General features: G+C 64.2%; 79 protein-coding genes, 11 tRNA genes and 2 pseudogenes. 17 read left to right on the top strand and 75 right to left on the bottom strand.

Annotation, left to right across the window (positions count from 1 at the left end):
* Window positions 1–187 precede the first annotated feature (187 nt).
* Complete coding sequence (locus N7422_RS21920; RefSeq protein WP_279808499.1) at window positions 188–2,224, bottom strand: NADPH-dependent 2,4-dienoyl-CoA reductase; 2,037 nt, start codon at window positions 2,222–2,224, stop codon at window positions 188–190.
* A 276-nt stretch (window positions 2,225–2,500) separates the two neighbouring features.
* The gene (locus N7422_RS21925) at window positions 2,501–2,923 is read right to left on the bottom strand and encodes a hypothetical protein (protein ID WP_279808500.1); all 423 of its coding nucleotides are present in this window, start codon (window positions 2,921–2,923) and stop codon (window positions 2,501–2,503) included.
* Window positions 2,924–3,007: 84 nt separating this feature from the next.
* Here N7422_RS21925 and N7422_RS21930 point away from each other — a divergent pair, with 84 nt between their 5' ends.
* Complete coding sequence (locus N7422_RS21930) at window positions 3,008–3,415, top strand: MerR family transcriptional regulator (protein WP_279808501.1); 408 nt, start codon at window positions 3,008–3,010, stop codon at window positions 3,413–3,415.
* Between the two features lie 134 nt (window positions 3,416–3,549).
* The gene (locus N7422_RS21935) at window positions 3,550–4,119 is read left to right on the top strand and encodes a TetR/AcrR family transcriptional regulator (RefSeq protein ID WP_279808502.1); all 570 of its coding nucleotides are present in this window, start codon (window positions 3,550–3,552) and stop codon (window positions 4,117–4,119) included.
* Here the strand turns inward: N7422_RS21935 and N7422_RS21940 are convergent, their stop codons facing one another.
* The 7 genes and pseudogenes from N7422_RS21940 to N7422_RS21970 all read right to left on the bottom strand — a co-directional run.
* Complete coding sequence (locus N7422_RS21940; protein ID WP_279808503.1) at window positions 4,120–5,334, bottom strand: hypothetical protein; 1,215 nt, start codon at window positions 5,332–5,334, stop codon at window positions 4,120–4,122.
* Window positions 5,331–8,480, bottom strand: a complete 3,150-nt coding sequence (locus N7422_RS21945; protein WP_279808504.1) for an outer membrane lipoprotein-sorting protein — start codon at window positions 8,478–8,480, stop codon at window positions 5,331–5,333. Before N7422_RS21945 ends, N7422_RS21940 begins: the two co-directional genes overlap by 4 nt.
* Window positions 8,473–8,934 carry an SRPBCC family protein gene (locus tag N7422_RS21950; RefSeq protein WP_279808505.1) on the bottom strand — a complete coding sequence of 154 codons (462 nt, stop codon included), beginning with the start codon at window positions 8,932–8,934 and terminating at the stop codon, window positions 8,473–8,475. Before N7422_RS21950 ends, N7422_RS21945 begins: the two co-directional genes overlap by 8 nt.
* Entirely contained in the window at window positions 8,931–12,923 is a 3,993-nt protein-coding gene (locus N7422_RS21955) for an amino acid adenylation domain-containing protein (protein WP_279808506.1), read from the bottom strand. The genes N7422_RS21950 and N7422_RS21955 overlap by 4 nt, the downstream gene beginning before the upstream one ends.
* Window positions 12,920–13,192, bottom strand: coding sequence for an acyl carrier protein (locus tag N7422_RS21960; RefSeq protein ID WP_279808507.1), 273 nt, complete (start codon window positions 13,190–13,192; stop codon window positions 12,920–12,922). Before N7422_RS21960 ends, N7422_RS21955 begins: the two co-directional genes overlap by 4 nt.
* On the bottom strand, window positions 13,173–14,975 hold the full coding sequence (locus N7422_RS21965) for an acyl-CoA dehydrogenase family protein (RefSeq protein ID WP_279808508.1): 1,803 nt from the start codon (window positions 14,973–14,975) through the stop codon (window positions 13,173–13,175). The genes N7422_RS21960 and N7422_RS21965 overlap by 20 nt, the downstream gene beginning before the upstream one ends.
* Window positions 14,972–16,624: pseudogene (locus N7422_RS21970) on the bottom strand (fatty acyl-AMP ligase); the annotation flags it as partial. The gene N7422_RS21965 and the pseudogene N7422_RS21970, both read right to left, overlap by 4 nt.
* Before the next feature lie 426 nt (window positions 16,625–17,050).
* Here N7422_RS21970 and N7422_RS21975 point away from each other — a divergent pair.
* Window positions 17,051–18,169, top strand: coding sequence for a nitrilase-related carbon-nitrogen hydrolase (locus N7422_RS21975; RefSeq protein ID WP_279808510.1), 1,119 nt, complete (start codon window positions 17,051–17,053; stop codon window positions 18,167–18,169).
* A 5-nt stretch (window positions 18,170–18,174) separates the two neighbouring features.
* A complete protein-coding gene (locus N7422_RS21980; RefSeq protein ID WP_279808511.1) occupies window positions 18,175–19,215 on the top strand; it encodes an AraC family transcriptional regulator in 1,041 nt (346 codons plus the stop codon).
* Between the two features lie 203 nt (window positions 19,216–19,418).
* Here N7422_RS21980 and N7422_RS21985 read toward each other — a convergent pair whose 3' ends face one another.
* The 20 genes from N7422_RS21985 to leuC form a co-directional block, all read right to left on the bottom strand.
* Window positions 19,419–20,261 (bottom strand): DUF2242 domain-containing protein, encoded by an 843-nt coding sequence (locus N7422_RS21985; RefSeq protein WP_279808512.1) that lies wholly within the window; start codon window positions 20,259–20,261, stop codon window positions 19,419–19,421.
* A 194-nt stretch (window positions 20,262–20,455) separates the two neighbouring features.
* A tRNA-Asp gene (locus N7422_RS21990) sits at window positions 20,456–20,532 on the bottom strand.
* Between the two features lie 140 nt (window positions 20,533–20,672).
* Window positions 20,673–20,749 (bottom strand) — tRNA-Asp (locus N7422_RS21995).
* A gap of 83 nt (window positions 20,750–20,832) precedes the next feature.
* A tRNA-Asp gene (locus N7422_RS22000) sits at window positions 20,833–20,909 on the bottom strand.
* Between the two features lie 80 nt (window positions 20,910–20,989).
* Window positions 20,990–21,065: transfer RNA gene (locus N7422_RS22005), tRNA-Val, on the bottom strand.
* Window positions 21,066–21,299: 234 nt separating this feature from the next.
* Window positions 21,300–22,073: an SDR family oxidoreductase gene (locus tag N7422_RS22010; RefSeq protein ID WP_279808513.1), complete on the bottom strand. Its 774-nt coding sequence runs from the start codon at window positions 22,071–22,073 to the stop codon at window positions 21,300–21,302.
* The gene (locus tag N7422_RS22015) at window positions 22,070–23,281 is read right to left on the bottom strand and encodes an O-succinylhomoserine sulfhydrylase (protein WP_279808514.1); all 1,212 of its coding nucleotides are present in this window, start codon (window positions 23,279–23,281) and stop codon (window positions 22,070–22,072) included. The genes N7422_RS22010 and N7422_RS22015 overlap by 4 nt, the downstream gene beginning before the upstream one ends.
* Window positions 23,282–23,296: 15 nt before the next feature.
* Window positions 23,297–24,802, bottom strand: coding sequence for an amidophosphoribosyltransferase (gene purF, locus N7422_RS22020; RefSeq protein WP_279808515.1), 1,506 nt, complete (start codon window positions 24,800–24,802; stop codon window positions 23,297–23,299).
* A gap of 42 nt (window positions 24,803–24,844) precedes the next feature.
* Window positions 24,845–25,399, bottom strand: coding sequence for a CvpA family protein (locus N7422_RS22025; RefSeq protein ID WP_279808516.1), 555 nt, complete (start codon window positions 25,397–25,399; stop codon window positions 24,845–24,847).
* A gap of 189 nt (window positions 25,400–25,588) precedes the next feature.
* On the bottom strand, window positions 25,589–26,257 hold the full coding sequence (locus tag N7422_RS22030) for an SPOR domain-containing protein (protein ID WP_279808517.1): 669 nt from the start codon (window positions 26,255–26,257) through the stop codon (window positions 25,589–25,591).
* Complete coding sequence (folC, locus tag N7422_RS22035; protein ID WP_279808518.1) at window positions 26,241–27,548, bottom strand: bifunctional tetrahydrofolate synthase/dihydrofolate synthase; 1,308 nt, start codon at window positions 27,546–27,548, stop codon at window positions 26,241–26,243. Before folC ends, N7422_RS22030 begins: the two co-directional genes overlap by 17 nt.
* Window positions 27,548–28,441, bottom strand: coding sequence for an acetyl-CoA carboxylase, carboxyltransferase subunit beta (gene accD, locus N7422_RS22040; RefSeq protein ID WP_279808519.1), 894 nt, complete (start codon window positions 28,439–28,441; stop codon window positions 27,548–27,550). Before accD ends, folC begins: the two co-directional genes overlap by 1 nt.
* Before the next feature lie 219 nt (window positions 28,442–28,660).
* A complete protein-coding gene (locus tag N7422_RS22045) occupies window positions 28,661–29,281 on the bottom strand; it encodes a phosphoribosylanthranilate isomerase (RefSeq protein ID WP_279808520.1) in 621 nt (206 codons plus the stop codon).
* Between the two features lie 59 nt (window positions 29,282–29,340).
* Entirely contained in the window at window positions 29,341–30,195 is an 855-nt protein-coding gene (gene truA / locus N7422_RS22050; RefSeq protein ID WP_279808521.1) for a tRNA pseudouridine(38-40) synthase TruA, read from the bottom strand.
* A 135-nt stretch (window positions 30,196–30,330) separates the two neighbouring features.
* The gene (locus N7422_RS22055; RefSeq protein ID WP_279808522.1) at window positions 30,331–32,943 is read right to left on the bottom strand and encodes a FimV/HubP family polar landmark protein; all 2,613 of its coding nucleotides are present in this window, start codon (window positions 32,941–32,943) and stop codon (window positions 30,331–30,333) included.
* A gap of 71 nt (window positions 32,944–33,014) precedes the next feature.
* A complete protein-coding gene (locus N7422_RS22060) occupies window positions 33,015–34,019 on the bottom strand; it encodes an aspartate-semialdehyde dehydrogenase (RefSeq protein WP_279808523.1) in 1,005 nt (334 codons plus the stop codon).
* A gap of 1,025 nt (window positions 34,020–35,044) precedes the next feature.
* Window positions 35,045–36,157 (bottom strand): aspartate-semialdehyde dehydrogenase, encoded by a 1,113-nt coding sequence (gene asd / locus N7422_RS22065; RefSeq protein WP_279808524.1) that lies wholly within the window; start codon window positions 36,155–36,157, stop codon window positions 35,045–35,047.
* 63 nt (window positions 36,158–36,220) lie between these two features.
* On the bottom strand, window positions 36,221–37,303 hold the full coding sequence (gene leuB, locus N7422_RS22070; RefSeq protein WP_279808525.1) for a 3-isopropylmalate dehydrogenase: 1,083 nt from the start codon (window positions 37,301–37,303) through the stop codon (window positions 36,221–36,223).
* A gap of 110 nt (window positions 37,304–37,413) precedes the next feature.
* The gene (leuD, locus tag N7422_RS22075) at window positions 37,414–38,058 is read right to left on the bottom strand and encodes a 3-isopropylmalate dehydratase small subunit (RefSeq protein WP_279808526.1); all 645 of its coding nucleotides are present in this window, start codon (window positions 38,056–38,058) and stop codon (window positions 37,414–37,416) included.
* Window positions 38,055–39,488, bottom strand: coding sequence for a 3-isopropylmalate dehydratase large subunit (leuC, locus tag N7422_RS22080; RefSeq protein WP_279808527.1), 1,434 nt, complete (start codon window positions 39,486–39,488; stop codon window positions 38,055–38,057). The genes leuD and leuC overlap by 4 nt, the downstream gene beginning before the upstream one ends.
* Window positions 39,489–39,619: 131 nt before the next feature.
* Here leuC and N7422_RS22085 point away from each other — a divergent pair, with 131 nt between their 5' ends.
* Window positions 39,620–40,498 (top strand): LysR family transcriptional regulator, encoded by an 879-nt coding sequence (locus tag N7422_RS22085; RefSeq protein ID WP_279808528.1) that lies wholly within the window; start codon window positions 39,620–39,622, stop codon window positions 40,496–40,498.
* A gap of 62 nt (window positions 40,499–40,560) precedes the next feature.
* On the top strand, window positions 40,561–43,857 hold the full coding sequence (locus tag N7422_RS22090; RefSeq protein ID WP_279808529.1) for a PAS domain S-box protein: 3,297 nt from the start codon (window positions 40,561–40,563) through the stop codon (window positions 43,855–43,857).
* A gap of 102 nt (window positions 43,858–43,959) precedes the next feature.
* On the opposite strand, the gene N7422_RS22095 is transcribed toward N7422_RS22090, so the two are convergent.
* The 12 genes from N7422_RS22095 to gltX all read right to left on the bottom strand — a co-directional run bounded on the left by N7422_RS22095 (window position 43,960) and on the right by gltX (window position 50,242).
* The gene (locus tag N7422_RS22095; protein WP_279808530.1) at window positions 43,960–44,403 is read right to left on the bottom strand and encodes an Hsp20 family protein; all 444 of its coding nucleotides are present in this window, start codon (window positions 44,401–44,403) and stop codon (window positions 43,960–43,962) included.
* A 209-nt stretch (window positions 44,404–44,612) separates the two neighbouring features.
* Window positions 44,613–45,584, bottom strand: a complete 972-nt coding sequence (locus tag N7422_RS22100) for a tRNA-dihydrouridine synthase (protein WP_279808531.1) — start codon at window positions 45,582–45,584, stop codon at window positions 44,613–44,615.
* A gap of 52 nt (window positions 45,585–45,636) precedes the next feature.
* On the bottom strand, window positions 45,637–46,071 hold the full coding sequence (locus N7422_RS22105; RefSeq protein WP_166884286.1) for a thioesterase family protein: 435 nt from the start codon (window positions 46,069–46,071) through the stop codon (window positions 45,637–45,639).
* Window positions 46,072–46,115: 44 nt separating this feature from the next.
* Window positions 46,116–46,949, bottom strand: coding sequence for an alpha/beta fold hydrolase (locus N7422_RS22110; protein WP_279808532.1), 834 nt, complete (start codon window positions 46,947–46,949; stop codon window positions 46,116–46,118).
* 25 nt (window positions 46,950–46,974) lie between these two features.
* Window positions 46,975–47,514 (bottom strand): TetR/AcrR family transcriptional regulator, encoded by a 540-nt coding sequence (locus tag N7422_RS22115; RefSeq protein ID WP_279808533.1) that lies wholly within the window; start codon window positions 47,512–47,514, stop codon window positions 46,975–46,977.
* A 170-nt stretch (window positions 47,515–47,684) separates the two neighbouring features.
* Window positions 47,685–47,760, bottom strand: a tRNA-Glu gene (locus N7422_RS22120).
* A gap of 42 nt (window positions 47,761–47,802) precedes the next feature.
* A tRNA-Ala gene (locus N7422_RS22125) sits at window positions 47,803–47,878 on the bottom strand.
* Between the two features lie 67 nt (window positions 47,879–47,945).
* A tRNA-Glu gene (locus N7422_RS22130) sits at window positions 47,946–48,021 on the bottom strand.
* Window positions 48,022–48,063: 42 nt separating this feature from the next.
* Window positions 48,064–48,139, bottom strand: a tRNA-Ala gene (locus tag N7422_RS22135).
* A 52-nt stretch (window positions 48,140–48,191) separates the two neighbouring features.
* Window positions 48,192–48,267 (bottom strand) — tRNA-Glu (locus N7422_RS22140).
* A 72-nt stretch (window positions 48,268–48,339) separates the two neighbouring features.
* A tRNA-Ala gene (locus N7422_RS22145) sits at window positions 48,340–48,415 on the bottom strand.
* 345 nt (window positions 48,416–48,760) lie between these two features.
* Window positions 48,761–50,242 (bottom strand): glutamate--tRNA ligase, encoded by a 1,482-nt coding sequence (gltX, locus tag N7422_RS22150; RefSeq protein WP_279808534.1) that lies wholly within the window; start codon window positions 50,240–50,242, stop codon window positions 48,761–48,763.
* Window positions 50,243–50,386: 144 nt separating this feature from the next.
* On the opposite strand from gltX, the gene N7422_RS22155 reads away from it, so the two are divergent.
* Both N7422_RS22155 and N7422_RS22160 read left to right on the top strand, forming a co-directional pair.
* Complete coding sequence (locus N7422_RS22155; protein ID WP_279808535.1) at window positions 50,387–51,442, top strand: HlyD family secretion protein; 1,056 nt, start codon at window positions 50,387–50,389, stop codon at window positions 51,440–51,442.
* Between the two features lie 49 nt (window positions 51,443–51,491).
* Complete coding sequence (locus N7422_RS22160; protein WP_279808577.1) at window positions 51,492–52,982, top strand: MDR family MFS transporter; 1,491 nt, start codon at window positions 51,492–51,494, stop codon at window positions 52,980–52,982.
* A 276-nt stretch (window positions 52,983–53,258) separates the two neighbouring features.
* Here the strand turns inward: N7422_RS22160 and uvrB are convergent, their stop codons facing one another.
* Complete coding sequence (gene uvrB, locus N7422_RS22165; protein ID WP_279808536.1) at window positions 53,259–55,274, bottom strand: excinuclease ABC subunit UvrB; 2,016 nt, start codon at window positions 55,272–55,274, stop codon at window positions 53,259–53,261.
* A gap of 289 nt (window positions 55,275–55,563) precedes the next feature.
* Here uvrB and N7422_RS22170 point away from each other — a divergent pair, with 289 nt between their 5' ends.
* Together N7422_RS22170 and N7422_RS22175 are read left to right on the top strand one after the other, a co-directional pair.
* A complete protein-coding gene (locus N7422_RS22170) occupies window positions 55,564–56,760 on the top strand; it encodes an aspartate/tyrosine/aromatic aminotransferase (protein WP_279808537.1) in 1,197 nt (398 codons plus the stop codon).
* Window positions 56,761–56,822: 62 nt separating this feature from the next.
* Window positions 56,823–56,898, top strand: a tRNA-Asn gene (locus N7422_RS22175).
* Between the two features lie 54 nt (window positions 56,899–56,952).
* On the opposite strand, the gene N7422_RS22180 is transcribed toward N7422_RS22175, so the two are convergent.
* The 5 genes from N7422_RS22180 to N7422_RS22200 form a co-directional block, all read right to left on the bottom strand.
* Window positions 56,953–57,369, bottom strand: a complete 417-nt coding sequence (locus N7422_RS22180; protein WP_279808538.1) for a cupin domain-containing protein — start codon at window positions 57,367–57,369, stop codon at window positions 56,953–56,955.
* Between the two features lie 174 nt (window positions 57,370–57,543).
* Window positions 57,544–58,104 (bottom strand): DUF1285 domain-containing protein, encoded by a 561-nt coding sequence (locus N7422_RS22185; RefSeq protein WP_279808539.1) that lies wholly within the window; start codon window positions 58,102–58,104, stop codon window positions 57,544–57,546.
* Between the two features lie 11 nt (window positions 58,105–58,115).
* Window positions 58,116–58,721 carry a DUF4823 domain-containing protein gene (locus N7422_RS22190; RefSeq protein ID WP_279808540.1) on the bottom strand — a complete coding sequence of 202 codons (606 nt, stop codon included), beginning with the start codon at window positions 58,719–58,721 and terminating at the stop codon, window positions 58,116–58,118.
* Between the two features lie 66 nt (window positions 58,722–58,787).
* Window positions 58,788–59,756, bottom strand: coding sequence for a radical SAM protein (locus tag N7422_RS22195; RefSeq protein WP_279808541.1), 969 nt, complete (start codon window positions 59,754–59,756; stop codon window positions 58,788–58,790).
* Window positions 59,757–59,873: 117 nt separating this feature from the next.
* A complete protein-coding gene (locus tag N7422_RS22200; protein WP_279808542.1) occupies window positions 59,874–60,509 on the bottom strand; it encodes a TetR/AcrR family transcriptional regulator in 636 nt (211 codons plus the stop codon).
* A gap of 73 nt (window positions 60,510–60,582) precedes the next feature.
* On the opposite strand from N7422_RS22200, the gene N7422_RS22205 reads away from it, so the two are divergent.
* Both N7422_RS22205 and N7422_RS22210 read left to right on the top strand, forming a co-directional pair.
* Entirely contained in the window at window positions 60,583–61,716 is a 1,134-nt protein-coding gene (locus N7422_RS22205; RefSeq protein ID WP_279808543.1) for an aminotransferase class V-fold PLP-dependent enzyme, read from the top strand.
* Between the two features lie 306 nt (window positions 61,717–62,022).
* Window positions 62,023–63,297 carry a hypothetical protein gene (locus N7422_RS22210; protein ID WP_279808544.1) on the top strand — a complete coding sequence of 425 codons (1,275 nt, stop codon included), beginning with the start codon at window positions 62,023–62,025 and terminating at the stop codon, window positions 63,295–63,297.
* Here N7422_RS22210 and N7422_RS22215 read toward each other — a convergent pair.
* The 12 genes from N7422_RS22215 to N7422_RS22270 form a co-directional block, all read right to left on the bottom strand.
* Window positions 63,287–64,075: a TatD family hydrolase gene (locus tag N7422_RS22215; RefSeq protein ID WP_279808545.1), complete on the bottom strand. Its 789-nt coding sequence runs from the start codon at window positions 64,073–64,075 to the stop codon at window positions 63,287–63,289. The genes N7422_RS22210 and N7422_RS22215 overlap by 11 nt on opposite strands.
* Window positions 64,076–64,108: 33 nt before the next feature.
* Window positions 64,109–65,095, bottom strand: coding sequence for a DNA polymerase III subunit delta' (locus N7422_RS22220; RefSeq protein WP_279808546.1), 987 nt, complete (start codon window positions 65,093–65,095; stop codon window positions 64,109–64,111).
* On the bottom strand, window positions 65,088–65,720 hold the full coding sequence (gene tmk / locus N7422_RS22225) for a dTMP kinase (RefSeq protein ID WP_279808547.1): 633 nt from the start codon (window positions 65,718–65,720) through the stop codon (window positions 65,088–65,090). Before tmk ends, N7422_RS22220 begins: the two co-directional genes overlap by 8 nt.
* Entirely contained in the window at window positions 65,717–66,895 is a 1,179-nt protein-coding gene (gene mltG / locus N7422_RS22230; protein ID WP_279808548.1) for an endolytic transglycosylase MltG, read from the bottom strand. The genes tmk and mltG overlap by 4 nt, the downstream gene beginning before the upstream one ends.
* A 3-nt stretch (window positions 66,896–66,898) precedes the next feature.
* The gene (pabC, locus tag N7422_RS22235; RefSeq protein ID WP_279808549.1) at window positions 66,899–67,714 is read right to left on the bottom strand and encodes an aminodeoxychorismate lyase; all 816 of its coding nucleotides are present in this window, start codon (window positions 67,712–67,714) and stop codon (window positions 66,899–66,901) included.
* The gene (gene fabF / locus N7422_RS22240; RefSeq protein WP_279808550.1) at window positions 67,714–68,958 is read right to left on the bottom strand and encodes a beta-ketoacyl-ACP synthase II; all 1,245 of its coding nucleotides are present in this window, start codon (window positions 68,956–68,958) and stop codon (window positions 67,714–67,716) included. The genes pabC and fabF overlap by 1 nt, the downstream gene beginning before the upstream one ends.
* A 162-nt stretch (window positions 68,959–69,120) precedes the next feature.
* Window positions 69,121–69,357 carry an acyl carrier protein gene (gene acpP, locus N7422_RS22245; RefSeq protein WP_279808551.1) on the bottom strand — a complete coding sequence of 79 codons (237 nt, stop codon included), beginning with the start codon at window positions 69,355–69,357 and terminating at the stop codon, window positions 69,121–69,123.
* A 204-nt stretch (window positions 69,358–69,561) separates the two neighbouring features.
* Window positions 69,562–70,302 (bottom strand): 3-oxoacyl-ACP reductase FabG, encoded by a 741-nt coding sequence (gene fabG / locus N7422_RS22250; protein ID WP_279808553.1) that lies wholly within the window; start codon window positions 70,300–70,302, stop codon window positions 69,562–69,564.
* A gap of 16 nt (window positions 70,303–70,318) precedes the next feature.
* Window positions 70,319–71,257, bottom strand: coding sequence for an ACP S-malonyltransferase (fabD, locus tag N7422_RS22255; protein WP_279808554.1), 939 nt, complete (start codon window positions 71,255–71,257; stop codon window positions 70,319–70,321).
* A gap of 187 nt (window positions 71,258–71,444) precedes the next feature.
* A complete protein-coding gene (gene plsX / locus N7422_RS22260) occupies window positions 71,445–72,455 on the bottom strand; it encodes a phosphate acyltransferase PlsX (protein WP_279808555.1) in 1,011 nt (336 codons plus the stop codon).
* A 3-nt stretch (window positions 72,456–72,458) separates the two neighbouring features.
* Window positions 72,459–72,641, bottom strand: coding sequence for a 50S ribosomal protein L32 (gene rpmF / locus N7422_RS22265; protein ID WP_008096416.1), 183 nt, complete (start codon window positions 72,639–72,641; stop codon window positions 72,459–72,461).
* Between the two features lie 13 nt (window positions 72,642–72,654).
* The gene (locus tag N7422_RS22270) at window positions 72,655–73,182 is read right to left on the bottom strand and encodes a YceD family protein (protein WP_279808556.1); all 528 of its coding nucleotides are present in this window, start codon (window positions 73,180–73,182) and stop codon (window positions 72,655–72,657) included.
* Between the two features lie 96 nt (window positions 73,183–73,278).
* Here N7422_RS22270 and N7422_RS22275 point away from each other — a divergent pair, with 96 nt between their 5' ends.
* Complete coding sequence (locus N7422_RS22275; RefSeq protein WP_279808557.1) at window positions 73,279–73,857, top strand: Maf family protein; 579 nt, start codon at window positions 73,279–73,281, stop codon at window positions 73,855–73,857.
* Window positions 73,858–74,057: 200 nt separating this feature from the next.
* Here N7422_RS22275 and N7422_RS22280 read toward each other — a convergent pair whose 3' ends face one another.
* From N7422_RS22280 to rluC, 3 genes are read right to left on the bottom strand one after another with little or no spacing between them, the layout of a single operon-like run.
* Entirely contained in the window at window positions 74,058–75,044 is a 987-nt protein-coding gene (locus N7422_RS22280) for a S49 family peptidase (protein WP_279808558.1), read from the bottom strand.
* Between the two features lie 2 nt (window positions 75,045–75,046).
* The gene (locus N7422_RS22285) at window positions 75,047–75,727 is read right to left on the bottom strand and encodes an HAD family hydrolase (RefSeq protein WP_279808560.1); all 681 of its coding nucleotides are present in this window, start codon (window positions 75,725–75,727) and stop codon (window positions 75,047–75,049) included.
* Between the two features lie 3 nt (window positions 75,728–75,730).
* Window positions 75,731–76,684: a 23S rRNA pseudouridine(955/2504/2580) synthase RluC gene (rluC, locus tag N7422_RS22290; RefSeq protein ID WP_279808561.1), complete on the bottom strand. Its 954-nt coding sequence runs from the start codon at window positions 76,682–76,684 to the stop codon at window positions 75,731–75,733.
* Between the two features lie 795 nt (window positions 76,685–77,479).
* On the opposite strand from rluC, the gene rne reads away from it, so the two are divergent.
* Window positions 77,480–80,689 carry a ribonuclease E gene (gene rne, locus N7422_RS22295; protein WP_279808563.1) on the top strand — a complete coding sequence of 1,070 codons (3,210 nt, stop codon included), beginning with the start codon at window positions 77,480–77,482 and terminating at the stop codon, window positions 80,687–80,689.
* 149 nt (window positions 80,690–80,838) lie between these two features.
* Here the strand turns inward: rne and murB are convergent, their stop codons facing one another.
* The 8 genes from murB to N7422_RS22335 all read right to left on the bottom strand — a co-directional run bounded on the left by murB (window position 80,839) and on the right by N7422_RS22335 (window position 87,796).
* Window positions 80,839–81,858: a UDP-N-acetylmuramate dehydrogenase gene (murB, locus tag N7422_RS22300; RefSeq protein WP_279808564.1), complete on the bottom strand. Its 1,020-nt coding sequence runs from the start codon at window positions 81,856–81,858 to the stop codon at window positions 80,839–80,841.
* The gene (locus N7422_RS22305; RefSeq protein WP_279808565.1) at window positions 81,855–82,319 is read right to left on the bottom strand and encodes a low molecular weight phosphotyrosine protein phosphatase; all 465 of its coding nucleotides are present in this window, start codon (window positions 82,317–82,319) and stop codon (window positions 81,855–81,857) included. The genes murB and N7422_RS22305 overlap by 4 nt, the downstream gene beginning before the upstream one ends.
* A complete protein-coding gene (kdsB, locus tag N7422_RS22310) occupies window positions 82,319–83,083 on the bottom strand; it encodes a 3-deoxy-manno-octulosonate cytidylyltransferase (protein WP_279808566.1) in 765 nt (254 codons plus the stop codon). The genes N7422_RS22305 and kdsB overlap by 1 nt, the downstream gene beginning before the upstream one ends.
* Window positions 83,080–83,265 carry a Trm112 family protein gene (locus tag N7422_RS22315; RefSeq protein ID WP_011532874.1) on the bottom strand — a complete coding sequence of 62 codons (186 nt, stop codon included), beginning with the start codon at window positions 83,263–83,265 and terminating at the stop codon, window positions 83,080–83,082. The genes kdsB and N7422_RS22315 overlap by 4 nt, the downstream gene beginning before the upstream one ends.
* A 33-nt stretch (window positions 83,266–83,298) precedes the next feature.
* The gene (gene lpxK / locus N7422_RS22320) at window positions 83,299–84,309 is read right to left on the bottom strand and encodes a tetraacyldisaccharide 4'-kinase (protein WP_279808567.1); all 1,011 of its coding nucleotides are present in this window, start codon (window positions 84,307–84,309) and stop codon (window positions 83,299–83,301) included.
* Window positions 84,309–84,743, bottom strand: coding sequence for a biopolymer transporter ExbD (locus N7422_RS22325; protein WP_279808568.1), 435 nt, complete (start codon window positions 84,741–84,743; stop codon window positions 84,309–84,311). The genes lpxK and N7422_RS22325 overlap by 1 nt, the downstream gene beginning before the upstream one ends.
* Window positions 84,740–85,375: a MotA/TolQ/ExbB proton channel family protein gene (locus tag N7422_RS22330; protein ID WP_028690976.1), complete on the bottom strand. Its 636-nt coding sequence runs from the start codon at window positions 85,373–85,375 to the stop codon at window positions 84,740–84,742. The genes N7422_RS22325 and N7422_RS22330 overlap by 4 nt, the downstream gene beginning before the upstream one ends.
* Before the next feature lie 207 nt (window positions 85,376–85,582).
* On the bottom strand, window positions 85,583–87,796 hold the full coding sequence (locus N7422_RS22335; protein ID WP_279808569.1) for a DNA internalization-related competence protein ComEC/Rec2: 2,214 nt from the start codon (window positions 87,794–87,796) through the stop codon (window positions 85,583–85,585).
* Between the two features lie 144 nt (window positions 87,797–87,940).
* Between N7422_RS22335 and N7422_RS22340 the strand changes: the two genes are divergently transcribed.
* A complete protein-coding gene (locus N7422_RS22340) occupies window positions 87,941–88,582 on the top strand; it encodes a DUF2062 domain-containing protein (RefSeq protein ID WP_279808570.1) in 642 nt (213 codons plus the stop codon).
* Here N7422_RS22340 and N7422_RS22345 read toward each other — a convergent pair.
* The 3 genes from N7422_RS22345 to N7422_RS22355 form a co-directional block, all read right to left on the bottom strand.
* Window positions 88,466–89,245, bottom strand: a complete 780-nt coding sequence (locus tag N7422_RS22345) for an ABC transporter permease (RefSeq protein WP_279808571.1) — start codon at window positions 89,243–89,245, stop codon at window positions 88,466–88,468. The genes N7422_RS22340 and N7422_RS22345 overlap by 117 nt on opposite strands.
* Window positions 89,242–90,174 (bottom strand): ABC transporter ATP-binding protein, encoded by a 933-nt coding sequence (locus tag N7422_RS22350; RefSeq protein ID WP_279808572.1) that lies wholly within the window; start codon window positions 90,172–90,174, stop codon window positions 89,242–89,244. Before N7422_RS22350 ends, N7422_RS22345 begins: the two co-directional genes overlap by 4 nt.
* A 133-nt stretch (window positions 90,175–90,307) precedes the next feature.
* Window positions 90,308–90,931, bottom strand: a complete 624-nt coding sequence (locus tag N7422_RS22355) for a glutathione S-transferase (RefSeq protein ID WP_279808573.1) — start codon at window positions 90,929–90,931, stop codon at window positions 90,308–90,310.
* A 317-nt stretch (window positions 90,932–91,248) separates the two neighbouring features.
* Here N7422_RS22355 and N7422_RS22360 point away from each other — a divergent pair, with 317 nt between their 5' ends.
* On the top strand, window positions 91,249–93,696 hold the full coding sequence (locus tag N7422_RS22360; RefSeq protein WP_279808574.1) for an acyl-CoA dehydrogenase: 2,448 nt from the start codon (window positions 91,249–91,251) through the stop codon (window positions 93,694–93,696).
* A 180-nt stretch (window positions 93,697–93,876) separates the two neighbouring features.
* On the top strand, window positions 93,877–94,287 hold the full coding sequence (locus N7422_RS22365) for a PA2817 family protein (RefSeq protein WP_279808575.1): 411 nt from the start codon (window positions 93,877–93,879) through the stop codon (window positions 94,285–94,287).
* A 54-nt stretch (window positions 94,288–94,341) separates the two neighbouring features.
* Here N7422_RS22365 and N7422_RS22370 read toward each other — a convergent pair whose 3' ends face one another.
* A complete protein-coding gene (locus N7422_RS22370) occupies window positions 94,342–94,842 on the bottom strand; it encodes a hypothetical protein (RefSeq protein ID WP_279808576.1) in 501 nt (166 codons plus the stop codon).
* A pseudogene (locus N7422_RS22375) lies at window positions 94,839–96,775 on the bottom strand (sugar-binding protein); the annotation flags it as partial. The gene N7422_RS22370 and the pseudogene N7422_RS22375, both read right to left, overlap by 4 nt.

Genomic DNA, 96,775 nt, shown 5'->3' on the forward strand with positions numbered 1-96,775 from the left:
CTGCCTGAACTATCGCGCGCTTAAAAGCAAGATCAAGATCAAGATCAAGATCAAGATCAAGATCAAGATCAACAGATTTGAAGTAGTTACCGGGCTATTCGAAATTTATCTTCAGTTACTGAAAATCGCTGGCAAACCAGCTCCCACAGGAAAAGCGTGGAAGTTGGCTTGCCAACCACTCCGACAATCACAGTTCCGCCGCCAACCTCGACCCCTGGTTGATCGCCCGCTTGGCATCCAGTTCGGCCGCCACGTCGGCACCACCGATCAGGTGCACCGACTGCCCCGCCGCCGCCAGTCCATCATGCAACTCACGCAGCGGCTCCTGGCCGGCGCACACGACAATGTTGTCCACCGCCAGCAGCTGTGGCTCACCCTCGCCGATGCGCACATGCAGCCCGGCATCGTCCACGCTCAGGTACTCGACGCTGTTGAGCATCTGCACGTGCTTGTTCTTGAGCCCGGTACGGTGGATCCAGCCGGTGGTCTTGCCCAGGCCATCACCGACCTTAGTCTTCTTGCGCTGCAACAGGTACACCTGGCGCGCCGGGGCATGCGGCTCGGCCTTGACGCCGGCCACGCCGCCTCGGGCCTCCAGCTGCGTGTCGATACCCCACTCCTTCCAGAACGCCTCGCGGTCCTGGCTGGTGGTCACCCCCTTGTGCACCAGGTACTCGGACACATCAAAACCGATGCCGCCCGCACCTATCACCGCCACGCGTTCGCCCACCGGCTTGCGTTCGAGCAACACGTCCAGGTAGCTCAGCACCTTGGCATTGTCGATGCCGGGAATGGCCGGTGTGCGCGGGGCGATGCCGGTGGCCAGGATAATTTCGTCGAACTCGCCGGCTATCAACGCCGCGACATCGACGCGGGTGTTCAGGCGCAGCTCGACCCCGGTGCTGCGCACCTTGTTGCGGAAGTAGCGCAGGGTCTCGTGAAACTCCTCCTTGCCCGGCACGCGCTTGGCCACGTTGAACTGCCCGCCGATCTCGCTGGCGGCGTCGAACAGCGTCACCTCGTGCCCGCGCTCGGCGGCCACGGTGGCGGCCGCCAGGCCAGCGGGGCCGGCGCCAACCACGGCGATGCGCTTCACCGCGCGCACCGGCAGGTAGTTGAGCTCGGTCTCATGGCAGGCCCGTGGATTGACCAGGCAGCTGGTCAGCTTGCCGCCGAAGGTGTGGTCCAGGCAGGCCTGGTTGCAGCCGATGCAAGTGTTGATCTCGTCGCCGCGGCCTTCAGCGGCCTTGTTGACGAAATCCGGGTCGGCCAGGAATGGCCGGGCCATGGAAACCATGTCGGCATCGCCCTCGGCCAGCACCGCCTCGGCCACTTCCGGGGTGTTGATGCGGTTGGTGGTGATCAGCGGGATCTGCACCGCACCGCGCAGCTTGGCGGTGACCTTGCTGAACGCCGCGCGCGGTACTTTGGTGGCGATGGTCGGGATACGCGCCTCGTGCCAGCCGATGCCGGTGTTGATCAGCGTGGCGCCGGCCTGCTCGATGGCCTTCGCCAGCAGCTCGATCTCGTCCCAGGTGCTGCCGCCCTCGACCAGGTCGAGCATCGACAGACGGAAGATGATGATGAAGTTCGGGCCCACCGCCTCGCGCACCCGGCGCACGATCTCCACGGCCAGGCGCATGCGGTTCTCGTAGCTGCCGCCCCAGCGGTCGGTGCGGTGGTTGGTGTGGGCGGCGAGGAACTGGTTGATGAAGTAGCCTTCCGATCCCATGATCTCGACGCCGTCGTACTCGGCGCGCTGGGCCAGGCTGGCGCAGGTGACGAAATCGCGGATCTGCTTCTCGATGCCTTCCTCGTCCAGCTCCCTGGGCTTGAACGGGTTGATCGGCGCCTGGATGGCGCTGGGCGCCACCTGCTTCGGGCTGTAGGCATAGCGCCCGGCGTGGAGGATCTGCAGGCAGATCTTGCCGCCGGCGGCATGCACGGCCTCGGTGACGATCCGGTGCTTGTCGGCCTCTTCCTCGGAGCTGAGCTTGGCAGCGCCGGAATACACGCCACCCTCGTCGTTAGGCGCGATGCCACCGGTGACCATCAGCCCGACGCCACCCCGGGCGCGTTCGGCGAAATACGCGGCCATGCGCTCGAAGCCACCCGGGCGCTCCTCCAGGCCGGTGTGCATCGAGCCCATCAGGGTGCGGTTGCGCAAGGTGGTGAAGCCAAGATCGAGAGGGGCCAGCAGGTGCGGGTAACGGTCGATAGCCATGGATGAGCTCCACAGGTGGCGTGATCACGGAATGCGGGCGCCTCTACCGCTGCGGCGGGGCCCGTCGTTTGTCTGAGGCCGACATTAAACAGGCGTTTGAACACGCTCAATGATCGAAACTGACAACTTATTGATCCTGCTGCACAGCAGAGCTACGTCCGCTTGAGCCCGCTTTACCCACGAAGGGGCGCAAAGCAGCCCCCACAAACGCCACCGCGGTTTGTACGCAATGTCACGGCATGAATGATCCGCGCCGCGGCGGGCATGTAGCCCGCATCAAGCCCAGCGAGGCACCCCTGCACGCTGTGACCTGACCGGCGCCAGTTGCACGATCGCCCACAGTATCTCGAGCACCAAGATCCCCCAGAGCAAGGCGGACGCCCCATGAGCCAAGGCGTACAACTGCCAGGAGGCGAACAAGATCCGGCCGGCCGCGTCGTAACGGCCAAATTGTTGCTGCGGATTGCGAATCCTCAGCCAGGACCAGACACATACAATGGACCCCATCAGGTTGGCCATCATCACATGCATAGGATCAAACAACGGTACCTGGCCGCTCAAGCCAAGCATGTCGTGCAGCGAACTTAGCCAGTGATGCAGCAGGGCGAAACTCCAGGGCGTCACAAAACCCACAGTGATGAGCAAATCGTATAGACCACTGGCGCGTACCACCTTGCGATATTGAGCGGTGCTCCACATAACCCGTACTCCTTCGGATCAACGAAGGCATCAGGCTAAAGCCTGGGGTAAGCTCCAAGGTCAAGCCCGAATAAGGAAATTCTCATGCGCATAGGTGAACTTGCCCAGGTCTGCGGCGTCAGCCGCGATACGCTGCGGTTCTATGAGGAACGCGGCCTCATTCAGGCCCGCCGCCTGGCCAACGGCTACCGCGATTATCCGGACGAAATCGCGCAGCTGGTGCATTTCATTCGCAATGCCCAGCGCCTGGGCTTCAGCCTCAATGAAATCGGCAACAACGTCGAGCACCTGTGGCATTCGGTAAACCCCGACCAGGCTGTGGAAGCGCTGTTACGCGACAAGGTGGCGCTGGTCGAACAGCGCCTCGACGAGTTGCAGCAACTGCGTACCGCCCTCCTGCATCGCCTCACCCTGGCCTGCCCGCTACGCGACGAACTCGACCTGCCGGGGCCACGTTCTACGCTGGCCTTGACCGGCCCGGCGGGAAGCTGATGCCCCCTGGGCGCACCAGATGATCCAGAACGAAGGTCCAAAGTGACTTACCATTGGAGCCTTCTCATGCGCCTGTCCTTCCGTGCCGAGCATGAGCCCGATGCCGCATTTTCGTTTTACAGGAGAGAACCCTCATGTCCAAAGCTCGAGAGGCATTGGTCACCACCGCGCTGGAGCTGTTTCTGCATGAAGGCTTGCAGTCGGTAGGTATTGACCGGGTCATCAAAGAGTCCAACGTGAGCAAGATGACGCTGTACAAGTACTTTCCTTCCAAGGAAATATTGATCGCTCAGGTGCTGGAGCATTACCACCACGCCATCATCGGCGAAATCCAGTCATGCCTGGTCAATGTCCCACCACAGCTGCCGCAACAGATGGCGGCGTTGCTGGTGTGGTATCGCGGCAAATTCATCGACAGCAACGTGCGTGGCTGCTTGTTTGGCATCGCCGCGACGGTCTATGCCAGCTGCGACCATCCGATTCATCAGATCTGCCTCAAACACAAGCAGACGCTGGCCGACCTGTTCTGCGCGCTGCTGTTCAGCGCAGGCTACGGCGAGCGCAGCGCGACCCTGGCCCTGCAGTGCCTGACGCTGCTTGAAGGCACCCGCAACCTCACCACCATCGGCGTCAAGGGCGACCCTCTGGCGAGCGCCATGCAGGTGGTGCTCATGCTGCTGCAACCACAACCACAGCAGGGATGATCAGAACCCGTACTCCGCCTGGACGTATAGCGTTTGGTTGTCGCGCAACTGGCCGAAAAAAGTATCTTCCCGTCCGTAATAACCATCGACGCCGCCCAGAAGGCGTACATGGTCCGACAGCATGTAAGAAGCTTTCAGGCGTGCAATACCACTGTCGTTCTGCACGTTGGCGACTCCGCTGGCTTCAATCGACAGGTTGTCATTCAGCCAGCGCTTGGCCACGCGCCAGGTGAACCCGTACTGATCGCTGGCCGTCTGGCCACTCGTCGTCATCTGCCGCAGCGCCACCTCCCGGGCGAACCAGTCCAACCGCTGCGGCCGGCTGAAGTCATAGACGTGCGTGTAAGTGGCCTGCAAACCCAGGGTCGCATTGTTGCGAAACGTCCACTCACCGCCCATCACCATGAACAACTGCGGTTTCTTGTGCAGGTAATCCTCCTGGCCGTTGCTGTCCGGCCTGGAATAGGCTGCCTCCGCTCGCCAGACCATGGCGCCCTGGGTCATGCTGAAGTCCATGCCCAGGATGCGACTGCGCTGGGCTTGCACCTGCACCGTGGCGCCCTGGCTGGTCAACAGGCCAGGCGTCAGTACGGGTAATGGATCGACACCATCCAGGTAGGACAGTGAGCCGTCCATGTTCGGTGCCGACCACTCCCACTTGGTCGCCCACTGCGAGCGGCCGGACTGGCGGTTGTCATAGTCGACATTCGCCAGAGGTACCAGTGGGATGGTATGGCTGGGCGCCTCGGGGTACCACATCAGCGCGACACTGCCATCGCCGACGTAGCGGGTCAGATTGAGCATGTCGGCACCGTAGCGCTGATCGCCATCCTCCGGCGTCAAAAGGGTGAAGTCCCGAGGCGCCAGGTTGTCGGTGGGATTGACTCCATCGGCGCGCCCCCACACCACGATCTGCCGCCCGATACGCAAGTCGTAATCGCCGAACTCGTGATGCCAGTAACCTTCGCGCACACGACCGTGACGCTGCCCGCCGATACTGCGCTGCTGTGCCCAACCGTCAAATACCAGCTCGCCCTGATCACTGGAACTGAGACGCTCGCGTACCCAGAGCGAAGCCACCTTGACATCCGTCTCGTCGGTCAACGCCCGATCACCACTCCACAAGCCTGTGCGCAAAGAGACGGAACTGTCCAGTTGCAAGGTCGCCTGGGCCGTGCCGGACAAGGCCAGCAACATCAGACCCAGTCGCCTCATCTCCCCAACCCCTGGGGCTTGAAATAGCGCTCATCCACGCCTTGTTCAGCCTGGAAAGCATCGAAGGCGATCTCTGTCCGATGCCCCGTCTGCAGGTTGTATGCGACAGAGCGCATGGCCTGCCACTTGCCATGTCGCCCCACCGCTTCGATCCGTGACGATTCGATGCGCTTGAGCAACTGGCCGGATTGATCGCTGAACTCCGTGCGCACGGCCATGAAATTGTCAGCACGCACCCAGTTGAGCATCTTCGAGTACCCTGAATCAGTGGCTTCCTTGTCATCGGATGGCACGGACTCGACCTTGAATACCGAAGCCCCGTCGTCCAGCGTCTCCCGAGCCAACAGCCGATGTCGCCAGTTGGCCGGATTGTGGCCGACGATATCGCCGTAACTGAAATCAGTACCGACGAAACTGTCGCGCTTGTTCGACGCCGACAGCCGTCGGACCTTGCCCAGGGCCGGCAGATAGATCCACATGTCGTCGTCGGTGGCACTCTGCTCCACCAGCAAGGTCGCGGTTCCCTTGATGTCTTGCGGTGCAACGAATTTCACATAGCGCATGTTGTCCTGGGCAGGGCCAGGCTGCAGCTTGGTCACTCCGATCGTCTTGCGCTCGCGGCGCTCCCCGTTGGCGTTGATCAGGGTAAAGGTTGCACTACTGCTGGAATCGAGCACTTTGCCGGCCTGATAACTGCGCTGCATGATCTGCTCGGCACTCGGCGCCTCTTCTGCCGAAGCCGGGTTGCCATACGCCGCCAGTCCCGCCGTGACCACGACGGCCAAGCCTAGGTTGAGTTGCGAGGCCAAGTTGCCGTGGCCCCTGCCAAAGATGAAGGCTGGGCGGAACAGCATTGCCAACGCCGGCACCAGCGTCAGCGAGGCCGTTACACTCACCAGCATGGCAATGACAATGAACATCGATAGCCAGAGGTGGACGTTGTAGCCGAAGGACAGTGCCAGAACGCCGTAGCCGCCGGCCACTGCGGTGGCCACGAACAGCGACGCCTTGCCAGCGGTGGCCAGGGTCTCGCGCACCGCTTGCGGTGGGTTCTGGCTCAGCCGGTATTGCTCGCGCAGGCGGTAGAGCATGTAGATCGCATAATCGGCACCAATGCCTACCGCCATGGCAGAGATCAACGAGTTGGGGATATTCAGAGGGATGCCGAACAGGCCCATCACGCCAAACACAGCGATGACCGACAAGGCCAGTGGCGTCAGCACTATGAAGCCGGCAAAGACAGAGCGGAATACCAGTGCCGAGATGACGAAGATCGCCAGAGCAATCTGCACGATGTTGCGTAGCTTGCCGTTGACCAGGGTCTCAGTGAGCGCCACGGTCTGTGCCACATCACCACCAAAGGACACTGTTACCGTCGCCGGGAAGGTTCGCACGGCTTCGGCCTTGAGCTTGCCCAGCAACGCCTTGACCTGGGCATTGTTACCGGTCTTCAGCAGCAAGGTGATCTTGGCACGCTGATAGTTGTAGTCGACATAGGAATCGAAGTCGCCCGGTTCGCCCGACATCGAGTACAGCAACAGGTACTGGGAAATCAGGTTGCGCTCGACAGGAAGGCGATCGAAGGCCGGGTCATCGGCATTCATCGCTGCATTCATACGGGAGATGAAGTCGACGATGGACAAGGTCTTGCCGACTTCAGGCTGGGCTTGGGCATAACGCTGGAGACTGGCGATCGCCGCCAGTACATCGGGCTGCTTGATGGCGTCCGCCTCGCTGCCTTCGACCATGACGTACAAACTATTGGTACCGCCCAGTGCATCATTGAGGAAGGCATCGTCCTTTTGCAGGGCCAGGCTCGAATCGAAGAAATTCTTGCTCGAGTTGTCGATCACCACGTCCTGCATGGCCAAGGTCAGGCCAAGGGCCGCAAGCAGGTAGGCAGCGAGCATCGCTGTCCGTTTGGACGGTTGGATCACCCAGGAGGCTGCCGCAGCCGGGATACGGTCCCAGATGCGTACACGCTGCTCCTTGTCCAGTACTTTGTCGCCCGGCGGCTTGAGCAGCGAGCGGATGGCCGGAATGAAGGTCATTTCCAGCAGCATGGCACTGAGAATTCCGATGCCGGTGAAGATGCCGAAGGCACGGATCGTGGCGATGTCGAACACCAGCAGCGAGAAGAAGCCAATCGCGGCGATGCTGCCGGCCATCAGCATCACTGGGCCGACACCGGCCATCGAACTGATGACCGCTTGCTGGTTGGCTTCCTCGGGCGACATGTCGCCCGTGGCCCGCAGCCGCGCATAGTCCTCGTAGTAGCGCTTGAGCAACTGCACCGCATGCCCAGCGGCCACAGCCAGGATCAGGATCGGCGTCGGCGAGTTGAAGATGTCCATCGGCTGTCCGAGCACGCCCATGAAGCCGGTTCCCCACATGACCGCCATCAGCGCGGTGACCAGCGGCAGGATCAGTCCTTGACGGGTACGGAACGCCTCGAAGTGCAGCAAGCCGATGACGATGATCGCGATCGGGAACAGGATGTTGATGCGATTGGCATATTCCTCGGTCTTTTCCAGGTAGGGTGGGTTGCCGCCATAGCGGATGGTCAGAGCGTCGGAAGCATAGGCGTCGGCAATCTTGCGGATCGGCTCGACCATCGCGGTAAAGCCGTCGGAGCGCTCCTTGAGCTCAACCAGGATGGCTGCGGTGCGCCCATCGGCCGAGACCACGGTCTGTTGATACACCGGGTTGCTGGCCAGAGCCTCACGCAGTTGCGCCAATTCGGCGGAGCTATTGGTCGAACCTAGCAGAGCGCGGGCCTCAAAGCCTTCTTCAGTCCCCTTGATACCCTTGGCTTGTCGGCTCGCCAGGCTGAGCAATGTGGTGCGCACCACGCCAGGCTGGGCGTCGAGCTGGCGGGTGATGCCACGCACGGCATCGAGCACCGCCGGCTGGTAGAGGTCGCCCTGCTTGGGCGTGATGCCGATGATCATCAGGTACTTGGAGCCGAAAACCTCCTCGACATGGTTGGTGGCCTTGATCAGCGGATGGCCCTGAGGGGCCAGGGTCGCGGGATCGATGACGATCTTCAGGCCAGCGCCGAAGACGCCAAGTACCGCAGTGACCAACAAAGTAAGAGCGATCACCCAGCGACGATAGCGGATGATGAACGCGGCATAATTAGTCATGTGCCCATTCCTTGGCAGGCGATTGGATGGCGGCCAGTTGGCCGACGCGAACGAAGTCCTTCTCGATCTGGGAGATCAGTACCTTGCGCAGCAGGGAGACCGGCAGGATGCCGAAGAACCGTCCGGGCTCGACATCGAACTGCCAGTCTAGGCGCGTACCCTCCCCCTGCGCAGTGAAGCTGTAGCGCCCCTCATACAGGAAGGAGCCGTCGAGCACCTTGAAGCCGAAGTTGTACGGCGGTTCAAAGGTGGTGATACGGCAGCGAAAGTTCATCCGACGCCCCAGGAAACTGAACACGATGGTGTATTCGGTCCCCAGCGTGGCTGGACTGCTCGCCAGCTGGGCCTCGACGCAGGACCCTTGCCAGTGCACGTCGTTGGAAGGATCACTGATGTAGGCGAACAGCTGATGCTGGTCCACAGGAAGCAGGCAGGAATATTCGGCACGGATCATGCGAGGTGCTCCACGCGCAGGGAAAGGTTGAAGTACTGGCTAACATGCTCCGCCACGGCCTGGACCTGGGGGGCATACATGATGCTGTTGTGATCGCCCGGCAACGCCACAGCGTGCAGGTCATCGCCCAACAACGGCTCCCATCCCAGGTACCGACCGAAATCCTCGGTCTCGTCCTGGGCCAGCAGCAGCAGGAAGCGCCCCTGACTTGCAGCGGGCAGGTACAACTGCAAGGCAATGCCGTTGGCCAGGTAGGTTTCGAACAGACGCGCCAGTTGCTCCGCATCGGCCTCAGGGCTCAGTGCCCCGGCACGCCGAGCACGCTCCAGCAGATACGCGAAGGCTGTTTCGGTCGGGTGCGCCCGCAGCTCGGCAGGATCGATATACAGACGTACGCCGTGCGGCGCGGCCAGGTCCCGAGCAAACCAGCTCATGAGCGTGGCATCGTCGGCATCGGCGGGCATGTTGGCGACGACCGGCGCGCGCGTGTCGACAAGGAACACGCCTTCCACCGTCTCGCCGGCCGCCGTCAACTGACGGGAAACCTCATAGGCGATAGCTCCGCCGAAGCACCAACCGCCGAGCAGATACGGCCCCGTCGGCTGAACCCCGCGTAGCTGGGCAATGTAGCGGGTGGCCATGGCTTCGATGGTGACTTCGGCCTCGCCATCGGCCCCCAGCCCAGGGGACTGCACGGCAATGACCGGCCTGGGTGTCTGCAGATGGCGGCTCAACTCCCGATAACTGACCACGTTGCCGCCAATCGGGTGGAACAACCAAATCGGCCGGCCCGCGCCTCTGCGCAGCGTGACCAGGTTGCTTTCCAGCAGCGGCCGGTCTTCACGCAGGCGCGCGGCCATCTCGGCCACCGTCGGATAGCTCAGCAGATCGCCGACGGTCAGCTCAGTCTGTTGACTGCGGTTGATCAGGTTGATCAGTTCCACCGCCAGCAAGGAATGCCCACCCAGCGCGAAGAAGTCGTCATCGATGCTGATCGCGTGGTGACGCAACGTCTGGCAGAACAATGCCGCCAGTTGCCGCTCCAGCTCATCGCGTGGCGCCATCAACGGCGCAAGCGGCTGATCGAGGACCGGCGCAGGCATACGCTGGCGATCGACCTTGCCGTTGGCAGTCATCGGCAAGCGTTCTAGATAGACATAGTGACCGGGCACCATGTAGGCGGCGAGCATCCGCTTGAGTGATTGCTTGAGGTCCTCCACCCGTGGCTCGTGACCGGGCTGTGCGACCAGATACGCGACGAGTGCCGGTCCCTGTGGAGTGTCTTTCAGGCACACCGCCGCCTGTGCGATCCCCGCGCAAGCACACAAAGCGGCCTCGACCTCGCCAAGCTCGATACGATAACCACGCAGCTTGACCTGAAAATCCAGGCGACCGAGGTGCTCCAACTCATCATGCGGGCTCCAGCGGACCCGGTCACCGGTCCGGTACCAACGCTGGCCGAAGGGGCCCTGCTCGATGAAACGCTCAGCCGTGAGGTCCGGGCGCCCCCAATAGCCTTCCGCCAATCCGGCGCCACTGATCCACAGCTCACCGGCCATTCCCGGTGGGACCGGAACGCCGTGTTCGTCCACCACCAACAGTTCGGTGTTGCGGATCGCCCTGCCGATGGTCGGCGGATGGCCTGCGCGCAGCCGCGCAGCAGACGACCAGACCGTGGTCTCGGTCGGCCCATACAGGTTCCAACACGCGGCGCAACTTGCCAGCAGGCGATCGGCCAACGCTTCGGGCAGCACATCGCCGCCGCACAGTGCGGTGACCCCCTGCAGCCTGGACTTTTCAGCCTGGCCCAGCAGCATCTGCCAGGTCGCGGGCGTGGCTTGCAGATGGGTGATCGCATGCGCCTCGATAGCGCTGGCCAACAAGGCGCCGTCACGCACCTGTTGCTGACTGGCAACGTGCACCGAGGCGCCCGCAAGCAACGGCAAGAACAGTTCGAGCAAGGAGATATCGAATGACGGCGTGGTCACCGCGAGCAGGCAGTTGCCAGCTTCCAGGACAAACAGGTCATGCATGCCGAGAAGGAAATTGAGCAACGCTGCATGGCTTACCTGCACGCCTTTTGGCTTGCCGGTCGAGCCCGACGTATAGAGGATGTAGGCGCCGCCCGAAGCGGCCTTGGCAGCGGGCAGGTCGCCCGCCACTGGAGCCACCTCGAAGCGATCGAGGCTGATCCACGGCGGGCAGGCGCCAGGGGCTTCGACGCCAGGATCGCAGATGATCAGTCGTACACCCGCATCCTTGGCCATATAGGCCAGGCGGTCTTCGGGGAACTGTGGATCAAGCGGCACATAGGCTGCGCCCAGGCGCCAGATCGCTAAGATCACCGGCACCAGTTGAGCCCCGCGGCTCAAGCGAAAACCGACCCGATCTCCAGCGCCCACGCCATGCGCCAGCAGGTGCCTGGCCAGATGCTCGCTGCGCTGCCACAGCTCGGCATAGCCAAGACGGGTGTGCGCGTCGCTGACCGCCAAGCGCCCAGGTTGTTGTTCGGCCCATCGGCACAGGCGCTCGAGCAGGCCAGGTTGCAGCGACGCATCGGTCACGCCCATGCCCAGAGCCCGACAGTCATCGAGCTGGTCGGTGCGCGGCTGCAGCAGCTGGGCAATGCTCAGCCCCGGCTCTTGCACCAGCCTTGCCACGAAGACCTGCAGCCCATCGCGCAAGCGTCTGATACTCCGCGCCTCGAACAACTGGCTGTCGTACTTGAAGACAGCCTCGAAACATTCATCGACCAGCGCCCCCATTTCCAACTGCAGGTCAAGCTGCCCCTCCTGCTGGGGAACTGGGAAGGCGCTCAGTTGCCACTGCGCCAATGGAGAGTCCGTCGTCTGCACGCCTTCCTTGGTAGCCGCAGAGGACGCGTAGAAATGCTCGAAGTCAGCCAGGACTGGCAATCGCTCCCAGGAAAAACCCAGCTGGGCCAGGGCGGCGTAACTACCGTCACGGGCCGGCGCCAGCGTCTCCACCAGCTTGTGCAGCGGCATGTCCTGGTGACGCAGCGCACCCACCACGTGTTCTCGCACCTGAGCCAGCAGCGCGAGGAAACTGCAACGAGGGTCGACCGTCACGGGTAGACACAAGGTATTGACGAATTGACCGAGGGTGTCTCGCCAGCGCCGTGCCATGCGGTTGGCCACGGGTGTGCTGATAACCACCTGTTCCTGACCTGACCAATGCCCCAGGAAGGCACTGTAGGCCGCCAGCATCACCATGAAGGGTGTGGCGTGGTGTTCGCGGGCGAGCCTGGTGATACCTGCGCTACTGGCTCGATCGAACATGAACGTTTCACTGGCCCCCGCGAACAGGCGCTGCGACGGACGCGCTCGATCCAGCGGAATCTCGTGCAGGGCCGGCGCAGTGGCGAAACGCTGTGCCCAATAGGCCTCCAGCACGCTCAGGCGCGATGGTTCGAGCACTTGTCCGGCATACTCGGCAAAGTCGATACCAGCCTGCACGTCCAAGGTACGCGCCTGCCTTCCCAGGCGCGCAAAGACGTCCTTGAGCAGCAGCCCCAACGACCAGAAGTCGAGCAGGATGTGGTGGACAACGAACATCACCAGCCAACTGTCACCATCGCAACGGTAGACATGCAGGCGCCACAACGGCGGCTCGCGCAGATCGAAGGGCAAGCGAGCATCCTGGCGCGCGCGCTCCCGCAGTGCCGCATCATCCAAACCGAATGCATCGCCGTGGCGAATGTCGAAACGCATCGGCTCCCGGACCACCTGGGTGATACCAGCCTGCCCCTGTTCGAAGCACGAACGCAGCACCGGGTAGTCACTCACCAGCTCTGTCAGCAAGGCCTGGAAGTCTGGCCAGGACGCCTGTTGGTTGCGCACCTTCAGGCTGAACAACAGGTTGAAAGCTCCCAGTCTTGGCTGGCTCTGCTGCATGAACCACAGCCCAGCCTGTTCGTTGGCCAATGGCCAGGACAGCTGCCCACCTGCGCTATCGGTACGCTTGGTCATGCCGGCGCCCCGACCTGATCGACGGTGCGGCACAGATATCCGGCCAGGTCATCGACCGTCGGATAATCCCAGAGCAGTGTCGGCGGCAACTGGATACGCAACTGATCCTCGAGGTCGCCGGCAATCGTCAGGGCAACGATCGAATCCAGACCGTATTCCGACAGATTGCGATCGCAGTCCAGCGAGCCGGCAGGCAAGCGCAGTTCGGGCTCGATCATCGACTTGAGCTTGTCACGGTAGAAAGCAAGATCACGCAGCGCTGTTGGCATTGTCCATTTCCTCTTGGTCCATTGTTTCGTCCACGCTTTCGGCCAGGCCCTGTGCCGCCAGCGGCCAGGCCAGCAGAGAGAACATCTGGCTGCCGCAACGTTGTGCGGTCATCGCTTCGTAAAGCTGCTCGACCCGCTCGGCGCATAGGCCTCCGGCATGAAAGTGCGACTGCAAGCCTCGCTCGAGTACCGCCAACAGCCAGTGGCCGCCACGATGTTCCGCAGTCAGCACGTCGCGGCTGTACAGCCAGACACCCAAACAGGCAGCGACGGAGTAGACCGCGCAATAGCGCTCGGCCAAAGCAAAGCGATGGGCGCTGTTGCGTGCTCCGCGTGGTCCGCTCTTGCTGGATATCTGCTCCTTGAGTTGCATGGCCTGGGCGAGAAACGTCCGGCCAGCCTCCTGCAATCGCTGCAACAGCGGTGGAGGTGTGTGCTGGTCAGCCGGCAGTCCCTCAAGGCGCTGCAGCAGGTGCGGCAATTGACCGATCAGTGGGTCGCCTTCACGGGAGAACAATGTCACCCGCCCATGGTCGAGCGCCGGCAGCGGCGTGCGCAGGTCGAAGAGCAGCTCCATGCAGCGGCTGGCCTCGGCTTGCTCGCCCGGACGTACCAGGCTTTCCAGCAGGCTCGCCAAACTGTCGAGGCAGACATGGCTGCTGCCATCGAAGATCGACACGACCGCCCCATCGCGGAAGAATTTCTGAAACACGCCAACGCCCTGCTGGTCGCGCATGTAGAAGCGCGCGCCAAGGACACTCGCCAGCTGCGCATTGGCGTAATCGATCAGGTGACAGACTTGCACCTTGGCGATTGACGACCATGACGAGTAAACCTGCGGGCAGATGTGCAGGCCTCGTGCAGAAACAATGGACACGCATTCCGCCATCAGCAGTGACAAGTAACTGTTGGCCAGCACATCGCGGGTGTGCGGCAGGTTGCTGATAGCCGTGCCGTACAACGTGCGTCGGCTGGCATAGTCAGCGACCAGCCTGAGGGCGGTGTCACCAACACCCAGGCTCAGCGACGTGCAGAAGGTACGCGTGATCTGGAAGCCCTTGAGTGCCAGCTCTAGTCCGTGACCGACCTCGCCGACCAGGCAGCCAGCGGGCACCACGCAGTCGCGAAAACCGATGCCGCTGATGTCACACCCCTTCAGGCCGTGGGTCTTGACGCGCGGCAGGTAGTAGTAGCGGCGACTGTCGAGTTGATCCTTCTTGATGATGAACAACGAATGGTTTCGCAGGTTGTTGCGCTCGTCCGTACGCGCCAGCAATACCAGGAAGTCAGAACGGATCGCCCGATTGATCGGCCATTTTTCACCACGCAAGGTATAGCTACCGTCGCTGTTCCGGGTCGCGGTCAGGCGATTGGAGACCAGATCGGCGCCATGTTCGGACTCCGAGTACGCCAGACAAGGAAAGCTGGCGTTGTGCATGATCCAGTCGGCAACCTCGCGCTTCTGTCGATCGTTGCCACCCAACCAGCTCAGCGTGCTCCAGAGCATGGTGCTGTAGGCGACAGCCACCGACATGTTGCGCCGCGCCAGTACGCGGCCGAGCGCGACGAAGCCTTCACAATCAGTGAACTCGCCACCCAACGCTCGCGGCACGTAGCAATTCGGCATGCCCATGGCGTTCAAGGCACTGACCTGTGCTTCGGGGAAGGCATCCTCCTCGTCCAGCTGCAGGGCCTGGGCAAAGGACAGCAGATTGTCCGCACGCTCCGGATCGCCCAGGCGTTGCTCCATTTCCAATGCCTTGAGGTACTGGGGCAGCATCATTGACTGCCCCCCTGCTCCAGGGCGGCAATTGCCCCGGCAAGTACCCTGTCACGCGTCTCGCCACGCTGGATCTTGCCGCTGGAGGTCCGAGCGATCCTGTTTGGGGCAGTCAGCAGCAGTGCTGAAACCTTGAGCTGATGCACCTGGGAAACGCCGTGCACAATGTCCTCGCGCAGACGCGCCAGATCCAGGCCCCTGGCGCCCCGCTCGACTTCCACCACCAAGCCCAGCGCTTCTTCGCCGCCTTCCTCATAGGCATAGGCCGCCACGCCGTGAGCCTTGATGGCCGGGTGCACCAGCATGACGGTCGACTCGATATCGGTAGGGTAGTGGTTATGCCCACGGATGATGATCAGGTCCTTGATCCGACCGGTCACATACAACTCTGCGTCATGCATCACCCCCAGGTCACCGGTTCGCAGCCACATTTCCTGACTGTCAGGGAGCCCGGCGAGGAAGGTCTCGCGCGTCGCTTCGGCGTTGTTCCAGTAACCATCGGCGACCATCGGGCCAGCAACCCAGATTTCACCGACATGCCCATCGGCCAGAGGGACATGGCGCTGGGGATCGACAATCCTCACCTGCGCGTCACGATCAGGACGACCACTGCTCACCAGACGCACGCCGTCGTTCTCAGTGCCTTGCAGCAGGCCCCGCTTGAGGGCCTGTGGATCGGCCAGAAACTCCCGGCGCGCGCCATGGGGATCACTGGCGGATACCAGCAGCGTGGTTTCAGCCATGCCATAGCATGGCTGGAAAGCCGACGGAGAAAAGCCGGCCGGTGCAAAGGCTTCAGCGAAGGCGTCAAGGGTTTCGGCACGAATTGGCTCGGCCCCATTGGCGGCCAGCCGCCAGCTGGACAGGTCGAGCGCGGCCAATTGCTCTGGCCGCAGACGCCGTGCACACAGATCGTAGGCGAAGTTGGGAGCCGCGCTGACGGTGGCCTCGAGCCGGGAGATCATCTCCAGCCAGCGATGCGGGCGCTGGAGAAATGTCGCGGGCGCGATCAGGTGGACGGGAAACCCGCAATACAGGGGCTGCAACAAGCTGCCAATCAACCCCATGTCATGATACGGCGGCAGCCAGGCCACTCCGACATCATGCTCGCTGCTAGCCATGGCACGCTGGATCATCTCAGAGTTTTTCAGCAGATGCCGGTGTTGCAAGCGCACACCTTTGGGCTTGCCGGTGGAGCCCGAGGTGTACTGCAGCACGGCCAATGTCTGCGGCTCGATGTTCGGCATAACCCACGGCCCAGGGGACTGGAGGTCAATGCCATCGACCGCCAGCACCTGCACCGAGCCATTGTGTAGCGCCGGCCACTCCCCTTGCTGCAATCCATCGATGACCGACTGCGTCGACAGGATCACCTCGGCGCCCGCATCCTCTAGAACCAGCCGGACACGCTCGTAGGACGCATTGACCTTTGGCGAATAAACCGGCACCGCAGTCAGCCGTGCGTACCAGCAACCAAGGATCGCCATCGCATACTGCGCGCTGGGCTGCATCAGGATCACGGCACGCTTGCCTACTACCGACATGCCCTGAAGCCGACTGGCAAGGGCGCGGGCTGCGCGATCGAGGTCTTGGTAGGTGAGGCTGGCCGAGAGTGTCTGGCCATCGCCAAAGGTCATGGCAAGGCGGTCAGGGGTCTGTTCGGCACGCTAGCGCAACAGGCTGACGAAAGATTGATGCGCGCAGGGCGCGACAACCTGCCGCTCGGGCAGGTCGAGTGCGAAGTCCATTTCCATTGTTCTCATTCTTGTGAATGCCGAGGGCCACGGAGTATACAGACTTGTCTGTATACTGCTAGCCCCTTGCCATTACTTTCTTATTAGGTCTAACGCCAGGCATGCCGGAGGCGCCTCGGCCGCATCCATGGCGCAGATCCGGAACCGATCGACGGGCGCGGGACAAGCGGTGAAATCCGATCCATCGCCAGCAGTCAGCTTTGGTATGATCGAAAACGCCGAAAATGAAGCCGTGCACCAGAAGTCCCGAAGCCAATGACGAAGACCGCAATATGCCCTTGACGCCCTTCATGACCTCCTCACCTTTGCGCGGCAACTGAAGCCATGCGCAAACTGCTTGCCAGTGCCCTGGCACTGGTCGTCATCGCCGCCCTCTGCGGCTACGGCTTCTGGACCTTGCAGCGTCCAGAGGGGCACTACCTGTCCGACCTGCGCATCGAGCTGGCGCTCAACCAGGGGGTGCCAGGCGAACACGGCAATCTGCTGGGGGTCGAACCGCTGCTGTATCCCAGCGACTACCAGAACCTCACGCGCCTGCATCGCAAGCTGTCGGCCTACCTGGAGCAGGCCCGCGCGCAAGGACTGGTCAATCCGCGTACCGTGGTGGTGTTGCCGGAGCATATCGGCACGTGGCTCTGGGCCCGCGGCGAAAAGCGCGAGCTGTACCAGGTCACTCAGCGACGCGAAGCCGAGCAGTGGCTGGAGCTGAGCAATCCGCTGCGCTACGGCTTGGCGATGCTGGCCGCCACGGGTGACGATCGCCGCACCGACGCCCACCTGCGCATGAAGGCGGCACAGATGGCCGCCGACTACCAGCAGGTGTTCGGCAGCCTGGCCCGGGAATTCGGCGTCACCCTGGTGGCGGGCTCGATCGTCCTGCCGGCTCCCTACGTCGAGAACGGTGTGCTGCGCGCCGGCCGCGGCCCGCTGTTCAACAGCAGCCTGGTGTTCGCCGGCGATGGCTCGGTGCTGGGCCAGCCACAGCACCAGCAGTATCCCGACAGCGAAACCCGCCGTTACATCCACGATGGCCAGCGTCACCCTCTGCAGGTGCTGCAGACCCCAGCGGGACGCCTGGGCGTGCTGGTCGGCAGCGACAGCTGGTATCCGGACAATTACCGGCAGCTCACCCAGCAGTCGGCACAGTTGATCGCCAACCCGGTCTTCCTCAGTGGCAAGCAGAGTTGGGAGGCACCGTGGCGCGGCAACCGTCATCAGGCCGCAGCCAGCAACCTGCCACTGCAACGCGGCCAGGTCAGTGAACAGGACGCCTGGCAGCAATTGACCCGGACCGCCAACGGCAGCCTCCCCAGCATCAGCGTGTTCATGCGCGGCCAGTTCTGGGAACAGGCCGGAGATGGCCAAGGCTTCGCCAACCAGGCGGGTCACCTGTGGGTTGGCAACAGCAGCCACGGTGCCCGTCTGCTCAACCTGTGGCTGTGACGTCCATGCCTCGCCCGCGCGTGCGCTTGGGAGACCTGTCGGTAGGTTTCGTCCAGCCGCTGGCCGAGGCGCTCATCGCGCTGGGCCACGATCCACAGCCTTTGCTGTCGCGTTACGGCCTGGACGCGCAGCGCCTGGCGGAGCCGGGCGCGCGGCTGTCGATCCCACGCTACATGCACCTGGGCCATGCCGCCATCGCCCTGTCCGGCGAACCGGCGCTGGGCTTGCGCATGGGGCCCTTCAGCCGCCTGGCCCAGGCCGGGCTGGCCGGAGTCACCGCCGCCCAGGCCCCGACGCTCGGCGACGCCGCCCGCACCCTGCTGCGCTTCGAGCCACTGTACGCCGCCAACTACCGCGGCCAGTCGAGCTTTCACGAGGACAGCCAGGGCGCCTGGCTGCGCTTCTACTCCATCAGCCCGTACAACAGCTACAACCGCTTCGTGGTCGACTCGCTGCTCAGCGGCTGGCTGGCGCAGCTAGGCGCCCTGGCGGCAAGGCCGATACAGGCCGAACGCCTGGAAATCGAGTTCGACGCGCCGGCGTATGCCGGGCAGTACCAGGGGCTGTGCGCAGGTCCGATCCAGTTCGGCGCGCCAGCCAACCAACTGCGCCTGAGCCAGGCCACGCTCGCCCTGCCCAACCGGCAGCATTGTCCGAGCACCTGGCAACACCTGCTGCAGCTATGCGAGGCGGAACTGGCCCAGCGCACACGCATCCGCAGCCTGGGCGAGCGCATCACGCACCTGCTCGGGCCGCTGCTCAATGGCGGGCGTGAACCGGATCTTGAAGAAGTGGCGCGGCACCTGCAGCTGCCAACCTGGACCTTGCGCCGCAAGCTGGCCGAGGAAGGCACGCGCTTTCGCAACCTGCTCAACGACACGCGACGCGACCTCGCCGAGACCTATATCCGCGACACGGAACTGGCCTTCGGTGAGATCGCCTATCTGCTGGGGTTCGCGTCGGCCGAGGCCTTCCAGCGCGCCTTCAAGCGCTGGACGGGCCTGACGCCGGGGGAGTTTCGCCGCCATCAGAGGCAAGTGGGCTAGAGCTCGGTGGCGTCGTCCGCCGGTTCCGGCAGGTCCAGTTCACAAGCGTGGAATTCGAGCAGTTCTTCCTGGTAATCGTCCATTGTGTACACCTTCGTTCATCGTTCTTCGGTCTTTGCGCCAACCTAAGCCAGCGCAATGAAGGAATGATTACACCCCCATGAACGATAAACGTAGCCAGCGTCCGGGAAGTTATCGACGCGTCAGAGTGGCGCAGGCGCCTGCTCCGGCGCTGGCGCCTCCGGCTGCATCTGGATCGGCGCAGGCTCGACGGGCGGCGCGATGGGCTGTGAACCCTTGCTGTCATCCACTACCGGGGCCGCAGGGGCTTCATGGGAGGGCACTGGGGCCTCTGGCGCGACAACAGGGGCAGGTACCGGGGCAGGCGCCTCCGGCACGCTGCTGGCGACCGGCGGGGCTGGCGCCAGGGCTGCGGGCGCAGGTTCCGGCAGCCCGAGGTCGGCGGCAGGTTTCTCCACCTTCGGCTCGGCAGCCGGCTCGGTTTTCTCCGGTTTCTTCGGCTTCGGCAGGTAGCTTTCCACCAGGGCGAAGTAGCGATCGTAGAACTGTGCGGCAGTCACCGTCTCGCTGGCGACCTTGACCATGGAGTCGTCGGTGGAACCGATCGGCATCGACACCGACCCCAGCACACCGACGCCAAGGCTGGCGGACGTATTGGATTTCTTCAGGGTGTAGCGATCCTGCAGGGCATTGGCGAACATGGTCGAACGCTGCCGGTCGCTCATGTCCGGCACGCAGGTGATGTTGAAGCTGATCTGCAGGTGGTTCTCGGCGTTCTGCTGGAAGCTCTTGTTGCCGACGACCTGGTTGGCACCGCTGCTGGTGATGATGTACCCCTGGCTGAGCAGCGCACGTCGCGCGGCTTCGCAGGAGCCCGCCTCACTGGTGTCGAAACTGCGCGAAAAGGTGCCCGAGTCGTCGAAGTTCTCGTGCTCGTAGACTGCGGTTTTTTTCGAGGAGCAGCCGGACACGCCCGCCAGCACCAGGGCCAGCCCGAGCGCAGCAAAGACGGTTGATCTAGACATTGCCAATTCCGGGAAGAAACGAAGGGGCGTATTGTGCATCACATCGATCGGTCGCTGAAACCATTGATCGGTGAAGAGTCTGTCAGCTTGGGTAAATCCTGGCGCAGGATCGAACGCGTCGCTGAAACGAAAAAAGCGACCCTGAGGTCGCTTTTCCGTTGCTCCAAGGCGTTCAAGGGGCCTCGGGGCGAAGATGGCGCAGCGGACGGGACTCGAACCCGCGACCCCCGGCGTGACAGGCCGGTATTCTAACCGACTGAACTACCGCTGCGTATCGTTCAGGCTTGCACCCGATTGAAACTGGGATCTGAGCTTTCCAGCGCAGGAGCGCGAAAGCCAGGCACAAAAAAGGCGATTGCTCATCGCCTTTTCTGGTTTGCTTCGAGCGTTCAAGGGGCTCGTAGCGGAAGATGGCGCAGCGGACGGGACTCGAACCCGCGACCCCCGGCGTGACAGGCCGGTATTCTAACCGACTGAACTACCGCTGCGTATCGTTCAGGCTTGCGCCTGATTGAAACTGGGATCTGGCCTTGCGGCCTCAGACCGGTGCAAGCACCCATCTGGAGAAAAATGGCGCGGCGGACGGGACTCGAACCCGCGACCCCCGGCGTGACAGGCCGGTATTCTAACCGACTGAACTACCGCCGCGCATAGCTGGACTTGCGTCCTGTTCCTCTCTGCCAGATCGCTTCTTTCGAGGCGCCTGAACCAGGAACGATCTCAGGAAGTGGTGGGTGATGACGGGATCGAACCGCCGACCCTCTGCTTGTAAGGCAGATGCTCTCCCGGCTGAGCTAATCACCCCCGCGATGTTGCTTGTTGCGTTTGCTTCGCTGAGGCCGCGAAATTTACGCAGGTACCGATGCTAAGTCAATACCCCCATTGAAGTTTTTTTTCAAAAAGGGGAAAAACAGCTGCGAGCTTAAAGCGGTAAGCGACAAGAAAAAGCCCCATCGCCTGCACCACCTCTTCGATTCTGGAAAAGAACAAGGGGACCTCTCGGTCCCCTCTTGCAGCTTGCGGCTAATAGCTTGCAGCTCAGGTGTAGATCATCTTGCGGGTCATCCCGCCATCGACCACGAACTCCTGACCAGTGACGAACCCCGCCTGGCGCGACAACAACCATGCCACCATCGCGGCCACATCCTCCACCGTCCCTACCCTGCCCGCCGGATGCTGGGCATGATCGGCTTCGCTCAGGGGCTCGGCGCGGCGCTGCGACGGATCACGCGCATCGATCCAGCCCGGGCTCACCGCGTTGACGCGAATCTCCGGCCCCAGGCTCATGGCCAGGGCATGGGTCAGCGCAAGCAGGCCACCCTTGCTCGCGGCATAGGCCTCGGTGTCCGGCTCAGACTGCCGGGCGCGCGTGGAGGTCAGGTTGACGATGGCGCCACCATGAGCGCGCAGATAAGGCGCACAGTGCTTGGCCAGCAGCATCGGACCGTTGAGATTGACCGCCAGCACCCGATTCCACTGCGCCAGGGAAAGGCTCTCCAGGGTCTGGTTGTGCGGATTGGCGATCGCCGCGTTGCACACCAGCGCGTCCAGGCGGCCGAACTGCCCCAGCACCTCGGAAACTCCCGCGCTGACCTGCGCTTCGTCGGCCACATCCATGGTGATGAAACAGGCGTTGTCGCCCAGCACCTTCGCAACCTGGGTGCCACGAGGGCGATCCAGGTCGCTGAGCACCACCTGCCAGCCTTCGCAGATCAACCAGGCGGCGATACCCAGGCCGATGCCGCGCGCGGCACCGGTGACCAGGGCCACCCGGCCGTTATGGCCGGGTTCGCCGCCCTTCCAGTCGATCACAGCGCCGCCAGGCCGCGGGCAAGATCGGCTTGCAGGTCGGCCACGTCTTCCAGGCCCACCGCCACGCGGACCAGGCTGTCGCGGATGCCGGCCGCTTCACGCTCCTGCGGCGTCAGACGGCCGTGGGAGGTGGTCGCCGGGTGGGCGATGGTGGTCTTGCTGTCACCGAGGTTGGTGGTGATCGAGATCACCCGGGTGGCGTCGATGAAGCGCCATGCGCCTTCCTTGCCACCCTTGACCTCGAAGCTGACCACCGCGCCGAAGCCACTCATCTGGCGCTTGGCCAGTTCGTGCTGCGGGTGGCTTGGCAGGCCTGCGTAGTGGACCTTCTCGATACCGTCCTGCTGCTCCAGCCACTCGGCCAGCGCCTGGGCGCTCTCGCAATGGGCGCGCATGCGCAGCTTGAGGGTTTCCAGGCCCTTGGTGAACACCCAGGCGTTGAACGGGCTGAGGGTCGGGCCGGCGGTGCGCAGGAAGCCCACGACTTCCTTCATCTGCTCGCTGCGCCCGGCCACCACGCCGCCCATGCAGCGACCCTGGCCGTCAATGAACTTGGTCGCCGAGTGGAACACGATGTCGGCGCCGAGTTTGAGCGGTTGCTGCAAGGCCGGGGTGCTGAAGCAGTTGTCCACCACCAGCATCGCGCCGCGAGCGTGGGCGATTTCGGCCAACGCGCCGATGTCCACCAGCTCGGCCAGCGGGTTGGACGGCGATTCGACGACCAACAGTTTGGTATTGGCCTTGATGGCCTTTTCCCAACCGTTCAGATCGACCAGCGGCACATAGTCCACCTGCACGCCGAAACGCTTGAAATACTTCTCGAACAGGCTGATGGTCGAACCGAACACGCTCTGCGACACCAGCACATGATCGCCAGCGCTGCACAGCGACATCACCACGGCGAGGATCGCCGCCATGCCGGTGGAGGTCGCCACGGCCTGCTCGGCGCCCTCCATGGCCGCCAGGCGCTCCTCGAAGGCACGCACGGTCGGGTTGGTGTAGCGCGAATAGACATTGCCCGGTGTTTCGCCAGCAAAGCGCGCGGCGGCGTCGGCGGCCGTGCGGAAGACATAGCTGGAGGTCAGGAACAGCGCTTCGCTGTGCTCGGCCTCCGGTGTACGGTTCTGACCGGCGCGCACCGCCAGGGTGTCGAAACCGACACCCTCGAGGTCACTGTCCAGTCGACCGGCATCCCATTGTTCGGTCATGCCGTCGCTCCCAAATCAGTTGTTGTACAGGTCGATGATCGCGCTGACCGCCTGGTTCTTCACCTTGGCCAGGTCATTACGGGCCTGCTCGATACGATCGAGATAGGCTTCGTCGATATCGCCGGTGACGTACTCACCGTTGAACACCGCGCAATCGAAATGCTCGATCTTGATCTTGCCGCCACCGACCGATTCGATCAGGTCCGGCAGGTCCTGGTAGATCAGCCAGTCGGCGCCGATCAACTCGGCCACCTGGTCGGTGGTACGGTTGTGGGCGATCAGTTCGTGAGCGCTCGGCATGTCGATGCCGTAGACGTTGGGGTAGCGCACCGCAGGGGCCGCGGAACAGAAGTAGACGTTCTTGGCGCCGGCTTCGCGGGCCATCTGGATGATCTGCTTGCAGGTGGTGCCGCGCACGATCGAGTCGTCCACCAGCATCACGTTCTTGCCGCGGAACTCCAGCTCGATGGCGTTGAGTTTCTGGCGCACCGATTTCTTGCGCGCGGCTTGGCCGGGCATGATGAAGGTACGGCCGATGTAGCGGTTCTTGACGAAGCCTTCACGGAACTTGACGCCCAGGTGGTTGGCCAGCTCGAGGGCGGCGGTACGGCTGGTGTCCGGGATCGGGATGACCACGTCGATGTCATGGTCCGGGCGCTCGCGCTGGATTTTTTCGGCCAGTTTCTCGCCCATGCGCAGGCGCGCCTTGTACACCGAGACACCGTCCATGATCGAATCAGGACGAGCCAGGTAGACGTGTTCGAAGATGCATGGCTGCAGCTTCGGATTCTCGGCGCACTGCTTGGTGAACAGCTGGCCTCCCTCGGTGATGTACACCGCCTCGCCCGGGGCCAGATCGCGGATCAGGGTGAAGCCGAGCACGTCCAGGGCCACGCTTTCCGAAGCGATCATGTACTCGACGCCCTCGTCGGTGTGACGCTGGCCGAACACCACCGGGCGGATGCCGTTGGGGTCGCGGAAGCCGACGATACCGTAGCCGGTGATCATCGCCACCACGGCGTAACCGCCGACGCAACGGCTGTGCACGTGGGAAACGGCGGCGAACACGTCTTCTTCGGTCGGCTGCAGCTTGCCGCGCACGGCCAGTTCGTGGGCGAACACGTTCAGCAGCACTTCGGAGTCGGAGTTGGTGTTGACGTGGCGCAGGTCGGACTCGTAGATCTCCTTGGCCAGCTGCTCGACGTTGGTCAGGTTGCCGTTGTGCGCCAGGGTGATGCCGTACGGCGAGTTGACGTAGAACGGCTGAGCCTCGGCCGAGGTGGAGCTGCCGGCGGTCGGATAGCGGACGTGGCCGATGCCGATGCTGCCGACCAGGCGCTGCATGTGGCGCTGCTGGAAGACGTCGCGCACCAGGCCGTTATCCTTGCGCAGGAACAACCGGCCGTCGTGGCTGGTCACGATACCGGCAGCGTCCTGGCCGCGGTGCTGGAGCACGGTTAGCGCGTCATACAGCGCCTGATTGACGTTCGACTTACCGACGATACCGACGATGCCACACATGCGACGCAACCCCTACTTTGATGAAACTTGAGTGAAGAGCGCTCAGGGCCTGGCCGGCCCGAGCAGCTGCTCCTTGAACGGAAGGTCAACGGGTGCGCTGACCCCACTGGACATCCACTGGCCGGTGAACCCGAGTATGAGGTTCTTCGACCAGTCGGCTACCAATAGAAATTGTGGTATCAGGCGCGATTCCTGCCACCACGGATCCTGTTGCACCGGCCCCAGGCTCAGCAGCCCGACGGCCACCACCACCAGCAGTCCGCCTCGCGCGGCGCCGAAGGCCATGCCGAGGAAGCGATCGGTGCCGGACAGCCCGGTCACGCGGATCAGCTCGCCGATGAGGAAATTGAGCATCGCCCCGACCAGCAGCGTGGCGACGAAAAGAATGGCACAGCCGGCGATGACCCGCGCGGACGGTGTCTGGATATAGCTTTCAAGATACTGCGCGAGCGACCCGCCGAACATCCATGCCACCGCGCCGGCGACAATCCAGATGAGCAGGGACAAGGCTTCCTTGACGAAGCCGCGCTTGAGACTGATCAGTGAGGAAACAGCGACGATCGCGATGATCGCCCAATCAACCCAGGTAAATGCCACGGAGTAGCCTGCCGACGTTTGAGGCGGCGCATTTTACCAGAGCACGGGGCTTGGGGTAAGCGGAATGTCAGGTGTTTGCAGGGCTGCAGGCTGACTCCCGAGACAGCTTTGTGCCTTGAAAATTGGCCGTTCAGCCCGTTCGGGCGTCATCGCCGGCGATAGGCCGCAAAGCGGCCCCACCGCCTGGACTTAACCGCGCTCCGGCTGGAAGCGCACGACGAACCCTTTCAGGCTGTGCTGGCGATTGATCACATCGCGCAGGCGCTCCGCCTCGGCCCGCTCGATCAACGGTCCGACGAACACCCGGTTCATGCCATCGGCCGAACGGATGTAGGCGTTGTAGCCCTGGCTGCGCAGGGTCTTCTGCAGGTTGTCGGCACCGGCCCGGTTGGACAGGCTGGCCAGCTGGATCGACCAGCTCACCGGCAGGCCATTGGCATCGATCTTGGACGGCGCGGCCTGCTTGGCCGTTGCGGCCGTCGCCGCGGGGGCGGTAGCCGGCGCAGGCGCCGGACGGGCCTCGGCCTTGGGCGTAGGCACTGGCGTCTGCGGCTTGGGCTGAGCTTGCGGCGCCGGAGCGATCGGCTGACTGGGCGTGGTGACCGGCGCGGTGGACTCGTTGACCACCACCGGCGGCTGATCTCCCTGCTCCGGCAACGGTTGCGGCTCCGGCACCTGGACTGGCTCCACCTGCACCTGGGGCAGGCTTGGCATGGCGGGCGCTTGCGGCGCCTCGACGCGCACCTGGCGCATCTCGTCCTCGCGGGTAAACAGCATCGGCAGGAAGATCACCGCCAGCGCCACCAGCACCAACGCACCGACCATGCGCTGCTTCATCCCTTTATCCAGCACTGCCATCTACTCCATCCTCGGGGACCTGCCGCTCGAGCCAGGCCAGAGCCTCGCCGACGCAGAAAAACGAACCGAACAGCAGGATCTGATCATCCGCCGTTGCCTGGACGCACTGCCCCTCGAGGGCAGCGTCGACACTGGCGTAAGACTTCACCGGCACGCCGAGGTTCGTCAAGGCCTGGGCCAGCTCCGTCACCGAGCGGCTGCGTGGCGTATCCAGCGGCGCCACCGCCCAGTCGTCGACCAGGCTGCGTAACGGCGCGAGCACCCCCTGCAGATCCTTGTCGGCCAGCAAGCCAAACACCGCCAAGCGCCGGCCCTTGACGGGACGTGCGGCCAAACGGCGCGCCAGGTATTCAGCGGCGTGCGGGTTGTGGCCGACATCCAGCAGCAACTCCACACGCTTACCACGGAACGACAGCGCTCGCCGGTCGAGACGGCCGGTGATACGTGTATCCAGCAGGGCCTGGCGGACCTTGCAGGCATCCCACGGCAAATCCATCAGCAGGAACGCCTGCAGTGCCAGGGCGGCATTTTCCATGGGCAGGTCGAGCAGCGGCAGATCGTGCAGCTCCACGGGCGTCCCGTCAAGCTGGCAGCCCCGCCATTGCCAGTGCGTAGCGCTGCTCGCCAGGTCGAAATCACGGCCGCGCAGGAAGAATGGGCAATCCAGCTCACGCACCTTGTCCAGCAAGGGCCCGGGCGGATCCAGGTCACCGCACAACGCCGGCTTGCCCTGACGGAAGATCCCGGCCTTTTCGAAGGCCACCGACTCACGGGTATCGCCCAGGTAATCAGCGTGGTCGACACCGATGCTGGTGACCAGCGAAACGTCGGCATCCACCAGGTTGACTGCGTCGAGCCGGCCACCCAGGCCCACTTCGAGCACCACGGCATCCAGCGCCGACTGCCTGAACAGCCAGAACGCCGCCAGGGTACCCATTTCGAAATAGGTCAGCGAGATCTCGCCACGTGCGGCCTCCACGGCAGCGAACGCTTCACACAGGCGCTCATCAGTGGCCTCGCGGTCGTCGATCAGCACCCGTTCGTTGTAACGCAGCAGGTGTGGCGAGCTGTACACCCCGACCTTGAGCCCCTGGGCCCGCAGCAACGACGCCACGAAGGCGCACGTCGAGCCCTTGCCGTTGGTGCCGGTCACCGTCACCACCCGCGGTGCCAACCGACCCAGGCCAAGGCGCGCCAGCACTTGCTGCGAGCGCTCCAGCCCCATGTCGATGGCCGAAGGGTGCAACTGTTCGAGGTAGGCGAGCCAGTCGCCCAGGCTGCGCTGGTTCATCACGCGACCGCGGCGACCTCTTTGGCCTCTTCCGGGGTAGCCTGGCCGGTCATCTGCGCCAACAGGCGAGCCAGGCGCGGACGCAGCTCGTCACGGGAGATGATCAGGTCGATGGCACCGTGCTCCAGCAGGAACTCGCTGCGCTGGAAGCCTTCCGGCAGTTTCTCGCGCACGGTCTGCTCGATCACGCGCGGACCGGCGAAGCCGATCAGTGCCTTCGGCTCGCCGACGATCACGTCGCCCAGCATGGCCAGGCTGGCGGAAACACCGCCGTAGACCGGATCGGTCAGGACGGAAATGAACGGAATGCCTTCTTCGCGCAGACGCGCCAGCACGGCGGAGGTCTTGGCCATCTGCATCAGCGAGATCAACGCTTCCTGCATACGCGCGCCACCGGAGGCGGAGAAGCAGACCATCGGGCAACGGTGCTCCAGGGCGTAGTTCGCGGCGCGCACGAAACGCTCGCCGACGACGGCACCCATGGAACCGCCCATGAAGGAGAACTCGAAGGCGCTGGCCACGATCGGCATGCCCATCAGGGTACCGCTCATGGAGATCAGCGCGTCCTTCTCGCCGGTCTGCTTCTGCGCGGCGGTCAGGCGGTCCTTGTACTTCTTGCCATCACGGAACTTGAGGCGGTCGACCGGCTCCAGCTCGGCACCCAGTTCGGCGCGGCCATCCTGATCGAGGAAGATGTCGATGCGCGCACGTGCGCCGATGCGCATGTGGTGGTTGCACTTGGGGCAGACGTCGAGGGTCTTTTCCAGCTCCGGACGGTACAGCACGGCCTCGCAGGACGGGCACTTGTGCCACAGCCCTTCCGGCACCGAGCTCTTCTTCACCTCGGAACGCATGATCGAAGGGATCAGTTTGTCTACCAACCAGTTGCTCATGCTTTTCTTCTCCAGTATTGGCCGGGGAAGCCTTTTCGGCCCCACCCCGCCCTTGAGCTCAAATTCTTCTGCAAAGCGACGACGGGCCGGCCATGGCATCACCACGCACCGCCCCATCTCCAATATTTTCCCGGAATGCCATCCGCGCTGGCGCGGCCTGGCAGCACCGGGCTGCGAAAGCTATGGACGATGGCGCGCGGCCAGCCGTCACATCGACGTTCAAGCCTGCCTGACCGCACGCATGAAGGCGTCGATCTTATCGGCGTCCTTGATGCCCTTGGCCTGCTCGACACCGCCACTGACATCCACCGCGTAGGGCCGCACCTGGCGGATGGCCTCGGCGACATTGTCGGCCGACAGACCGCCCGCGAGGATGATCGGCTTGCTCAGGCGCGACGGTATCAATGACCAGTCGAAGGATTCGCCGGTTCCCCCCGGCACGCCCGGCACATAGGCATCCAGCAGAATGCCGCGGGCGCCCGAGTAATGCTGGCAGGCCGCCTCCAGGTCATCACCGGGACGTACGCGCAAGGCCTTGATCCAGGGACGGTGGTAACCCTCGCAATCGGCCGGGGTTTCATCGCCGTGGAACTGTAGCAGGTCCAGCTGAACGACTTCGAGGATCTCGTTGAGCTCACAACGCGGGGCATTGACGAACAGACCCACGGTGGTGACGAACGGTGGCAGCGCGTTGATGATCGCCCGCGCCTGGCGCACGTCCACCGCCCGCGGGCTTTTCGCATAGAAGACGAAGCCGAGGGCGTCGGCACCCGCCTCGACGGCGGCCAGGGCATCCTCGATGCGAGTAATCCCGCAGATCTTGCTGCGAACGTAGCTCATGGACGGCGAACCTTGAGTGATCGGGAAAGCGCCGATGGTAGCAAATGACTTTTGCCCCGTCAGTGCGCCAGCGCCTCGTAACCGGTAAGAAAGTGTGGGCCGATGTAACGCTGCGGCAACGCGTATTCTTCCGGGTACTCCACCTGCACCAGGTACAGCCCGTAGGGATGCGCGGTGACGCCGCCCTCGCGGCGGTTGCGCCCCTCCAGCACTTCGCGGGCCCACTCCACCGGGCGCTCGCCGGCACCGATGGTCATCAGCACCCCGGCGATGTTGCGCACCATGTGATGGAGAAACGCCGTGGCGCGCACGTCCAGCACGATCATCTGGCCGTGGCGGGTGACGCGCAGATGGTGGATATGCTTGATCGGCGACTTGGCCTGGCACTGGCTGGCGCGAAAGGCGCTGAAGTCGTGGGTGCCCAGCAGGTATTGCGCCGCCAGGGCCATGCGCTCGACATCCAGCGGCCGATGGTTCCAGGTCACTTCTTCGGCCAGGTGCGCCGGGCGGATCGGGTCGTTGTAGATGACGTAGCGGTAGCGCCGGGCGGTGGCCTTGAAGCGGGCATGAAAATGCGCCGGCATGGGCGCCGCCCAGACCACGCTGATATCGTGGGGCAGGTTGAAGTTGCTGCCCAGGGTCCAGGCGCGCTCATCGCGCACGGCGCGAGTATCGAAGTGCACGATCTGCCCGCAACCGTGGACGCCGGCATCGGTACGCCCGGCGCAGATCACCGAAATCGGCTCGTCGGCCACTTTCGACAGCGCCTGCTCCAGGGCCTGCTGGACACTGGGCACGCCACTGGCTTGGCGCTGCCAGCCGCGATAGCGCGAACCCTTGTATTCCACGCCCAGGGCGATGCGCGTGTAGCCTTCGGCTGCCGACTCGGCGGCGGCGGTGTCGATGATGTCCAAGAGCGGGAAACCTGATGATGAAACGAAAGGCGCGAGTATACCGGCAAACCGCGCAGAGGCCGAAATGATCGCGGGGCAAGCCCACTCCCACGGCAGGCGTGAGAGCCGACTTGCCCCGCGCTGGGTACCGCCGCCTCAGACCAGCCGCGACAACATATCGTTGGCTTCCTGGCGCTGGTTGTCGTCGCCGTCCTTGACCACTTCATCGAGAATGTCGCGGGCGCCCTGATGGTCGCCCATGTCGATGTAGGCACGGGCCAGGTCGAGCTTGGTGGCCACCTCGTCGGCGCCGGAGAAGAAGTCGAAGTCCAGGTCGTCCAGCGGCTCCGGTTCCAGCGCGGCGTCCTCGGCGGTGAAGTGCGGCTCGAGCGACGGGGTCTCGAGGTTCTGCGACAGCTTGTCGAGTTCGGCGTTGACGTCGTCCAGCTCGGAGGCGAAGTGCTTCGCCGCTGGCGATTCGTCGTCCAGTGACAACGACAGGTCGAAGTCCTCGGGCAGCTCCAGCTCGGAGATCGGGTCGAATTCCGGGATGGCCTCGAACGCCGCGAGCTCGGCCGCCACGTCCACCGCGCCGCCTTCGACCGGGGCTGCCGGCTCCGTGACGTCCAGGTCGAAATCAGCCAGGTCGTCGACATTCTGCGGGGTGGCCTGGGCCTGGGCGAGCAGCGCCTCGAAATCATCATCGGCATCGGGCTCAGCCGGCGTGGCCTCGACCTGGGATGGCGTTTCGGCCTGGACAACGTCGTCCAGCGTCGACGGTTCGAGATGATCGTCCGCAGGCAGGTCGTCGCCCAGGCTGAGATCGAAGGCGCTGTCCAGATCGCCTGCTTCGATGGCCGGGGCCACCACCGGTGCAGGCTCCTGCTCCACCTGCGGCTCAGGCGTCACCTCGGCAACTGGCGGCTCGTCTTCCTGCAGGAGCTCCTGGACGTACTGCTCATCCATCTCCGCGGCCAGCGCCGCAGCCCCCGCCGCGACGGCGGCGACCCCCAGCATTGCCGGGAAACGCTCCTTCAGCGCGCTGACTTCGGCCTGGTTTTCTTCGCTGGCCGCCAGCTTGCGCTCCTGACCGGCGAAGGCATCCTGATCGCCCTGGCGGGCGTAGACCTCCATCAGCTTCAGGCGCAGGTCGCTACGCTGGGGCTCGGAGGCCACAGCCGCCTCCAGCAGGTCGGCGGCATGATTGAGGCGGCCACGGGCCAGACTTTCGTCAACCTCGGCCAGCAGTGCGGCGCGCGGATCCGCCTCGCTCACAACGTCTTCGACGGGTGCCGGTGGCACAGGTTTCTCGGCGGCAACAGCGGCGGCGGCCGAAGCGGCCACCACGGCAGGCGCCAGAGTCACGCTGGGCGCCGAGACGTCGAGGCCCTCGAAGCTGCTCGGCGGCAGGTCAAGGTCGGGGCTGCGCTCGCCCTCCTCGACCAGGGCGCGGGCCATGCGCAGGTGTTTCTCGGCTTCCTGCTGGGCCTTGCGCTTGCGCGCCAGGAGCAGGAGCAGCAACAACAGGACAAGGAATGCCGATCCGGCGATCAGCCCCAGCAGCAACGGGTTGCCCATGAGCTGGTCGACCATGCCGGGCTCTTCGCCGGCAGGCGCTTCGGCCGCCGGCTCCTGCGGTGCGGTGTCGGCAGCCGCCGGCGCCGGGCTGACCACCGGTTCGGCGGGTGTCAGCTGGGCATTGACGGCTGGTTGTGCCGGCGCCGGCTCCCCCGAGAGTGCGGTGGCCGGTGACTGTGGCGCCACCGCGCCTTGTGCCTCCAGGCGCGCCAGCTGGTCGTTCTTGAGCTCGATCAGACGCTGCAGCTTGTCCAGCTGGCTCTGCAGGTCAGTCATGCGGCTCTTGAGCTCATCGTTGTCGCGGCGGCTGGTATCGAGGCTTTCCTGGGCCACCGCCAGCTTGTCGTTGAGCGCCTTGGCGTCACCGGCCGCGCCCTTGGCGTCTGGCGAGACCAGGCGCAGGTTGTCGCCCTGAGCGATACGGGCCGGCGCCGCGCCCGCTTCACCGCGACGGGTGGCATCCAGCTGCCGGGCACGCGGCCCGAGGCGTCGGCCCTCACGCCAGGCGGCGTACTGTTCGGCGACCTCGCGATTGGCGTCGGCCGGGGGAAGGCTCTGCACCTGTTGCTGGTCGGGCAGACGCAGCACCTGCCCGGTCTTGAGCTGGTTGATGTTGTTGCCGATGAACGCGTCCGGGTTCAGCGCCTGGATCGCCAGCATGGTCTGCTGGATCGACCCGCCGTGGGTGTTGCGCGCGGCAATTTGCCAGAGCGTGTCGCGGCGCCTGGTGGTGTAGCTGCCGGCGCTCACCGCCGGGTTGATGTTGGCCTGGGAAGGTTGGCCGCCCTGGGCCTGCGCCTGGTCGAGCAACACGCTGTAGTCGCGCAACAGACGGCCCTGCGGCCACATCACCTGAACCAGGAACTTGACCATCGGCTCCGGAAGCGCCTTGCTGGAGGTGACCCGCAGCACGCTCTTGCCGTTGGGGTTGATCACGGGCGTGAACGTCAGGTCTTCGAGGTAAGGCGGGAAGGCCACCCCGGCCTTGGCGAACTCTTCCGGCGACGCCAGGCTTGGCGCCATCTCCGCCGCGGTGAGGTCGCGCACGTCGAGCAGTTCGATCTCGGCATCCAGCGGCTGGTTCTGCGCCGACTTGAGGGTCAGCTCCCCCAACCCCAGAGCGTTCGCCACGCCGGACGACAGCGCCGAGGCTGCCGCGATGGCCAGAACCAGTTTGCGAATTCGAAGCATGAACTCTTCCCTTGTATGAACCGTCCCGAAAACCCTGTTGCGGCGTAGGACAAAATTGCTCGCAGTATCTTTTACGCCATGTGTTTTATCAACAATTGCGCCGTCTGCACGGCGTTCAGCGCCGCGCCTTTGCGCACGTTGTCGGTGGTCAGCCAGAGGTTGAGTTGTTCCGGCTCGTCGACACCGCCACGTACACGACCAACATAGACCACGTCCTGGCCCACTGCGTCACCGACCGGCGTCGGATAATCGCCCGGCTCGACCAGTTCGATGCCGTCGGCGGCTTCCAGCGCGGCATTGACGGCTGCCAGATCGACCGGACGACGGCTCTGCACCGCCACACTGAAGCTATCGCCGAAGAATACCGGGACTTGAATGCAGGTCACGGAAATCTTCAATTGCGCCAGCTCGAGCACCTGGCGCAGCTCGTGGACCAGGCGACGCTCCACGGGCGTATGGCCCTGCTCGTCGGGCGTACCGACCTGGGGCAACAGGTTGAACGCCACCTGGCGATCGAAGAACCGCGGTTCCAGCGGCCGCGCGTTGAGCAGTTCGGCGGTCTGCCGGGCGAGTTCGCTGACCGCCTCCCTGCCCTGCTCCGAAACGGCCAGGCAGGCATTGACCTGGATCCGCTCGATATCGAGCAGGCCCTTGAGCGGCGCCAGCGCCACGGCCAGGGCTACCGCGCCGGCGCTCGGACTGGTGACCAGCGCTGGCTGCGGCAGTTCGGCGATGCGCTCGCCGTTGGCTTCCGGGACCAGTGCCGTGGCACCGTCCAGGGCGCCGGACAGGTCGATCACCGCGCAACCGGCAGCAATGGCCTTGGGCGCGAAACTGCGGCTGACGGCAGGGCTGGCGGCGAAGAACACCAGCTTGACCTGCGCGAAGTCGAAACTGTCCACTTCGCGGACTTTCAGCTTCTTGCCCGCGAACATGACGCTGCTGCCGGCGGATTCCATGCTGGCCAGCAAGTGCAGGGTGGAGACCGGGAAGGCGGCTTCCTCGAGGATCTGGACGAGAGACTCACCGACGGTGCCGGTGGCGCCTACTACGGCGATGTCTAGGGCGGTGGGCATGGGATCGGTTTCCTTCTGCGGGTACGGCGGGGAGCGGCACTTTACTTGGATTGTAGGGTGGGTGATAGCTTCGGCTTCGGCTTCGAGAGCGTTGGTTTTGATACTTGTATGCGCATTCGTTGGCGATGGCGACGCATAGTCACCTTTTCGCCTTTACGGCGACCTTCTTTTGCACGCGGGCAAAAGAAGGCAAAAACCGCTGACTCCATTCATCCGGCCCCTACGCTTCGCTCCGGGGTTCCCTCGCTCCGTTCTTGCTCCCGTGGGTACCGCGCTGAACGCCCCATCCTGGGGCGCAGCGCTCGACGGCCATCCGTGGCCGTCGCCCCACTACGCAAGAACTCCGCTCGGCCTCCTGAAGTCGCAATTTGTGTTGCCTGAACTATTGCGCGCTTAGAAGCAACAGCAACAGCAACAGCAACAGCAACAGCAACAGCAACAGCAACAGCAACAGCAACAGCAAGAACGAAACGAAATGAAATGAAATGAAATGAAATGAAACGAAATGAAATGAAACGGAAAACTTAAACTATTTTTAACAGTTATTTATATCGTGGTTGCTCTTGCCCTTTCGCGGGCAAGCCCGCGAATTTGGTCTTGAGATCGCACAGTTACAACTAGCGACAGCTGCGTCAACCTAGGCGCCGCCCGTAACTTGCGCGATTTCAGGAGGCCGAGCGCAGGCCTTGCGGAGGGAGGCGACGGCCATGGATGGCCGTCGAGCACTGCGGGCCATGGATGGCCCGTCAGTGCGGTCCTCCCGGGAGCAAGGCCGGAGCGAGGGTACCCCGGAGCGAAGCGTAGGGGCCGGATGAATGAGCGCGCGGTTTTGCTTACTTTTGCCAAGACAAAAGTAAGTCGCCGCAAGGCGAAACAGCGATATCAGCGTCGCCGCTGAAAATTAGTCCAAACAATGCCCTCAAAACAACAACCAACAACCAACAACCAACAAACCTGCCCCAATAAAAAACCCGCGCCACTCTCGCGACACGGGTTCTTCGACAGCCCAGTTCAAACCAGACCGATCACCGCTCCAGCAGAATCCGCAGCATGCGACGCAGCGGCTCGGCCGCGCCCCACAGCAGCTGGTCGCCCACAGTGAAGGCCCCCAGGTACTGCGACCCCATGTTCAGCTTGCGCAAACGCCCGACCGGCACGTTCAAGGTCCCGGTCACCTTGGTCGGCGTCAGCTCCTGCATGCTGATCTCACGCTGGTTCGGCACCAGCTTCACCCAAGGGTTGTGCTGGCTGATCATGCCTTCGATATCGGCCAGCGGCACGTCCTTGTTCAGCTTGATGGTCAGCGCCTGGCTGTGGCAGCGCATGGCGCCGATACGCACGCAGATGCCGTCCACCGGAATCGGGTTCTTGAAGCGCCCGAGGATCTTGTTGGTTTCGGCCTGGGCCTTCCATTCCTCGCGGCTCTGCCCGTTCGGCAGCTCCTTGTCGATCCACGGAATCAGGCTGCCGGCCAGCGGCACGCCGAAGTTCTCGGTCGGGAAGCCTTCACCACGCATGGCTTCGGCCACCTTGCGATCGATGTCGAGGATCGCACTGGCCGGATTGGCCAGGTCGTCGGCGACCGCGGCGTTGATGCCACCCATCTGCTTGATCAGCTCGCGCATGTTCTGCGCGCCGGCCCCGGAGGCCGCCTGGTAGGTCATGGCGCTCATCCACTCGACCAGACCGGCTTCGAACAGGCCGCCCAGACCCATCAGCATCAGGCTGACGGTGCAGTTGCCGCCGATGTAGTTCTTGGTCCCCGCGTCCAGCTGCTGGTCGATGACCTTGCGGTTGACCGGGTCGAGGACGATCACCGCGTCGTCCTGCATGCGCAGGGAAGACGCCGCGTCGATCCAGTAGCCCTGCCAGCCTGCTTCACGCAGCTTGGGGAAGACTTCGTTGGTGTAGTCGCCGCCCTGGCAGGTCAGGATGACGTCGAGGGTCTTGAGCTCTTCGATGTTGTAGGCGTCCTTGAGCGGGGCAGTATCCTTGCCTACGCTCGGACCCTGGCCACCTACGTTGGAGGTGGTGAAGAACACCGGCTCGATCAGGTCGAAGTCCTGCTCTTCGAGCATCCGCTGCATGAGCACGGAACCGACCATTCCACGCCAACCGATCAGACCTACACGTTTCATCGCAACTACACCTTTGCTAAAAGTGGGCCGCCACCGGGAGTTTTTGGTGGCGGGCCAGAGAGATTACAGATTCCGCAGCGCTGCGACTACTGCGTCGCCCATTTCCTGCGTGCCGACCTTGCGGCAGCCTTCCGAGTAGATGTCTCCGGTGCGCAGCCCCTGGTCCAGCACCCGACTCACGGCCTGCTCGATCGCCTCGGCGGCGGCCTGCTGGTTGAAGCTGTAGCGCAACATCATCGACACCGAGAGGATGGTCGCCAGCGGGTTGGCGATGCCCTGCCCGGCGATGTCCGGCGCCGAACCGTGGCACGGCTCGTACATGCCCTTGTTGTCGGCATCCAGCGACGCAGAGGGCAGCATGCCGATGGAACCGGTGAGCATGGAAGCCTCATCCGACAGGATGTCGCCGAACATGTTGTCGGTGACCACCACGTCGAACTGCTTCGGGGCGCGGACCAGCTGCATGGCCGCGTTGTCGACGTACATGTGGCTCAGTTCGACGTCCGGGTAGTCCTTGGCCACGTCCTCGACCACTTCACGCCACAGCTGGCTGGAGGCCAGGACGTTGGCCTTGTCCACCGAGCACAGCTTCTTGCCGCGCACACGGGCCATGTCGAAGCCGACACGGGCGATTCGGCGCACTTCGCTCTCGCTGTAAGGCAGGGTGTCATAGGCCTGGCGCTCGCCGCCTGGCAGTTCGCGCTGGCCGCGAGGCGCACCGAAGTAGATGCCGCCGGTCAACTCGCGGACGATGAGGATGTCCAGGCCGGACACGATCTCAGGCTTGAGCGACGAGGCATCGGCCAGTTGCGGATAGAGGATGGCCGGGCGCAGGTTGGCGAACAGGCCCAGTTGCGAACGGATCTTCAGCAGGCCGCGCTCCGGACGGATGTCGCGCTCGATCTTGTCCCATTTCGGCCCGCCCACCGCGCCCAGCAGCACGGCGTCGGCGTGGCGCGCACGCTCCAGGGTCTCGTCGGCCAGTGGCACGCCGTGCTTGTCGATGGCGGCGCCACCGATCACGTCATGGGTGAGGCTGAAGCCGAGCTGGAACTTGTCGTTGGCCAGTTCCAGCACCTTGACCGCCTCGGCCATGATTTCCGGACCGATGCCATCACCTGGGAGAATCAGAATCTGCTTGCTCATGCTTTCCTCGTATCCAATCAAGCGGCGCGCCCTGTCGGCGCGCCGATAAACTCAGTGTCCAACGGGCCTCGTCGCGGGGCAAGCCCGCTCCTGCGACCAGGCCAGGTCAATCAAGCGTCGCGGAACAACCAGGGCTGACTGGCGCGATGCCTGCCCTCGAACGCCTTGATCGCGTCGCTGTCCTGCAAGGTCAGGCCGATATCGTCCAGGCCATTGAGCAGGCAATGCTTGCGGAAGGCGTCGACCTCGAACGTCAGCACCTTGCCGTCCGGGCGGGTCACCGCCTGGGCCTCGAGATCGATGGTCAGCTGGTAGCCGGGATTGGCCTCGACCTGCCGGAACAGCTCGTCGACTTCGGCGGCGTCGAGAATGATCGGCAACAGGCCGTTCTTGAAGCTGTTGTTGAAGAAGATGTCGGCGAAGCTCGGCGCGATGATGCAGCGCAAGCCATATTCATCGAGCGCCCAGGGCGCGTGCTCGCGGCTCGAGCCGCAGCCGAAGTTCTCGCGGGCCAGCAGCACGCTGGCACCCTGGTAGCGCGCATGGTTGAGGACGAAGTCCTGGTTCAACGGACGCTTGCTGTTGTCCTGGTAAGGCTGGCCGACATCCAGGTAGCGCCACTCGTCGAACAGGTTCGGGCCGAAGCCGGTGCGCTTGATCGACTTGAGGAACTGCTTGGGGATGATCTGGTCGGTGTCGACGTTGGCACGGTCCAACGGCGCGACGAGGCCGGTGTGCTGGGTAAAGGCTTTCATGCTGCGCTCCCTTGGATCAACTCGCGGACATCGATGAAGTGGCCGGTCACCGCGGCGGCGGCGGCCATGGCCGGGCTGACCAGGTGGGTGCGGCCACCAGCGCCCTGACGGCCTTCGAAGTTGCGGTTGGAGGTGGACGCACAGTGCTCGCCGCTTTCCAGGCGGTCCGGGTTCATCGCCAGGCACATCGAGCAGCCCGGCTCACGCCACTCGAAGCCAGCCTCGAGGAAGATCTTGTCCAGCCCTTCGCGCTCGGCCTGGGCCTTGACCAGACCCGAACCCGGCACCACCAACGCCTGCTTGACGTTGGCCGCGACCTTGCGGCCCTTGGCGATCTCGGCGGCGGCGCGCAAGTCTTCGATGCGCGAGTTGGTGCACGAGCCGATGAACACGCGGTCGAGCTTGATGTCGGTGATCGCCTGGTTGGCGGCCAGCCCCATGTACTTGAGGGCGCGCTCGATCGAGCCGCGCTTGATCAGGTCGGGCTCTGCGGCCGGATCCGGCACGCGCTGGTCGACGGCCAGGACCATCTCCGGCGAGGTGCCCCAGCTGACCTGCGGCTTGATCTGCGCGGCATCGAGCTCGACCACGGTGTCGAATACCGCGTCGGCATCCGAAACCAGGCCCTTCCAAGCGTCGATGGCCTGGGTCCACTGCTCGCCTTTGGGCGCGTACGGGCGGCCCTCGACGTAGGCGACGGTGGTCTCGTCGACAGCGACGAGACCTACGCGGGCGCCGGCTTCGATGGACATGTTGCAGATGGTCATGCGGCCTTCCATCGACAGCTCGCGGATGGCGCTGCCGGCGAACTCCATGGCATGACCGTTGCCACCGGCGGTGCCGATCTTGCCGATCACGGCGAGGACGATGTCCTTGGCGGTGACGCCGGCAGGCAGCTGGCCTTCGACACGCACCAGCATGTTCTTCATCTTCTTGGCGACCAGGCACTGGGTGGCGAGCACGTGCTCGACCTCAGAGGTGCCGATGCCATGGGCCAGGGCACCGAACGCGCCATGGGTGGAGGTGTGCGAGTCGCCGCAGACCACGGTCATGCCCGGCAAGGTCGCGCCCTGCTCCGGGCTGATGACGTGGACGATGCCTTGACGCTCGTCATTCATCTTGAATTCGACGATGCCATATTCGTCACAGTTCTCATCGAGGGTCTGCACCTGAAGGCGCGACACCTGGTCGACGATGGCCTCGAGACCGCCCTTGCGCTCCGGCGTGGTCGGTACGTTGTGGTCCGGGGTGGCGATGTTGGCATCGATGCGCCAGGGTCGGCGGCTGGCCAGGCGCAGGCCTTCGAAAGCCTGGGGCGAAGTCACTTCGTGGATGATGTGGCGGTCGATGTAGATCAAGGACGAGCCGTCATCGCGGCGCTTGACCTCATGAGCTTCCCAGAGTTTGTCGTAGAGCGTTTTGCCAGCCATCAGACTGTTCCTCATCAGCGTCTTTCTATGCCAAAGACCCCTTGGCTTGTACGGACGATGCTATGGCGATAGATTGAATAACTCAAATTCATAATTTTCATGCTTTGCATAACCATCAGGAATTCGAAAGGATGGACCTGGCCAACCTCAACGCCTTCATCGCCATTGCCGAGACCGGCAGCTTCTCAGGCGCCGGCGAACGCCTGCACCTGACCCAGCCGGCCATCAGCAAACGCATCGCCGGCCTGGAGCAACAGCTGGACGTGCGCCTGTTCGACCGCCTGGGCCGTGAGGTCACCCTCACCGAGGCCGGACGCGCCCTGCTGCCGCGCGCCTACCAGATCCTCAACGTACTGGATGATACCCGCCGCGCCCTGACCAACCTCACCGGACAGGTGAGCGGTCGCCTGACGCTGGCCACCAGCCACCATATCGGCCTGCACCGCCTGCCGCCGCTGCTGCGCGCCTTCACCCGCCAGTACCCGGACGTGGCGCTGGACATCGAGTTCCTCGACTCCGAGGCGGCCTACGACGAAGTGCTGCATGGTCGCGCGGAAATCGCCGTGATCACGCTCGCTCCGGAACCCCACCATCTGGTCCGCGCGGTACCGGTCTGGGACGACGCCCTGGACTTCGTCGCCGCGCCCGAGCACCCGCTGGCCAGCAACCATGCGGTCAGCCTGGCCGACGTGGCGCGCCACCCGGCGGTGTTCCCCGGCGGTAACACCTTCACCCATCACATCGTCCAGCGCCTGTTCGAAAGCCAGGGCCTGGTCCCCAACATCGCCATGAGCACCAACTACCTGGAGACCATCAAGATGATGGTCTCCATCGGCCTGGCGTGGAGTGTGCTGCCACGTACTATGCTCGATGGGCAGGTTGCGCCCATCGCCCTGCCGGGCATACAGCTGTCGCGCCAGCTAGGCTACATATTGCACACGGAGCGCACGTTATCGAATGCGGCCAGGGCCTTCATGGCACTGCTCGACAGCCACGCCGGTTCCAGCTGACCGGTCGTCGGCACGGCACTACCCTCCACAAGGACGCGTCATCTGCCAAAGGTCTGGTACCGATGCCCAAATCAGCGAACCGCTTTCCGCGCCTGCCACGCATTCCTGCGGCCGACCCCCGGGAATCTGAACAGGCCTGGCAGAATGCTCCCCAGTTGCTGGCCGCGCTCAACGGCGCGCGCCTGGGCGCCTGGCTGTGGGACATCGAAAGCGGTCGAGTCAGTTGGTCGCGGGGCACCCAGGCGCTGTTCGGGTTCGATCCGCAGCGGCCACTGCCCAACGACATCGACTACCTCGACCTGCTGCCCGAGGAAGACCGCGCCCGTACCCGGCAGACCTTCCAGGCGGTGGTCAATGGCGAACCGATAGAGCAGGCCATGCGCCACCGCATCCGCTGGCCGGACGGCAGCGTGCACTGGCTGGAAATCAACGGCAGCCTGACCCACGACCCGCATGGCCGGCCACAGATGATCGGGGTCATCCGCGAGATCACCCGCCAGCGCGAACGGGAAACCGCGCTGATCAATTCGGAAAAGCGCTTCGCCACCCTCTTCCACCTCAGCCCCAACGCGATCCTCCTGACCCGTCGCCACGACGGCCTGATCATCGAGGTCAACCAGCACTTCGAGCACATGTTCGGCTGGCCGGGGGCGCAGGTGGTCGGCAAAACCAGCCTGGAACTGGGCTTGTGGGTCAACCCCGAGCAGCGCCATCAGGTCATGGACGCCACCCGTGCCGGCAGCGGCCCGCTGATCATGGAGGTGCAGTTCCGCGCCACCAGTGGCAAGGTTCACGACGGCATCCTCTGCACCCAGGGCATCGAGCTGGAAGGCGTCACCTACCTGATCAGCACCTTCGTCGACACCACCGAGCGCAAGCGCGCCGAACAGGCGCTCAAGGACAGCCAGGAACGCCTCGACCTAGCCCTTGACTCGGCGCAGCTGGGCACCTGGGACTGGCACATCCCCAGCGGCATGCTCTACGGCTCGGCCCGCGCCGCGCAGCTGCACGGCCTGGAGCCGGTGCCGTTCCACGAGTCGTTCGAGGCTTTCTTCGAAGGCGTGCCCGAGCACGAGCGCAGCGTCATGCGCCAGGCCTACCGCAGCCTGCGCGAAGGGCCCGCGGGCAACTACCAGATCACCTACCGCGTGCAACTGGACAACGGCACCTCGCGCTACATCGAAAGCCGCGCCCGCCTGTACCGCGACGATCAGGGCAACCCGCTGCGCATGGCCGGCACCCTGCTCGACATCACCGACCAGGTCGAACGCGAACAGCGCCTGACGGCCTCGGAAGAAAAATTCGCCAGCCTGTTCCAGGTCAGCCCCGACCCGATCTGCGTGACACGCCAGGACAGCGGCCAGTTCATCGAGATCAACCCCGCCTTCAGCCAGACCTTTGGCTGGAACACCGAGCAGGTACTCGGCCATACCGCGGAGGAACTCGGTCTGTGGGCTGAGTCGGCCGAACGCGCCCAACGCATCGAGCGGGTCATCCGCGACCAGGCTCTGAGCAACGTGGCGGTTGGCGTCAACCACCGCAATGGCACGCCATTGACCTGCGTGATCTCCAGCCGCCTGATCACGGTCGACGGTCAACCCTGCAGCGTCACCACCTTGCGCGACATCACCCAGCAGCAACGCGCCGAGGCGGCGCTCAAGGCCAGCGAGGAGAAGTTCGCCAAAGCGTTCCACTCGAGCCCCGATGCCATCACCATCACCGAGCGCCATAGCGGTCGCTACCTGGAAGTCAACGATGGTTTCAGCCGGCTGACCGGCTACAGCCCCGAGGAGGTGGTGGGTCACACGGTTTACGAGATCGGCATCTGGGCCGACGAAAAACAGCGCGGCGCGCTGCTCAACGAACTGCGCGAGCGCGGCCGGGTGCATCACCGGGAAATGCTCGGGCGCAACAAGCGCGGCGACATCCTCACCGTGGAAGTCTCGGTGGAACCGATCAGCCTCAACGAAACCGACTGCCTGCTGCTGACCGCCCGTGATGTCAGCCAGCTGAAGAACGCCCAGGCACAGATTCGCCACCTGGCCTATCACGACCCGCTGACCAACCTGCCCAACCGCGCCCTGCTGATGGACCGCCTGAGCCAGCAGATCGCCCTGCTCAAGCGCCACAACCTGCGCGGCGCCCTGCTGTTCCTCGACCTCGACCACTTCAAGCACATCAACGACTCGCTCGGCCATCCGGTGGGCGACACGGTGTTGAAGATCATCACCGCGCGCCTGGAGGCCAGCGTGCGCCTGGAAGACACCGTGGCGCGCCTGGGCGGTGACGAATTCGTGGTACTGCTCAGCGGCCTGGAAGGCAGCCGTGAACAGGTGGAGAGCAAGGTCCGCGAGCTGGCCGACACCCTGCGCGAGCTGCTGGCCGAACCGATGTCGCTGGATGGTCAGCGCCTGCAGGTGACCCCGAGCATCGGCGTGGCGCTGATCCCCGACCACGGCGCCACGCCCGCCGACCTGCTCAAGCGCGCCGACATCGCCCTGTACCGGGCCAAGGATTCCGGGCGCAACACGACCCAGCTGTTCCACACCACCATGCAGAAGGCCGCCAGCGAGCGCCTGCGCATGGAGAACGACCTGCGCCTGGCCCTGGCCCGCGGCGAACTGGCCCTGCACTTCCAGCCCCAGGTGGATGCCCGTGACAACCGTATCGTCGGCGCCGAGGTGCTGCTGCGCTGGCACCATCCGCAACTGGGCCAGCAGCCGCCGGCGCAGTTCATCCAGGTACTGGAGGAAAGCGGCCTGATCCTCGAGGTCGGCAGCTGGATCCTCGACGAAGCCTGCGATGCCTGCGCGCGCATGCTCGAGGACGGCCTGATCGATGCCGATGACTTCAGCCTGTGCGTCAACATCAGCCCCCGGCAATTCCGCCAGAACGACTTCGTCGAACGGGTACTGCGCAGCCTCGACGACTACCGCCTGCCACGGCGCATGCTCAAGCTGGAGATCACCGAGGGCATCGTCATCCAGAACCTGGAGGACACCATCAGCAAGATGCGCGAGCTCAAGCGCCATGGCGTCAGTTTCGCCATGGACGACTTCGGTACCGGCTACTCGTCGCTGACCTACCTCAAACGCCTGCCGGTGGACGCGCTGAAGATCGACCAGACCTTCGTGCGCGATGCCCCGGTCGACCCCAATGACGCCGAGATCGTCCGCGCCATCGTCGCCATGGCCCGCAGCCTCGACCTCGCGGTGATTGCCGAGGGCGTCGAACTGACCGAGCAGCTGGAGTTCCTCGAGCGACTGGGCTGCCACCTCTACCAGGGCTACCTGCACAGCCGGCCGCTGCCCTTGCCGGAGTTCCGCCAGATGCTGATGGAGGCGCCAGCGGATTATTGATATCCCTGTAGGAGCGGCGAACCGCCACTCCCGCCGCAGGTCATTTCTACAATGCAAATGAAAAGGGCACCCGAAGGTGCCCTTTCTTTCATCCCGCCAAACTCAGTTCAGCGCAGGCTTGTCGCCATTGATCGGAATGCGCTTGGCCTTGGCCTCTTCCGGCACGATGCGCAGCAGTTCGATGCTGAGCAGGCCGTTGGCCAGGCCCGCGCCCTTGACCTCGATATGGTCGGCCAGGCGGAACGAGAGCTTGAAGGCGCGTTGGGCGATGCCCTGATGCAGGAAGGTGACGCCTTCGCTGCCATTGTCGCGCTTGCCGCCGGTCACGGTCAGAACGCCTTTTTCGACCTGCAGGTCGAGGTCCTGCTCCTGGAAGCCGGCAGCGGCAACCACGATGCGGTAGTGGTCATCGCCATGTTTTTCCACGTTGTAGGGCGGGTAGCTGCTACCGGCCTCGTTACGTGCGGCGGCTTCGAACAGATCGTTGAAACGGTCGAAACCAACGGAATTGCGAAAAAGCGGGGCGAGAGAGAATGCGGTGGTCATGGTCATGAACTCCTGAGATTCAGCAAGTTAAGTCACTACGCGACCCGACTTCGGCATCGCGTACTCAAGAGATATGTCCGTGGGCAACGCTTTCAAGGGCTGGCGTGAAAAAAGTAGGCGACGAGGTGAATCTTATCGCGGGGCAAGCCCCTCCCACGAAGCCCGGCAACGCCGCTGTGGGAGCGGGCTTGCCCCGCGACAGAGCCGTTTCAGGCAACACAAGCCTCGACTGCCTGCAACTCCATCCCCAGCAAGCCACTGATCCGCTGGCAATCATCCTCCCGGCGCAACTCGGCGAACAACACCACCGCCTCGGGATAGCTGCGGGTCAGCATGGCCAGCCATTGCTTCATCCGCCCCGGCGCATAGCGTGGCGACAGCTTGGCCTGGGCCTGGCGCCAGAACTCGCGCAGCAGCGGCAGCAGCTGGTCCCAGCTCATCGGCTGGTACTCGACGCCATCGCGAGCCGCGGCGATCTGCAGGGCCAGGTCCGGGCGCGACACCAGCCCGCGCCCCAGCATGATGTCCTCGGCACCGCTGACCTCGCGGCAGCGCCGCCAGTCGTCGACCGTCCAGATTTCACCATTGGCGAACACCGGCACCGCGACCACATCCTGCACCCGTGCCACCCACTCCCAATGGGCCGGCGGCTTGTAACCCTCGACCTTGGTCCGCGCATGCACCACCAGATGCGCCGAGCCGCCTTCGGCCAGCGCCCTGGCGCAGTCCAGCGCGCCGTCGGGGCTGTCATAGCCCAGGCGCATCTTCGAGGTCACCGGAATATGCGCCGGCACCGCGCGACGCACCTCGCGGACGATGGCGTGGAGCAACTCAGGCTCCTTGAGCAGCACCGCCCCGCCGCGCGACTTGTTGACGGTCTTGGCCGGGCAACCGAAGTTCAAGTCGATCACCGGCGCCCCCAGCTCACAGGCCAGCGCCGCGTTCTCGGCCAGGCACACCGGATCGGAGCCAAGCAGTTGCACGCGCATCGGCACACCGGCGGCGGTACGCGCGCCCTGGCGCAGCTCCGGCGCCAGTTTGTCGAACGAGGACGCCGGCAGCAGGCGGTCGCAGACGCGAATGAACTCGGTGACGCACCAATCGATGCCACCCACCCGGGTCAGGACGTCGCGCAGGATGTTGTCGACCAGCCCCTCCATGGGGGCCAGGGCAATTTGCATTTCAGGGTCTCGCCAGGAAAAAGGCGGCAGTCTAGCAAAAAACCGCCACCGCTCAGCTGCCGATCAGCGCCGGGCCATAGCCGTCGAGGAATTCCGCCGGCATGCGCCGCGGCTTGCCGCTGGACAGTTCGATGCAGGCGAAGGTGGTCTGCGCACGCAACAGGGTGACGCCGTCACTCGGGCGCTTGAGCTGGAAACGACGGGTCATGCGCAGGCGCTGGTCCCAGTCGATGATCCAGGTGGCCAGTTGCAGTTCGTCATCCTCGTAGGCCGCGGCCAGGTAGTCGATCTCGTGACGGACCACGGCCATGGCCCGGTCCAGACGGCGGTACTCGGCCAGGTCCAGTCCCAGGCGCTGGGAATGACGCCAGGCACAGCGCTCCAGCCAGGTGACGTAGACGGCGTTGTTGGCGTGGCCAAGGCCGTCGATGTCTTCGCTGCCGACGCGAAGGTCGATGATGAATGGTGCTGCCAGATCCCAGCTCATGCCCGCTCCTGGTTTTCAGTGAACGGGCAGAGTGTAACGGATGCTCAGGCGCTTTGCCGCGCAGGCTGGGCGGTACGCGCCAGCAGCTCGAGCACCGCTTCGCCCAGGCGGGGGTCGGCCAGCACGCGCAGGTGACCCCCCTCCTCCAGCAACAGCAGGCGGCTGTCGAACCAGGCCTGGTGAATGAGCGGCGCCTCGCTGGCCGACACCAGGGCATCATCGCTGGCATGCACCACCAGCCCCGGGATATCCAGCTGATAGCCGCTGACGTCGAGGCGCGCCACCTGGACGCCGAGGTCGCGCTCGACCTGGCGAATGAAGGCCGCCCTGGCACGCGCCGGCATGCCGAGGTGCCGGGCGAAGCCGCGTAACACGCCGAGCAGACGGGCTGGCGCGGCGATGCTGACCGCCGTATCAGTCCGCAGCCCCCACTGCAAGGCCAGCAACAGGCTGGCACCGCCCATGGAATGGCCGATCACCGCGCGCAAGGGTGGCAATTCGGCGGCGGCCTCGAGCAGGGCGCGGGCGAACAACACCACATTCGCCTGGTCGCCGGGCGAATGACCATGGGCCGGGCCATCCAGTGCCACCACGGTATGCCCCTTGTCGACCAGGGTCTCGATCAGGGCGGCGAACTGGGTCGGTCGCCCCTCCCAACCATGCATCAGCAGCACGGTCGGCCCTTGCCCCCAGCGCAGTGCCGACAACCCGAAACGCAGGGTGATGCGCTCGGCCCTCTCGAGCAATGGCAGCTCCCACTGCCTGGGCGGCAGGGTGCGCGGCGCCATGAAAGCCCGGCGCATCCTGCCGGCAATGTGTTCAGGGGCCAGGTGGCCCAGGGTGCCATTGACGCCGCGAATCCAACTCAGGGTAGTCATCGCCTTGCTCCAGGGGTCAGGTTGCTCAGATCACCGCCGACTTGGCGGCACGCAGGATTCGGTCGGACAGCTCGCTGTTGCCCAGAGCGCGGGCCACGGCCAGCCCCCCCACCATCAGGGCGAAGTCGGCGAGCGCCTTGTCGATGTCTTCGGGTCGGTCGACCATTTGCGCGATCATCAGCTCGATGTGATCGCTGAGCGCATTGCGGAACGCGACCGGCAGACGCTGCATTTCGCTGAGCGCATTTGGAATCGGGCAGGCTTGCACCCCGGCGTCGCGGTGCTTGCGCGACAGGTAGAAGGCCGCCATCAGGGCACGACGCTCGCCGCCATCGAGCCCAGGATCGAGCTGGGCCAAAAGCGCCCGGCGTTCAGCGAGCAACTGGTTGAACGCCTCGAGCATGAGGTCATCCTTGCTCTCGAAGTGGGCATAGAAGCCACCCACCGTCAGCCCGGCAGCGCCCATGACCTGGCTGACGCTCGGCTCGGCAGGGCCATGCTGGATCAACGCGCAGCGGGCGGCGTCGAGGATACGCTCGCGGGTCTTGCTCTTCTTGTCGCTCATGGCTCACCTCGCAATATTATGAGTAACATATTATTCTCATAATATTTTCTGGCAAGCAGAATCTGCAGCCATTGCCCGGCGCAGTGATTTTTCAGGAGGCAGAAAAAACAAAAGGCCCATTCAATAATCGAATGGACCTTATAAATCCCGCAAAACGCGGGTAAAAAAATTGGCGTCCCCTAGGGGACTCGAACCCCTGTTACCGCCGTGAAAGGGCGGTGTCCTAGGCCACTAGACGAAGGGGACTTGACCTTCGTGCCGACTCGCTTTCGCGAACCGCGGCAAAATTGGTGGAGCTAAGCGGGATCGAACCGCTGACCTCCTGCATGCCATGCAGGCGCTCTCCCAGCTGAGCTATAGCCCCGAGTAAAACAAAAGGCTCATCCATCTGGTTGATGAGCCTTTCAGCACCCGCAATCTGCGAGTAAAAGTGGCGTCCCCTAGGGGACTCGAACCCCTGTTACCGCCGTGAAAGGGCGGTGTCCTAGGCCACTAGACGAAGGGGACGTAACCTTCGTGCCAGCCCGCTTTCGCGAACCGCGGCAAAATTGGTGGAGCTAAGCGGGATCGAACCGCTGACCTCCTGCATGCCATGCAGGCGCTCTCCCAGCTGAGCTATAGCCCCGGATTTATAGCCTCTCGGCCCAGCGACGGATACTGCATCGCTTGTGCAAAACTGGCGTCCCCTAGGGGACTCGAACCCCTGTTACCGCCGTGAAAGGGCGGTGTCCTAGGCCACTAGACGAAGGGGACGAACCTTCTTACCTTCAAGACCCGTTTGCTGGAACCGGCCTTGCCTGACAGCCTTGGCTATCAGTCGGAATTTGGTGGAGCTAAGCGGGATCGAACCGCTGACCTCCTGCATGCCATGCAGGCGCTCTCCCAGCTGAGCTATAGCCCCACAATGTCGCTCTGAACCGAAGCGCTGGCTGGGTGCCTGACGTTTCGTTTTCGTTCATCGCTGTGGACGGGGCGCATATTAAGAGCGGATTGCAGGGCTGTCAAACGAATTTTTGAAAATATTCAAAATTTTTTTCACAGATAACAAACACTTACCGCCCTGCTCCGCTACAACCGATTACTTGGCCATGGGGGAAATGCCTGTGGGAGCGGCCTTGCGTCGCGAAAGGGCCGCAAAGCGGCCCCAGCAATTATTGCGTGGCGGCTAAATTGCAGGACCGCGTTGCGCTCATTTCGCGACGCAAGGCCGCTCCCACAAGGTTCAGCGGCCGCCTTCAGAACGCCATCAGGCGATGTTCGCCAGCAGCTTTTCCCACTCCTTGTTTTCCTTCTTCGACACACCACCGAGCAGGTCGATGGCCTGGCGCAAACGGTAGCGAGTCAAGTCCGGGCCAAGGATTTCCATCGCGTCGAGCACCGACACCGAACTGGCCTGGCCAGTGATGGCGGCGAACATCAGCGGCATGGCATCGCGCAGCTTGAGCTCCAGCGACTCGACCACGGCCTGGATGCAGCCGGTGATGCGCTCCTTTTCCCACTGGCGCAGGCTTTCCAGCTTCCACAGGATCAGCTGCATCACCTGGCGCACCTGGTCAGCCGACAGTTTCTTGCTCTCGAACAGCTTGGCGTCGAGCTTGAGCGCGCCCTCGAAGAAGAAGCCACCCAGCGGGGCGACCTGGCTGAAGGTCTCGACCCGGCCCTGCACGTGCGGGGCGATCTTCATCATGTAGTCGCTGTTGAACGCCCACTTCTGCACGCGCGCGGCGAACTCTTCCACCGGCAGCTCGCGCAGCCACTGGCCGTTGAGCCAGGACAGCTTCTCGATGTCGAAGATCGGGCCGCCCAGGGAAACGCGCGACAAGTCGAAGTGCTCGACCATCTCGGCCAGCGAGAACTTCTCGCGCTCGTCCGGCATCGACCAGCCCATGCGCCCCAGGTAGTTGAGCATCGCCTCGGGCATGAAGCCCATGCGCTCGTAGAAGGTCACCGAGGTCGGGTTCTTGCGCTTGGACAGCTTGCTCTTGTCGGGGTTGCGCAGCAGCGGCATGTAGCAGAGCTTGGGCTGTTCCCAGCCGAAGTACTCGTACAGCTTGATCAGCTTGGGCGCCGACGGCAGCCACTCTTCGCCGCGCAGCACATGGGTGATGCCCATCAGGTGGTCGTCGACCACGTTGGCCAGGAAGTACGTCGGCAGGCCGTCGTTCTTCATCAGCACCTGCATGTCCATGCGGTCCCATGGGATCTCGACATCGCCACGCAGCATGTCCGGCACCACGCAGACGCCTTCGCTCGGCACCTTCATGCGGATGACATGCGCTTCGCCAGCGGCCAGGCGGCGCTGCACTTCCTCGTCGCTCAGCAGCAGGGCACGGCCGTCGTAACGCGGGGTTTCACCCCGGGCCATCTGCTCGGCGCGCATCTGCTCCAGCTCCTCGGCGGTGCAGAAGCAGTAGAAGGCGTGGCCGGCGTCGACCAGTTGCTTGGCGTATCGGGCATAGATCTCGCCACGCTCGCTCTGCCGGTACGGGCCGTGCGGGCCGCCAACGTCCGGGCCTTCGTTCCATTCGATGCCAAGCCAGCGCAGGGCGTCGAAGATCTGCTGCTCCGACTCACGGGTGGAACGCAACTGGTCGGTGTCTTCGATACGCAGGATGAACTCACCGCCGTGCTGCTTGGCGAAGCAGTAGTTGAACAGGGCGATGTAGGCGGTGCCGACATGGGGGTCGCCAGTGGGCGATGGCGCAATACGCGTGCGAACGGTGGTCATGGTGAGTCTCGAACGAAGAATGAAACAAAGGCGGGATGTTAGCAGGGAGCGGGCATCGGGCTCCAGCAATGGCGCGATCGTCACTTGTGACGCTACCACCGACCGCTGTTAAATTTGCTTACACTTTCACAACGACACCCCCTCATGCCCACCCCACTCAAGCGCCGCCTGCTGATCTTCATCACCCTGGTCGCCCTGATCGGCCTCGCCTTTCTCGCCCACTGGTACTTCAAGGGGCGCTTCTACGAAAGCACCGACAACGCCTATGTACAGGGCGAAATCACCCGGATCTCCAGTCAGCTCGGAGCGCGTATCGATGAAGTGCGAGTGGAAGACAACCAGCACGTGAACAAGGGCGACCTGCTGGTACGCCTGGAAGCCGCCGACTTCGACCTGGCCGTCGAGCGCGCCCGCGCCGCCCTGGCCACCCGCGAGGCCGAGCGCATGCAGGCACAGAGCCGCCTGACCCAGCAAGGCAGCCTGATCGCCGCTGGCCAGGCCCAAGTCGCTGCCAGCCAGGCCACGCTCGACCGCTCGCAGCTCGACCTCAACCGTGCCCAGGCCCTGCGCAAACCCGGTTTCGTCTCCGAGGAACGGGTCACTACCCTGTCGGCGGAAAGCCATGTCGCCCGCTCCCAGGTCGACAAGGCCCAAGCCGACCTCAAGGGCCAGCGCCAACAGGTCGATGCCCTGACCGCCGAGCTCAAGCGCCTCGACGCGCAGATCGCCAATGCCCGCGCCGACCTGGCCCAGGCCGAGCTGAACCTGACGCGCTGCGAGATCCACGCACCGATCAGCGGCACCATCGGCCAACGCAGCGCGCGCAACGGCCAGGTAGTGCAAGCCGGCGCCTACCTGCTATCGATCGTCCCCGACGAGGACATCTGGGTGCAGGCCAACTTCAAGGAAACCCAGATCGGCAGGATGCACCCCGGTCAACCCGCCGAACTGCTGTTCGACAGCTACCCCGACACTCCGATCGCGGGCCGCGTCGACAGCCTGTTCGCCGCCTCGGGCGCACAGTTCAGCCTGCTGCCGCCGGACAACGCCACCGGCAACTTCACCAAGGTGGTGCAGCGCATTCCGGTCAAGCTGACCTTCGCCGCCGACAACCCGCTGCGCGGTCGCATTCGCCCGGGCATGTCGGTCACCGCCACGGTCGACCTGCACGCCGAGGACAAAGGCCAAGATGGCCGGTGATCAACTGCTGCGCCCCACCGCGGAGCCGACCCGGCGTGACTGGATCGCGGTGATGAGCGTGATGCTCGGCGCCTTCATGGCGGTGCTGGACATCCAGATCACCAACTCGTCGCTCAAGGACATTCAGGGCGCGCTGTCGGCGACCCTGGAGGAAGGTTCGTGGATCTCCACCTCCTATCTGGTGGCCGAGATCATCATGATCCCGCTGACCGCCTGGCTGGTGCAGCTGCTCTCGGCGCGGCGCCTGGCGGTATGGGTATCGCTGGGCTTTCTGGTGTCTTCACTGCTGTGCTCCATGGCCTGGAATCTCGAGAGCATGATCGTGTTCCGTGCCCTGCAGGGCTTCACGGGAGGGGCGCTGATCCCACTGGCTTTCACCCTGACCCTGGTCAAGCTGCCGGAGCATCATCGCGCCAAGGGTATGGCCATGTTCGCCATGACGGCCACCTTCGCCCCCTCCATCGGTCCGACCTTGGGCGGCTGGCTGACCGAGAACTGGGGCTGGGAATACATCTTCTACATCAACATCCCACCTGGTCTGGTGATGATCGCCGGCCTACTGTACGGGCTGGAAAAGAAAGAGGCGCATTGGGAACTGCTGAAAAGCACCGACTACGCGGGCATCGTCACCCTCGGTCTAGGCCTGGGCTGCCTGCAGGTGTTTCTCGAGGAGGGGCATCGCAAGGACTGGCTGGAGTCGGGCCTGATCGTCAGCCTGGGCACGGTCGCCCTGCTCAGCCTGATCCTGTTCGTGATCCTGCAGTTTTCCCGCGCGCATCCACTGATCAACCTGCGCATTCTCGGCAACCGCAACTTCGGCCTGTCGAGCATCGCCAGCCTGGGCATGGGCGTCGGGCTATATGGTTCGATCTACCTGTTGCCGCTGTACCTGGCGCAGATCCAGGGCTACAACGCCTTGCAGATCGGCGAGGTGATCATGTGGATGGGCGTGCCGCAGCTGTTCCTGATTCCGCTGGTGCCGCAGTTGATGAAGGTGATCCCGCCCAAGGTGCTGTGTGCCCTGGGCTTCTGCCTGTTCGGTGCCGCCAGCTTCGGTTCGGGGGTGCTCAATCCCGATTTCGCCGGCCCGCAGTTCAACCAGATCCAGGTGATCCGTGCCCTCGGCCAACCGATGATCATGGTCACCATCTCACTGATCGCCACTGCCTACATCCAGCCGCAGGATGCAGGGTCGGCCTCGAGCCTGTTCAACATTCTGCGCAACCTGGGCGGCGCCATCGGCATCGCCTTGCTGGCGACGCTGCTGGATGCGCGGACCAAGGTGTACTTCGACTACCTGCGGGAGTCGGTGGTGCCAGGTAACCCACAGGTGGCCGAGCGGCTGGCGCAGTTGGCCGAGCGGCTGGGCAGCGATAACGCAGCGCTGGGCAAGCTGTCCGAGATTACCCACCAGCAGGCCTTGATCATGGCCTACAACGATGCCTTCCATTTTGTCGGGATCGGGCTGGCGGTGAGCATGTTGGCGGTGTTGCTGACGCGCACGTTGCCGCAGGGGTTGAAGGCGGGTGAGGCGCACTGAGCGAGTTACGCCTTGACCTGTAGAAGCGGCCTTTCGCGGCACAAGGCCGCTCTCATGGAACAAACCGTAACTCATAGATTTAGCTAGTCACTGTGGGAGCGGCCTTGCGTCGCGAAAGGGCTGCGCAGCAGCCCCGGCAATTTCGAGGGTGGCTCAGAACCTGGGGCCGCTGCGCGCCCCTTTTGCGACGCAAGGCCGCTCCCACAGGGGACAGTTCCCCGCGCGACAGCGTAGCCCGAAGGGCTGGGCAATCTCCTACAGGGGTTGTGTAGAGCTTTAGCTGGCCAACAGCCGCTCGCGCAGCTTGCCGATCTCGTCGCGCAACTGCGCGGCGGCCTCGAACTCCAGGTCGCGGGCGAGCTGGAACATCTTCTCTTCCAGCTGCTTGATGCGCTTGGTGATCTGCGCCGGGGTCTGCAGCTCGGCTTCGTAGCGCTCGGCCTCCTCCGCCGCCTTGGCCATGCCCTTGCGCTTCTTGCTCCGCGCTCCCGGTACCGTGGCGCCTTCCATGATGTCGGTGATGTCCTTGACCACACCCTTGGGCACGATGCCATTGGCTTCGTTGAACGCCACCTGCTTGGCCCGCCGCCGTTCGGTTTCGTCGATGGCGCGCTGCATGGAGCCGGTGATGTTGTCGGCGTAGAGAATCGCCTTGCCGTTCAGGTTGCGTGCCGCGCGGCCGATGGTCTGGATCAGTGAGCGCTCGGAACGCAGGAACCCCTCCTTGTCGGCATCGAGAATCGCCACCAGCGACACCTCGGGCATGTCCAGGCCCTCGCGCAGCAGGTTGATTCCCACCAGCACGTCGAAGGTGCCCAGGCGCAGGTCGCGGATGATCTCTACCCGCTCGACGGTGTCGATGTCCGAGTGCAGGTAGCGCACCCGCACGTCGTGGTCGGCCAGATAGTCGGTGAGGTCCTCGGCCATGCGCTTGGTCAGCGTGGTGGCCAGCACCCGATCGCCCTGCGCCACGCGCTTGCCGATTTCCGAGAGCAGATCATCCACCTGGGTGAGCGCCGGGCGCACCTCGACCTGCGGATCGACCAGGCCGGTTGGCCGCACCACCTGCTCCACCACACGCCCGGCGTGCTCGGCCTCGTAGGAACCGGGTGTTGCGGAGACGAAGATGGTCTGCGGGCTGACCGCCTCCCACTCGTCGAAACGCATGGGCCGGTTGTCCAGCGCCGACGGCAGGCGGAAGCCATACTCCACCAGGGTCTCCTTGCGCGAACGGTCGCCCTTGTACATGGCACCGACCTGCGGAACGCTGACGTGGGATTCGTCGATCACCAGCAAGGCATCCGGCGGCAGGTAATCGTAGAGCGTGGGCGGCGGCGCGCCGGCCGGCCGGCCGGAGAGATAGCGCGAGTAGTTCTCGATACCGTTGCAGTAACCCAGCTCGAGGATCATCTCCAGGTCGAAGCGGGTGCGCTGCTCCAGACGCTGTGCCTCGACCAGCTTGTTGTGCTTGTGCAGGTACTCGAGACGCTCCTTGAGCTCTTCCTTGATTCCGTCCACGGCCTCTATCAAGGTTTCCCGAGGGGTCACGTAGTGGCTCTTGGGGTAGAAGGTGAAGCGCGGCAACTTGCGGATCACCTCGCCGGTCAGCGGATCGAAGGCGGCGATGTTCTCCACCTCGTCGTCGAACAGCTCGATGCGGATAGCCTCCAGGTCCGATTCGGCCGGGAAGATGTCGATCACATCGCCACGCACGCGGAAGGTGGCGCGGGCGAAGTCCATCTCGTTGCGGGTGTACTGCAGGTCAGCGAGACGGCGCAGCAAGGCGCGCTGGTCGAGCTTGTCGCCACGGTCGACGTGCAGGACCATCTTCAGGTACGTCTCGGGGCTGCCCAGACCATAGATGCACGACACGGTGGTGACGATGATCGCGTCGCGCCGCTCCAGCAGCGCCTTGGTCGCTGACAGGCGCATCTGCTCGATGTGGTCGTTGATCGAGGCGTCCTTCTCGATGAAGGTGTCCGACGACGGCACGTAGGCTTCGGGCTGGTAGTAGTCGTAGTAGGAAACGAAATACTCGACGGCGTTGTTCGGGAAGAACGCCTTGAACTCGCCGTACAACTGGGCTGCCAGGGTCTTGTTCGGCGCCAGCACCATGGTCGGGCGCTGCACCTGCTGGATGACATTGGCGATGCTGAAGGTCTTGCCCGAGCCGGTCACCCCGAGCAGGGTCTGGTGCGAAAGGCCGGCATCGATACCCTCGACCATCTGGCGGATGGCCTCGGGCTGGTCACCGGCCGGCTGGAATCGGGTGACGAGCTGGAACTCGGACATGTCGGACCTCGTGGATGTCACGGCAACTGTAAATTTAGCCAGTAGTCTATACCCAAATACGCCCGTCGGGCGCCGGATTCAAGTGCGGCCCTCGAACCTTCATGGCAATGGACCTGGCAATTCGACCAATGGTCGAAAAATATTTGCGCAAACAGCCGCAAAAGCTGCGCCAGACTGTCGCAGTGACCGGTGGGTATCACTATACTGACTCCCCGTTTGCGCACCGCTTCAGTGCCTTCGGCTGGAGCGTGGCGACCCCTATCACTCTCCTATCAGAGCCAAGGTAACAATGAGCCTGTTTTCCGCTGTCGAGCTGGCACCCCGCGACCCTATCCTGGGCCTCAACGAAGCATTCAACGCCGACCCACGCACCGACAAGGTGAACCTGGGCGTGGGCGTCTACTGCAATGAGGAAGGCCGCATCCCGCTGCTGCGCGCGGTGATCGAGGCCGAGACCGCCCGTGCCGCCCAGCACGCCTCCCGCGGTTACCTGCCGATCGACGGCATCGCCCAGTACGACCAGGCCGTGCAAAAACTGATCTTCGGTGCCGAGTCGCCACTGCTGGCCGCAGGCCGTGTGGTCACCGTGCAGGCCGTTGGCGGTACCGGCGCCCTGAAGATCGGTGCCGACTTCCTCAAGCGCCTGCAACCAGGCGCCGTGGTCGCCATCAGTGACCCGAGCTGGGAAAACCACCGCGCGCTGTTCGAGAGCGCCGGGTTCCCGGTACAGACCTACCGCTACTACGACGCCGCCACCCACGACGTCAACCGTGCCGGCATGCTCGAAGACCTGAACAACCTGCCATCGGGCTCGATCATCGTCCTGCACGCCTGCTGCCACAATCCGACCGGTGTCGACCTGTCGCTGGATGACTGGAAGAACGTGCTGGAAGTGGTCAAGGCCAAGGGCCATGTGCCATTCCTCGACATGGCCTACCAGGGCTTCGGTGCCGGCATCGCCGAAGATGCCTTCGCCGTACGCCTGTTCGCCGAGTCGGGCCTCGAGTTCTTCGTTTCCAGCTCGTTCTCCAAGTCATTCTCGCTCTACGGCGAACGCGTCGGCGCGCTGTCGATCGTCACCGGCTCCAAGGACGAGAGCACCCGCGTGCTGTCGCAGGTCAAGCGGGTGATCCGCACCACCTACTCCAACCCGCCGACCCACGGCGCCAGCATCGTTGCCGCAGTGCTCAACAGCCCCGAGCTGTGCCAGATGTGGGAAACCGAGCTGGCCGAGATGCGCGAGCGCATCCATGGCATGCGCAAGCAGATGGTCGAACTGCTGGCCGAGTATGGCGCCAAGCGCGACTTCAGCTTCGTCGGCCGTCAGGCCGGCATGTTCTCCTACTCCGGCCTGACCGTTGAGCAGGTGGCGCGACTGAAGAACGACTTTGGCATCTACGCGCTCGACACTGGCCGCATCGCGGTTGCCGCGCTGAACCAGCGCAACCTCCACGTGGTCACCAAGGCCATCGTCGAAGTGCTGTAACTGCTTGATTGTCTTGGGGGAAGCTTGACTTCCCCCAAGCAAGCGGTAAGATACGGGCAGATTCCGCGATAGCTCAGTCGGTAGAGCAAATGACTGTTAATCATTGGGTCCCTGGTTCGAGTCCAGGTCGCGGAGCCAGACACTGAAAACCTCCAGATGCGCAAGCACTGGAGGTTTTTTATTGCCTGCGAGTCAGGGCCGGGACAGCGGCTCGGTCACCGGCTTGCCTTCGTCCACCAGGCTCCAGACCAGCAGCTTGGCTGGCGCGCTCTTGCTGGCATTGCGCGACACGCTGTGCACGGTGCCCGGGGCCTCGTACCAGAACTCGCCTGCCTTGTAGGTCTTCTCCGGCTCGTCGTTGAGCTTGGAGGTCACCGCCCCTTCCAGTACATAGGCCATGACCGCACCCGGATGCTGGTGGGCGGGCGACGCCTGGCCGGGGCCGTAGCTGACCGTGAGCATCACGGCTTTCTTGCCGGGGGCGTTGGTGGGGAGCTGTTCCTGGAGGATCTTGACCTGGTCGGGTGTATCGCCATGGGCCCAGACGGGCGACAGCGGGGCGAGCAGGCCCAGGGTCAACAAGGCAATGGGCAGGCGGGTGGGTCGCATGGGGTTTCTCCTGAGTGGCATCTGCTCGCAGGTTAAGCCCGGGGTTGCCTGGGGCAAATGGCCAATTCGGGGAAAAAGCGGGAGGCCGATTGCGCCGCTGCGCAATCAGGCGTTTTCCAGCGACTTCGACTTCCAAATAGATTGCCTTGATACTTGCGTAAAAACTCACTTATCTCAGGCACTACGGCCAATCACATAGAACTCGCCCTGGCTCCACACCCCGAACCACTCCTCCCCGTCGATCATTCGCGGCACCGCCAGCTCGACCAGTTGGTAGAACACATTGCGATGGATGAGCGCCTCGAGATTTGCGCGCATCAGCACATAAGGAGAAGGCTCCTGAGTGACCGGATCGAGCACGACTCGTAGCGGATTGGCCGGCCCGGCCTCGACCTGATCGTCCACATTGCTGGTGAACCGCAACACCTGCTGCTCGCCACTGCCCAGCACGTCCAGCAGCACAGCGACGAATGGCGCATCATCCACCCGGATACCGACCTTCTCCACCGGCGTGACCAGGAAATAGTCGTCACCCTCCCGGCGAATGATCGTGGAGAACAACCGGACCATGGGCTTGCGCCCGATCGGCGTACCCAGGTAGTACCAGGTACCGTCACGTGCGATGCGCATGTCGATGTCGCCACAGAAGTCCGGGTTCCACAGGTGCACCGGCGGCAGCCCCTTGTGCTTTGGAATCTGCGCCAGAAGATCGTTGGCCTTGCCCGGATCGCTCATCTCATTCTCGCTCAGCGGCTCATGCCCAGAAGGCTACGAGCGTACTCGCGCATCGGCGCGGCAAGCAAATCCTGTGGTGTGTTGTCGTGGAACGTCAACAAACCGCCACGGCTCTTAATCCGGGCAGTGTCGATCAGGTAACGGGTGCTGGTCTCGATCAGCATCATCTGCACCACGCCGCTGTCCCAGCCAAGGCGATCGACCGCCTGCTCGTCGTACCACTCGTCACCATTGCCGATGCGGTCGTCGGTACGGGCGAAACGGGTGTACAGCACGTAATCGGCACCGACCGAGCGGGCCTCGGCAATGGCATCCTCCAGCCCCAGCGGGCCCTGGGCGCGGCGCACCAGCGGGAAGTATTCGACGAAGCTCTTGAAGGCCTCCTCGGCCACTGCGTTCTGCCGTGGCACCGGCCCCTTGCCGGGCGGCACGAAGGCCCCCTGACCGATGAAGATGAACGAGTCCGGCTGCAGTCGAATCGACAGGGTACGAGTGGTATCGCTGTGATCCAGCAGACCCGCGTCACTCATGTGGTAACGGACGCCCTCGCCCATATCGCTGACATTCATGCAGCCGCCCAACGCCATCAGCGCCAGCAGCAAGACCAGGCTACGCATCTTTCCTCCAGAGACCGGTGACGAAAAACCGGCGAATAGCCGCCAGATGCAGCTTTTGCGCCAGAGTCAGCCGCCGATCACCTTCATCACCATCACGTCGCCGGAAAACGCCAGGTCCTGCTTGTCGGCCAGGGCCTTCACCAGCAGTCTCTGCAATGCGGGAAGCGCCTGGTGGCGCGGCTTGTCGAGCAGGTCGCCGACATAGTGGCGGTTGCCTGACGACAGACAGCCATGCAGCCAGCCCGTGGAGGACAGTCGCAACCGCGAGCAGGCACGGCAGAACGGCACACTTTCATTGGCGATCACACCGAAGTGCCCCAGGCCGGGAATGCGATAGCGCAGGGCCGTGGCATCCAGCGGTCGGGGCGCCTGCTCATAGGCATATGATTGGCCGATCAACGCCAGCAGTTGTTCGAGCCCCACGAACTGTTGCAGGAAAGCATTGCTGTCACGGGCCAGATGCCCCATGCGCATCAACTCGATGAAACGCAGCTCGTAGCCTCGCGCCAGGCAATAATCGAGCAGCGGCAGCACTTGGTCCAGGTTCTGACCGCGCATGGGTACCATATTGACCTTGATCGCCATGCCCTCGGCACTGGCCTGCTCCATGCCCGCCAGCACACTGACCAGGTCGCCTCCCCGGGCGATCCGGCGAAACGCCAATGGGTCCAGAGTGTCGAGGGAGACATTGATCCGGCGGATGCCGGCGTCACGCAGCTGCGGCAACTTGCGCGAAAGCAACTGACCGTTGGTGGTAAGACTGACATCCTCCAGCTTCAGCTCGGCCACAGCCCTCAGAAAAGCATCCAGGCGCGGACTGACCAGCGGCTCGCCGCCGGTAATGCGCAGCCGTTCGATGCCGGCCGCCTCGACCAGATAGGCCACACCGCGCGCCAGTGCGTCAGCCGAGAGCTCGTCCTGCGCCGCGACCAGGCGCTTGCCATCAGGCACGCAATAGGTGCAGGCATAGTTGCAGGCAGCAGTCAGGCTAACGCGCAGGTTGCGAAAGCGCCTGCCTTGACGATCGACGATCATGGATGACTCCGGCATGGAAAAATCGGGCCGGCAAAACCTGACTCATAAATCAGGTTTTTGCAAGCCCTGCCGGGAAAGATGAGACCTTGTGCGGGGCAAACCCGCTTGCGCCCTAGCTCAGCTGGTGGGCTCCGGGTCGCGCTTGCGCTTGTTCCCCATGCGCACGCCAATGTCCATGAGGAACTGGAAGAACCCTTCCTGATCCTCGAGCACGTTGCTCCAGAACGGCGAGTGGTACAGCGCCACGGCGCCATGCACCAGCGCCCATGCCGCGCAGTAGTGGAAGTAGGGCGGCACGTCCTCGAGCTTGCCTTCGCTGATCCGGCCCTTGATCAGTTGCGTCAGGCGGTCGAAATTGGAAGCGCGAATGCTGTGCAGCTGCTCGACCATTTCCGGCACCTGGTTGCCCTTGACCACCTTCTCCTCCAGGCGGTCGAACAGCCGGTAGCGCTGCGGATCGCGCATGCGGAACTCGAAATAGGCACGCGACAAGGCTTCCTTGTCGCGGTCGACGTCAGCCGAGTGCAACAGTTCGTTCAAATCGCGCTCGTAGTCGAGCATCAGGCGCAGGTAGATCTCCGCCTTGGACTTGAAGTGCTTGTAGATCGTGCCTTTGCCGATGCCCACGGCATCGGCGATCATCTCGACGGTGACACTGTCTTCACCCTGTTCGAGAAACAGCTTGAGCGCCGTGCCGAGGATTTCCTGCTCGCGACGACGAAACTCACGGACCTTACGAGGTTCTTTCTGCATAGGAAGGACTGGGATGACAATCGAAGCGGTTTATTATGCCTAACTGGCGGCAAATTGCACGGATCTTCCAACCATGTCCATGTTTCATGATGAGTTCGAACAGGCGCCGGGCCTCTGCTACCTGAACCACGCCGCCATCGCCCCATGGCCGCGTCGGACCAGCGATGCCGTGGCGCGCTTCGCCCGCGACAACGTGCGCCTGGGCGCAAGCGAGTACCCGGCATGGCTCGCCACCGAACGGCGCCTGCGCGAGCGCCTGGCACGCCTGATCAACGCCCCGAGCACTGGCGACATCGCCCTGGTTGGCAATACCTCCCAGGCTTTGTCGCTGGTGGCATTCGGCCTCGATTGGCGACCCGGCGACCAGGTGATCATCAGTGACGAAGAGTTCCCCTCCAACCGCGTGGTATGGCAGGCCTTGGCCGGCCAGGGTGTGGAAGTGGTCGAAGCGAGCCTGGCGAGCATCGATCCGGAGGCGTCGCTGCTCGCAGCCTTCGGCCCTCGCACCCGGCTGCTGGCGATCAGCGCGGTCCAGTACGCCAGCGGCCTGCGCCTTGACCTGGCCCGTCTGGGCCAGGCTTGTCGTGCGCACGGCGTACTGTTCTGCGTGGACGCGATCCAGCAGATCGGCGCTCTGCCCTTCGACGTACAGGCCTATCAATGCGATTTCGCCATGGCCGACGGCCATAAATGGATGCTGGGCCCCGAGGGACTGGGGCTGTTCTATTGCCGTAGCGAACTGCGCAGTCAGCTGAAACTGCATGCCTATGGCTGGCACATGCTGGAAAACCTGGGTGACTTCGAACGCCGCCAGTGGCAGCCGGCGCGCAGCGCACGGCGCTTCGAGTGCGGCAGTCCGAACATGCTCGGCACCTGCGCGCTGGAGGCCAGCCTGTCATTGCTGGAAGAGGTGGGCATGACGACGGTCGCCGAGCGATTGGCACGAAACATCGGACAGTTGCACGAGGAGCTGGCGAGCATTCCGGGCGCGCACCTGCACAGCCTGTCAGATCCCGCGAGACGCGCCGGCATCGTGAGTTTCAGCCTGGATGGGCATGCCAATGCCGACATTTATCGATCACTTTCCAGTAACGGGGTGATCTGCGCCGTGCGTGGCCACGGGGTGCGCTTTTCGCCGCATTTCCATACCAATGAGCACCTGATCACCGAAGCTCTTCGACAGGTCCGCCAGATCGCCATGCGCTGAAAGCCCAATGAACGGCCGGCGTATTCCAAATCTGTTTAAAAAACGATCAACGATCGCTGGCAGCGCGTCAATCCTGACCAATACTTGAAGTGTTGGCGTGGCGCATCCCCCCAAGTGACGCGCCGATAAAGGTGCCCAGGGACCGTGTACCTTTGTTTTACTCCTAATGGTCTTAACCCGGATTCCTCCCCCAGAACCCGGGTTTTTTTTGGCCTCCTCGGCGACGCACCTGTCATTTTTGCCAGTTTCCCCCTCGGTCTACGGTCCATAAGCTTGGTTTCCTGTGCCCCTGTCAGGAACCCTCCCATGAAAAGCCCGGTAAATCTTCCGAAGCGGGATCTGGATCAGTTTGAAGAAGTACAAGCGCTCACCCCTGGTGAAAAAACAGATGCTGTATTCGTCGTTGGCCCCCCAAAAGAGCTGGCCGAATACAATGGCGACTTCCGTATCACGCGGTACTCGATCGATGGCCGTGGCACTTCTGCCGACTTTGAGCGCGATTACAACTTCTCCCTGCCTGAATCGTTATTCTTCGCCCTCTCCTGCAACCACCAGAAGGGACATCTGTTCATTACAGGCATCCTGGTAACCGATGAGCTGGAGTTTCTTCCCGCGGCATCTCGCCTCAAGGACAATGGTGACCCAGACACCACATTCGGTAACGGGGGCATGATCTACTTCCGGCCTGCGCTTGCAGCCCTCGAACAGCGTCGCGATACAGCCCTGCTGACATCACTTCGCAAAAGCCGGCGGGACCTTTACAAGACAATGCAGGCAATGCGCCCCTTGCAAACTTCGGCATGCCTCGCCGATGGTGGGTATCTGATTTTCCTGGGTGATCTAGGCCTCGCCATGCGCCTGAACATCAACGGCCAACTCGATGAGTCGTTCGGTACAGGCGGCTACTTTATTCCCGAGGGTTTCGAGTTGCAGGTCGGCGCCCTGCAAGATGACGGGTTCATCCTCGCCGGCATCGACTTGCATGAGCCTTCACAGGCAATAGTGGCCCGTTACGATCAAAATGGCAGGCTGGATAAAGGCTTCGGCCCGGACGGCAATGGCAGAGTGCGCCTCGACCTTGGGGCAGCCGACCGCGTTACCCTTCGCGGGATCGCGCAAAATCGCCTGACGATGACCATCGTCGGACACACCCTCACAGGCGCAGCATCGACGGCCTTCATCTGTCGCCTGAAAACGAACGGCGGGCAGGATCCGACGTTCAATCATGGCAAGCCGGTCTTCATTACGCCCCCAGAGAGAAACGCGACGCTGGGGCAGATTGCCCTGACCAAGGACGAACGGATCTGCTGCCTGGGCCACAGCACGATCGGCGACATCTACGACCCTTACTATCTGTGCGTCATGCTCAGAAGCGACGGCAGCCCGGACCTCACCTTTTCCAACACCGGCTGGTTGATGGACGGAAAGGATACCAGCGCATCCGCGATGTTCCTGGATGGGCTGGCCTGGCACATCGGTGGCACCCAACGAGTCCCGGGCATCCAGGGCACCATCGGCATGCTGACGGGCTACCTGCTCGCCGCGCCAGAAATCACCGCAGGAGGGCTACTCAGGCCGTAATGACCCGCGCCAGCGGGAACAGGCGCTTGAAGTTGCCAGTGGTCTGTTCGGCCAACTGTTCGTAGCTGACACCACGCAACGAGGCCACGTACTCGGCCACCTCGCGTACATACTGGGGCAGGTTCGGCTTGCCGCGGTGCGGGATCGGCGCCAGGTAAGGCGAATCGGTCTCCACCAACAGGCGGTCGACCGGCACCTGACGGGCCACCTCCCGCAGCGCGTCGGCGTTGCGGAAGGTGACGATGCCCGACAGCGAAATGTAATAGCCCAGGTCCAGTGCAGCCTTGGCCATCGGCCAGTCCTCGGTGAAGCAGTGCAACACGCCGGCCTGGGGCAGGCTGGCCTCGCGCAGGAGCGCCAGGGTGTCTTCCCGCGCCGCGCGGGTATGCACGATCACCGGCTTGCCGGTCTGGCGCGAAGCTTCGAGGTGGAGGCGGAACGACGCCTGCTGCAACTCGGCGGCCTCCGGCTCGTAGTGGTAGTCCAACCCGGTCTCGCCAATGGCCACCACGTGGGGGTGGGCCAGTTCACGCAACAGCCACTCCAGCGCCGGCGTCTCACCCGGCGCCAGATCGAGCGGGTGCACCCCCACCGAACAGTCGACATCAGCGTATCGCTCGCTGAGCGCCTTGACCGCACCGGCGTTGTCCGCACTCACGCCGATGCACAGGAAGTGCCCTACCCCGCGCTCCCGTGCCGCTTGCAGGGCGGCATCGAGGGAGCCCTGGTGGGCACTCAGGTCAAGACGATCGAGATGGCAATGGGAATCTACGAGCATGGGAACACGACACACATGAATGAACGGTGGGAATCAACGCTGACCCGGCAGCTGCACCCAATGGGCGAGCAAGGCCTCGAGCAGCAGTACACGGTTGAGGTTGGCCTTGCCCAGCACCTTCTGGCGCTGCTCCAGGATCCACGCCTGGACCTCCAGCACCTTGGCCTGGCGGCTCTTCTGCGCCAGGTACTGCAGCACCTTGCGCATGTCGGCCAAGCCTAGTCCGTCCTCATCCTGGGTCAACTGATAGCGCAGGATCAGGTGCGACCAGTCGCAGAACCAGTCGAACAGCAGCAACAGCGGCACGGCGTTCCAGGCTTCGGCCAGTTGGCTGGGCGACTGCTGCTGCTTGAGCAGCTTCTTCACCCCGTCGGTGACCAGCGCGCGCTGCTCGCGCACGCCTTGCGCCTGCAGGATGACGGCCATCAGCGGCGACCCCGCCGCCAGCGTCAGCAACTCTTCACGCTCGGCGTCATCGCTGCCTTCCAGGGCGCCAGCCAGCCAGGCCCGACTCTGGGCCAGGCTCGGTTGCGGACAGGCGATCTGCTGGCAACGGCTCTTGATGGTCGGCAGCAGGCGACTGGGCTGATGGCTGACCAGCAGCAGCACGGTATCGCCGGAAGGTTCCTCCAGGCTTTTGAGCAAGGCGTTGGAGGCATTGACGTTCATCGCCTCGACCGGCTCGATCAGGACCACCTTGCGTCCGCCCTGCTGAGCGGTCTGCACCACGAACGACACCAGGTCGCGCACCTGGTCGACCTTGATCGGCTTGTCGGCTTCCTCCGGCTCCAGCACGAAGTTGTCCGGATGGCTGCCGGCCTTCAGCAACAGGCAAGACTTGCACTGCCCGCAGGCCTCCAGGCCATGAGGCTGTTGGCACAACAGCAGCGCCATCAGGCGCTCGGCCAGGGCACGCTTGCCGATGCCCTGCGCCCCATGCAGCAGGTAGGCGTGCGCGTGCTGGCCGCGACCGGCCAACTGCTGCCACAAGGCCTGCTGCCAAGGGTAGGCTTCAGCCACGGCAACGCTCCAGGATGCCTGGCAGCAACGCGTCGATCGCACGCTGCACGGCCTCCAGCGGCTGCGCGGCATCCAGCAGACTGTAGCGTTGCGGCTGCTGGCCGGCACGCTGCAGATAGGCTTGGCGGACGGCCTCGAAGAAGTCCTGGCCTTCCTGCTCGAAACGGTCCAGGCGCCCCCGGGCGGCGGCACGGGCCAGGCCGACTTCCACCGGCAGGTCGAACACCAGGGTCAGGTCCGGGCGCAGGTCGCCCTGGACGAACGCCTCGAGAATGGCGATGCGCTCCACCGGCACACCACGGCCACCGCCCTGATAGGCATAGGTGGCGTCGGTGAAGCGGTCACACAGCACGACGGCACCGCGATCCAGCGCCGGACGAACGACCTCGGCCAGGTGTTGCGCACGCGCGGCGAACATCAGCAGCAGCTCGGTATCGGTTGCCATGGCCTCTTCGCTCGGCGCCAACAGCAGCTCGCGGATGCGCTCGGCCAACGGCGTGCCGCCGGGCTCGCGGGTCATGACCACATCAATCCCCTGCTCGCGCAAACGCGCCGCCAGGTACTCGCGATTGGTGCTCTTGCCCGCGCCTTCGGGGCCTTCCAGGGTAATAAACAGACCGCTCACGAGTGTTCCTTGCTGTCTTCTGGCGCCGGCACATCGGCCGGCGCGGTTTCATCGGTGGGTACAGGCATCTCGCCTTCTGGCGCAGGCGCCGCCGCGGGCGGCTGATCGGGCGTCGACTCCTCGGATGGCGCCGGTTGTGCCTGGGGCGCGGGGCTCGAGCGGTAATCCGCACGACGCTTGAGCTGGAACTCGCGCACGGCGCTGTTGTGGTCGTCCAGGTCGTCGGAAAACACATGGCTGCCGTCGCCGCGGGCAACGAAGTACAGGCTGGAGCCATCGCTGGGGTTCAGGGCGGCATGGATCGCCTCGCGCCCGACCATGGCGATCGGCGTCGGCGGCAGGCCGGTCATGGTGTAGGTGTTGTAAGGCGTAGGCTCGCGCAGATCGGCGCGGGTGATCCTGCCGTTGTAGCGTTCGCCCATGCCGTAGATCACCGTAGGATCGGTCTGCAGCATCATGCCCAGGCGCATGCGGCGCACGAACACGCCGGCGATCTGCCCGCGCTCCTGTGGAATACCGGTTTCCTTTTCCACCAGCGAAGCCATGATCAGCGCCTGGTAAGGGTCACGGTACGGCAGGTCGGTCGTACGCTCGGCCCACTCCTTGGCCAGTACTTCCTCCAGGCGCATGTAGGCCTGCTGCAGCAACTCGACATCGCTCATGCCACGCACGAAGCGATAGGTATCAGGGAAGAAACGCCCTTCGGGGAACACGCCCGTGTGGCCAAGCTTCTCCATCACCTGCGAGTCGGACAGCCCATCGAGGGTATGCTTGACCTTCTCATGCTTGGCCACCGCCGCGCGCACCTGGCGGAAAGTCCAGCCCTCCACCAGCGTGAGGTTGTACTGCACCACATCGCCGCGCTTCCAGGCATCGAACAGCTGGCCCACGGTCATGCCGGGGGTCAGGCGATATTCGCCGGTATGCAGCGCGGTGCCGGCCATGTTGAATCGCCAGTAGAGGCGCAGCCAGACAGCGTCATCGAGCAGTCCTTCACCCTGCATGCGGTAGAACATGCGATTGGGCGTGGTGCCGCCAGGTACATCGAGCAGGCGCTCCTGCTCCACTTGCAGGGGCTGCTCCAGGACCGAGTTGACCTTCCAGGCCGCCCAGCCCAATGCCAGGCCGGCGAGGATCAAACCCATTTCCAGCAGCAGCAGGAATTTGCGTCTCACGAATCAGGTATCCAGTAACGTACGGGCAACGGCCTGCAGTTTACGGGTGACTGGGCCCGCCGGCCAGTTCAGCGCGGCGAATTCACGCACAGGCCAGATGCCGTAGACACTGTTGCAGAGGAACACTTCATCCGCCTGCTGCAGCGCCTCGAACGGCAAATCCCGCACCTGCGCGGTAATGCCCAGCAAGGTGGCCTGCTCCAGCAATGCCGCCCGCATGACCCCGGCCACACCGCAGCGACTGAGGTCTGCGGTCAGCAGCACGCCATCGCATACCAGGAACAGGTTGCTGTACACCCCCTCGATCACCCGCCCTTGGCTGTCACGCATCAAGCCTTCGGCAAACGCGCTGTCCTGCCACTCGGCACGGGCCAGCACCTGCTCGAGGCGGTTGAGGTGTTTGAGCCCGGCCAGCAGCGGTTGTTCCGCCAACCGTGTCTGACAGGGGAACACGCGCACACCCTGTTCGGCGTACTGCGCGGGATAGGCCGGCAAGGGGCCACCCTGGAGGATGCGTCGCGCCTGCACGCCGGCTGCCGGAGCATAGCCCCGAGGACTGTCGCCACGCGTGAGGATCAGCTTTGCGACGCCTTCGTCCAGCAACTGGGCAAATTGCAACACTTCATTGCGAACCAGCGTCAGATCGGCCTCGATCGCCAGGCGCTGGCAACCCAGCGCCAGGCGATCGAGGTGCTGCGCGAGCAGGCTGGGCCTGCCGCCGCGCACGGCGATGGTCTCGAACAGACCATCACCGTAGGCCAGGCCACGGCTTTGCAGATTGACCGCAGCCGCGTCCTGGCCATCGATCCAGCTCAGCATCAGCCGGCGAACCGGCGAAACACCAGCGAACCGTTGGTTCCGCCAAAGCCGAAGGAGTTGGACAGCACCACGTCGATCGGCATGCTGCGCGCCTGGTGCGGCACGAAGTCGAGGTCACAGCCTTCGTCGGGCTCATCCAGGTTGATGGTCGGCGGCGCCATCTGGCTGTTGATCGCCAGCACGCTGAAGATGGCCTCCACCGCACCGGCGGCACCCAGCAGGTGGCCGGTCATCGACTTGGTCGAGCTCACTGCGAGCTTGTAGGCATGCTCGCCGAACACGCGCTTGATCGCGGCCACTTCGGCCACGTCGCCGGCGGGCGTCGAGGTGCCATGGGCATTGATGTAGCTGACCTCTTCTGGCTGGATGCCGGCATCGCGCAGGGCATTGGCCATGCAGCGCGCGGCGCCTTCACCGGAATCGGGTGGCGAGGTCATGTGGAAGGCGTCACCGCTCATGCCAAAGCCGACCAGCTCGGCGTAGATGGTCGCGCCACGCGCCTTGGCGTGCTCCAACTCTTCGAGCACCAGGGCACCGGCGCCGTCCGACAGGACGAAGCCATCACGCCCCTTGTCCCACGGACGGCTGGCGCGAGCTGGCTCGTCATTGCGAGTCGACAGCGCGCGGGAAGCGCCGAAACCGCCCATGCCCAGGCCACAGGCGGCCATCTCGGCGCCACCGGCGATCATCACGTCCGCTTCACCATAGGCGATATTGCGCGCGGCCATGCCGATGCAGTGGGTGCCAGTGGTGCAGGCGGTGGCGATCGCATAGTTCGGCCCCTGCAGGCCCAGGTGGATCGACAGGAAGCCAGAGATCATGTTGATGATCGAGCCCGGCACGAAGAACGGCGAGATACGACGCGGCCCCTGCTCGTGCAAGGTACGGCTGGTCTCTTCGATGTTGGTCAGGCCACCGATGCCCGAGCCCATGGCCACGCCAATGCGCTCGCGGTTGGCGTCGGTGACTTCCAGCCCGGCATTGCGCACCGCCTGGAAACCGGCCGCCAGGCCGTACTGGATGAACAGGTCGAGCTTGCGGGCCTCTTTGGCCGACAGGTACTGCTCGACTTCGAAGCCTTTCACCGAGCCGCCAAAACGGGTGGAGTAGGCAGAAAGATCCGTATGCTCGATCGGACCGATGCCACTGCGGCCAGCCAGAATGCCCTGCCAGGTGCTCGGTACATCGGTACCCAGTGGCGACAGCATACCCATACCAGTGACCACGACGCGTCTACGCGACACAGTACTCTCCTCATTTCCAAATTACAGAGTCTCTTGCCAGTGCACTGGCGCGGCCAATGGCCTGGCAACAGACTCCGCTGATTGCAGGGCTTGCAAAGAAAAAACCGCACGCCGGCGACGGCAGTGCGGTTTTTCCCGACAAGAAGCGTCGACTGAAACGTCTTAGCCCTGGTGGCTGTTGACGTAGTCGATGGCAGCTTGAACGGTAGTGATCTTCTCGGCTTCTTCGTCTGGGATTTCGGTCTCGAATTCCTCTTCCAGAGCCATCACCAGCTCAACGGTGTCAAGCGAATCGGCACCCAGATCTTCAACGAAGGAAGACTCGTTCTTGACTTCATCTTCCTTGACGCCCAGTTGCTCGGCGACGATTTTCTTGACGCGTTCTTCGATGGTGCTCATACCTAGTTTTCACTCCTAATGGACATATGTCAGGCAGCTGGCCGGTGACCAAGTTTATAGGAAGACGCCTGCTTTTCAAGCGGAACGCGCCTTCCACCAGGTCACCCGACCCGCCGTCCGGAATCTGGTTGCAGCTTTATAACGGATTTTAGGCTCGGAGTATGACTCTTTTTTGAAGCGATCCGTCACATTGAATTGCCAATATTACATGTACATTCCACCATTCACCGGCACGGTGGCGCCGGTGACATAGGCCGCGCCGTCGGAGGCCAGGAAGGAAACCACCTTGGCGATCTCCTCGGCCTGCCCCAGGCGACCCAGCGGAATTTCCTTCTGCAGGGCCTCGCGCTGCGCTTCTGGCAGCTCGCGGGTCATGTCGGTGTCGATGAAGCCCGGAGTCACCGAGTTGACGGTGATGCCACGCGAGCCCACTTCACGGGCCAGGGCACGGCTGAAGCCTTCCAGGCCAGCCTTGGCGGCGGCGTAGTTGGCCTGGCCCGCGTTGCCCATGGCACCCACCACCGAGCCGATGCTGATGATACGACCCCAGCGCGCCTTGGTCATGCCACGCAGCACGCCCTTGGACAGGCGGTACAGGCTGTTGAGGTTGGTGTCGATCACGTCGAACCACTCGTCGTCCTTCATCCGCAGCATCAGGTTGTCGCGGGTGATGCCGGCGTTGTTGACCAGGATGGCCGGTGCGCCGAACTGCTCGCCGATGGTGCCCAGCACCGCGTCCACGGACTCGGCGCTGGTGACGTTCAGCTCGAGGCCGGTGCCGTTGATGCCGTGCTCCTTCAGGGTGGCAGCAATGCGCTCGGCGCCGGAGGCGGTGGTGGCGGTCCCGATCACGGTCGCGCCCTGGCGACCCAGCTCGAGGGCGATGGCCTGGCCGATACCACGGCTGGCGCCGGTGACCAGTGCAACTTTACCTTGCAGGCTCATGCAAGCTTCTCCGAATTCAGGCCAGCGCCGCACGAGTAGCGGCGACGGCGTCTGGGGTGTTGAGGTTGTAGGTGGTCACGCCGTCGGCGCACCGCTTGTTCAGGCCGGCCAGGACCTTGCCCGGGCCGCATTCGACCAGGTTCACCGCACCGCGCTCGGCCAGGGCCTGCACACACTCGACCCAGCGCACTGGCTGGTATAGCTGAGCCAGCAGGTCCTGCTTGAGAGCATCGAGGTCGGCGGCGATGGCGGCGCTGACGTTCTGCACCACCGGGATCTGCGGGGCCTTCCAGTCGATGGCGTTGACCGACTCGGCGAAACGCTCGGCGGCCGGCTTCATCAGGGCGCAGTGCGACGGCACGCTGACCGCCAGCGGCAGAGCGCGCTTGGCACCGGCTGCTTTACACAGCTCCATGGCGCGATCCACCGCCGCCTTGTTACCGGCGATCACTACCTGGCCCGGCGAGTTGAAGTTTACCGCGCTGACCACTTCATCTTCGGCAGCCTTGGCACAGATTTCGACCACGACCGCGTCGTCCAGGCCGAGGATCGCGGCCATGGCGCCATGACCGGCCGGCACGGCCTCCTGCATCAGCTGACCGCGGCGCTCGACCAGGCGCACGGCGTCTTTGAGCGACAGGCTGCCGGCGGCGACCAGGGCGCTGTATTCACCCAGGCTGTGACCGCAGACGTACGCAGGCTGCGCGCCACCCTCTTCCAGCCACAGGCGCCACAGGGCGATCGAGGCGGTCAGGATGGCCGGCTGGGTCTTGTCGGTCTGGTTGAGTTGTTCTTCCGGGCCTTCCTGGACCAGCTTCCACAGGTCGTAGCCCAGGGCCTCGGACGCTTCCTTGAAGGTCTCGACGATTACCGGTTTTTCAGCGCCCAGTTCTTTGAGCATGCCCAGCGACTGGGAACCTTGACCAGGAAAGACGAATGCGAGGGATGCAGACATTGAACAAGCCCTTATGATCTTGTCGTCGGATAGGGTGCGCCGGACCGTGGGCCGGGCGCGCAATCTGAAAGCTTGGATGGAGCGGCGGACCAAGCGGTCACATTTAAGCACTTCATGGGCGGTATGCCCAAAAGCTTTGTATTTCCTGCAATGGCCTCATCACGGGGCAAGCCCGCTCCCACCACGTTCAGGGCAACAGGTCTTCGAGGCGCCCGTGCAGACGCTGCGGCAGGTTCTCCTGGATCTCGATCAGCGCGCGCTGGATCGCGCTCTGGAAGCCCTGCACGCCCGCCGAGCCATGACTCTTGATGACGATGCCCTGCAACCCCAGGAAACTCGCACCATTGTGCCGCGCCGGCGCCAGGTCGTCCTGCAGGCGCTTGAGCAGCGGCATGGCCATGGCCCCGGCCGCGCGCGACAGCACGCCGCCCTTGAACAGCTTCTCGATGCGCGCACCGATCATGGTTGCCAGGCCTTCGCTGGACTTGAGCAGGATGTTGCCGACGAAACCGTCACACACCACCACATCCGCCTCGCCACGATACAGCCCGTCGCCCTCGACGAAACCGATGTAGTTCAGACCACGGGCGTTCTGCAGGAGACTGGCGGCCAGCTTGACCTGCTGGTTGCCCTTGATGTCCTCGGTACCGATATTGAGCAGCGCCACACGCGGCCGCTGCACCCCCAGGGCCTGGGCGGCCACCGAGCCCATCACGGCGAACTGATAGAGGTTTTCCGCGCTGCAGTCGACATTGGCCCCAAGGTCGAGTAACTGGCAATAACCTGCCTGGGTCGGGATCGCGGCCACCATCGCCGGACGGTCGATACCCGGCAAGGTCTTGAGCACGAAGCGCGACAACGCCATGAGCGCACCGGTATTGCCGGCACTCACGCAGGCCTGGGCCTTGCCGTCACGCACCAGTTCGAGGGCGACGCGCATCGACGAGTCGGGCTTGCCGCGCAACACCTGCGATGGACGTTCGTCCATGCCGACCACCTCGCTGGCCGCGACAATCCGCAGGCGCGCGCGATCCGCAGCCGAGAGGCCACTGGCGAGATCTTCGAGGAGGGAGGGTTGACCGACGAGGGTCAGGTGCAGCGAGGGGGTAGCCGAAAGGCAGGCAATGCTAGCCTGGACAATGCTGCGGGGACCGAAGTCCCCGCCCATTGCGTCGATCGCGATGATCTGAGCGGACAAGGATTACTCGTCAGCGCCCTTGTCGATCACTTTGCGACCACGGTATACGCCTTCTGGCGAAACGTGGTGACGCAGGTGTACTTCACCGGTGCTCTTCTCTACGGACAGGGCGTTTTCCGACAGGGCGTCGTGCGAACGGCGCATGTCACGGGCAGAGCGGGATTTTTTGTTCTGCTGAACAGCCATAATTGATTAACTCCTAAACGTTTGGGTCACGCTTTAACTGCGCCAAAACACTGAACGGGTTGGACCGCGATACCTCGTCCTTGCTCGGCTCGGGCTCGTCAAAGCCCGCCGGCTGCTGGCATTCTTCCGGATGATGAGCAGGCACGATGGGCAGGGCGAGCAGCAGCTCTTCCTCGACCAGCGCCTGCAGATCCAAAGGATCTTCGCCCAGTTCCAGCACGTCATAGCCTTTCGGCAACGACTGGGTATTCGCACCCTCCTTCACCACGGCGTAAGTGCATTCGCTGTGGATCGGCAGGGTGACCAGCTCAAGACAACGCTGGCAAACCATCTTGACTTCGACGTCCAGCTCGCTGTGGATAACCACTACGTGCTGTTCATCTCGTTCAAAATCGAACTTCGCCTGCACCGTACCGACATTGTCGGAAAGCGGGTCGCAGAGTCTTTCCAAATCAGCGAGTTGCAGCGAACCTTCGAGGGTTACGCCACGATCAGCCAATTTGCGCGGGTCAACGTGAGGTGGAATCGGGTCATTCAACATAGGCGCAGCATTCTAGGGATGCACCCCCTCCCTGTCAAAGGAAATTAGGCGGCATCTCGCATGTTAGAATTCGGGTCAATTGCCCAGGAGTCTACCATGCTTCCCTTGTTACTGGCTTCCAGCTCCCCTTACCGGCGCGAACTGCTCGCCCGCCTGCGCCTGCCCTTCACCTGGGCAAGCCCCGACCTAGACGAACGGCGGCTGGATGACGAGCCGGCCGTCGAACTGGTTCGGCGCCTGGCTCGCCAAAAGGCCGAAACCCTGGCCAGCAGCCACCCCGCCCACCTGATCATCGGCTCCGACCAGGTGGCGGTGCTCGGCGAGCAGATCCTCGGCAAGCCGCACACCTTCGAGCGTGCCTGCGAGCAGCTTCTGGAGGCCAGCGGGCAGCAGGTCACCTTCCTCACCGGGCTGGCGCTGCTCAACAGCGCCACCGGCCACTGCCAGGTCGATTGCGTGCCATTTACCGTGACGATGCGCGAGCTGGACCGAGAGCGCGTGGAGCGCTACGTGACGGCCGAGCAGCCGCTGGACTGCGCTGGCAGCTTCAAGGCGGAGGGCTTGGGGGTCAGCCTGTTCCAGAGCACCCATGGCTGCGACGCCACGAGCCTGATCGGGCTGCCGCTGATTCGACTGGTGGACATGCTGCACAAGGAAGGTGTGCAGGTACCTTGAGCTTCAGCCGTTTCAAGGCGTTAAAAATTAGCGCCCGACTTGGAATTGCCGAGGCTGCTTTGCAGCCCTTTCGCGACACAAGGCCGCTCCTACAGGGACGCGCTCGCCTGTAGGAGCGGCCTTGTGTCGCGAAAGGGTCGCAAAGCGACCCCAGCAATCTTGAATTGAATCACGGGACAAGCCCGCGATGAATTTTCAGCTCAACGCAGCGAAGGCCCCTGGAAGCCCATATACAGCGCCAGGCGCTCAGCCACGCTGGCACCGATGCGCTTGGAGAAACGATCGAACGGCGATTCCTGCACAGTGAAGTCCACCAACTCCTTCTCCCCCACGATGTCGCGGGCGACATAGCTGGCACTGCCCAGTCCATCCACCAGGCCGAGCGCCTTGGCTTGCTCGCCCGACCAGATCAGCCCACTGAACAGCTCCGGATGATCCTTGTCCTTCAGGCGCTCACCCCGCCCCTGCTTGACCATGGCGATGAACTGGCGATGCGTGGTATCCAGCACACCCTGCCAGAACGCGGTCTCTTCCGGCTTCTGCGGCGAGAACGGATCAAGGAACGCCTTGTGCTCGCCCGCCGTATAGGTGCGACGCTCCACCCCCAGCTTGTCCATGGCCCCGACAAAGCCATAACCGGCGGCAGTGACACCGATGGAGCCGACCAGACTGGCCTTGTCGGCATAGATCTCGTCGGCGGCACTGGCAATGTAATAGGCACCGGAAGCACCAAGATCAGCGATCACCGCATACAGCTTGATGGCCGGGTACTCGGTGCGCAGGCGACGAATCTCGTCATACACGTAACCCGCCTGCACCGGGCTGCCGCCCGGGCTGTTGATACGCATGACCACGGCTTTGGTCTTTGGATCCTTGAACGCTTCGCGCAGGCTCTTGACGATATTGTCGGCGCTGGCCGGCTCCTGATCGGCGATCACACCGCGCACTTCGACCAGCGCGGTATGGCTGCCACTACGCGAAGCGGCCTTGTCCACATCCATCAGAGGCGTGAACAGGAAGAGGATGCCAAACAGGTAGACGAAGGTCAGCAGCTTGAAGAAGATACCCCAGCGCCGCGCCCGGCGCTGCTCCTGGACGCCGGCCAGCAGCGTCTTTTCCAGCAGCTTCCAGCTCTTGCGCTCCTCCCCGCCCTCCTCGGACTCGGGTGCTTTCCACTTGTCAGCCATGCTTACCTACCTTGGAAATTGATTTGCGCGGAACCCGCGAGCCACTCGCGCAATTGAGAAAAGTGATCGATGCACACCTGCGGCCCGAACTCCGCCAGCGCCTGCAACGACATGGCGCCGTAGCCCACCGCGACCGAGTGCATGCCGGCATTGCTGGCCATCTGCAGATCGAACGCCGAATCTCCGACCATCAGCGCCCGCCCGGGTTCGACCCGGCAGTGAGCGAGAATCTCTTCGAGCATCAGCGGGTGCGGCTTGCCGCGGGTCTCATCGGCGGCACGGGTGATGTCGAAGTAACCTTCCCAGCCATTGGCCTTGAGCACCCGATCCAGCCCACGACGCGCCTTGCCGGTGGCCACGGCCAGACGATACCCCTCGGCACGGAACGCCTCCAGCGACTCGACCACACCCTCGAACAGCGGCGACGGCTGCTGGTCCAGGGCCATGTAGACATCGGCGTAATGCTGACGGAATGCCTCGACCCGAGGCGCATCGAGATGGGGATACAAGGTGGATATCGCCTCCCCCAGCGCCAGGCCGATGATGCCCTTGATCGCCGCATCGTCGCTGGCCGCCTCACCCGCACGCTCCGCGGCGACATTCATGGCCTCGACGATACGCCCGATGGAGTCGGCCAGCGTGCCGTCCCAGTCGAAGATCAACAGGTCATAACTTTTATTCATGGGTCAGGACGCCAACCGCTCGATGGTCTTGGCCCACATTTCGTCCACCGGCGCCTCGAGCTTGAGCTCGCCGCCATCGGGCAGCGGTACGGTGAGCTGATAGGCATGCAGGAACAGACGCTTGCCGCCCAGCTCGCGGATCTCGCGACTGAAGTCCTCGTCGCCGTACTTGCTGTCACCGGCGATCATGTGCCCGGCGTGCAGGGTGTGCACGCGGATCTGGTGGGTACGCCCGGTGATCGGCCGCGCCTCGACGATGGTGGCGAACTCGCCGAAGCGGCGCAGCACACGGAACATCGTCAACGCCTCCTTGCCCTCGTCATTCACCTCGACCATGCGTTCGCCCGAGCGCAGGTTGCTCTTCTGCAGCGGCGCATTGACCTGTTTCTTCGAGGTCGGCCAGTGGCCGCGCACTAGCGCCATGTAGCGCTTGTCCACGCCATCGCCACGCAAGGCTGCGTGCAGATGGCGCAGCATGCTGCGCTTCTTGGCGATCATCAGCAGGCCGGAGGTGTCGCGGTCCAGGCGGTGCACCAGCTCCAGCTCCTTGGCGTCCGGGCGCAGCTGGCGCAGCGCCTCGATCACACCGAAGCTCAAGCCGCTGCCGCCGTGCACGGCGATGCCGGCTGGCTTGTTCATCACGATCAGCGCCTTGTCCTCGTAGACAATCGCGGCCTCCAGGCGCTGCAACAGCCCCTGGGCCACCGGCGCCGGCTCGTCGCGCTCGGGCAGGCGCACCGGCGGCACCCGCACGATATCGCCGGCCTGCAGCTTGTATTCGGGTTTGATCCGGCCTTTGTTGACCCGCACTTCACCCTTGCGCAGGATGCGGTAGACCAGGGTCTTGGGCACGCCCTTGAGGGCCGTGATGAGGAAATTGTCGATGCGCTGGCCGGCAAGTTCCGGCGCGACTTCGATCAGCTGAACGCCGGAAGTCGGGGGGGTATTGGTCGTCATGGCGGGATCATAACAATTTTTTATGGAATTGAAGCACTTAATCATTGCTGCTATAGTCGCGAACGCCGCCAAAAGCGGCAGGCCAGCGGCACCAGGCTCTACGCCGGCCCTGACCATCGCAATTCCCGAGGACGCGAGGCCGTCCTACGGAGCGTTCGCCAGTTTAACCAAATGCCTGGAATCGCCACCAGCGCTGTGTAGAGAAGACCGAAAAAAACGACAAGTGCGGTGTTTCACCTGCTTACCCGCTTATTTTCGCCGTACCTCTGCCCGCCACCGTCGTTTCCGCGCATTCGGGCGAATGCCTCGGAAATACCTGCCTTGGATATGTTATGGCGCCAGCCCGGTATCCGGGCTGGCGAAAAATGCAACCCGTTGCGGATTCAGCGCGCGGCAGCACCGAATTTTCAAAGGATACGTGCAGGGTGGAGATGCACAGCCCTCGGACCGTGTGGCACCGCGTCCCGCCACCGCCCCACTCAACGGGCGATGAGCGGACAAGGTCCTGAACAGACGCCCTCGTGGCGTCCACGGACGACCGGTTGATTCCTCCTCCTGACTGGGTGCACCAGGCCCGCTTGATTGATTCGGATAGCTATTCGAACAGCTCAACAGGCCCTCGGGCACCAACAACAGGACGCGTCGTCGCGACAACGGCAGGCTGGGCAACCGGCTGGTGCCGAACGTCGCCAGACACGGGGGTGGCTCGCCACCCTTTGCGCACCTTGGCACCGACCATGAGAAGTCGTGTGTGCCGAACGCCGTTTCCGGCAGCCCGGAAACCGACGGTACAACATGAAAAGAATGCTGATTAACGCAACTCAACCCGAAGAGTTGCGTGTAGCCCTGGTGGACGGCCAACGCCTCTACGACCTGGACATCGAGTCCGGTGCCCGCGAGCAGAAAAAGGCCAACATCTACAAAGGCAAGATCACCCGGATCGAGCCCAGCCTTGAAGCCGCCTTCGTCGACTTCGGCTCCGAACGTCACGGCTTCCTGCCGCTGAAGGAAATCTCCCGCGAATACTTCAAGAAAGCGCCTGAAGGCCGGGTCAACATCAAGGAAGTCCTGAGCGAAGGCCAGGAAGTCATCGTCCAGGTCGAGAAGGAAGAGCGCGGCAACAAAGGCGCCGCCCTGACCACCTTCATCAGCCTGGCCGGCCGCTACCTGGTGCTGATGCCCAACAACCCGCGCGCCGGTGGCATCTCCCGCCGCATCGAAGGCGAAGAGCGCAACGAGCTGCGTGAAGCGCTGAACGGCCTGACCGTTCCAGGCGACATGGGCCTGATCGTGCGCACCGCCGGCCTTGGCCGCAGCAGCGAAGAAATGCAGTGGGACCTCGACTACCTGCTGCAGCTGTGGACCGCCATCAAGGAAGCCTCGCAAGACCGCGTCGCGCCGTTCCTGATCTACCAGGAAAGCAACGTCATCATCCGCGCCATCCGCGACTACCTGCGCCAGGACATCGGCGAAGTGCTGATCGACAGCATCGACGCCCAGGAAGAAGCCCTGACCTTCATTCGCCAGGTGATGCCGCAGTACGCGAGCAAGGTGAAGCTGTACGAAGACAGCGTGCCGCTGTTCAACCGCTTCCAGATCGAAAGCCAGATCGAGACCGCCTTCCAGCGCGTCGTCGACCTGCCCTCCGGCGGCTCGATCGTCATCGACCCGACCGAAGCCCTGGTCTCCATCGACATCAACTCGGCGCGCGCCACCAAAGGCAGCGACATCGAAGAGACCGCCCTGCAGACCAACCTGGAAGCGGCCGAAGAGATCGCCCGCCAGCTGCGCCTGCGCGACATCGGCGGCCTGATCGTCATCGACTTCATCGACATGACCCCGGCCAAGAACCAGCGCGCCGTCGAAGAGCGCGTGCGTGAATGCCTGGAAGCCGACCGCGCCCGCGTGCAGGTGGGTCGCATCTCGCGCTTCGGCCTGCTGGAAATGTCCCGCCAGCGCCTGCGTCCGTCGCTGGGCGAAAGCAGCGGCATCGTCTGCCCGCGCTGCTCCGGCACCGGCATCATCCGTGACGTCGAATCGCTGTCGCTGGCCATCCTGCGCCTGATCGAGGAAGAAGCCCTGAAGGACCGCACCGCCGAAGTGCGCGCCCAGGTGCCGATCCCGGTGGCCGCCTTCCTGCTCAACGAGAAGCGCAACTCGATCACCAAGATCGAACTGCGTACTCGCGCACGCATCATCATCCTGCCGAATGATCACCTGGAAACCCCGCACTTCGAAGTCCAGCGCCTGCGCGACGACAACCCGGAAGTGCTGAGCAACCAGTCCAGCTACGAGATCGCCGCAGCCGAAACCGAAGAAGCGCCGCAGCCGACCGCCACCCGCACCCTGGTGCGCCAGGAAGCCGCGGTGAAAACCGCGCCGGCCCGCGCCAACGCCCCGGTGCCGAGCGCTGCCGAAGAGCAGCCAGCCGCACCGGTCGCTCCGGTACAGCACGTTGCCGAGCCAAGCCTGTTCAAGGGCCTGGTCAAGTCGCTGGTCAGCCTGTTCGCCGGCAAGGACGAACCTGCCGCCGCCCCGGCCGTGAGCACCGAGAAGCCTGCCACCGAGCGCCCTGCGCGCAACGAGGAGCGCCGCAACGGTCGCCAGCAGAGCCGCAACCGCAATGGCCGCCGCGACGAAGACCGCAAGCCGCGCGAAGAGCGCAGCGAGCGCGCGCCACGTGAAGAACGCCAGCCGCGTGAAGAACGCGCCCCTCGCGAGGAGCGTGCCCCGCGTGAAGAGCGCGCACCGCGCGAAGAACGTCAGCCGCGTCAGCCACGTGAAGACCGCCGCGGCAACCGCGAAGAGCGCGTGCGCGAACTGCGCGAGCCGCTGGACGCCGCACCAGCTGTCGCCCGCGAAGAGCGCCAGCCGCGTGAAGAGCGTGCCCCGCGCGAAGAACGTGTAGCCCGCGAAGAACGCACACCGCGCGAGGAACGTGCACCACGTGAAGAACGTGCTCCGCGCGAAGAGCGCCAGCCACGCGAAGAACGTGCCCCGCGTGAAGAACGCGCGCCACGTGAAGACCGTGCCCCACGCGAAGAACGCCAGCCGCGTCCGCCGCGTGAAGAGCGCCAGCCACGCCCTGACGAGCAGGTTGCCGAGCAGGCCGCCGAACTGGCCGAAGAGCAACTGCCGAACGACGAACTGCTGCAGGACGAGCAGGAAGGCACCGATGGCGAGCGTCCGCGCCGCCGCTCCCGTGGCCAACGCCGTCGCAGCAACCGTCGTGAGCGCCAGCGCAACGCCAATGGCGAGCTGATCGAAGGCGGCGAGGAAGACGCCGGCGAAGAGCAGCAGCCACAACAGCACCAGGCTACCGCGCTGGGCGCCGAACTGGCCGCCGGCATCGCCGTCACCGCCGCTGTTGCCACCAGCAATATCAGCGCCGACGCCGAGGCCGAAGCCAACCAGCAGGCTGAGCGCGCCAGCGCCGTGGTCAGCGAGACCCAGGTGGAAATCACTGAAGTCGTTGCCGAGCAGGTCGCCATCGCACCTGTGGTCGAGCAACCTGTCAGCGAGCCGGCTGCCGTCACCGAGCCAAGCTTCGAGCCGGTCGTCGAAGTGGCCCCGCAGCCCGTGGCCGAGGACGCCGCCGTCGAGCAACCAGCCGCCGTGGTCGAACCAGCCGTCGAGCCAGTCCCGGTCGTGGAAGCCGGTGAGATCGAGCAGCCGCAGGTTGTCGAGGCCAGCGTGATCGAAGTGCCAGCCGCCGAGCAGCCCGCCCCGGTCATCGAACCAGTGGTCGAGGCCCAGCCGGAAGTGGTCGAAGCGCCAGTCGCCGAGCCTGCCCCGGTCGTTGTCGAGCAGGCAGCCGTGGAGGCACCGGCACCAGTCGAGGCACCGTCGGCGATGCTGGCCAACGGCCGCGCGCCGAACGACCCGCGCGAAGTGCGTCGCCGCAAGCGTGAAGCCGAAGCTGCAGCCGCAGCGCTGGCTGCCGCTGAAGCCGCACCGACCGAAGCCCTGGAGACGGCCGAAGAGCACAAGCCTCATCACGGTTGATGCCAACGGCTGAATGAAAAAGCCCCGCCAGTGCGAACTGGCGGGGCTTTTCTTTGCCGATCTGGATGGCATCGGCTTCGCCGGTGATCGCGGGACAAGCCCGCTCCCACGTCACCTTGCCGTGGAACCCCGCGACAAGGCCGGCACAATCAGTACAGGTTCGGCTCCATCTCCAACTCGACCCCGAACCGCTCGCGGATATCCGCCTGGATCCGTTGGGCCAGCGCATGCAACTGCGCTCCGCTCGCCTGGCCGTAGTTCACCAGCACCAGCGACTGCAAACGGTGTACCCCGGCATCGCCGTCGCGATAGCCCTTCCACCCCGCCTGCTCGATCAACCAGCCGGCCGCCAGCTTCACCTGGCCATCGGCCTGGGGATAGGCCACCACGCCAGGATGCCCGGCACGAATGCGCTCGGCCAACGCAGCGGGTACCACGGGGTTCTTGAAGAAACTCCCGGCGTTACCCAGCTCAGCCGGATCCGGCAGCTTCTCCCGACGGATACTGCAGATCGCGTCACTGATCGCCTGCGCGGTCGGTTGTTCGGCGCCCTGCTCCACCAGGCGCTGACGCACCGGGCCGTAGTCCAGGTGCGCCTGCAAGGTGCGGCTCAAGGCAAAACGCACGCGCAGGATCAGCCAGCGCCCGGGGTTACGCTTGAACAGGCTGTCGCGATAACCGAACGCGCAGTCCTGCAGCGCAAAATCCCGCAGCTCGCCCGTCTCACGGTCCAACGCGGTCAACCCGGCGAACACGTCCTCGATCTCGACCCCATAGGCCCCGACGTTCTGCATCGGCGCGGCGCCCACGGTGCCGGGGATCAGGCTGAGGTTCTCCAGCCCGCACAAACCCTGGTCAAGGCTCCACTGCACGAACGGATGCCAAGGCTCGCCAGCCTCGGCCTCCACCACCACCCGCTCGCCATCGTCGCTGAGCAGGCGGCGGCCACGGCTGGCCATATGCAGCACCAAGGCCTCGACATCGCGGGACAGCAGCAGGTTGCTGCCTCCCCCGATCACCAGCACCGGCACCTGCCGCTCGGCGGCCTGGGCCAGGGCCTTACGAGCCTCGTCGTCATCATGGGCCTGGGTAAAATAACGAGCGCTGACATCGATACCGAAGGTGTTGTAGGGCTTGAGCGAGACCCGCTCCTGCCAGTGCGCCGTCATAACCGCCCCTTGATTTCCACGACCAGTTCGCGGCAGGCCGCCTCGATCAGGTCCAGTACCTGCTCGAAACCTTCGGCACCGCCGTAGTAAGGGTCTGGCACTTCGTCCAGGGCCGCGCCATAGCGGCGCAGGAACAGGTCGAGCTCGCCCCTGGCGGTGTGCGGGCGCAGCGCCTGCAGGTTGCCCAGGTTGCTCTTGTCCATGGCCAGGATCAGGTCGTACTCGCCGAAGTGCGTCGCCTTGACCTGCTGGGCGCGCTGGCGCGACAGGTCATAGCCACGCGCCAGCGCGGCTTTGCAGGTACGACTGTCGGGCGCCTTGCCCACATGCCAGTCGCCGGTGCCGGCGGAGGCCACCTGGACGACATCGGCCAGGCCGGCGGCCTCGAGCTGGTGGCGCAGCACGCCTTCGGCGGTGGGCGAGCGGCAGATGTTGCCGAGGCAGACGAACAGAACGCGCATCAGGCCTCCAGCAAGCGCCGTACGCGCTCCAGGTCTTCAGGGGTATCCACGCCCACGGCCGGCGCCTCGATGGCATCGGCGACATGGATGCGTACGCCGTGCCACAGGGCACGCAGCTGCTCCAGCGATTCGGTCTGCTCCAGCCAGCACGGGCCCCAGGCGACGAAGTCCTGGAGGAAGCCCACGCGATAGGCGTACATGCCGATATGGCGGCGATATGGCACGCCCTGTGGCATCAGGTCGCGGGCCTTGGCGAAGGCATCGCGGGCCCAGGGCAACGGCGCGCGGCTGAAGGTCAGGGCCAGGCCGTGCTTGTCGCTGACCACCTTCACCGCGTTGGGGTTGAAAATGGTTTCCGGCGCGTGGATCGGCTCGGCCAGGGTGGCGATGCCGGCCTCCGGGTGCGCGGCCAGGTTGGCCGCCACCTGGTCGATGATCACCGGCGGAATCAGCGGCTCGTCGCCCTGCACGTTGACCACGATGGCATCGGCGGCCAGGCCCAGCTGGGCAGCCACTTCGGCCAGGCGATCGGTGCCCGACTCATGGTCGGCGCGGGTCAGCAGCACTTCGGCGCCGAACGCCTGGCAGGCCTCGACGATGCCGGCATCGTCGGTGGCGATCACTACCCGGCCGGCACCGCTCTTGCGCGCCTGCTCCCACACATGCTGGACCATCGGCTTGCCGGCGATCGGCAGCAACGGCTTGCCCGGTAGGCGCGTGGAACGCAGTCGGGCAGGAATCACCACGGTGAAGTCCAGGCTCATTTATCCAGGCGCTCTTCGTCGGTCAGGGTGCGTGCCTCGCTTTCCAGCATCACCGGAATGCCGTCACGGATCGGGTAGGCCAGGCCCGCGCCCTTGCTGATCAGCTCGGTCTTGTCGGCGCTGAGCTTGAGCGGGCCCTTGGTGATCGGGCAGGCCAGGATATCGAGCAGTTTGGTGTCCATGGAGGTGTCCTTGCGGCGGAAATTGGAAAAGGCTCAGGGCCGGGGGCGGCCGGGCAGCAGGCGGTCGAGCTGGGCGTCGAACCAGGCGCCGAAGGCGGGTGTCGGCACGGCGTCGACCGCCAGGTACCACCAGTCGTCGGCGGCGAAGGGCCGGCATTTCACCGCATCCTTCTCGGTCATCACCAGCGGCAGCGGCGGGCTGAACGACAGCACCTCGCGGCTGTAGGGCGCATGATCGGCGAAGGGGTGCGGCACCGGCTGCCAGTGTAGCCCCAGCAGTGTGTTGAAGAAACGTTGCGGATTGCCGATGCCGGCCACGGCGTGCAGCGCCTGGCCGGCCGGAAACAGGTCGAGGCCGCGGCGTTCGCCGCTGCGCAGGTTGATCAACGCCGAGGGTTGCAGGCGCAAGGCAAAGCCGTCGTCGCGGTCCGCCTCGGCGCCGTTGAACAGCACCGCGTCGGCCTCCTGCAGGCGCTCGACGGGCTCGCGCAACGGACCGGCCGGCAGGCAACGACGGTTGCCCAGGCCTCGGGCGGCATCGATCAGCACCAGTTCCAGGTCACGGGCCAGACGGTAGTGCTGCATGCCGTCGTCGCACAGGATCAGGTCGGGGGCGTCACTGGCCAGCAGCGCCTGCACCGCGCGCGCGCGGTCGGGGTCGATCATCAGCGGCACAGCGGTGCGCTGGACGATCAGCAAAGGCTCGTCGCCGGCGTGTTCGGCGCTCTGGTCGGAGGCGACCCGCCAGGGATATTGCGGCGGCTTGGCGCCGTAGCCACGGCTGACCACGCCGACCTTGAGCCCCTGCCGGCGGCAGTGCTCGATCAGCCAGAGGATCATCGGTGTCTTGCCGGTGCCGCCGACGGTGATGTTGCCCACCACGATCACCGGTACCGGGGCGCGGTAACTGGGGCTCTCTGCGCTGAGGAAGCGCGCGCGCTTGCGCGTCACCACGCGGCGATACAGCGCCTCCAGCGGACGCAGCAGTGCCAGCGCCGGATGCCCGGCGTACCAGGCGGCAAGCAGACGGTCGGCGAAGGCCATCAGGGAGTGCCCTGCGCGGCCTCGACGGTGGTCATGCGCAACTTGCTGAAGCCGAGCTTGCCGGCCGCATCCATTGCGGTGACCACGGCCTGGTGTGGGGTCTTGCCGTCGGCGCTGATCGCCAGCGGCAGGGTGATGTCACCGCCGGACTCCTTCTCGATCGCCTCGCTCAGGGTGGCCAGGTCGCTCTTGGGCAGCAGGTGGTTGTTCACCGAGTACACACCATCGGCGCTGATGGTGACCTCGATCAGCTTGCCGTCATCGGGCTGCGCCGGCGCGGCGCTGCTGGCCTCGGGCAGCTCGACGCGCAGTTGCGTCTCGCGGGTGAAGGTGGTGGTGACCACGAAGAACAGCAGCAGCACGAACACCACGTCGATCAACGACGCCAGGTTGATGTCGACGCTCTCGCGCTGGCGGTTGCGCCGGAACTTCACGCCTTGCCTCCGGCCACTTCCACTTCACGGTCACCCTGCAGCACTTCCACCAGCTTGATCGCCTCCTGCTCCATGCCCACCACCAGCTCATCGATGCGGCGCAGCAGGAAGCGGTGGAAGAACACCGCCGGGATGCCGACCATCAGACCGGCCGCGGTGGTGACCAGGGCCTTGGAGATACCACCGGCGAGCACTGCGGCATTGGCGGTCATCTGCGAGCCCATGAAGGCGCTGAAGATGTCGATCATGCCCAGCACGGTGCCCAGCAGGCCCAGCAACGGGGCCATGGCGGCGATGGTGCCGAGGGTGCTGATGTAGCGTTCCAGCTCGTGGATGACCCGCGAGGCGGCTTCCTCGATGCACTCTTTCATGATTTCGCGGCCATGGCGCGAGTTGGCCAGGCCGGCGGCGAGGATCTCGCCCAGCGGCGAATCGGCGCGCAGGGCCTTGAGCTTGTCACTGGTGAGTTGCTTGTCCTTGATCCACATCCATACCTGGCCCAGCAGGTGCGGCGGGGTGACACGGCTGGCGCGCAAGGTCCACAGGCGCTCGACGACGATCGCCATGGCAGCGATGGAGCTCAGGATGATCGGCAGCATCATCCAGCCACCGGACTTGACCAATTCCCACACAGTAAGCATCCCCTTGGAAAAAGGCCGCCACTCTACCATAGGCAGGCCCGGGGCTCATCTGCCGGAGGTCAGGGAATTCCTGTGCTGCCCTGGCAAGCCCGGGGCGGCTTTGCAGCCCTTTCGCGGCGCAAGGCCGCTCCCACAGGACTGCGCGATGCCTGTGGCAGCGGCCTTGTGTCGCGAAAGGGGCGCAAAGCGCCCCCCGGCTCAATCCTCGATGGAGCGCCAGAACCGCCGCTCCCTGCGCACACCTTCCACCTCACCATGATTCCCCAGCACCAACCGCAACGCCCCCTCCACCGCCGTGTCATGCACCGCCACCCCATGCCGCCGGTAGCGCTCGACCACTTGCGCATGTGGATGCCCGAAGCTGTTGTGCCGCCCTCGGGAAATCAGCACGCCACGCGGCGCCGTGGCCTGGACGAACACCGCGCTGGAAGAGGTACGGCTGCCATGGTGCGGCGCCTGCAGCCAATCCACCCGCGGATCGTCGGTGGCAGCCAGCCAGGCGCGCTCCGCGCCGGCTTCCATGTCCCCGGCCAGCAGCAGACGCTCCCCATTGGCCTGGACCCGCAACACACAGGAGCGTTCGTTGCTGGAGGTACCTTGCGGCCAATGCCAGAGCTCGAAGTCGACGCCATCCCACTGCCAGCGTTCGCCGCTGCGGCACAACGACGCGTCCTCCAGCCCAGCGACCTCGCCGGCCAGCACCCGTGCCACCGGCACCCCACGCCGCACGGCAGCCGCGCCACCGGCATGATCGGCGTGCCCATGGCTGATCAGCATCAAGTCCAGCTGCTTCACCCCAAGCTTGCGCAGGGTCGGCAACACCACGCTCTCGCCCAGATCGCTGCTGCCACGGGCTGGGCCGGCGTCATACAGGAGGGTGTGATGACGTGTTCGCAGCAGCACCGCCAGGCCCTGGCCGACATCCAGCTGCCACACCTCGACCTCCCCTGGCGCTACCTGCTCGCGGGGCGCCCACAACGCCAGCAGCATCACCACCCCCGGCGCCCGCAGCGGCACGCCCCGAGGCAGCAATACCAGCACGGCGCCAAGGCACACCAGCCACCAGGCCCACACCGGCAGAGGCTCGGGAATCCAGGCGGGCTGGTACCCTGCCACCCGTTCCAGCACGGTAAACAGGCCATCCAGTGACCGGCCCGCCAGCCACAGCATCCCCTCCCCCAGCCAAGGCACCGGCAACGAGGCGGTGCCGAGCAGCGCCAGCGGCAGCACCCCCAGGCTGAGCCAGGGCACGGCGAGCAGATTGGCCACCGGCGCGCTGAGGCTGATGGGCAATCCCAGTGCCAGCAGCGCCGGCAACAGCCCCAGCGCGATCACCCACTGGGCGCGGGTCCAGGCCTGCCAGGGCCGCCAGGCCCCCAGCCGGGCCGAGAAGCACAGCACCAGCACCGCCACGGCGCTGAACGACAGCCAGAATCCTGGCAGCAGGCTCGCCAGCGGCGCTAGCAACAGGACGCCGAGCGCAGCCAGCAACAGCGGCGTCCACGCGCCCAGATGGCGAAAACGCAGGCGCCAGACCAGCACCACCGCCAGCATCAGGCAGGCCCGCTGCACCGGCACGCCAAAGCCGGCCAGCGCGCCATAGCCCAGCGCCGCCAGCATCGCCAGCCCACTCGCCCAGGGTAGCCAGGGCAGCCTGCGCGGCCATCCACCCAAGCGCGCCAAACCCGCCACCAGGCCATACACCAGACCGGCCAGCAAGCCGATGTGCTGCCCGGAGATCACCAGCAGATGCACCGTGCCGGTGGCCTGCAGGGTCTGCCAGTCCTCACGCGCCAGCCCGCTGCCATCGCCCAGCACCAGCGCCGCCAGTGCCGCCGCCCGCGCGCCGGCATCCACCGCCACGAGGCGCTGGCGGATGGCGTCACGCCAGCCGGCAGCCGCTCCTCCCAGAAGCTCCCCCGCCTTGACCGTACCGGTGGCGCCGATCCCGCGCGCCAGCAGCGTCGCCTCCCGATCCGGGCCATGGGGGTTGAGCAATCCATGGGGCCGCCGCAGGTTGACCGCCAGGCGCCAGCGCTCGCCGGCCCGCAGCTGCGGCCCGGCGAACCAGCTCAACTGCAGACGCTGCGGCAGTTGTCCACGCCGCGATTCGCCCTGCACCAGCTCGAAACGCACGCCTTGCTCCGTGCGGGCCGGCAACCCCGCCACCGTCCCTTCGAGCCACACGGTCCGGCCATCCAGGGCCGCCGCCAGGCGATCATCGAGCGCCTGCTGGGCCGACCAGCAGGCCCAGCAGCCACCCAGCACGAACCAGCCCAGCGGCCAGGCCCGCGAGCGCAGGCAGGCCACGGCCAGCAAAAGCAAGGGAATCAACCATCCGACCGGTGGCAGGACGGGCAGGAAGCGCAGGCTCAACAGCCCGAGCACGAGCGCAAGCATCCCTGTGCGCATGAGATAGAGCTCCAGAAGCGAAAACGGCCCCTGAGGCTTAGCTGATTGGCAGGGAAATTCTGCTAAACAATTGTCACAAACTCTGAACGAGGCTGCGCTTCAATCAAGGCATACTTACGCCCTTCGACCCTGCCGGGAGCCCACATGCCGCGCCGTCTGTTCAAACGCTACATGCCGGACCCGACCAGCATCCGCGAACACAAGTCCTTACGCTTTTTCGGCAAGCTGCTGCACGATCCCAACCTCTGGCACCTGAATCGCCATTCGGTGGCGCGGGCCATGGGCGTCGGCCTGTTCGCCGCGCTGATTCCCATTCCCATGCAGATGCTGCTGGCCGCCGCGCTGGCGATCCCGGTGCGCGGCAACCTGCCGATCGCGGTGAGTCTGGTGTGGCTGACCAACCCGCTGACCATGCCGCCGGTGTTCTTCGTCACCTACATGACCGGCGCCTGGCTGATGCAGGTGCCGCCACGCACGCTGCCCGAGGAAATCACCGTCGACTGGGTCACCGACCAGCTGGCGACGATCTGGCAACCGTTCCTGCTGGGCTCGGTGGTGTGCGGGGTGGTCCTCGGCGTGCTCGCCTACTTCATCACCATGGGCTACTGGCGCTGGTGGGTGGGCCGGCAGTGGCGCCGGCGGCAGTGCCGCTGTTCCGCCACCCGGGGTTCACGCGCGCATGCCACGGCCGCTGACCAGCAGGCGGACGCACAGCAGGTAGAGCGCCGCGGTGGCCACCAGCATGAAGGTGATCGCCGTGCCAATACTGATGTCCGACACCCCTAGGATGCCGTAGCGGAACGAGTTGACCATGTGCAGCACAGGGTTGGCCAACGACACGGTCTGCCAGAACGGCGGCAGCAGGTTGATCGAGTAGAACACCCCACCCAGGTAGGTCAGCGGCGTCAGCACGAAGGTCGGGATGATCGAGATATCGTCGAAGTTGCGCGCGAACACCGCGTTGACGAAGCCCAGCAGCGAGAAGATGGTCGCGGTCAGCAGCACCACGACGAGGGTCACGCCCAGGTGATGCACCTGCAAATGGGTGAAGAACAGCGACAGGACGGTCACGATCACGCCCACCGCCAGCCCCCGCAGCACGCCGCCCAGCACATAGCCGACGAGGATGGTGTGCGGCGACACCGGCGACACCATCAGCTCCTCGATGGAGCGCTGGAACTTGCTGCCGAAGAAGCTCGACACCACGTTGCCGTAGGAGTTGGTGATCACCGACATCATGATCAGCCCCGGCACGATGTACTCCATGTAGGTGAAGCCGCCCATGTCGCCGATCTGCCGGCCGATCAGGTTACCGAAGATCACGAAGTACAGGACCATGGTGATCGCCGGCGGCAGCAGGGTCTGCGGCCAGATGCGCAAGAAGCGCCGTACTTCGCGGTAGACGATGGTGTTCAGGGCGACCCAGTTGGTGCGCAGTTCCACACTCATACGGCCACCTTCGACAGGTTCTTTTCCACCAGGGACACGAACAGCTCCTCGAGTCGATTGGTCTTGTTGCGCAGGCTCTGCACCTCGATGTTCTTCAACGCCAGCTGGCCGAACAGCGCAGTGATGCCGATGTCCTTGTCCACCTGCACTTCCAGCGTGTGCGGGGTGATCAACCGGCACGGGTAGCCCTGCAGTTCAGGCGCGGCGGGCAGGTCCTGCTTGAGGTCGAGGACGAAGGTCTCGACGTGCAGCTTGCCCAGCAGCTGGCGCATGCTGGTGTTCTCGACGATGGTGCCGTGGTCGATGATGCCGATGTTGCGGCACAGCTGCTCGGCCTCTTCGAGGTAGTGGGTGGTGAGGATGATGGTGATGCCTTTCTGGTTGAGCTCGGTGAGGAAGCTCCACATCGAACGGCGCAGCTCGATGTCCACACCCGCGGTCGGCTCGTCGAGGATCAGCAGGCGCGGCTCGTGGATCAGCGCCCGGGCGATCATCAGCCGGCGCTTCATACCGCCGGACAGCGAGCGCGACTGCACGTCACGCTTGTCCCACAAGCCCAGCTGGGTGAGGTACTGCTCGGCACGCTCCTTGGCCAGCTTGGGCGGGATGCCGTAGTAGCCGGCCTGGGTGACGACGATGTCGAAGGTCTTCTCGAACTGGTTGAAGTTGAACTCCTGGGGCACCACGCCCAGGCAGCGCTTGAGCGCCGCCGGCTCGCGGTCCAGGTCGTGGCCGAACACGTTGACCGTGCCGCTGGTCTTGTTCACCAGGGTCGAGAGAATGCCGATGGTGGTGGATTTGCCGGCGCCGTTGGGGCCGAGCAAGGCGAAGAAGTCACCTTCGGAAACGTCCAGGTCGATACCCTTGAGGGCTTGGAAACCGTTGCCGTAGGTCTTGGTCAGCTGTCGAATGGACAGGGCGGAACTCATAGCGGGTCACGTACCGATTGAAAAGGTTCAAGACACGCCAGGTGCAATCACTGGCGCAGTGAGTGCGGCCATGGTGCAAGGGCCGGCCGCACAAGTACAGTCACATCTATTGATAATGACTATCGAAGTGGCGTCACGTCAGGGCGGTCATCACCGCCGCCTGGTAGGCCGGCCGTTGTTTCAGGCGTTCATACCAGGCTTCGAGGTGGTACATGGCCGGACGTTCGATCGGCATTTCGAACCAGGCGTAGATGAAGCTGCCCAGGGGGATGTCGCCCATGCCGATCTGTTCACCGCTGAGGTAGGGCTGCGTGGCCAGCGTGGCGTCGGCGATCGACAGCAGTTCGGCGCACTGCTTGTGCGCGGCGTTGATCGCCACCCAGTCGCGCTGCTCCTCGGGGGTGCGCAGCAGGCCCCAGAACAGCGGGCGGAACGGGCCGGCGAAGGACGAGGTGGTCCAGTCCATCCACTTGTCGGCCAGGGCGCGCTGGCGCGGATCATCGAGGTACCAGCCCTGCTGCGCGCCGTACTCGGCGCAGAGGTAGCGCACGATGGTGTTGGACTCCCACAGCACCAGGTCGCCGTCTTCGAGCATGGGCACCAGGCCGTTGGGGTTGAGCGCCCGGTAGTGCGGTTCGTTGACCACGCCGAAGGCGCCGCCGGCATCGATGGACTCGAAGTCCAGGCCCAGCTCGTGGGCGATCCACAACGCCTTGCGCACATTGCTCGAATTCTTGCGGCCCCAGATCTTCAGCATGGCAACGTCCTTATGAATGCGGGAGGTGGGACAGTCTACTCCAAGCGGTGGGCGGTGCCAGTGAAACCGAGGGGGCCGCTTTGCGGCCCTATCGCGACACAAGGCAGCTCCCACAGGATATGTGCCAGCTCTGCCATGGCGCGGTCCCTGTGGGAGCGGCCTTGTGTCGCGATAGGGCTGCGCAGCAGCCCCACGATCTATCAACCGCCACCGAACTCCCGCCACCCAACCCGGTCAGTCTTCTAAGCAGGCCATCCGCCCCAGCACGTCTAAGCTCTGTGGATCGCCCCCGCCCCCGCTTCCAAGGAGGAAGAATCATGCTGCTGTTGTGGTTGCTGGTCCTGGTGCTAGGCGCCGCGTATCTCCTGCATCGGCGCCTGGCGCCCTTGCAGATCCTCGCGGCGATCGCCGCCTTTACCCTGCTCATGGGCCTGTTCAGCACCGCCCCTGGCTGGCTGCTGGCACTCATCTGGGTGGTGATCGCCATCAAGGTGGCCTTCCTCGCCCTGCCCGAATGGCGGCGCAAGGTCTTCACCGCCCCGGTGTTCAAATGGTTCCAGCGCACCCTGCCGCCCATGTCGCAGACCGAACGCGAAGCCATCGACGCCGGCACCGTGTGGTGGGACGGTCACCTGTTCAGCGGCCGCCCCGACTGGAACACCCTGCTCGACTACGACGCGCCCAGGCTCACCGAAGAGGAACAGGCCTTCATCGACGGCCCCACCGAGGCACTGTGCGCCATGGTCAGCGACTGGCAGATCGGCCAGGACCTCGACCTGCCGCCCGAAGCCTGGGAGCACATCAAGAGCAACGGCTTCTTCGCCCTGATCATTCCCAAGGAGTACGGCGGCAAGGGCTTCTCGGCCTACGCCCATTCACAGGTGGCGATGAAACTGGCCACCCGCAGCGGCGACCTGGCCTCGACGGTGATGGTGCCCAACTCCTTGGGCCCGGCCGAATTGCTGCTGCACTACGGCACCGACGAGCAGCGCAACCACTACCTGCCACGCCTGGCCCGTGGCGACGAGATTCCCTGCTTCGCCCTCACCGGCCCGCTGGCCGGTTCCGACGCCGGCGCGATGCCCGACACCGGGATCATCTGCAAGGGCCAGTGGAACGGTGAGGAAGTCATCGGCCTGCGCCTGAACTGGGAGAAGCGCTACATCACCCTGGGCCCGGTGGCCACCCTGCTGGGCCTGGCCTTCAAGGCCTACGATCCCGACCACCTGCTGGGCGAACAGACCGAACTGGGCATCAGCCTGGCGCTGATTCCCACCGACACCCCGGGCGTGGAAATCGGCAAGCGCCACCTGCCCCTGGGCGCGGCCTTCATGAACGGCCCCAACAGCGGCAAGGACGTGTTCGTGCCGCTGGACTTCCTGATCGGTGGCCAGGCGATGCTCGGCAAGGGCTGGATGATGCTGATGAACTGCCTGTCGGTGGGCCGCTCGATCTCGCTGCCGGCGGTCGGCACGGGCGCGGCCAAGTACACCAGCCTGGTCACCGGCCAGTACGCCCGCGTGCGCGAACAGTTCAACGTGCCGCTGGCCGCCTTCGAGGGCATCCAGGAATCGCTGGCGCGCATCGGCGGCAACGCCTGGCTGATGGACAGCGCCCGCCTGCTCACGGCCAAGGCGGTGGACCTGGGCGAGAAACCCTCGGTGCTGTCGGCGATCCTCAAGTACCACCTCACCGAGCGTGGCCGCGAGTGCATCCAGCACGCCATGGACGTGCACGGCGGCAAGGGCATCATCATGGGCCCGAACAACTACCTGGGCCGCAACTGGCAGGGCGCGCCGATCTTCATCACCGTCGAGGGGGCCAACATCCTGTCGCGCAACCTGATGATCTTCGGCCAGGGTGCGATCCGCTGTCACCCGTTCGTGCTCAGGGAAATGGCCCTGGCCGGGCGCGAGGACCACGACCAGGCACTCAAGGAGTTCGACGACCTGCTGATGCAGCATATCCTGTTCGCCACCGGCAACGCCGCCAGCACCCTGGTGCTGGGCCTGGGCCTCGGGCATTTCGAGAAAGTCCCGGGCGATGCCCTGAGCCAGGGCTACTTCCGCGCCCTCAACCGCCAGGCGGCGGCCTTCGCCCTGCTGGCCGACCTGTCGATGATGCTGCTCGGCGGCGCGCTCAAGCGCCGCGAGCGCCTCAGCGCACGACTGGGCGATGTGCTCAGCTACCTGTACCTGTCCAGCGCCGCGCTCAAGCGCTATCACGACCTCGGCTCGCCCGAGCACATGCAGCCGTTGCTGCGCTGGGCCCTGGAAGAAAGCCTGGGCCAGGCGGAGAAAGCCCTGGATGCGCTGCTCGACAACTTCCCCAACCGTTTCCTGGGCTGCGCCCTGCGGGTGCTGGTGTTCCCGTTCGGCCGCCGGCATACCGGGCCGAGCGATGAGCTGGATGCCGAGGTGGCGGCGCTGATCGGCCGGGGCAAGGGCGATCCGGCCCTGGAAGAGCTGCTGGCGGGGTGCTTCAGGCCAGAGGCCGAGGGCGACCCGGTGGCCGCGCTACAGACGGCCTGCGACCTGCTGGACGATGTCGCCCCGCTGCATAAGGCGCTGCATCAGGCCGTCAAGGAAGGCAAGGTGCAACCGGCCCCCGGGCAATCGGTGATCGACGCCGCCGTCGAAGCCGGCGTATTGCAGGCAGAAGAAGGCCAACGCCTGCATCAGGCCGAACAGGCGCGTCGAGTAGTGATCGATGTGGATGCGTTCGACAAGGCGCAACTGGGGGCTGTGACAGGCAAGATTCGCTGATCGACGGCGGGGCCGCCGTGCGGCCCTTTCGCCGGCAAGCCGGCTCCCACCCAGAGCGCGTCGATATCGGGACCTGCGCTCTTACTATTGCCTAAGGCCGAACGCCGGATGCCGAGTGCCTGACCCGCTCAACCGGCGTATACTCCGCCCCCCGTTTCAACCACCCCGAGGATCGCCGCCATGGCCAACCCCCACCTGGAATACCACCTGCAACTGCTCCACCACCTGCGCACCATCCTGGCCGCGCTGGGTGAAGCCGAGCAGGTCCCGGAGGAAAGCCACGCCCTGTTCCTCGAACGCTTCGACGAACTGCTCACCCTGTTGCCGCAAGACCCGCTGGAAAGCCAGTACCTGGGCCAGGACCTGATCTGCCAGGTGATCCAGCGCTACCCGCAGATCGCCCACCTGGTACCACGCGACCTGCTGTGGTTCTTCGGGGGTGACTGCCTGCATTTCATGCCTGACGAGGAGCTGGCCCTGTACCAGGAGCTCGAAGAGCGCCGCTATGCGGCCGAACGCGACGGCGAGCCGTTCGACTGGCACCTGGAAAAGCAGCTGCTGAGCGCACCGGGCCCGGACAGCGTGAACTGAGCACGCATGACAACGCCGCCCGCAGGCGGCGTTGTCGATCAAGGCGTAACCGGTTCAGTAGTCAATGGCCACGCAGGACAGTTTCCCCCCCACCTGGTCATTACCCTCGTTTTCTCCATCCTCCAGGTAGACACCGTTGTCGATCTTGTCGCCCTTTTTCTTGTCCTTCAGGCCATCGATCGCGAGCCAATCATCGCTCGTGACTGCGTAGCGGGTGATGCGCAAGGTGTACGACCACTTCTTTTTCGAAACACAGTCAGGGCTGTCGTAGAACGTGATCAATGCTGGCGAAGGCGCATTGTCAAATCGGTAGAAATAGACTTCGTCATCCTTGCACTGGGTATTACCCATTCGTATCTCGACACGACGATTGGTCCGCGTGAGCGGGATCTCACATTTGTGATCACCATCCACCTTGTTTTCCCGCATCAACAATCTGCCCACGTTGACCTGTGGCTTCGTGGCGATGGTGTCGGCCATTGCCGGCATCACGGTGAGCGATACTCCCGCCGCCATCAGGCACGCCAGGATCGCTGCTCGCTGTTGGTATTTCATTGGCCACCTCCATTCCCGATCGACGTTCCATCACCCTGCTGCTCTGCGAGGACCTGTCCACCGCCCCTGAAGAAGGTGTGGCTCCCCTCCTCCGACACGATCCCGACGATCTCGTCGCCGCGAATGAAACGCTGCTCGCCGCTGGCGATCGTCAGAATGTCCTGCCCATCGTACTCATAGGTCGCCAATACCTCGCCACTGGCGGGCGCGGTAACACTGAGCAGACGATTGAGGCCGTCATATTCGAGCGTTCTGCCCTGCTCATCCCGAACCAGATTGCCGTTGCTGTCATAGGCCAGCTGGATCCTGGCGTCCTCGAAATCATGGGTGATCGATGTCAGCTGGACCGGGTCGTGCTCATTTTCAAAGGCGTAGGTGGACAGGTAGCGCTCGTTCTCCAGCGTCGTCTCAACCGACAGGATGTTGTCCAATGCATCGAAGGTGAAGTGCTGGCCCGTGATCATGCCTTTGCCATTCGGGTCATGCGGCCGCTCGGTACCGACGCAGGTGTAGGTTTGCAACCGCTGACGCACGTCGTACTCATAGGTTTCACCGCGCAACAACGGCGCCTGGGCGTTGGCGCCGTCATACAGATTGCGCGAGGTCATGGCATCGACATCGTCATAGGCCTGCTCCAGTACCTGGGTAGCATCGCCCATGATGAAGGTGCGCCGGGTTTCACGATCGAATTCATCGTACTCCAGCAAAGTGGCGAGGCTGACATCGCCGGCCTTGGTCGAGAACGACTGCATGCGCCCCAGCTCGTCGTACTGGAACTCGGTCTCCAGGTCGTTCAACCAGGTCTTGGCCAGGCGCCCTTGCGCATCGTACTGGTGATACTGCACGTTGCCTTGCACATCCGTGTACTCGAGCAGCAAGCCGCGATGGCTGTAGGCGTACGCCATTTCATAGGAGCCACCGCCCTGCTGGCGTGATTCCGCCCTGATCTGTCCAGTACTGAAGTACTCGCGGCTGAACGTTTGGCTCGGCGTGGCGCAGGCTTCCAGGCGGGCGTTTTTCTTGTTGTAGGTGAAGTCGACGGTGGACTGCGCAAGCGTTCGGCTACTGCGCAAGGTGCGCTTGACCGGGTCCTGGGTGAGCAAAGGCAGGTACTCGTAATCGATGACGTCACCACTGGCTACCGTGACACTGCTCGGGCGCAGCATGCCGGCCGAATAGCTGTAGACCTGCCTGCGCCCGCCGGTGGTCGACACCTTGAGTCGATCGAGGCCATCGAACTGCTGGGTGCCCAGCAACTGCTCCTGGCCAGCGGACCGCACCGCGATGCTTTCCGGCAGATCGTCACGGCTGTGCCTGGCGTAGTCGCGAACGACCGTGGAGCCGTCGGGCAAGGTATGGGCGACACTCCGTGAGAAGGCGTCGTAACGGTAGGCGTTCACCCGTGGCGATGTGCTGAGGCCGACGTTTTCCGTGGCCACCCTGCCCAGGCCGTCATAGGTGTTTACCTGCAGACTGACGAGCTGATTGGCGGCATCGCGGCGCTCGCTGCGCTCGACCTGGTCGAAACGGTTCTGCCAGACGACGGTCCTGCCGGTCTTGGCCCCCGCAGAGCCTTCGCGCCAACTCTCGATGATTTTCCCGTCGAACGCTGCACTGCCGACCGGGATGGTCTGCTCGAACGCCGTCACGCCATCGGGGCCAGTGACGGCGCATTGCTGCCCCCAGTCGTCGTAGTCGAACTGGCTGGTCAACGACAGGTTTTGGTCGTCCTCGGCACTCAGCCAGTCGATCAGGGTCTGCGCCTGCAGGCGCCCCCAGGCATCGTAGCTGGCGCGATACAGCGGCCGATACACTTGCGCCTGTGCCGAGAAATGGTCGATATCCTGGCGGTACTCTTGCACCGCGCGATTCAAGCCATCGAACACCGTGCGCGTGGCGACCCCGTTCACATCCTCCCGCAGCTGTTCGGCCT

The sequence above is a fragment of the Pseudomonas sp. GD04091 genome (assembly GCF_029836165.1).
Taxonomy (GTDB): Bacteria; Pseudomonadota; Gammaproteobacteria; order Pseudomonadales; family Pseudomonadaceae; genus Aquipseudomonas.

What these genes read in the sequence shown, in the direction of transcription:
- N7422_RS21920 (WP_279808499.1), bottom strand. Translation starts at nt 2,224, where the DNA reads ATGGCTATCGACCGTTACCCGCACCTGCTGGCCCCTCTCGATCTTGGC.
- N7422_RS21925 (WP_279808500.1), bottom strand. Translation starts at nt 2,923, where the DNA reads ATGTGGAGCACCGCTCAATATCGCAAGGTGGTACGCGCCAGTGGTCTA.
- N7422_RS21930 (WP_279808501.1), top strand. Translation starts at nt 3,008, where the DNA reads ATGCGCATAGGTGAACTTGCCCAGGTCTGCGGCGTCAGCCGCGATACG.
- N7422_RS21935 (WP_279808502.1), top strand. Translation starts at nt 3,550, where the DNA reads ATGTCCAAAGCTCGAGAGGCATTGGTCACCACCGCGCTGGAGCTGTTT.
- N7422_RS21940 (WP_279808503.1), bottom strand. Translation starts at nt 5,334, where the DNA reads ATGAGGCGACTGGGTCTGATGTTGCTGGCCTTGTCCGGCACGGCCCAG.
- N7422_RS21945 (WP_279808504.1), bottom strand. Translation starts at nt 8,480, where the DNA reads ATGACTAATTATGCCGCGTTCATCATCCGCTATCGTCGCTGGGTGATC.
- N7422_RS21950 (WP_279808505.1), bottom strand. Translation starts at nt 8,934, where the DNA reads ATGATCCGTGCCGAATATTCCTGCCTGCTTCCTGTGGACCAGCATCAG.
- N7422_RS21955 (WP_279808506.1), bottom strand. Translation starts at nt 12,923, where the DNA reads ATGACCAAGCGTACCGATAGCGCAGGTGGGCAGCTGTCCTGGCCATTG.
- N7422_RS21960 (WP_279808507.1), bottom strand. Translation starts at nt 13,192, where the DNA reads ATGCCAACAGCGCTGCGTGATCTTGCTTTCTACCGTGACAAGCTCAAG.
- N7422_RS21965 (WP_279808508.1), bottom strand. Translation starts at nt 14,975, where the DNA reads ATGATGCTGCCCCAGTACCTCAAGGCATTGGAAATGGAGCAACGCCTG.
- N7422_RS21975 (WP_279808510.1), top strand. Translation starts at nt 17,051, where the DNA reads ATGCGCAAACTGCTTGCCAGTGCCCTGGCACTGGTCGTCATCGCCGCC.
- N7422_RS21980 (WP_279808511.1), top strand. Translation starts at nt 18,175, where the DNA reads ATGCCTCGCCCGCGCGTGCGCTTGGGAGACCTGTCGGTAGGTTTCGTC.
- N7422_RS21985 (WP_279808512.1), bottom strand. Translation starts at nt 20,261, where the DNA reads ATGTCTAGATCAACCGTCTTTGCTGCGCTCGGGCTGGCCCTGGTGCTG.
- N7422_RS22015 (WP_279808514.1), bottom strand. Translation starts at nt 23,281, where the DNA reads ATGACCGAACAATGGGATGCCGGTCGACTGGACAGTGACCTCGAGGGT.
- purF (WP_279808515.1), bottom strand. Translation starts at nt 24,802, where the DNA reads ATGTGTGGCATCGTCGGTATCGTCGGTAAGTCGAACGTCAATCAGGCG.
- N7422_RS22030 (WP_279808517.1), bottom strand. Translation starts at nt 26,257, where the DNA reads ATGGCAGTGCTGGATAAAGGGATGAAGCAGCGCATGGTCGGTGCGTTG.
- folC (WP_279808518.1), bottom strand. Translation starts at nt 27,548, where the DNA reads ATGAACCAGCGCAGCCTGGGCGACTGGCTCGCCTACCTCGAACAGTTG.
- accD (WP_279808519.1), bottom strand. Translation starts at nt 28,441, where the DNA reads ATGAGCAACTGGTTGGTAGACAAACTGATCCCTTCGATCATGCGTTCC.
- N7422_RS22045 (WP_279808520.1), bottom strand. Translation starts at nt 29,281, where the DNA reads ATGAGCTACGTTCGCAGCAAGATCTGCGGGATTACTCGCATCGAGGAT.
- N7422_RS22055 (WP_279808522.1), bottom strand. Translation starts at nt 32,943, where the DNA reads ATGCTTCGAATTCGCAAACTGGTTCTGGCCATCGCGGCAGCCTCGGCG.
- N7422_RS22060 (WP_279808523.1), bottom strand. Translation starts at nt 34,019, where the DNA reads ATGCCCACCGCCCTAGACATCGCCGTAGTAGGCGCCACCGGCACCGTC.
- asd (WP_279808524.1), bottom strand. Translation starts at nt 36,157, where the DNA reads ATGAAACGTGTAGGTCTGATCGGTTGGCGTGGAATGGTCGGTTCCGTG.
- leuB (WP_279808525.1), bottom strand. Translation starts at nt 37,303, where the DNA reads ATGAGCAAGCAGATTCTGATTCTCCCAGGTGATGGCATCGGTCCGGAA.
- leuD (WP_279808526.1), bottom strand. Translation starts at nt 38,058, where the DNA reads ATGAAAGCCTTTACCCAGCACACCGGCCTCGTCGCGCCGTTGGACCGT.
- leuC (WP_279808527.1), bottom strand. Translation starts at nt 39,488, where the DNA reads ATGGCTGGCAAAACGCTCTACGACAAACTCTGGGAAGCTCATGAGGTC.
- N7422_RS22085 (WP_279808528.1), top strand. Translation starts at nt 39,620, where the DNA reads ATGGACCTGGCCAACCTCAACGCCTTCATCGCCATTGCCGAGACCGGC.
- N7422_RS22090 (WP_279808529.1), top strand. Translation starts at nt 40,561, where the DNA reads ATGCCCAAATCAGCGAACCGCTTTCCGCGCCTGCCACGCATTCCTGCG.
- N7422_RS22095 (WP_279808530.1), bottom strand. Translation starts at nt 44,403, where the DNA reads ATGACCACCGCATTCTCTCTCGCCCCGCTTTTTCGCAATTCCGTTGGT.
- N7422_RS22100 (WP_279808531.1), bottom strand. Translation starts at nt 45,584, where the DNA reads ATGCAAATTGCCCTGGCCCCCATGGAGGGGCTGGTCGACAACATCCTG.
- N7422_RS22105 (WP_166884286.1), bottom strand. Translation starts at nt 46,071, where the DNA reads ATGAGCTGGGATCTGGCAGCACCATTCATCATCGACCTTCGCGTCGGC.
- N7422_RS22110 (WP_279808532.1), bottom strand. Translation starts at nt 46,949, where the DNA reads ATGACTACCCTGAGTTGGATTCGCGGCGTCAATGGCACCCTGGGCCAC.
- N7422_RS22115 (WP_279808533.1), bottom strand. Translation starts at nt 47,514, where the DNA reads ATGAGCGACAAGAAGAGCAAGACCCGCGAGCGTATCCTCGACGCCGCC.
- gltX (WP_279808534.1), bottom strand. Translation starts at nt 50,242, where the DNA reads ATGACCACCGTTCGCACGCGTATTGCGCCATCGCCCACTGGCGACCCC.
- N7422_RS22155 (WP_279808535.1), top strand. Translation starts at nt 50,387, where the DNA reads ATGCCCACCCCACTCAAGCGCCGCCTGCTGATCTTCATCACCCTGGTC.
- uvrB (WP_279808536.1), bottom strand. Translation starts at nt 55,274, where the DNA reads ATGTCCGAGTTCCAGCTCGTCACCCGATTCCAGCCGGCCGGTGACCAG.
- N7422_RS22170 (WP_279808537.1), top strand. Translation starts at nt 55,564, where the DNA reads ATGAGCCTGTTTTCCGCTGTCGAGCTGGCACCCCGCGACCCTATCCTG.
- N7422_RS22180 (WP_279808538.1), bottom strand. Translation starts at nt 57,369, where the DNA reads ATGCGACCCACCCGCCTGCCCATTGCCTTGTTGACCCTGGGCCTGCTC.
- N7422_RS22185 (WP_279808539.1), bottom strand. Translation starts at nt 58,104, where the DNA reads ATGAGCGATCCGGGCAAGGCCAACGATCTTCTGGCGCAGATTCCAAAG.
- N7422_RS22190 (WP_279808540.1), bottom strand. Translation starts at nt 58,721, where the DNA reads ATGCGTAGCCTGGTCTTGCTGCTGGCGCTGATGGCGTTGGGCGGCTGC.
- N7422_RS22195 (WP_279808541.1), bottom strand. Translation starts at nt 59,756, where the DNA reads ATGATCGTCGATCGTCAAGGCAGGCGCTTTCGCAACCTGCGCGTTAGC.
- N7422_RS22200 (WP_279808542.1), bottom strand. Translation starts at nt 60,509, where the DNA reads ATGCAGAAAGAACCTCGTAAGGTCCGTGAGTTTCGTCGTCGCGAGCAG.
- N7422_RS22205 (WP_279808543.1), top strand. Translation starts at nt 60,583, where the DNA reads ATGTCCATGTTTCATGATGAGTTCGAACAGGCGCCGGGCCTCTGCTAC.
- N7422_RS22210 (WP_279808544.1), top strand. Translation starts at nt 62,023, where the DNA reads ATGAAAAGCCCGGTAAATCTTCCGAAGCGGGATCTGGATCAGTTTGAA.
- N7422_RS22215 (WP_279808545.1), bottom strand. Translation starts at nt 64,075, where the DNA reads ATGCTCGTAGATTCCCATTGCCATCTCGATCGTCTTGACCTGAGTGCC.
- pabC (WP_279808549.1), bottom strand. Translation starts at nt 67,714, where the DNA reads ATGCTGAGCTGGATCGATGGCCAGGACGCGGCTGCGGTCAATCTGCAA.
- acpP (WP_279808551.1), bottom strand. Translation starts at nt 69,357, where the DNA reads ATGAGCACCATCGAAGAACGCGTCAAGAAAATCGTCGCCGAGCAACTG.
- fabG (WP_279808553.1), bottom strand. Translation starts at nt 70,302, where the DNA reads ATGAGCCTGCAAGGTAAAGTTGCACTGGTCACCGGCGCCAGCCGTGGT.
- fabD (WP_279808554.1), bottom strand. Translation starts at nt 71,257, where the DNA reads ATGTCTGCATCCCTCGCATTCGTCTTTCCTGGTCAAGGTTCCCAGTCG.
- rpmF (WP_008096416.1), bottom strand. Translation starts at nt 72,641, where the DNA reads ATGGCTGTTCAGCAGAACAAAAAATCCCGCTCTGCCCGTGACATGCGC.
- N7422_RS22270 (WP_279808556.1), bottom strand. Translation starts at nt 73,182, where the DNA reads ATGTTGAATGACCCGATTCCACCTCACGTTGACCCGCGCAAATTGGCT.
- N7422_RS22275 (WP_279808557.1), top strand. Translation starts at nt 73,279, where the DNA reads ATGCTTCCCTTGTTACTGGCTTCCAGCTCCCCTTACCGGCGCGAACTG.
- N7422_RS22280 (WP_279808558.1), bottom strand. Translation starts at nt 75,044, where the DNA reads ATGGCTGACAAGTGGAAAGCACCCGAGTCCGAGGAGGGCGGGGAGGAG.
- N7422_RS22285 (WP_279808560.1), bottom strand. Translation starts at nt 75,727, where the DNA reads ATGAATAAAAGTTATGACCTGTTGATCTTCGACTGGGACGGCACGCTG.
- rluC (WP_279808561.1), bottom strand. Translation starts at nt 76,684, where the DNA reads ATGACGACCAATACCCCCCCGACTTCCGGCGTTCAGCTGATCGAAGTC.
- rne (WP_279808563.1), top strand. Translation starts at nt 77,480, where the DNA reads ATGAAAAGAATGCTGATTAACGCAACTCAACCCGAAGAGTTGCGTGTA.
- murB (WP_279808564.1), bottom strand. Translation starts at nt 81,858, where the DNA reads ATGACGGCGCACTGGCAGGAGCGGGTCTCGCTCAAGCCCTACAACACC.
- N7422_RS22305 (WP_279808565.1), bottom strand. Translation starts at nt 82,319, where the DNA reads ATGCGCGTTCTGTTCGTCTGCCTCGGCAACATCTGCCGCTCGCCCACC.
- kdsB (WP_279808566.1), bottom strand. Translation starts at nt 83,083, where the DNA reads ATGAGCCTGGACTTCACCGTGGTGATTCCTGCCCGACTGCGTTCCACG.
- N7422_RS22315 (WP_011532874.1), bottom strand. Translation starts at nt 83,265, where the DNA reads ATGGACACCAAACTGCTCGATATCCTGGCCTGCCCGATCACCAAGGGC.
- lpxK (WP_279808567.1), bottom strand. Translation starts at nt 84,309, where the DNA reads ATGGCCTTCGCCGACCGTCTGCTTGCCGCCTGGTACGCCGGGCATCCG.
- N7422_RS22335 (WP_279808569.1), bottom strand. Translation starts at nt 87,796, where the DNA reads ATGCGCACAGGGATGCTTGCGCTCGTGCTCGGGCTGTTGAGCCTGCGC.
- N7422_RS22340 (WP_279808570.1), top strand. Translation starts at nt 87,941, where the DNA reads ATGCCGCGCCGTCTGTTCAAACGCTACATGCCGGACCCGACCAGCATC.
- N7422_RS22345 (WP_279808571.1), bottom strand. Translation starts at nt 89,245, where the DNA reads ATGAGTGTGGAACTGCGCACCAACTGGGTCGCCCTGAACACCATCGTC.
- N7422_RS22350 (WP_279808572.1), bottom strand. Translation starts at nt 90,174, where the DNA reads ATGAGTTCCGCCCTGTCCATTCGACAGCTGACCAAGACCTACGGCAAC.
- N7422_RS22355 (WP_279808573.1), bottom strand. Translation starts at nt 90,931, where the DNA reads ATGCTGAAGATCTGGGGCCGCAAGAATTCGAGCAATGTGCGCAAGGCG.
- N7422_RS22360 (WP_279808574.1), top strand. Translation starts at nt 91,249, where the DNA reads ATGCTGCTGTTGTGGTTGCTGGTCCTGGTGCTAGGCGCCGCGTATCTC.
- N7422_RS22365 (WP_279808575.1), top strand. Translation starts at nt 93,877, where the DNA reads ATGGCCAACCCCCACCTGGAATACCACCTGCAACTGCTCCACCACCTG.
- N7422_RS22370 (WP_279808576.1), bottom strand. Translation starts at nt 94,842, where the DNA reads ATGAAATACCAACAGCGAGCAGCGATCCTGGCGTGCCTGATGGCGGCG.